Source organism: Bacillus sp. ISL-77 (assembly GCF_018613105.1).
Window position 1 is genome coordinate 60,676 of sequence record NZ_JAGGQY010000037.1, and the last position, 115,343, is coordinate 176,018.

112 protein-coding genes, 1 tRNA gene, 1 other RNA gene and 1 pseudogene (1 of these 115 running past the window's edge) are annotated in these 115,343 nt (G+C 40.2%); 92 read left to right on the plus strand and 23 right to left on the minus strand.

What is annotated here, in order from left to right; translation table 11 throughout:
* Positions 1-562 precede the first annotated feature (562 nt).
* On the minus strand, positions 563-3,076 hold the full coding sequence (gene secA, locus J7E77_RS15230; RefSeq protein ID WP_214715461.1) for a preprotein translocase subunit SecA: 2,514 nt from the start codon (positions 3,074-3,076) through the stop codon (positions 563-565).
* A gap of 537 nt (positions 3,077-3,613) precedes the next feature.
* On the opposite strand from secA, the gene J7E77_RS15235 reads away from it, so the two are divergent.
* The 7 genes from J7E77_RS15235 to J7E77_RS15265 all read left to right on the plus strand — a co-directional run bounded on the left by J7E77_RS15235 (position 3,614) and on the right by J7E77_RS15265 (position 12,414).
* Positions 3,614-4,999, plus strand: coding sequence for a cytochrome c3 family protein (locus tag J7E77_RS15235; protein WP_214715463.1), 1,386 nt, complete (start codon positions 3,614-3,616; stop codon positions 4,997-4,999).
* A gap of 24 nt (positions 5,000-5,023) precedes the next feature.
* Positions 5,024-6,208, plus strand: a complete 1,185-nt coding sequence (locus J7E77_RS15240; protein ID WP_214715465.1) for a cytochrome c3 family protein — start codon at positions 5,024-5,026, stop codon at positions 6,206-6,208.
* 14 nt (positions 6,209-6,222) lie between these two features.
* The gene (locus J7E77_RS15245; RefSeq protein ID WP_214715467.1) at positions 6,223-6,945 is read left to right on the plus strand and encodes a tetratricopeptide repeat protein; all 723 of its coding nucleotides are present in this window, start codon (positions 6,223-6,225) and stop codon (positions 6,943-6,945) included.
* A gap of 14 nt (positions 6,946-6,959) precedes the next feature.
* Positions 6,960-7,934, plus strand: coding sequence for a 6-bladed beta-propeller (locus tag J7E77_RS15250; protein WP_214715470.1), 975 nt, complete (start codon positions 6,960-6,962; stop codon positions 7,932-7,934).
* A 134-nt stretch (positions 7,935-8,068) separates the two neighbouring features.
* Positions 8,069-10,054 carry a cytochrome c3 family protein gene (locus tag J7E77_RS15255; RefSeq protein ID WP_214715472.1) on the plus strand — a complete coding sequence of 662 codons (1,986 nt, stop codon included), beginning with the start codon at positions 8,069-8,071 and terminating at the stop codon, positions 10,052-10,054.
* A gap of 322 nt (positions 10,055-10,376) precedes the next feature.
* Positions 10,377-11,720, plus strand: coding sequence for a cytochrome c3 family protein (locus tag J7E77_RS15260; RefSeq protein WP_214715474.1), 1,344 nt, complete (start codon positions 10,377-10,379; stop codon positions 11,718-11,720).
* Between the two features lie 7 nt (positions 11,721-11,727).
* Positions 11,728-12,414: a multiheme c-type cytochrome gene (locus tag J7E77_RS15265; RefSeq protein WP_374102980.1), complete on the plus strand. Its 687-nt coding sequence runs from the start codon at positions 11,728-11,730 to the stop codon at positions 12,412-12,414.
* 53 nt (positions 12,415-12,467) lie between these two features.
* Here the strand turns inward: J7E77_RS15265 and J7E77_RS15270 are convergent, their stop codons facing one another.
* Both J7E77_RS15270 and J7E77_RS15275 read right to left on the minus strand, forming a co-directional pair.
* A complete protein-coding gene (locus J7E77_RS15270) occupies positions 12,468-12,986 on the minus strand; it encodes a hypothetical protein (RefSeq protein WP_214715477.1) in 519 nt (172 codons plus the stop codon).
* Between the two features lie 620 nt (positions 12,987-13,606).
* A complete protein-coding gene (locus tag J7E77_RS15275) occupies positions 13,607-15,562 on the minus strand; it encodes an SEC-C metal-binding domain-containing protein (protein WP_214715478.1) in 1,956 nt (651 codons plus the stop codon).
* Between the two features lie 389 nt (positions 15,563-15,951).
* Here J7E77_RS15275 and prfB point away from each other — a divergent pair.
* Positions 15,952-17,053 (plus strand): peptide chain release factor 2 gene (prfB, locus tag J7E77_RS15280; RefSeq protein WP_214715479.1). Its coding sequence is split into 2 segments (ribosomal slippage): positions 15,952-16,023 and positions 16,025-17,053, totalling 1,101 coding nucleotides; the frame shifts between segments, so codons are not numbered across the junction.
* 157 nt (positions 17,054-17,210) lie between these two features.
* On the opposite strand, the gene J7E77_RS15285 is transcribed toward prfB, so the two are convergent.
* On the minus strand, positions 17,211-17,672 hold the full coding sequence (locus J7E77_RS15285) for a hypothetical protein (RefSeq protein WP_214715480.1): 462 nt from the start codon (positions 17,670-17,672) through the stop codon (positions 17,211-17,213).
* 243 nt (positions 17,673-17,915) lie between these two features.
* Here J7E77_RS15285 and J7E77_RS15290 point away from each other — a divergent pair, with 243 nt between their 5' ends.
* From J7E77_RS15290 to J7E77_RS15325, 8 genes are all read left to right on the plus strand, one after another.
* On the plus strand, positions 17,916-18,782 hold the full coding sequence (locus tag J7E77_RS15290; RefSeq protein ID WP_214715481.1) for a YitT family protein: 867 nt from the start codon (positions 17,916-17,918) through the stop codon (positions 18,780-18,782).
* A 51-nt stretch (positions 18,783-18,833) separates the two neighbouring features.
* Entirely contained in the window at positions 18,834-19,178 is a 345-nt protein-coding gene (gene cccB, locus J7E77_RS15295) for a cytochrome c551 (protein WP_214715483.1), read from the plus strand.
* A 249-nt stretch (positions 19,179-19,427) separates the two neighbouring features.
* The gene (gene ftsE, locus J7E77_RS15300) at positions 19,428-20,114 is read left to right on the plus strand and encodes a cell division ATP-binding protein FtsE (RefSeq protein ID WP_088089609.1); all 687 of its coding nucleotides are present in this window, start codon (positions 19,428-19,430) and stop codon (positions 20,112-20,114) included.
* Complete coding sequence (ftsX, locus tag J7E77_RS15305) at positions 20,104-20,997, plus strand: permease-like cell division protein FtsX (protein WP_214715485.1); 894 nt, start codon at positions 20,104-20,106, stop codon at positions 20,995-20,997. Before ftsE ends, ftsX begins: the two co-directional genes overlap by 11 nt.
* Positions 20,998-21,203: 206 nt before the next feature.
* On the plus strand, positions 21,204-22,490 hold the full coding sequence (locus tag J7E77_RS15310) for a murein hydrolase activator EnvC family protein (RefSeq protein ID WP_214715487.1): 1,287 nt from the start codon (positions 21,204-21,206) through the stop codon (positions 22,488-22,490).
* Between the two features lie 151 nt (positions 22,491-22,641).
* Positions 22,642-24,096: a S41 family peptidase gene (locus J7E77_RS15315; protein WP_214715489.1), complete on the plus strand. Its 1,455-nt coding sequence runs from the start codon at positions 22,642-22,644 to the stop codon at positions 24,094-24,096.
* A 170-nt stretch (positions 24,097-24,266) separates the two neighbouring features.
* Positions 24,267-25,460, plus strand: coding sequence for a PDZ domain-containing protein (locus J7E77_RS15320; RefSeq protein ID WP_214715491.1), 1,194 nt, complete (start codon positions 24,267-24,269; stop codon positions 25,458-25,460).
* A 293-nt stretch (positions 25,461-25,753) separates the two neighbouring features.
* Positions 25,754-26,353, plus strand: coding sequence for an NADPH-dependent FMN reductase (locus tag J7E77_RS15325; protein WP_214715493.1), 600 nt, complete (start codon positions 25,754-25,756; stop codon positions 26,351-26,353).
* Between the two features lie 92 nt (positions 26,354-26,445).
* Here J7E77_RS15325 and J7E77_RS15330 read toward each other — a convergent pair whose 3' ends face one another.
* From J7E77_RS15330 to J7E77_RS15350, 5 genes are all read right to left on the minus strand, one after another.
* Positions 26,446-26,790 carry a spore coat protein gene (locus tag J7E77_RS15330; protein WP_308160629.1) on the minus strand — a complete coding sequence of 115 codons (345 nt, stop codon included), beginning with the start codon at positions 26,788-26,790 and terminating at the stop codon, positions 26,446-26,448.
* 12 nt (positions 26,791-26,802) lie between these two features.
* Positions 26,803-27,072 carry a ferritin family protein gene (locus J7E77_RS15335; RefSeq protein ID WP_214715494.1) on the minus strand — a complete coding sequence of 90 codons (270 nt, stop codon included), beginning with the start codon at positions 27,070-27,072 and terminating at the stop codon, positions 26,803-26,805.
* A gap of 137 nt (positions 27,073-27,209) precedes the next feature.
* Positions 27,210-28,268, minus strand: coding sequence for an ABC transporter permease (locus J7E77_RS15340; protein ID WP_214715495.1), 1,059 nt, complete (start codon positions 28,266-28,268; stop codon positions 27,210-27,212).
* On the minus strand, positions 28,265-28,990 hold the full coding sequence (locus J7E77_RS15345; protein ID WP_214715496.1) for an ABC transporter ATP-binding protein: 726 nt from the start codon (positions 28,988-28,990) through the stop codon (positions 28,265-28,267). The genes J7E77_RS15340 and J7E77_RS15345 overlap by 4 nt, the downstream gene beginning before the upstream one ends.
* 144 nt (positions 28,991-29,134) lie before the next feature.
* Positions 29,135-29,743 carry a TetR/AcrR family transcriptional regulator gene (locus J7E77_RS15350; RefSeq protein WP_214715497.1) on the minus strand — a complete coding sequence of 203 codons (609 nt, stop codon included), beginning with the start codon at positions 29,741-29,743 and terminating at the stop codon, positions 29,135-29,137.
* A gap of 211 nt (positions 29,744-29,954) precedes the next feature.
* Here J7E77_RS15350 and J7E77_RS15355 point away from each other — a divergent pair, with 211 nt between their 5' ends.
* From J7E77_RS15355 to chrA, 12 genes are all read left to right on the plus strand, one after another.
* A complete protein-coding gene (locus tag J7E77_RS15355; protein WP_214715498.1) occupies positions 29,955-30,548 on the plus strand; it encodes a putative ABC transporter permease in 594 nt (197 codons plus the stop codon).
* A gap of 306 nt (positions 30,549-30,854) precedes the next feature.
* Positions 30,855-31,553, plus strand: coding sequence for a response regulator transcription factor (locus J7E77_RS15360; RefSeq protein WP_214715499.1), 699 nt, complete (start codon positions 30,855-30,857; stop codon positions 31,551-31,553).
* A gap of 3 nt (positions 31,554-31,556) precedes the next feature.
* Positions 31,557-32,945 carry a sensor histidine kinase gene (locus J7E77_RS15365; protein WP_214715501.1) on the plus strand — a complete coding sequence of 463 codons (1,389 nt, stop codon included), beginning with the start codon at positions 31,557-31,559 and terminating at the stop codon, positions 32,943-32,945.
* Complete coding sequence (locus J7E77_RS15370) at positions 32,942-33,646, plus strand: polysaccharide deacetylase family protein (RefSeq protein WP_308160633.1); 705 nt, start codon at positions 32,942-32,944, stop codon at positions 33,644-33,646. The genes J7E77_RS15365 and J7E77_RS15370 overlap by 4 nt, the downstream gene beginning before the upstream one ends.
* Positions 33,647-33,654: 8 nt before the next feature.
* On the plus strand, positions 33,655-34,254 hold the full coding sequence (locus J7E77_RS15375) for a DedA family protein (protein WP_214715502.1): 600 nt from the start codon (positions 33,655-33,657) through the stop codon (positions 34,252-34,254).
* Between the two features lie 194 nt (positions 34,255-34,448).
* The gene (locus tag J7E77_RS15380; RefSeq protein ID WP_214715503.1) at positions 34,449-35,615 is read left to right on the plus strand and encodes an MGDG synthase family glycosyltransferase; all 1,167 of its coding nucleotides are present in this window, start codon (positions 34,449-34,451) and stop codon (positions 35,613-35,615) included.
* A gap of 36 nt (positions 35,616-35,651) precedes the next feature.
* A complete protein-coding gene (locus J7E77_RS15385; RefSeq protein WP_214715504.1) occupies positions 35,652-36,254 on the plus strand; it encodes an undecaprenyl-diphosphatase in 603 nt (200 codons plus the stop codon).
* Between the two features lie 190 nt (positions 36,255-36,444).
* Entirely contained in the window at positions 36,445-37,275 is an 831-nt protein-coding gene (locus tag J7E77_RS15390; RefSeq protein ID WP_214715505.1) for a cytochrome c oxidase assembly protein, read from the plus strand.
* A 248-nt stretch (positions 37,276-37,523) separates the two neighbouring features.
* On the plus strand, positions 37,524-38,870 hold the full coding sequence (locus J7E77_RS15395; protein WP_214715506.1) for a cytochrome ubiquinol oxidase subunit I: 1,347 nt from the start codon (positions 37,524-37,526) through the stop codon (positions 38,868-38,870).
* Entirely contained in the window at positions 38,867-39,895 is a 1,029-nt protein-coding gene (locus J7E77_RS15400; protein WP_214715508.1) for a cytochrome d ubiquinol oxidase subunit II, read from the plus strand. The genes J7E77_RS15395 and J7E77_RS15400 overlap by 4 nt, the downstream gene beginning before the upstream one ends.
* An 11-nt stretch (positions 39,896-39,906) precedes the next feature.
* On the plus strand, positions 39,907-40,011 hold the full coding sequence (cydS, locus tag J7E77_RS31765; RefSeq protein ID WP_374102978.1) for a cytochrome bd oxidase small subunit CydS family protein: 105 nt from the start codon (positions 39,907-39,909) through the stop codon (positions 40,009-40,011).
* A 163-nt stretch (positions 40,012-40,174) separates the two neighbouring features.
* Positions 40,175-41,359, plus strand: coding sequence for a chromate efflux transporter (chrA, locus tag J7E77_RS15405; protein ID WP_214715509.1), 1,185 nt, complete (start codon positions 40,175-40,177; stop codon positions 41,357-41,359).
* Between the two features lie 93 nt (positions 41,360-41,452).
* Here chrA and J7E77_RS15410 read toward each other — a convergent pair whose 3' ends face one another.
* From J7E77_RS15410 to J7E77_RS15420, 3 genes are all read right to left on the minus strand, one after another.
* A complete protein-coding gene (locus tag J7E77_RS15410) occupies positions 41,453-42,199 on the minus strand; it encodes an amino acid ABC transporter ATP-binding protein (RefSeq protein ID WP_214715510.1) in 747 nt (248 codons plus the stop codon).
* Between the two features lie 15 nt (positions 42,200-42,214).
* On the minus strand, positions 42,215-42,874 hold the full coding sequence (locus J7E77_RS15415; RefSeq protein WP_168245686.1) for an amino acid ABC transporter permease: 660 nt from the start codon (positions 42,872-42,874) through the stop codon (positions 42,215-42,217).
* A 63-nt stretch (positions 42,875-42,937) separates the two neighbouring features.
* On the minus strand, positions 42,938-43,714 hold the full coding sequence (locus J7E77_RS15420) for an amino acid ABC transporter substrate-binding protein (RefSeq protein WP_214715511.1): 777 nt from the start codon (positions 43,712-43,714) through the stop codon (positions 42,938-42,940).
* A 267-nt stretch (positions 43,715-43,981) separates the two neighbouring features.
* Here J7E77_RS15420 and J7E77_RS15425 point away from each other — a divergent pair, with 267 nt between their 5' ends.
* From J7E77_RS15425 to J7E77_RS15455, 7 genes are all read left to right on the plus strand, one after another.
* Complete coding sequence (locus tag J7E77_RS15425; protein WP_214715512.1) at positions 43,982-44,350, plus strand: ArsR/SmtB family transcription factor; 369 nt, start codon at positions 43,982-43,984, stop codon at positions 44,348-44,350.
* The gene (locus J7E77_RS15430; RefSeq protein ID WP_214715513.1) at positions 44,343-46,478 is read left to right on the plus strand and encodes a heavy metal translocating P-type ATPase; all 2,136 of its coding nucleotides are present in this window, start codon (positions 44,343-44,345) and stop codon (positions 46,476-46,478) included. The genes J7E77_RS15425 and J7E77_RS15430 overlap by 8 nt, the downstream gene beginning before the upstream one ends.
* Positions 46,479-46,573: 95 nt before the next feature.
* Entirely contained in the window at positions 46,574-47,524 is a 951-nt protein-coding gene (locus J7E77_RS15435) for a cation diffusion facilitator family transporter (RefSeq protein WP_214715515.1), read from the plus strand.
* A 202-nt stretch (positions 47,525-47,726) separates the two neighbouring features.
* Positions 47,727-48,461 carry an urease accessory protein UreH domain-containing protein gene (locus tag J7E77_RS15440; RefSeq protein WP_214715517.1) on the plus strand — a complete coding sequence of 245 codons (735 nt, stop codon included), beginning with the start codon at positions 47,727-47,729 and terminating at the stop codon, positions 48,459-48,461.
* A gap of 267 nt (positions 48,462-48,728) precedes the next feature.
* On the plus strand, positions 48,729-49,133 hold the full coding sequence (locus tag J7E77_RS15445) for a hypothetical protein (RefSeq protein ID WP_214715519.1): 405 nt from the start codon (positions 48,729-48,731) through the stop codon (positions 49,131-49,133).
* Positions 49,120-50,487: a 4Fe-4S binding protein gene (locus J7E77_RS15450; RefSeq protein WP_214715521.1), complete on the plus strand. Its 1,368-nt coding sequence runs from the start codon at positions 49,120-49,122 to the stop codon at positions 50,485-50,487. The genes J7E77_RS15445 and J7E77_RS15450 overlap by 14 nt, the downstream gene beginning before the upstream one ends.
* A 216-nt stretch (positions 50,488-50,703) precedes the next feature.
* On the plus strand, positions 50,704-51,279 hold the full coding sequence (locus tag J7E77_RS15455) for a YdhK family protein (protein WP_214715523.1): 576 nt from the start codon (positions 50,704-50,706) through the stop codon (positions 51,277-51,279).
* A gap of 278 nt (positions 51,280-51,557) precedes the next feature.
* Here J7E77_RS15455 and J7E77_RS15460 read toward each other — a convergent pair whose 3' ends face one another.
* Positions 51,558-51,815: a hypothetical protein gene (locus tag J7E77_RS15460; RefSeq protein WP_214715525.1), complete on the minus strand. Its 258-nt coding sequence runs from the start codon at positions 51,813-51,815 to the stop codon at positions 51,558-51,560.
* A 185-nt stretch (positions 51,816-52,000) separates the two neighbouring features.
* Between J7E77_RS15460 and J7E77_RS15465 the strand changes: the two genes are divergently transcribed.
* The 30 genes from J7E77_RS15465 (at position 52,001) to J7E77_RS15610 (ending at position 83,666) form a co-directional block, all read left to right on the plus strand.
* Positions 52,001-52,285 carry a YhdT family protein gene (locus J7E77_RS15465; RefSeq protein ID WP_214715527.1) on the plus strand — a complete coding sequence of 95 codons (285 nt, stop codon included), beginning with the start codon at positions 52,001-52,003 and terminating at the stop codon, positions 52,283-52,285.
* The gene (gene panF / locus J7E77_RS15470; protein WP_214715529.1) at positions 52,282-53,733 is read left to right on the plus strand and encodes a sodium/pantothenate symporter; all 1,452 of its coding nucleotides are present in this window, start codon (positions 52,282-52,284) and stop codon (positions 53,731-53,733) included. The genes J7E77_RS15465 and panF overlap by 4 nt, the downstream gene beginning before the upstream one ends.
* A 106-nt stretch (positions 53,734-53,839) precedes the next feature.
* Positions 53,840-54,079: a DUF2198 family protein gene (locus J7E77_RS15475; RefSeq protein ID WP_246869601.1), complete on the plus strand. Its 240-nt coding sequence runs from the start codon at positions 53,840-53,842 to the stop codon at positions 54,077-54,079.
* 222 nt (positions 54,080-54,301) lie between these two features.
* A complete protein-coding gene (gene uvrB, locus J7E77_RS15480; RefSeq protein WP_214715531.1) occupies positions 54,302-56,281 on the plus strand; it encodes an excinuclease ABC subunit UvrB in 1,980 nt (659 codons plus the stop codon).
* Between the two features lie 7 nt (positions 56,282-56,288).
* Complete coding sequence (uvrA, locus tag J7E77_RS15485; RefSeq protein WP_214715533.1) at positions 56,289-59,162, plus strand: excinuclease ABC subunit UvrA; 2,874 nt, start codon at positions 56,289-56,291, stop codon at positions 59,160-59,162.
* Between the two features lie 318 nt (positions 59,163-59,480).
* Positions 59,481-59,795, plus strand: a complete 315-nt coding sequence (locus J7E77_RS15490) for a magnetosome magnetite crystal formation protein family (protein WP_088089577.1) — start codon at positions 59,481-59,483, stop codon at positions 59,793-59,795.
* A 43-nt stretch (positions 59,796-59,838) separates the two neighbouring features.
* Positions 59,839-60,948 carry a DUF4097 family beta strand repeat-containing protein gene (locus tag J7E77_RS15495; RefSeq protein ID WP_214715535.1) on the plus strand — a complete coding sequence of 370 codons (1,110 nt, stop codon included), beginning with the start codon at positions 59,839-59,841 and terminating at the stop codon, positions 60,946-60,948.
* Positions 60,949-60,963: 15 nt separating this feature from the next.
* Positions 60,964-61,329, plus strand: a complete 366-nt coding sequence (locus J7E77_RS15500; protein ID WP_214715537.1) for a phage holin family protein — start codon at positions 60,964-60,966, stop codon at positions 61,327-61,329.
* A 291-nt stretch (positions 61,330-61,620) separates the two neighbouring features.
* Complete coding sequence (gene hprK, locus J7E77_RS15505) at positions 61,621-62,556, plus strand: HPr(Ser) kinase/phosphatase (protein WP_214715539.1); 936 nt, start codon at positions 61,621-61,623, stop codon at positions 62,554-62,556.
* 21 nt (positions 62,557-62,577) lie between these two features.
* Positions 62,578-63,396, plus strand: coding sequence for a prolipoprotein diacylglyceryl transferase (gene lgt, locus J7E77_RS15510; protein ID WP_214715541.1), 819 nt, complete (start codon positions 62,578-62,580; stop codon positions 63,394-63,396).
* Positions 63,397-63,426: 30 nt separating this feature from the next.
* Positions 63,427-64,371 (plus strand): nucleoside recognition domain-containing protein, encoded by a 945-nt coding sequence (locus tag J7E77_RS15515; RefSeq protein ID WP_214715543.1) that lies wholly within the window; start codon positions 63,427-63,429, stop codon positions 64,369-64,371.
* Complete coding sequence (gene ppaX / locus J7E77_RS15520) at positions 64,364-65,008, plus strand: pyrophosphatase PpaX (RefSeq protein ID WP_214715545.1); 645 nt, start codon at positions 64,364-64,366, stop codon at positions 65,006-65,008. The genes J7E77_RS15515 and ppaX overlap by 8 nt, the downstream gene beginning before the upstream one ends.
* A 5-nt stretch (positions 65,009-65,013) precedes the next feature.
* The gene (locus J7E77_RS15525; RefSeq protein WP_214715547.1) at positions 65,014-65,541 is read left to right on the plus strand and encodes an acyltransferase; all 528 of its coding nucleotides are present in this window, start codon (positions 65,014-65,016) and stop codon (positions 65,539-65,541) included.
* Between the two features lie 301 nt (positions 65,542-65,842).
* Positions 65,843-69,559 carry a bifunctional 2',3'-cyclic-nucleotide 2'-phosphodiesterase/3'-nucleotidase gene (locus J7E77_RS15530; RefSeq protein WP_214715549.1) on the plus strand — a complete coding sequence of 1,239 codons (3,717 nt, stop codon included), beginning with the start codon at positions 65,843-65,845 and terminating at the stop codon, positions 69,557-69,559.
* Positions 69,560-69,644: 85 nt separating this feature from the next.
* Positions 69,645-69,833: a hypothetical protein gene (locus tag J7E77_RS15535; protein WP_214715551.1), complete on the plus strand. Its 189-nt coding sequence runs from the start codon at positions 69,645-69,647 to the stop codon at positions 69,831-69,833.
* A gap of 105 nt (positions 69,834-69,938) precedes the next feature.
* Complete coding sequence (locus J7E77_RS15540; RefSeq protein ID WP_214715553.1) at positions 69,939-71,111, plus strand: ATP phosphoribosyltransferase regulatory subunit; 1,173 nt, start codon at positions 69,939-69,941, stop codon at positions 71,109-71,111.
* Positions 71,104-71,742: an ATP phosphoribosyltransferase gene (hisG, locus tag J7E77_RS15545; RefSeq protein ID WP_168245662.1), complete on the plus strand. Its 639-nt coding sequence runs from the start codon at positions 71,104-71,106 to the stop codon at positions 71,740-71,742. The genes J7E77_RS15540 and hisG overlap by 8 nt, the downstream gene beginning before the upstream one ends.
* Before the next feature lies 1 nt (position 71,743).
* Entirely contained in the window at positions 71,744-73,024 is a 1,281-nt protein-coding gene (gene hisD, locus J7E77_RS15550; RefSeq protein WP_214715554.1) for a histidinol dehydrogenase, read from the plus strand.
* Between the two features lie 27 nt (positions 73,025-73,051).
* On the plus strand, positions 73,052-73,639 hold the full coding sequence (gene hisB, locus J7E77_RS15555; protein ID WP_214715555.1) for an imidazoleglycerol-phosphate dehydratase HisB: 588 nt from the start codon (positions 73,052-73,054) through the stop codon (positions 73,637-73,639).
* An 88-nt stretch (positions 73,640-73,727) separates the two neighbouring features.
* On the plus strand, positions 73,728-74,354 hold the full coding sequence (gene hisH, locus J7E77_RS15560) for an imidazole glycerol phosphate synthase subunit HisH (RefSeq protein WP_214715556.1): 627 nt from the start codon (positions 73,728-73,730) through the stop codon (positions 74,352-74,354).
* Positions 74,351-75,073 (plus strand): 1-(5-phosphoribosyl)-5-[(5-phosphoribosylamino)methylideneamino]imidazole-4-carboxamide isomerase, encoded by a 723-nt coding sequence (gene hisA / locus J7E77_RS15565; RefSeq protein WP_214715557.1) that lies wholly within the window; start codon positions 74,351-74,353, stop codon positions 75,071-75,073. The genes hisH and hisA overlap by 4 nt, the downstream gene beginning before the upstream one ends.
* Positions 75,074-75,128: 55 nt before the next feature.
* Positions 75,129-75,890 (plus strand): imidazole glycerol phosphate synthase subunit HisF, encoded by a 762-nt coding sequence (gene hisF, locus J7E77_RS15570; protein WP_214715558.1) that lies wholly within the window; start codon positions 75,129-75,131, stop codon positions 75,888-75,890.
* Entirely contained in the window at positions 75,887-76,504 is a 618-nt protein-coding gene (gene hisIE, locus J7E77_RS15575) for a bifunctional phosphoribosyl-AMP cyclohydrolase/phosphoribosyl-ATP diphosphatase HisIE (protein ID WP_088089562.1), read from the plus strand. Before hisF ends, hisIE begins: the two co-directional genes overlap by 4 nt.
* 322 nt (positions 76,505-76,826) lie before the next feature.
* On the plus strand, positions 76,827-78,320 hold the full coding sequence (locus J7E77_RS15580) for a tetratricopeptide repeat protein (protein WP_214715559.1): 1,494 nt from the start codon (positions 76,827-76,829) through the stop codon (positions 78,318-78,320).
* 221 nt (positions 78,321-78,541) lie between these two features.
* Entirely contained in the window at positions 78,542-79,498 is a 957-nt protein-coding gene (gene trxB, locus J7E77_RS15585; protein WP_088089560.1) for a thioredoxin-disulfide reductase, read from the plus strand.
* Positions 79,499-79,915: 417 nt separating this feature from the next.
* Positions 79,916-80,374, plus strand: coding sequence for an NUDIX hydrolase (locus tag J7E77_RS15590; protein WP_088089559.1), 459 nt, complete (start codon positions 79,916-79,918; stop codon positions 80,372-80,374).
* Between the two features lie 19 nt (positions 80,375-80,393).
* Positions 80,394-81,287: an RNase adapter RapZ gene (rapZ, locus tag J7E77_RS15595; protein WP_088089558.1), complete on the plus strand. Its 894-nt coding sequence runs from the start codon at positions 80,394-80,396 to the stop codon at positions 81,285-81,287.
* A complete protein-coding gene (locus J7E77_RS15600; RefSeq protein WP_214715560.1) occupies positions 81,284-82,267 on the plus strand; it encodes a gluconeogenesis factor YvcK family protein in 984 nt (327 codons plus the stop codon). Before rapZ ends, J7E77_RS15600 begins: the two co-directional genes overlap by 4 nt.
* Before the next feature lie 47 nt (positions 82,268-82,314).
* Complete coding sequence (gene whiA, locus J7E77_RS15605; protein ID WP_214715561.1) at positions 82,315-83,265, plus strand: DNA-binding protein WhiA; 951 nt, start codon at positions 82,315-82,317, stop codon at positions 83,263-83,265.
* 143 nt (positions 83,266-83,408) lie between these two features.
* Complete coding sequence (locus J7E77_RS15610; RefSeq protein WP_066258757.1) at positions 83,409-83,666, plus strand: HPr family phosphocarrier protein; 258 nt, start codon at positions 83,409-83,411, stop codon at positions 83,664-83,666.
* A 90-nt stretch (positions 83,667-83,756) separates the two neighbouring features.
* Here J7E77_RS15610 and clpP read toward each other — a convergent pair whose 3' ends face one another.
* Complete coding sequence (gene clpP / locus J7E77_RS15615) at positions 83,757-84,368, minus strand: ATP-dependent Clp endopeptidase proteolytic subunit ClpP (RefSeq protein ID WP_088089556.1); 612 nt, start codon at positions 84,366-84,368, stop codon at positions 83,757-83,759.
* 202 nt (positions 84,369-84,570) lie between these two features.
* Between clpP and J7E77_RS15620 the strand changes: the two genes are divergently transcribed.
* The 14 genes from J7E77_RS15620 (at position 84,571) to ssrA (ending at position 98,509) form a co-directional block, all read left to right on the plus strand.
* A tRNA-Arg gene (locus tag J7E77_RS15620) sits at positions 84,571-84,642 on the plus strand.
* 298 nt (positions 84,643-84,940) lie between these two features.
* Positions 84,941-86,263, plus strand: coding sequence for an RNA polymerase factor sigma-54 (rpoN, locus tag J7E77_RS15625; RefSeq protein ID WP_214715562.1), 1,323 nt, complete (start codon positions 84,941-84,943; stop codon positions 86,261-86,263).
* A 14-nt stretch (positions 86,264-86,277) separates the two neighbouring features.
* Entirely contained in the window at positions 86,278-86,541 is a 264-nt protein-coding gene (locus J7E77_RS15630; protein ID WP_214715563.1) for a glutaredoxin family protein, read from the plus strand.
* 128 nt (positions 86,542-86,669) lie between these two features.
* On the plus strand, positions 86,670-87,692 hold the full coding sequence (locus tag J7E77_RS15635; RefSeq protein WP_214715565.1) for a sugar-binding transcriptional regulator: 1,023 nt from the start codon (positions 86,670-86,672) through the stop codon (positions 87,690-87,692).
* Between the two features lie 52 nt (positions 87,693-87,744).
* Positions 87,745-88,752, plus strand: coding sequence for a type I glyceraldehyde-3-phosphate dehydrogenase (gap, locus tag J7E77_RS15640; protein WP_214715566.1), 1,008 nt, complete (start codon positions 87,745-87,747; stop codon positions 88,750-88,752).
* Between the two features lie 154 nt (positions 88,753-88,906).
* Positions 88,907-90,091, plus strand: a complete 1,185-nt coding sequence (locus tag J7E77_RS15645) for a phosphoglycerate kinase (protein WP_214715567.1) — start codon at positions 88,907-88,909, stop codon at positions 90,089-90,091.
* 27 nt (positions 90,092-90,118) lie between these two features.
* Entirely contained in the window at positions 90,119-90,880 is a 762-nt protein-coding gene (gene tpiA, locus J7E77_RS15650; protein ID WP_214715568.1) for a triose-phosphate isomerase, read from the plus strand.
* Positions 90,873-92,405 (plus strand): 2,3-bisphosphoglycerate-independent phosphoglycerate mutase, encoded by a 1,533-nt coding sequence (gene gpmI, locus J7E77_RS15655; protein ID WP_214715569.1) that lies wholly within the window; start codon positions 90,873-90,875, stop codon positions 92,403-92,405. Before tpiA ends, gpmI begins: the two co-directional genes overlap by 8 nt.
* A 38-nt stretch (positions 92,406-92,443) precedes the next feature.
* Complete coding sequence (eno, locus tag J7E77_RS15660) at positions 92,444-93,742, plus strand: phosphopyruvate hydratase (protein WP_168245645.1); 1,299 nt, start codon at positions 92,444-92,446, stop codon at positions 93,740-93,742.
* A gap of 145 nt (positions 93,743-93,887) precedes the next feature.
* Positions 93,888-94,121 (plus strand): preprotein translocase subunit SecG, encoded by a 234-nt coding sequence (gene secG / locus J7E77_RS15665; RefSeq protein WP_088089548.1) that lies wholly within the window; start codon positions 93,888-93,890, stop codon positions 94,119-94,121.
* Positions 94,122-94,269: 148 nt separating this feature from the next.
* Positions 94,270-95,016 (plus strand): alpha/beta hydrolase, encoded by a 747-nt coding sequence (locus tag J7E77_RS15670; RefSeq protein WP_214715570.1) that lies wholly within the window; start codon positions 94,270-94,272, stop codon positions 95,014-95,016.
* Between the two features lie 71 nt (positions 95,017-95,087).
* Positions 95,088-97,409, plus strand: a complete 2,322-nt coding sequence (rnr, locus tag J7E77_RS15675; RefSeq protein ID WP_374102981.1) for a ribonuclease R — start codon at positions 95,088-95,090, stop codon at positions 97,407-97,409.
* Positions 97,410-97,498: 89 nt separating this feature from the next.
* Positions 97,499-97,966 carry an SsrA-binding protein SmpB gene (smpB, locus tag J7E77_RS15680; RefSeq protein WP_088089545.1) on the plus strand — a complete coding sequence of 156 codons (468 nt, stop codon included), beginning with the start codon at positions 97,499-97,501 and terminating at the stop codon, positions 97,964-97,966.
* A 185-nt stretch (positions 97,967-98,151) separates the two neighbouring features.
* Positions 98,152-98,509, plus strand: a transfer-messenger RNA (tmRNA) gene (gene ssrA, locus J7E77_RS15685).
* 119 nt (positions 98,510-98,628) lie between these two features.
* Here the strand turns inward: ssrA and J7E77_RS15690 are convergent.
* Positions 98,629-99,294, minus strand: coding sequence for a spore coat protein (locus J7E77_RS15690; protein WP_214715645.1), 666 nt, complete (start codon positions 99,292-99,294; stop codon positions 98,629-98,631).
* Positions 99,295-99,491: 197 nt separating this feature from the next.
* Between J7E77_RS15690 and J7E77_RS15695 the strand changes: the two genes are divergently transcribed.
* The 3 genes from J7E77_RS15695 (at position 99,492) to J7E77_RS31190 (ending at position 101,501) form a co-directional block, all read left to right on the plus strand.
* On the plus strand, positions 99,492-100,064 hold the full coding sequence (locus J7E77_RS15695; RefSeq protein WP_214715573.1) for an IMEF encapsulin system ferritin-like cargo protein: 573 nt from the start codon (positions 99,492-99,494) through the stop codon (positions 100,062-100,064).
* Positions 100,065-100,262: 198 nt separating this feature from the next.
* Positions 100,263-101,111, plus strand: a complete 849-nt coding sequence (locus J7E77_RS15700) for a family 1 encapsulin nanocompartment shell protein (protein WP_214715575.1) — start codon at positions 100,263-100,265, stop codon at positions 101,109-101,111.
* Positions 101,112-101,114: 3 nt separating this feature from the next.
* The gene (locus J7E77_RS31190; protein WP_214715576.1) at positions 101,115-101,501 is read left to right on the plus strand and encodes a 2Fe-2S iron-sulfur cluster-binding protein; all 387 of its coding nucleotides are present in this window, start codon (positions 101,115-101,117) and stop codon (positions 101,499-101,501) included.
* Between the two features lie 249 nt (positions 101,502-101,750).
* On the opposite strand, the gene J7E77_RS31195 is transcribed toward J7E77_RS31190, so the two are convergent.
* Together J7E77_RS31195 and J7E77_RS15710 are read right to left on the minus strand one after the other, a co-directional pair.
* Entirely contained in the window at positions 101,751-101,885 is a 135-nt protein-coding gene (locus J7E77_RS31195; RefSeq protein ID WP_285290578.1) for a hypothetical protein, read from the minus strand.
* A gap of 248 nt (positions 101,886-102,133) precedes the next feature.
* On the minus strand, positions 102,134-102,601 hold the full coding sequence (locus tag J7E77_RS15710) for a hypothetical protein (protein ID WP_098930912.1): 468 nt from the start codon (positions 102,599-102,601) through the stop codon (positions 102,134-102,136).
* Between the two features lie 384 nt (positions 102,602-102,985).
* Here J7E77_RS15710 and J7E77_RS15715 point away from each other — a divergent pair, with 384 nt between their 5' ends.
* The 3 genes from J7E77_RS15715 (at position 102,986) to J7E77_RS15725 (ending at position 105,400) form a co-directional block, all read left to right on the plus strand.
* Entirely contained in the window at positions 102,986-104,005 is a 1,020-nt protein-coding gene (locus tag J7E77_RS15715) for a polysaccharide deacetylase family protein (protein WP_214715577.1), read from the plus strand.
* A gap of 96 nt (positions 104,006-104,101) precedes the next feature.
* Positions 104,102-105,103 carry an AI-2E family transporter gene (locus J7E77_RS15720; protein WP_214715578.1) on the plus strand — a complete coding sequence of 334 codons (1,002 nt, stop codon included), beginning with the start codon at positions 104,102-104,104 and terminating at the stop codon, positions 105,101-105,103.
* A gap of 63 nt (positions 105,104-105,166) precedes the next feature.
* Positions 105,167-105,400, plus strand: coding sequence for a group-specific protein (locus tag J7E77_RS15725; protein WP_214715579.1), 234 nt, complete (start codon positions 105,167-105,169; stop codon positions 105,398-105,400).
* Positions 105,401-105,436: 36 nt separating this feature from the next.
* Here the strand turns inward: J7E77_RS15725 and J7E77_RS15730 are convergent.
* A pseudogene (locus tag J7E77_RS15730) lies at positions 105,437-105,673 on the minus strand (DNA alkylation repair protein); the annotation flags it as partial.
* Complete coding sequence (locus tag J7E77_RS31200; RefSeq protein WP_285290580.1) at positions 105,634-105,762, minus strand: hypothetical protein; 129 nt, start codon at positions 105,760-105,762, stop codon at positions 105,634-105,636. The pseudogene J7E77_RS15730 and the gene J7E77_RS31200, both read right to left, overlap by 40 nt.
* A 157-nt stretch (positions 105,763-105,919) precedes the next feature.
* Between J7E77_RS31200 and J7E77_RS15735 the strand changes: the two genes are divergently transcribed.
* Positions 105,920-106,894, plus strand: coding sequence for a cation diffusion facilitator family transporter (locus tag J7E77_RS15735; protein WP_214715580.1), 975 nt, complete (start codon positions 105,920-105,922; stop codon positions 106,892-106,894).
* Positions 106,895-107,010: 116 nt separating this feature from the next.
* On the plus strand, positions 107,011-108,006 hold the full coding sequence (locus J7E77_RS15740; protein ID WP_214715581.1) for a DUF3231 family protein: 996 nt from the start codon (positions 107,011-107,013) through the stop codon (positions 108,004-108,006).
* Positions 108,007-108,076: 70 nt separating this feature from the next.
* Here J7E77_RS15740 and J7E77_RS15745 read toward each other — a convergent pair whose 3' ends face one another.
* Positions 108,077-108,589: an acyl-CoA thioesterase gene (locus J7E77_RS15745; RefSeq protein WP_214715582.1), complete on the minus strand. Its 513-nt coding sequence runs from the start codon at positions 108,587-108,589 to the stop codon at positions 108,077-108,079.
* A gap of 127 nt (positions 108,590-108,716) precedes the next feature.
* Here J7E77_RS15745 and nadE point away from each other — a divergent pair, with 127 nt between their 5' ends.
* From nadE to J7E77_RS31205, 5 genes are all read left to right on the plus strand, one after another.
* The gene (gene nadE, locus J7E77_RS15750) at positions 108,717-109,538 is read left to right on the plus strand and encodes an ammonia-dependent NAD(+) synthetase (RefSeq protein ID WP_214715584.1); all 822 of its coding nucleotides are present in this window, start codon (positions 108,717-108,719) and stop codon (positions 109,536-109,538) included.
* A 160-nt stretch (positions 109,539-109,698) separates the two neighbouring features.
* Entirely contained in the window at positions 109,699-110,529 is an 831-nt protein-coding gene (locus J7E77_RS15755) for an amino acid ABC transporter substrate-binding protein (RefSeq protein WP_308160639.1), read from the plus strand.
* The gene (locus J7E77_RS15760; protein ID WP_168245631.1) at positions 110,516-111,214 is read left to right on the plus strand and encodes an amino acid ABC transporter permease; all 699 of its coding nucleotides are present in this window, start codon (positions 110,516-110,518) and stop codon (positions 111,212-111,214) included. The genes J7E77_RS15755 and J7E77_RS15760 overlap by 14 nt, the downstream gene beginning before the upstream one ends.
* A 15-nt stretch (positions 111,215-111,229) precedes the next feature.
* The gene (locus tag J7E77_RS15765) at positions 111,230-111,964 is read left to right on the plus strand and encodes an amino acid ABC transporter ATP-binding protein (RefSeq protein WP_088089532.1); all 735 of its coding nucleotides are present in this window, start codon (positions 111,230-111,232) and stop codon (positions 111,962-111,964) included.
* A gap of 467 nt (positions 111,965-112,431) precedes the next feature.
* Entirely contained in the window at positions 112,432-112,554 is a 123-nt protein-coding gene (locus tag J7E77_RS31205; protein WP_285290581.1) for a hypothetical protein, read from the plus strand.
* Positions 112,555-112,836: 282 nt separating this feature from the next.
* Here J7E77_RS31205 and J7E77_RS15770 read toward each other — a convergent pair whose 3' ends face one another.
* The 3 genes in view from J7E77_RS15770 to J7E77_RS15780 are tightly spaced (at most 24 nt apart) and all read right to left on the minus strand, a layout consistent with a single transcriptional unit that may run on beyond the window.
* Entirely contained in the window at positions 112,837-113,751 is a 915-nt protein-coding gene (locus J7E77_RS15770) for an ABC transporter substrate-binding protein (RefSeq protein WP_214715586.1), read from the minus strand.
* Positions 113,752-113,775: 24 nt separating this feature from the next.
* Positions 113,776-114,792, minus strand: coding sequence for a FecCD family ABC transporter permease (locus J7E77_RS15775; protein WP_214715588.1), 1,017 nt, complete (start codon positions 114,790-114,792; stop codon positions 113,776-113,778).
* Positions 114,793-115,343: the 3' portion of a FecCD family ABC transporter permease gene (locus J7E77_RS15780; protein ID WP_251028092.1), read on the minus strand. 433 nt of this gene lie beyond the right edge of the window; 551 of the gene's 984 nt are visible here — the last part of the coding sequence; its start codon lies off the right edge, out of view; the stop codon is at positions 114,793-114,795.

The window sequence follows — 115,343 nt, forward strand, 5'->3', positions numbered from 1 at the left end:
TAGAAGGTGTCTACGTTCCCGAGAAGAGTAAAGAACAGAGGATTGGGTAACGTAGAAAGGGTCTACGTGACTGAGAAGAGTAAAGAGCAGAGAAACGGGTCACGTAGAAGGTGTCTACGTGACCGAAAAGAGTAAAGAACAGAGGATTGGGTAACGTAGAAAGGGTCTACGTGACCGAGAAGAGTAAAGAACAGAGGATTGGGTAACGTAGAAAGGGTCTACGTGACTGAGAAGAGTAAAGAACAGAGGATTGGGTAACGTAAAAAGAGTCTACGTGACCGAAAAGAGTAAAGAACAGATAAATGGGTCACATAAAAGAGAAATCACACAAAATCAAGTTACCTTTTCTAAATAAACATATAAAAAAGATATCCCCTTGTGGATATCTACAAAACTATGCATTATTTCTACGAATTTTCAGAAGATATCAACAAATCCCCACCACTTATCAACATATCCACAAAATCCATCCCCAAAACAACAAAAATGAGCCAGCGATTATGATCGCTGGCCCTCACTAATTTATAACTTCGAAATTGGAGCCATCAAAGCTATTATAACGTTATTTCCCTGCCCCGCAGCAGTTCTTATATTTCTTGCCGCTTCCACAAATACATGGATCATTACGGCCCACATCAATTTGCTTCACTTTCGGCTTTTGCTTAACCGGTTCGCCATCTTCTTTTGGATGAACCGCTTGGCCTTTTGCTACTTCTTGGCGCTCAAGGTTGTTGCGGATCTCCGCTTTCATGATATACATCGCTGCTTCGTCTTCGATCGAATGGATCATCGTCTCAAACATCGCAAAGCCTTCATGCTGATATTCACGAAGTGGATCGATTTGTCCGTAAGCACGTAAATGGATTCCTTGACGGAGTTGGTCCATTGCATCAATGTGATCTATCCACTTGGAGTCAACCGCACGCAGTGTAACAACCTTTTCGAATTCGCGCATTTGTTCAGGGGAGAGAAGTTGTTCTTTCTCCTCGTAACGTTCCTTCACTTTTGCAAAAATCGTATCGCGGATTTCCTCTGGATCTTTTCCTTTAAGGTCATCGACAGTGATATCACCCTCATTTAAAAGAGTGGCATTGACATAATCGACAATGGCTTGCAGATTCCATTCTTCTTCATCTTCATGACGAGATGCATGGGCATCCACATTCCGCTCGATAGAGTTCACGATCATCTTCTGAACAATGTCACGAAGGTTTTCAGAATCTAATACTTCATCGCGCTGGGTATAAATAATTTCACGCTGTTGGCGAAGCACATCATCATACTGCAAGAGCTGTTTACGGGCATCAAAGTTGTTCCCCTCGACGCGTTTTTGCGCAGATTCCACCGCTCGAGATACCATTTTACTCTGAATCGGCTGGTTATCATCCATACCAAGGCGTTCCATCATTGATTTCATATTATCTGAACCGAAGCGGCGCATCAGCTCATCTTCCATCGATAAGTAGAACTGAGTAATACCTGGGTCCCCTTGACGTCCAGAACGTCCACGAAGCTGGTTATCAATCCGTCGGCTTTCGTGACGTTCCGTCCCAATGACAGCTAGTCCGCCCAGTTCAATTACCCCTTCGCCAAGCTTAATATCCGTACCACGACCGGCCATGTTGGTCGCAATGGTTACTGCGCCTCGATGACCTGCTTCAGCAATGATTTCAGCTTCACGCTCATGGTTTTTCGCGTTCAAGATATTATGGCGAATACCCTTTTTCAATAAATATTTGGAAATGAGCTCAGACGTTTCAATCGCAACGGTACCCACAAGTACAGGCTGTCCTAGTTGATGACGAGCAGCGATATCCTCGACCACCGCACGGAATTTGCCGTCCATTGAAGAGTAGATTAAATCGGCACGGTCATCACGGACGATTGGGCGATTGGTTGGAATTACGATAACATTCATATTATAAATGTTACGGAATTCTTCCTCTTCCGTCTTCGCGGTACCTGTCATACCGGCCAATTTTTCATACATTCGGAAGTAGTTTTGGAACGTAATCGTTGCCATCGTCATGCTTTCGTTTTGGACTTCGAGACCTTCTTTTGCCTCAATAGCCTGGTGCAAGCCTTCGCTATAACGGCGGCCCTTCATCAAACGACCGGTGAACTGGTCAACGATGACAATTTCGCCATCTTGAACGACATAGTCCACATCAAGGTGCATGCTGGCATTCGCTTTTAAAGCCTGGTTAATATGATGGTTTAAGGTTACGTGCGCCATGTCAAAGAGGTTTTCAATCCCAAAGGCTTTCTCGGCCTTGCTAATCCCTTCTTCCGTCAGCATAACGCCCTTTGTCTTTTCATCATACGTATAATCTGTATCCCTTTTAAGCATACGGACAAAGGCATTGGCTTGAATATAAAGGACAGCGGACTTTGCAGCTGAACCTGAAATAATTAATGGGGTACGGGCTTCGTCAATTAAGATCGAGTCAACTTCGTCAATCACTCCATAAAAAAGTGGGCGTTGTACTTTTTGTTCCTTATATAGGACCATGTTATCACGCAAATAATCGAAACCAAATTCATTATTTGTTCCATACGTAATATCCGCGGCATAGGCTGCCTGCTTTTCATCCTTATCCATACTATTTAAATTTAAGCCGACCGTTAAGCCTAAAAATTGATACAATTCACCCATTTCATCTGCATCACGGCTTGCTAAGTATTCATTGACCGTAACAACATGAACACCTTTACCAGAAAGAGCATTCAAATAAACGGGCATGGTCGCGGTTAACGTTTTACCTTCACCAGTCTTCATCTCGGAAATGTTCCCTTCGTGGAGAGAAATACCCCCCATTAACTGAACATGATACGGATATAAACCAAGTACACGGCGGGCGCCTTCACGGACAACGGCAAACGCCTCAACGAGCAAATCATCGAGTGTTTCCCCGTTTTGATAGCGGGCCTTGAACTCCTCTGTTTTTTCCCGCAGCTGGTCATCGGTCAGTCTTTCTGTTTCCGTCGCCAATGAGTCAATTTTCGTTGCAAGCTTGTCTAACCGCTTCAGCTCACGCTTGTTCAGATCAAATACTTTATTTAAAATCCCCATCATCTGATGAACGCTCCTTTATATCGAGACTAATACACTCTTTTTTAAAAAATCCTAGTCAAAAATATTCGATAATTTCCCTTTTAATCTTACCACTTCCTCAATACAGTGACAACAATGTAAGAGGGAAGCAAGATTCGTACAATCTACTATAAATAATCAACTAAAGTCAAACTTCTAAGCTAGCCTTTTGTTATGTTCGATTTATCGTCAAATATGACAGACTTATGGCAACTGTTGAGAATGTATTGCAACCAGAAAATCAATGCTTCAATCCCTAAGTGTTTTTGTATAAAAAACACTAATAATGTATAAAAACACATCGATATACAGATTAAACAACATGCGTATAGTGTTAATCTAACCCTTTAATAACAGTGTTTTTAAGTTGTTTTCAGTGGGAATATCACCTCTTATTTCTTTGAGAAATTATTCACAAATTGTACATTGGATTATACTCTTACAATGTTAGATACTACCTTTAGAGAGGTTAATATGGAAAATATAGAGATAGAATCCAAAATGGGAAGGGTGAGTTAAGTGGCCATTTGGGGGAAAAAAAATAAAGATAAAGATCCCGAAAGTAGAGAAGATAGAAAAGCTGGCCCAATACGCAAACTCTGGCGAAAGTTCAGAGAAATAGATTGGAAGAATCCAGTTAACAGGTGGAAGTTATTATTTGTTTCACTTGTCGGTTGTATCGTTGTTTTTGGTGGAGGATATGGAGTTCTTTCCTTAACGAACTCGCCAACATTCTGTGCGAGCTGTCACGAAATGGCACCTGAGTATTCATCATATACAGCGAGTGCGCACAACCAGATCACCTGTGTCCAGTGCCATATCAAGCCTGGTTTCACCAACATGATTACCCACAAGATGAAATCGGTGAAAGAAGTTTACTACCATGTAACAGGAGTACCTGAACAAATTGTGCAAACGGAAGCTGTTTCAAATGAAAATTGCTTACAGTGTCACTCCAAAAATCGACTCGTCACAGCATCCGGTGACTTAAAGGTAAATCACAAAGGACATATCGAAAAAGATATTCCTTGTATCACCTGTCACGCCGGGGTTGTCCATGCAAAAATGGCATCTCGTGGTATCAACGTCGAAGAAGTACGCGGTAAGTGGACAGCAGAGAGTGCTGAAAAATTGATGGAAAAGAAATATCTAAGACCTAACATGGGAACATGTATTGATTGCCACGATAAAGTAAACAACGGCGAAAAGCCATGGATAGAAGAAACTTATAGCTTACCGGAAAATCCACAAGAGCTCGAGAAAAAGCTGGAAGAAAATAAAAAAGAAGGCTCCACGGAAGCTACAAAAGTCTCAACTGAGGCAACACACGAAGGTGAACCTACAGAGGCAGAAAAATTAGCAGAGCATGACAAAAAAACTCAAGATATCATTTTGCAAGCTGTAGGTAAACAACAAAAAGACGTGAAGCTATCGATGGAATGTGAAACTTGTCATAAAAAAGTCAAAGTTCCTAAGAGTCATAAGGTTGAAGTCTGGAATGGTCAACACGGCGGCACAGCTGTCCAAGAGTTAGATAAATGTGTGAACTGTCACCAGGATTCTAAATGGATCAGAGAAATTCCAAAAGAAGACATTATCTCTCTACTTAAGATGAAAGAAACAAAAACAAAATATACACCAAATATCACAATCGTTAAAGACCAATCAAGAATCAATAAATTCTGCAGCGCCTGTCACAGCAACCGTCCTAGTGGACACGTGGAAAGCGATCAATGGTTAACAGCTCACGAATCGAAAGCAAAAACGGCAGATCAAAAATCAGAATGCTTCGTTTGTCACGATCGCGAAAAGCCAAAACCAGGATCAACAGAAGTCAAAGCACCAACCGATGTTTATTGCCAATACTGTCACAGAACTGGCTTTAAAACAGATAAGAAAAAATAATATTTGAACAGGAGGGTTGCTTTTATGGACGAGGAGCTCAAACAACAGCGGTCAGCCCCTCCCAAATTTCGCTATAAATTAATCAAAACTGCGACTTTAACATTGTTGTTTCTAGCTCTTTTCTCCTTTGCAGGATTCTTCGGGCTAGAAGCAACTTCAAGCTCAAAGTTTTGCTCATCCTGCCATGAGATGCAACCTGAGTACTATACTTGGAAAGCTTCCACACACAGCGAAGTGGATTGTGTTAACTGTCATATCGAACCAGGGGCAAAGAACTTAGCGAAAAGTAAAGCTGAAGGGGTAATTGAGCTTTATAAAAAACAAACTAAAACGTATACTGCACCCATTCATATGCCAAAAGAAATACCAGATAGCGCTTGCGAAACCTGTCACAATGTATTCACACGTGACGTTACTCCATCAGGGGATTTAATAATTCCTCACGATAAACACAAAAATAAGGAAATCAAATGTGCGCAGTGCCATAGTGGAGTTGCACAAGGTAAAATTGCTGATCGGAAAATGACATTTCAAGCTGATTATGGGAAATGGGATGAATTGGTCGGTCAGGAAACCATGAAAGATATCAAATGGACAAAACCAGATATGGACACCTGTATGGATTGCCATAAAGCAAGGAAGGTCACAATTGAATGTTCTGCTTGTCATAAAACAGGAATGCTTCCAAAAAGCCATAAGAAAGAAGATTTTAAATTAGTTACACATGGGTTGCAGGCGAAAACGACGTTAGAAAAATGTAATAAATGTCATGAATATATGTCTGCTGACAAACTGGAAGGTTTCTTTCAAGAAGAACCTACTGTTACTCAGTATCTAAATAAAGATTCAAATTTAACAAAAAAATCCCATTATGATTATGCAAAAGAAAATTCATTCTGTCGTAATTGCCATATGCAAAGACCATCTAGCCACACTAGTGATTTTATGAAAAGTCATGGTGGAATTGCAAAAGAAAATAAACAAAGATGTAGTGCCTGCCATAACATTCAGCAGAAAAGTGATACAAGACTAACGAATGTAGCCTGCTCTTCCTGCCATCCAAGTAGTCATTACAAAAACACAGGCTATTGGAGACAAGGTCATCCGATTGAAGTGGCACCGAATCAGAAACTAACCAAGTCATGCTACAGATGTCATAATGAAGCAAAATGTTCGACTTGTCATACAGATGTTTGGACAAAGGAATAAAAGGAGTGATCTAGATGGAAACAGATGCAAAGCAGCATATACCTGAGGAAACAAATCAAAAGCCAGAGGGAAAGACTAAGAAGACTAAAAAGGTTAAAAATGAAAAATTTAAATGGTGGCAGACGTTATTAATCTTGTCTCTAACTCTAGTAATTTCAGTGGGTGCTGCCTACTATATCAGCGATAAGTACTTTTGGTCAAAAATGGATATGAATCATGTAAGTGAACAACTTGATTATTATAAAAACAAAGTTGATAGTGAGCCCAACGAACCTAAACATCGTGTTAATCTTGGATATACTTATTTTTTAAAGGGTGATAACGATGAGGCTATAAAACAATTAAAAGTAGCCCTTGACCTTGATAAAAAAAATTATGATGCCTATCTAAATTTATCGATTGTTTATAAAGATCAGGGGGAACTAGACAATGCATTAAAAGCAGCTGAAAAATGCGTTGATTTAAATCCTAGAGATTATAAGGGCTTACTACAAAAAGGTTCAATCTATCGTGAGCTTAAAATGTACAAAGACTCCTTAGAAACTTTAAACCAAGCCAATAGTTTAATGCCAGGAAATACTGATATTATTTATGAAATTGGAAGATTGGCTGAAGCTCAGGGGCAAATGAAAGAAGCTGAAGCGATTTATAAGGATGCCTTAAATTACGATCCGCTCTATAAAAACGCATTAAAAGGTCTAGAGAGAATTGCATCTAAAGATTCTAACAAGAAATAAAGGAGTGGGATACCGTGAAGAAAAAGAATGTTTATAGATGGATGGTGGTCATCGTTGGCCTCACAATCATAGCCTTTGTGGCCATTTACCTTTTAAATCTACAAGATAAAGTTAGCAATCCGACTAAGTTAGTAGACCGAAACGGTCCGCCAAAATACAGTAATATGATTTATGGTGGTTTTGGAAATGATGCTTTAAATAAACCAATGGATGTTACAAAGATTGGTGAATTCGTTTATGTTTCGGATACACAAAACAAACGAGTTCAGGTTTTTGATTCAACAGGAACCCAAATCTTTAAATTTGGGAAAGAAGGTAAAGGGCCTGGTCAGTTTATGTTCCCATACGGAATTGCCGGTGATAAAAAAGGTAATATTTATGTATTTGATCTTTATAATGGAAATATTTCAATTATGGACAAAAAAGGAAACTTTATCAGCTATTTCAAGGAAGAGAATCAAAAGCAAAAAGCCATTAAAGCACCTGGTGGATTACGTATTGTAGATAATAAATTATATGTAACAGATATCGAAAAAAGCCAAGTATTTGTGTTTGACTTAAATGGCAAGCTCATTCTTACATTAGGAAAAGCAGGGGAGAAGGACGGAGAATTCCGTGCTCCAAATGCTGTAACAGCCGATAAGGATGGCAACATTTACGTGGTTGATACCGGAAATCAGCGTGTTCAGATTTTTGATAAAAAAGGAAAATTCAAGAAAACAATAAACGGATCTGAAGACGGTAACGGTTCATCTACGCTAGTCAACCCAAGAGGAATTGGTATCAACTCTGATGGAAACATCTTTGTTGTTAATAACTTAACTCATTATATTTATGGATTTGATGCAAATGGAAAGAAATTATTCCAATTCGGCGGCATGGGAGACGAAAACGAACAATTCTATTTACCTAATGGCTTATTCATTGATGATACAGACCATATCTACATCACTGATACGTTAAATCAGCGAGTAGAAGTTTATTATTAAGACTTTAAAAGATTAGTATCATAGATTAGTACTTTAACTTTAAGGAGGTGGTTCATGGAATAGGGAATAATATTTTTCAAACATACTTAAATAAAAAGAGAAAAAAAGAGAGATTTATTTGGGAGGTTTTAAGAATGTCGAAGGGAAGATTAGGCTTTTCATTTTTGACAGCAATTGCATTTATGCTAATGTTTAGTATATCTGCAATGGCAGCAATTGCTGGTGTTGTAAACCTTAAAGCAACTGTAGACAATGATGGAGCAATGAAAGCTACCTGGTCTGCAGATACTGCAACAGGGGTAACTGGTTATACAGTTACTGTCACTAAGAAAGCAGATGGATCTGTAGTTGATACTAAAACAGCTACAGCAACTACCTACACACTTGCAAATTTAGATACTAAAACAGTTTACAACGTAGAAGTTAAAACAAATGGCGGTGTTAATGATACTGCTACTTCAACTATCACAGATGTGAAATACCGTTACAACAACAAGATTACTTCAACTGATAAAGATAATGGCTTAGAAAATGCCAACAAAACTGGTAAAGATGTTACCATTAATAACGGCACAAAAGTTGGCGAAGTTATCAAATCTAAAGACATGGTTAAAAACGACGGTTCTACTGGTAACCACAGAACTCATGGTGAGTACCAAAACAACACAAACTCTTGTGCAAGCTGTCACCAAACACACACAGGCGCATCTAAGAGTTTACTATTCAAAGACGGTGTTTATAACACTTGTACTGCTTGTCATGATGGTACATTAGGATTCTATAACGTATTTGAACCATCTAACGCTGGTACTTTTGGTGGAACACACACAGGTAACATGTCTGTTCACTTAGCCGACGGTTCTGTACAAATCAAAGCTGCACCAGGTGGTAACGGTGCTGCAAACAATGGTTCATGGGTTAACGAATTCAACTGTGCAAGCTGCCATAGCCCACACGGTTCTTATTCTGATCGTTTATTACACTACAATCCAAACGGAATGGGCTTAGCTACTAAAGCTGAAGGTGGTATTGGTTACAAAGGTCAGGCTGTTGTAAACTATAGCACACTTGCTCCTGCTAAAGGCGCAGAATCTCCACTACTAGTTAGAGGTACTGCAACTGAAATGGGAATCACAGGTATTGATGGTACTGCTAAAGTTATCTCTTTAATGGAACTTGTTCAAGACCCTACTTCAAAAGCTTATAGCTATAAACAAATCACTACTCCTTGGTTATATGGATATGTTTATGGAAGTCCTAAAAACTATTATACTCGTTTCTATAAACAAGTAACTACTGACATAGCTAAGTACGATACAGATGGAAAAACAGTATTGTCTGGTCAAACAGATGGAACAATCAATATGGCTGACCAACTTTATTCAGAAGATGATGGTCACGGCGGATACGACTATACTTACATCGCTGACTTCCATGACAATGAACTTGGGAATTCTGAAATTGTATTCAGCAAAGGTTACATCTACTCTACAAAAGGCTACTTAGATGATGTTAAAACAGCTGATATCGGTGTAGCATACAAAGTTGATCTTGATCTAAAAGAAATTGCTAAATTCGGAAGCCAAACAACTGGTGTACCTATTTTCAAATCTGATTCAAATAGCTTAATGACTGGTACTGGTGCGTTTAAAGGTGCAGGGGTTAAATTAAATCAATACTGTGCTGCTTGTCACACTGACTACCTAGCTCACTCAGGATCTGCTTCAGGTACATTTAGTAAAGCATATCGTCACTCTACAGATAGTGATTCTTACACTTGCGTACGCTGTCACTATGCTCACGGTACTGACGTAACGGTTATGATGGATGCACATGGAGAAAAAATTGCTGACCTTACTAAAGATGGTGGAGAATTCGAAGGGGATACTGCTAAAGCAACAGATTACCTATTAGACAAAAACCCATCTTCTGCATTAAAACGCTATACTAACATGTCAGTATGTTGGGGCTGTCATACAGACTCTAAAGCTGAACAGTTAAAGAATACTAGCTCTTTCAAAGATGACAACGATCCACACGGATTAGAAGCTCAACCAGTAGTTGGTACTGATTTCTCAAGTGCTGGTTCTGAAGTAACTGTAACATCACAACTACCATAATAAAAAGGCTAACAAATAGCCCTACTATTTATTAGCCTTGAATGAAATATTTAAGTTTAGGATGACAGTTCGCCTCGGTGGGCTGTCAGCTTATTTTTATTTTATAACGAGTTCACAAAATCGTCAAATATTATCTTCACGAATTTGTCAAACATAATTCACAGTTCTGTTACCCTATTACATTAACAATAAAAGTATAATAATAATGTAGATTATAAGAAAAACACATTGTTATTTTTATTAACTTAGGAATATATTAATTTGTCACCTAGAATCTAATATAATTGGATCTCATGTCGTAACAAAAAAGGAATGAACATTTATGATTTTATTTAAAAACGGTTATAAATATATTGCCTTGCTCTTACTATTATTAGTAGTATTCCTTTCCTTATTTCTCCCTGCCAATGTATTGGCCACGGTAACCAACACTCCTCCAACAATCGTTATTAAAAGTATTAAAGTATTAAATGGAATAACTACAATTACTGGAACTGTTTCTGATGAAACGCCCCCACAAGAGATAGTAATGAATTTGGTAGGTGAAAGTGAGACATCTGATCCGATTACACCATCATCAGATGGAACATGGTCGATAACTAAGACATTTTCTCAAAAACTTAATAGACTAAAAATAGAAGCAACCGATAAGCCTTTATATTCAGAGGAACCAAATATAAAATCTATTCCTGTTCAGCGTCCCTATATAACTTCTATTCATATGAAGGCATATCAATATAAGTATAAGGTTCAAGTTAATGGTACCAGGGAAGATAGAGATGAGATTATAGATGTTGACCTCATGCAAAATGAAGATTTGACAAGAATTTCCACAAACCCAACTACAATACTTATAGATTTGAGCGATGATGTTTCTCAAAGTCTGTCAAACCCAGTTACGATCTATGATAAAAACTTTACCAAGATCTCAGGTGTGGACTTCGAATTCAAATCTGATAACCAAATCAAGCTAACTTTAAATAACTTATTACCAGGAAAAACTTATTATTTAATTTTCAACCCAAGTCTAATATCAGCAAAATATAGTGATGCTGGTGCAGGACTTTTTATTGATGCTAAAGATAATAATTTTCTTCCAGTAATTAAGAAGTTTACGACAGTAAGTGAAACTGTAAAGAGTCAAAATCCAGACAAAGATACAGCAATTAACGAAAACACGGCAGAAGTACCCGGACAGCCACATGGTTTTTACACAAATAATGTAAACACTTGTGCGAATTGTCATGGTACACATGTTTCGGAAAATGTAAATCTTGATAAGCCAATATCCGCCTATAAAGATAAGGCTAAAGAAAATAGTTATTGTATGGCTTGTCATGACGGAACCGTGGCTGTTCCTATGCCTGAAAATTATGATTCTAAAAATAGTCTAATTAAATCGATGCATACTGCTGTAGAGGATTCAGAGCATCCTTCGAGTGCAGGTTCCTGTACGACATGCCATAATCCACATTTAACTTGGACTACGGGTAATCCTAATCACCTTAAAGATCATTATGTGTATACAGCTAATGGTTCAAGTAGAGATAGCCTTGATGATAACTGTCAATCTTGTCATGACGGTGATACAATAAGCGGTCCAGCAGGTTACCACGAAAATTTCTGTAAGAGAGGTCCTTTCATACAAGAAATCAACAACTGCTAATGGACAAATCGGGAATTTCTCATTATGCTTGCGTTGCCATAATGGTGGAAAGGCAACTAATATTAAACAATATTATGAAGATGAAGATAAAAATGAAATAATTAAATCAGGCCATACGATTATTGCAATTGATGGTAGCTATTTAAACGGAAACCTTCCTTGTGCTGAGTGTCATGAAACACATGGGTCAAAAAACCTTGTGTTATTAAGGAATTTACTCGGACACGAAAATCAACAAGAATTTTCTTTTACATCAGGAGATTGGGCAAATAAGGAACGGGATTTCTGCTTAAAATGTCACAACAGTAAGACTAAACTATTTGGGGTGACTGGACTATTTAATGAAACCCTTACTGAGCATCTTGACACATCAAAAGCTTGTTCAGAGTGCCATGGAGGTACCGGGACTCAAGAAGTGAAAGCATTAAGAGCAGCACATGCTCCAGTTATTTTAAAGAAAGAGCCAACCCTAACTCAAAGTAGTAGTTCATTACAAACGGAATCACCAAAGAGAACATCCAACTTAGAAACAACTACCCTGACAACAGAAACCAATGAACCTATTGCAGAAGCAAGTGCAACAACTGAACCTATTGCAGAAGCAAGTGCAACAACTGAACCGACGGCAGAAACAAGTGCAACAACTGATAAGGCGACAGAAACAAATGTAATAACTGAACCAAGCAATCCTTAAAAAAACGAGAGGGACTACCTCTCGTTTTTGCGTTTAAAGTTTTTTTCTAAAACTCAATTTTCCTTCATCACTTTTCTAACTGCATCAATCTGTTTTAACTTTTCATCTTCATTATCTAGAAGCATGCTGCCATATTTCGGCATCATTTCAAAATACCCATTGTTTGTTGAGGTTAGGAAGAATAGATACATTTGATCCTTTTTTAGCAGAGGAGATTTTTCGTAAGTAAGGAGATATAGTTCCCCTATCTCCTTATAATAGCCTCCCTCTTGATTGACCGTTATGTCCCCGAGCAGCGCACCTTTTATATTTTGGGTAATCCGCACTAAAAATTGGGTATTAGGATTTCTTGTATATGCTTTATTCCCAACTTCCCTTATTACCTCGCCAATAAAAATATGATCAACGGCATTCGTTAATTTTCGTTTATCTTGATAATCATCATTAAATGGAAAGTGTTTATTAACAATAATCGCAGAGTCCTTTGAATCTAATAGTGTCGTAAAATATTTAATCGAGAAAATCCCCACCACAGCAAGAATCAAAACAATAATTATAGCCCGTTTTTTCATAAAACAGCCTTCCCTTCGAATACCATCCCTGTTTCCAATTATATCGCCAGGGCATTTAGTATTTTCTTTGCTCTTGTGAATCTTTAAGGAACAATAGGAAATGGGAGTACTAAGAAAAATATTAAGTATTGTTGTTTTTTAAATTCGCTCATAGAAACCCTAGATTCGCCCATAAAAGTACAGAATTCGCTCATAGAACTCAAAGATTCGCCCATAAAAGTCAAAAATTCGCCCATTGAAGGTATAAGTCATTAAATAAATCATAATTGTCCGAGTATTGTAGTGTAATTTTACACCGGATATCATTTTTATGAGCTTCTCCTTGAGTTATAAAAATATTTTTTACGAAAAATAGGCTTTTTTTAATAGATCGCTTTGTTATTGGTATTTTTAAACATTTTTTTCAGATTTAAAGCCAATCATTTTGCTTCCAAATCCTAAATAATATGGTCTCTTCCTGTTAACGGAAAACATTCGAAAATAAGGGATGGTTTTCTACCAATATAAAAAGCCCTTGGTAACTCCCAAAAGAGATTCCAAAGGCTTTAAATTAGGTATAAAGGATTTTAATACTTGTCTTTGATCATGGAACTTCGCAAAAACGCATCATGTATACTGATTTATTTACCTTTCAACCACTCAACCAGCCCATCAATCTTCTTCCACAAATGCAAATGCATATCCGCATAAACAATCGCTTCATTTTCATCACCAAAACCATAATAGTCAGGGGGATAAGCGGGCAGGCGTTTTTTGCCTGTTAAATAGCTAATCACATACTTATTATCTTTTTTTGCTTCCTTCAGCAGTTTCGCGGCCTTCGCCGTAAAGCCTCTTTCTTGGATCTCAAGCAACAACTTATTGTATGAAGTTTGGGCTGACTCCTCTTCATATTGGTAGAGCAAGTCACTAGCTTTCTTAGTGTCTCCTGCATCTAGGTAGGCTACAAACAACGAGTAACGAACGCCTTGGTTATCCATGGGATTGAGTTCCAGCAATTCTTCATATTGGAGGATGGCCTCGTTTATTTTTCCGATCAGAGACAAGGCCTCTGCGTAATGTAGTTTCGCACGCATGAAGGGTCTTGTTTCAATTAACCCCCAGAAGTGCCCTTTGTTCTCCTTGAAAAACGCTTTACCAAGTTCTCGTTCCCCCGCCTGGATGCCTTTTTCATAGAGCAAGATGGCTTCTTCGAGACTTTTTGTTTTTTCAGCAAGGATGACATAGGCATCCGAACAATTAGGGTTCAGCGTTATTGCTTCTTCTGCCAGCTTATAACGCTGCTGGCCGTCCGATTGATAGGCGTCGTAAATTAAATTTCTAGCCCGCTCTTCATCCCGCTTTGAAACTTTACGAACTGGGCTTTTAGTTTTTTTAGATGAAGTATCGACAAGTGTAAGTGTTTGAACAGATGAATCCCGCATCGCTTCTGCTTTCCTTGATTCTTCAGCTGCGGGCGCGCTTTTTCTTGGGAAATCAATAACAGGTGCCTTTTCAAATGGCGGCAGTAGCGGCGCTTCATCTAACCCATAAACCATTCCAATCAACTCGGCAATTTCCGGATGTAATACCGTTTCCAACTCCGTGAATATGGAGGAAACAGATCCAGTAGAAACACTATACAGCTTGGCGAGCTCCTTTTGCGTATACGTTTTTTCTAACGGTGCAATCGTTGACAGTAAGTAATGGAGGGCGGCAACATACAGATTCGGATTTTGGATTCGCTTTTGCCTTTTCTGGCAAAAACTCAGCCAAAGAATAACCCCCGTGTCGACTATGGATCCTGGTACATCAAGAGATTCCAACTTTTGCTTAAAGATATCGGCGACTTCTTTATAGATTGGTGCCGGCCAATCCATTTCATCTATTTCCAAAAAATTGCCGACCACCGGAAGTTCGCTCAGGACCTCCAGGAAAAAGTCAGTCAAGTATTCCTGGGGTGAGTCGTAATCTGCTTCGATACTGCTAACCTCAATGTATGAAAAAGCATCTTCAGGTTTAAGATCTGGTAAATCAAAGGGAGATGGAAAGAAGACATAATTTTGGTCATAGGGAACCAAGATTCCTACGAAGAAGGAACCTTCTTCAACCGTGATAGGCACATTCGTAATGATTGCTTCAAATTCTTCAGAGGTAAAGCCGTCCTCTACTGTTACTCTATTATTTTCAACAGCAAGGACTTTTCCAGCAATCGTTCGAGCTTCCGTCCATGTTTGTAATATCTTTCTTAATTTAGGCCGTTTAATTTTCCCAATCTCAGCCGCAATAAACTTCTCGATAATGGTTTCCCCATCATCTAATCCTTCAAAAAGAGTAAACCAAATGGCATGAATCAACTCATAAAATTCTCGTTCCTGTTCATTATCGATTTCAATCATTTCTTCAAGAACTTCGAAATCCTCTTGTATTTCTGGCCCGAAGTGATAGTAAGCATAATGAAGGATATGCTTTTGCAGGACGTCGATTTCACTATCAATCATATCGGTAATCGATACGGCTTCATTAGCCCCGCAGCACTTTTTATACTTTTTCCCACTTCCGCATGGACAAGGACCATTCCGATTTATTTTCTCCAACTCATTCCGCTCCTTTGATTACCCTATTTATTTATCCAGCGCACTAATTGCATGATGTAGTATGTTCATTCATGTTAAAAGGTGAATTATGTATAAAACAGCTGAAATAAAGTGGATTTCATCCACTTTCCACTTAATTTAATAGTACCATTTTTGACAGGCAGAAATATAAAAATACTAATGAAATTTGATTGAAATGATATTTTATGTCTTGGATGATCCAAATAAAGATTTGTCGATCATTCCTTAACAACAGGTTTGTGCTTTTTTAAGACCAAACTTTGAATTTTATACGGTTATCACGCTATAATGGTTAAGGAACTGACAATTGATTTTCGGTATAAAATACAATACAGGTCATATTTTTAATTTTTATAGAGGTGAAGAAAATGGAATTAGCAGAAATTCGTAATGAACTTGAAAGAACAGCTAAGAAATTAGCGGACTTTAGGGGGTCTCTTTGACCTTGAAAATAAGGAAGCGAGAATTGCTGAGCTAGATGATGAGATGCTGCATCCTGACTTTTGGAATGATCAGCAAGCAGCTCAGACCGTCATTAGTGAAGCAAACGGTTTGAAGGACCAGGTCCATGAATTTTACAAGCTTAATGAGAGCTTTGAAAATTTGGAATTAACTTATGAGCTTGTTAAAGAAGAAAATGATGAAGAATTGCGGACCGAGTTGGAAGATGAGCTCGGGCAGCTTACAGGGAGCTTGAGTCAATTTGAACTGCAGCTTCTCTTGAGTGAGGAGTATGATAAAAATAATGCGATTTTGGAGCTTCACCCTGGTGCGGGTGGAACAGAATCACAGGACTGGGGCTCGATGCTCTTGCGGATGTATACCCGTTGGGCTGAGAAAAAGGGCTTTAAGGTCGAGACACTCGATTACTTGCCTGGGGATGAAGCAGGGATTAAGAGTGTTACGCTTGCGATCAAAGGTCATAATGCCTATGGCTACCTGAAGGCGGAAAAAGGGGTTCACCGTCTGGTAAGGATTTCCCCATTTGATTCCTCAGGCCGTCGCCATACTTCGTTCGTTTCCTGTGAAGTGATGCCTGAGTTAAATGATGACATTCAAATAGAAGTTCGGACAGAAGATTTAAAAATTGATACGTATCGTGCGACTGGAGCGGGTGGACAGCATATCAACACCACGGATTCCGCCGTCCGGATTACCCACCTGCCAACGAATGTTGTCGTCACTTGCCAATCAGAGCGCTCACAGATTAAAAACCGTGATGCGGCAATGAAAATGCTGAAATCTAAGTTATATCAATTGGAAATTGAGCGACAAGAACAAGAGCTTCTAGAAATTCGTGGCGAACAGAAGGAAATCGGCTGGGGAAGTCAAATCCGTTCTTACGTCTTCCATCCGTATTCGATGGTGAAAGATCACCGGACCAGTGCCGAGAGCGGAAATGTTCAAGCTGTGATGGACGGGGATTTGGATCAGTTTATTGATGCGTATCTAAGGTCGAGGATTTCGTAACACGGGCATTTTTTAAACAAGGATTTGAAATAAATGTATCAAGCCTTTGCTGACCCATTCGGCAAAGGCTTATTTTTTGGGATGTATTTGCCGATCATGGTGAAGGTTGTGTGATCGTTACTTTGTGGTTTAAGTGGATTTACCTAAAATTTTGAATTTACACTTCTGCAGAAAGCATTTCAAACATTTTATCATGATGTTCCAATTTGTTATCGATGTGTCTGAAATAACTCCTAAATTCCGTGGCATTATTTTTAACCGTATCCTCGAGTGAGTGAATACTTGCTTCTACTTTATCTAACCGTTGTTTCACACCAATGAATTCATTATCCATGGAATCAAACCGCTGATCCATAGCATTAAACCGATCATCCATGGAATCAAACCGATCATCCATAGCATCAAACCGATTATCCATGGCATCAAGCCGTTGATCCATGGTGTCTAACCTAAGTTCAATTTTATCGAAACGTTCATCCATAGCATCAAGTCTAAGTTCAATTTTATCAAACCGGTCATCCATGGCATCAAATCGCTTATCAATTGCGGTAAAGCGATGATCAATTTTATCAAACTGTTGATTCATTTGTTCCATCATTTGTCGTAACAACTGCTCCATCTGGTACACCTCCTTTTTCAACATATTATAACATTTATTGATAATGTTTTAGCAAAACAAATGACAGCGTATTCAATCATAAATTCCTTATCAAAACCCCGTTATTGGCAAATGCTAATAAAAATTTTAACCCTTTAACACGTCAACTTAATGCCATTTACACCGAAATTTGCCCGTGCTATACTCACTCTCGGTTGATAGAAATTATTACTGAAGAATCAATTTTTTGAGGAGAATGGATTTATGAATATTTTAAGTAATCTTACACAAACCTATCCAAAAACGAGAATCGCGATAGATTATCTATTTGTTCTGATTGGGGCGGCAATTATTGGTCTGGTATTTAACGTTTTCTTACTCCCAAACCAAGTGGCTTCGGGTGGAGTTAGCGGCATCAGTACGATTCTAAAAACGGTGCTGGGGTGGGAACCAGCTTATGTACAGTGGGCTTTTAATATCCCCTTGTTTATTGCAGGTGTGGTGTTTTTAGGAAAGCAATTTGGCGTTAAAACGCTAGTGGGAACCATTTTTTTACCGTTCATTGTTTTTTTTACCAAAAATTTAGAGCCTTGGACAAATGATGCCCTACTTGGGGCCTTGTTCGGGGGAATTGGAGTAGGGCTCGGTCTGGGCATTGTTTTTAGGGGGAAGGCATCCACTGGCGGGACCGACCTTGCGGCGCAGATTATTAATAAATATACAGGTTTTACACTTGGCCGTTGTGTCGTCATAATCGATGGAATAATTGTCCTCACTGCTGCGATCGTGTTTGATATCGAGAAGGGATTGTATGCATTGATTGCCCTTTATGTGACTAGCAAAACGATTGACCTTGTTCAGGTTGGCTTCGGCAGATCAAAAATGGCGATGATCATTACAAGTAAACAAGACGAAGTTCGTGCAGGTATTTTGAATAAAATTGACCGTGGTGTGACAAAACTATCAGCATATGGTGGTTTTACGGACCATGAACGGCCAGTTCTGATGTGTGTTGTCGACCAAACGGAGTTCACAAAATTGAAACAATTGGTCAAAGCCCTTGACCCATCTGCATTTGTGGTCGTTATGGATGCCGCAGAAGTGTTGGGAGAGGGTTTCAAACGGGTATAGGATTGGTATAATAGTGCATTGATGGTAATATTTTCAGAAGGGGGTACAGGTATGAAGAAAAAGCTACTTACATTGTTAATGGGAACAGCATTAGTTATGGGACTTGCAGCCTGCGGAGGCGGCAATGACGACAAGGGAACGGACAAGGGAACGGACAATGGAACGGACACTGTTACCAGTGATGCCGGAGCAAAGATTTTCGATCAAAAATGTTCTGGCTGTCATGGCGGCGATCTTACGGGTGGTATGGGACCAAACTTAACAAAGGTTGGCTCAAAGTACTCTAAGGACGACATTTTAGGTATTATAAAAAATGGTAAAGGTCAAATGCCGGCAAACGTAGTTAGCGGCGATGACGCAAACCAAGTTGCTGAATGGCTAGCAGCTAAAAAATAAAGGTGTCAAAAACGTTCTATTTGAAAAAATAGAGCGTTTTTTTTGCCCAATACGCAAACTTTGTCGGGTTTTGTAATTCTTTGAAAAGAAACTGTAATATTTTTACCGCTTTTTTTAGCAATTTATGATGTTATAATAGGATTATGCGAAATTATGCACATATTTTTTGTTATCCTAGTCCATTTTGCAAATAAATAAAGATTATTGTCGAATCACAATTCGATAAGTCTTTAAATAAAGGTGATAAAAATGATAGAACTACAAGATGTATATAAAAAGTACCCGAATGGGGTTTCTGCCATAAATGGTATAGACGTCCGGATAAACCAGGGCGAATTTGTCTACGTTGTCGGACCAAGTGGTGCTGGAAAATCGACATTCATTAAAATGATGTATCGTGAGGAAGTTCCTACTTCAGGGACCATCACAATGAATGGTGTCAACCTAGCAAAATTAAAGATGAAAAAGGTACCCATTTTCCGTCGGAATCTTGGCGTTGTCTTTCAGGATTTCAAGCTGTTACCACGGTTAACAGTCTATGAAAATGTAGCTTTTGCCTTAGAGGTTATTGAAGCGCAGCCGAAAGTCATTAAAAAAAGAGTGATGGAAGTTCTCGATCTTGTAAATTTAAAGCATAAGATAAAAATGCTGCCAACAGAGCTTTCTGGTGGTGAGCAACAGCGTGTTTCTATTGCCCGCTCGATTGTCAATTCGCCGAAAGTGGTCATTGCGGATGAGCCTACTGGAAACCTTGACCCGGAAACATCATGGGAAATCATGAAAATTTTTGAAGAAATTAATGCACGAGGAACCACTATTGTTATGGCAACACATAACCGGGAGATTGTTAATACATTGCAGCATCGTGTTATTGCCATTGAAGGTGGAAAAATAGTACGTGATGATGAAAGAGGTGAATACGGTTATGAAAATTAGAACAATTGGCCGTCACGCTCGAGATAGTTTTAAAAATATAAGCAGAAATGGCTGGATGACTTTTGCATCCGTTAGTGCTGTTACCGTTACCTTGATTTTAGTTGGTGTCTTTTTCGTTATTATGATGAATCTTAACAGAGTGGCACAAACCATTGAAGATGATGTGCAAATTCGCGTTCACATCGATGTTGCTGCAACCCCAAAAGATCAGCAAACCTTAAAAAGTGAGATTGAAAGAATGCCTGAAGTGAAAAGTGTAACATTCTCCTCTAAAAAGAATGAACTAGATAATTTAGTAAGCAGTCTTGGTGAGGAAGGCAAGTCCTTTAAACTTTTTGAACAGGACAATCCCTTAAACGATGTATTTATCGTAAAAACGAAAAAACCGACAGATACGATGGAAGTTGCGAATCAAATCAAACAATCCAATTATGTTGCCAAGGTAAAGTATGGCCAGGGCAAGGTTGAAAAGTTATTTAAGTTTATTAAAGCGAGCCGCAACGTCGGGGTTGTTTTAATCATCGGCTTATTCTTTACAGCCATTTTCTTAATCTCTAATACAATTAAAATTACGATTATTGCAAGACGAAGAGAAATTAAGATTATGAGATTAGTAGGAGCAACGAATACGTTTATTCGCTGGCCGTTCTTTTTGGAAGGATTATGGCTCGGTTTTCTTGGGTCCATTCTGCCAATTATCTTGATCGCGATTGCCTACTATCGTGCCTATGATTACATTGGCCCTAAGCTAGAGGGGACTTTTATCAAAATCTTGCCGTTTGATCCATTTGTCTATCAGGTTTCGGGGATTTTGATTTTAATGGGCGCATTAATCGGAGTTTGGGGCAGTTTGATGTCCGTAAGAAAATTCTTAAAAGTTTAATGGAAAAGCAGAAGTACCTGTTTAGTGCAGTTTATTAGATCAGGAAGGGCTGTCTTCAGGTCCTTCCTGATTTTTTATGAACAATTAGATTACTAGAATAGACGCGTGAGTTACTACTAAATGTTTCGTACACAACAACATTCGTTCACACATAGATAAAGAACGATTTAACCTGTACATAGAGAGAATGGGAGGAGAAATCGGAAATGAAGAAATCCGTAATTACTATTGCCGTTGCTACGACGGTTGGGCTGGGAACAATTTTTGGCGGAGTAACAGTTAAAACAGAAGCCGAATCGATTTCCGGATTGAAAGGTGAACAAACTAAAATTCAGGACCAACGTTCCAATTTAAAAGCCGATATAAATTCAGCAAACGATAAGATTAACACATTACAAAGTCAGCAGGCAGATGTTAAGAGTGAAAAGAAACGTCTTGACTTTGCGATTGATGATACAACTGACAAAATAAATGATAAAACTGAGAAGATCAAAAATACGAAAGCCGAAGTGGCTAAGCTCCAAGCTGAAACAAAAGTCATCAAGGAGCGAATTCAAAAGCGTAATGTGCTTTTGAAGGAACGGGCGCGCAGCTACCAAGAGAATGGTGGAATGGTTAGTTATTTGGATGTGTTAATGGGATCCACCAGCTTTAATGATTTCATTGACCGTGCAAACGCAGTAGCAACCATCGTGCAGGCGGACCAGGATATTTTAGAACAGCATGAGGCCGACAAAAAGGAACTTCTCGAGAAACAAACGCGAGTAGAAACGAACCTTGCTAGCCTCCAGAAGATGCTTGTAGACTTAAAAAATATGAACCAGCAATTAAGTGCACAAAAGAAAGAAAAAGAAAAACTATTAGCTAGCCTGAAAGATCAGGAAGAAGAAGCCCATGAGGGTATGCTGGATATGCAGGAGAGAGAGCAAATCCTTGCGGCTCAAGAGGCAGCCATTAAAAGGTCAATCCAAAATGAGCGAGAGCGTCAGGCAAGAGAAGCGGCTCAAGCTAAAAGTAATCAATCTAAAAGTGGAATCAGCGGGTCCTCTTCTACTTCAAGTGGAAGCAGTGCAGCATCATCTGCACCAAAGGTTTCAAGTGGCAGCTTCACAAGACCAGCACCTGGGGTAATTACTTCGGGCTTTGGGGGTCGCGGTGGATCATTCCACTATGGTTTTGACATCGCAAAACCGGGCGATAATGTACCAATAGTCGCTGCTGCAGATGGGGAAGTATATGTTTCGCATTACTCATCAAGTTATGGAAACGTAGTTTATATTTTGCATAACATAAATGGTCAAACGTATACCACCGTTTACGCACATATGAGAAGAAGTTTGGTCGGAGCAGGTGCAACCGTGAAAAAAGGACAACAAATCGGTGTTATGGGTAACACTGGTGATTCCAGAGGTCAGCACTTACACTTTGAACTATACAAAGGGCGTTGGCAATATCATGCGGCAATTAATCCATCGGGCATTGTGCCACTATAATAATGGAATGGGAGAAGTTCTTACTTCTTCCATTTTTTTATGTAATCATAACTCGTCCACTCCTAACATATAAGTTAATAATCGGGCAGGAATTTGGAGCCTTGTTATAAAAATAGATAAGACACGCATTTTTAACTCGAGGAGGATTGGGATGAATCGTAGATGGATTGCCCTGTTGATGACGGGTTCGCTTCTGACAGGAGCAGGGGGCACATATGCAGGAATGCAGTTATTAGATGATAAAATCGGAAACAAGAAGCTTGAGTTAGCGCAATCAACAAAAGATAATCAAATAATTTCCGAAGAAAATACAGCTGATCTTGAAAAAGTAGAGCAGGCTTATGACCTTATTTTAAGCAGGTATGTTGAAAAAGTGGATCAGGATAAATTAGTAGAAGGTGCGATCCAAGGGATGCTTTCTGTCTTAAAGGATCCGTATTCCGTTTATATGGACAAGGAAACAGCCCAACAATTCACACAAACTTTGGAATCCTCATTCGAAGGGATTGGAGCCGAAGTTGGAATGGTCGATGGGAAAATTGTGATTGTCTCACCATTCAAAAATTCCCCCGCAGAAAAAGCAGGCATCAAGCCGAATGATCAAATATTAAAGGTGAATGGAAAAAGTGTGGAAGGACTTGACTTGAATAAAGCGACGCTAAAAATCCGCGGCAAAAAAGGCACAACGGTTCAATTAATGATTGCGAGAAAAGGGTTAAAAGATCCACTCGCCATTGATGTCACACGTGATGAAATTCCACTTGAGACTGTACATGCTTCCATTAAGAAGCAGGATGGCAAAAAGATTGGCTATATTGAATTAACCTCCTTCTCTGAGGATACGGCCGCTGATTTTGAAAAGGAATTATCGGCCCTCGAAAACGATGATATTAAAGGGTTAATTATTGATGTACGTGGAAACCCTGGCGGCCTTCTGGATAGTGTCGGTGAGATTTTAAAAGAATTTGTACCAAAGGATAAGCCGTACGTCCAAATCCAACAGCGGAATGGTAAGAAAAAACGTTACTTCTCGACGCTATCGAAGAAAAAGGATTATCCAGTGCTTGTCCTTGTCAACAAAGGCAGTGCCTCCGCATCGGAAATTCTTGCAGGTTCACTGCAAGAGGCGGTAGGTTACCAGCTCATTGGAGAAACAACGTTTGGAAAAGGCACGGTTCAACAAGCTGTCCCAATGGGGGATGGCAGCAATATCAAGTTAACGTTATTTAAATGGCTGACCCCAGATGGAAATTGGATCCACAAAAAGGGAATCCAACCAGATGTGGCCGTTAAGCAACCGGCCATATTCGCCACCCATCCCATTCAAGTGGAAGAATCACTGGAAGAGGATATGAACAATGAGCAGGTTAAGAATGCTCAAGAAGTGTTGGCTGGTTTAGGATTTGCCCCAGGTCGGACGGATGGATACTTCAGCAAGGAAACGACCATGGCCGTAAAAGGCTTCCAACTTCATGTTAACATGAATCCGACAGGAAAAATCGGACCCAAAACAGCTGCTAAACTTGAAGAAGCTGCGATTGTTGAAATGAAAAAAGAGAAAAACGATCTCCAGCTGCAAACAGCATTGAGATTAATTACAAAATAAGAAAGCAGGGGCTTTAGCCTCTGTTTTTCTTTTTGGGTAGTAACTGTTACAACATTTTTGCCATTTTCTAAAATCTAGCAATATGTTTTATGGTTCTAATTTGGTAAAATAATCTTTAAGAGATTTTTTTATGATAAATTACTAGAATTAATAGAGGCAGGTGGCAGGAAATGGTGGAAACATGGCTTGTGGAACTTCTAAAAGGGACAGGCAAGTTATTTCTTCATCCTGTTTTATACTATCTTGTTTTCCTAACAGGGATTTTAGGCGTTACAAGAGTGAAGCGTGAGCGAAAAAACTTTCATGTTCGGGCACATGATGCCTATTTTGAACTCCGCCAGTTATTTCCGCAGGGAGTTCTGATCGGACTGGTTCTTTCTATTATAGTTGTTGCGGCAGGCATCGCCGTTCCATTTGCAACAATTCTACTGATTGCTGTCTTTACGTTTTTGTGGTCACTGACAACAAATATTCGATGGATATCGCCTGCGTATACGATTGGGGCTGCCTTTTTCGCGATTATATTGATTGCTGAGAATAATTGGTCGATCCCGCTCTTTACGAAGTCGTTTCAAGCACTGGGTGACAAGGTTTATCCTTCTGTTGTCGTTGTGCTAGGACTGATGTTAATTGCAGAAGGAATCCTAATTTTTAAAAATGGCGGAAAAGGGACCTCACCTAAACTTGCCAAAAGCAAACGCGGTCAAAACGTAGGGTTGCATGAAGGAAAGCGCCTCTGGATGCTTCCGTTGTTCTTACTTATACCAGGTAATGCACTGCAACTTCCATTCGATTGGTGGCCAGTCTTTCATCTGGGATCACAAGAGTACTCACTAATTCTGGTGCCATTTGCAATTGGCTTTCACCAGAAAGTCAAAGGGATGCTGCCCAAAGTTGCCATTCAGCTTCATGGACGCCGAGTAATCGCCCTTGGGGTTTTCGTTACATTACTTTCTGTCGCAGGCTATTGGTTGCCACTCAGTTCGATCGTGGTAGCGGCTCTGGCTGTCCTTGGCCGTGAATTGATTACATTAATGACAATGATGAAGGATGATAATCTCCCATTTTATTTTTCAAAAAAAAATCAAGGACTGATGATTATTGGAGTCATCCCTGAGTCCCCTGCAAGTAAAATGGGTCTGCAGGTTGGTGAAATCATCTCAAAAGCAAATGGACTGTTGGTTCGTGATGAAAAGGTGTTCTACGAAGCCCTGCAAAAAAACCGTGCGCACTGCAAGCTAGAGGTCCTCGATACCAATGGAGAGATCCGCCTCCTCCAACGTGCACTTTACGAAGGTGACCACCACGAACTGGGCATCCTCTTTGTTCAGGACGAGCGCAAGTATGATGAGAAAATAGGATAACGATGGTGCCTGACACCAAATTCAAAAAACCACTTAGCCAAAAATTGCTAAGTGGTTTTTTATGTTCTTTATTGGGTAATCTAATTGTTAAAAAACAAATAAGATTATTTCGTTGACAAGATGTATTTTATATTATAAAATTACTTTGAATTAGAGATATATTAATTAATAATATTCTAATTCGAGATTACTCTGTAATATTGAGTAGAATAATATCCTGCCAAAAAGCGTTTTGTTTATTCATGAACACTACGTAACTCTTTAGATAAAAAATTTTTAAGGTGGTGTTGAAGTTGGGTTTTTTAGGTAGACTATTTGGTGATTCAACAACAAAGGAGGAAAAAACAATGACAAAATTAAACATTGGTATTATTTTAGGTAGCACACGTCAAGGACGTGTAAGCCCACAAGTAGGGGAATGGGTGAAAGGGATTGCCGACAAACGCGGCGATGCAAACTATGAAATCGTTGATATCGCGGACTTCAAATTACCATTCTTAGGTACAACTGACGGTTCAGAACCTGGTATCGCTGAATGGAATGGAAAACTTGCTAACTTAGATGGTTTTGTATTCATTGTTCAAGAATATAACCACAGCATCACTGGTGCATTAAAAAATGCCCTTGATTTTGCACGTGAAGCATGGAATGACAAAGCTGCTGGAATCGTAAGCTATGGTTCAACAGGCGGAGCTCGTGCGGCTGAACATTTACGTGGAATTCTAGGCGAATTGAAAGTGGCGGATGTTCGTACACATCCAACCTTGTCATTATTTACAGACTTTGAAAACGGCAGTGTATTCAAGCCAGCTGAATTACACCTTACAAATGTAAATGCTATGCTTGACGAAGTGAATAGTTGGAGCGGAGCATTAAAAACAATTAGATCATAACAAAGAGGGGGGATGATGACTCATTCCCCCTTTGTTGTATTTTGAAAACAGTTGGATAGAGATGAACCTGGCATCAAGGATGACAGGTTGCGTTAATAAGGAAATTGGGTTGAATAATTGCTAAATTGTTGATAAGCCTGGTCAAGCTTTTGCTGGTCTTCGGCTTCAAGTTTGTACCAGCCATTTTGGAACATCAGGTTATACAACTCGCGGCAGCTTTGGTGCGTCTCGTTTAAAATTTGTAAGATATCAGCATGAAGTTGTTCATGACTTGCTTCACGAACGGCAATGTTCAAGCTATCCGTTAAATATTTACAAGTACTGAGCCCATCATTCAAGTAGTCACGGTCATTCATATTAGGTCCTTTAACTTTTGGCAATTGTCCGGTTTGCGGATTAGCGATTTGATTATTGTTTTGCGCTTGTTGGTTTTGCACGGTTGTACCTCCTCAGTTGACTTGTGAAGGACTTGGTATGTTCGCCATTGCTTGATTATTATTCACTTGCAGGTGAGGAAGCAATTGATTAAAATGATCCTGGTGCATCCTCCCAGCCTTATCAAGTGCCTGCTTGAAGGTTGGATTTTCGGCGTTTTGTGCTAGGGAATGGAACTTTTTAAACGCCAGAAGCTCCCACGATAACGCATCTTTTAAATACATTAAGTCTTTCGTTGTAATCGCGCGCGGCGGATTCGGAATAGGTATTTGTGTTTGATCCATGATAGTCTCCTTTAATTAGATTTATACTTCATTGTTTAGAATGAACAAACGGCTCATCCGTTATTCTGAAACCTTCTAGGGAGACATTTTTTTACATAAAAAAACCAAAGGATGTGCGTCCTTTGGCTGTCAATTGATTATAAGGATCGATATTTTTTCAATGAAAAGATATTCAAAACAATGAAAATAGCGGCGAAGATCACTAAGGCAAGAAGGTCCCCGCTTATATCACTCGAACTAAACCCTTTATACATCACACCTTTTAATGCGTCACCTGCGTAGTACATTGGCATTACCTTCGCAACTGCCTGTAACCAATCGGCCATCCCTTCAAGCGGAAAAATTCCTGCAAAAAATATTTGTGGTATAACTGCAATCGGGATAAACTGAATCATTTGGAACTCTGAGGCTGCGAAGGTCGATAACAGGATTCCAAGCGAGAGTGCCACCAAAGCTAAGACTAAATTAATGAGGAGCACATTCCATATCGACCCGACAAGGACGATGTCTAATACATTAATAGCATAGAAAACAACGATCATTGTTTGAATCACCGCGAATATTCCATAGCCAACCAAATAGGCGGTAACGATCTCCCATCTCCGAATTGGAGTGGACATCAGCCGTTCCAAGGTCCCTGTTGTTCGCTCGCGTAATAAACCAATACCAGAAATAATAAAGACGAAAAAGAATACAAAGAAACCCACTAATATCGGACTTAATACATCAAAAAAGACGGTGTCTGAATCGCCATAAACGTAGTTTATATCGATACTTTTCGGTGTCATTGCTGGCGCTTTTCCTGAACTTTGCATCATAATCTTGGCCTGGAACTGTGCCGCGATTACTTGGTTTACCTTCATTTGCAAGGCTTTCGCTTTTGAAGGGTCGTCATTCCGAAGTATCAGCTTTATTTTCCCATTCTCCTGCTGCAGCAGTCCGTCAAGGTCGTCATCTAGAATGCTATGGTTTGTTACTGACTTGTATTCTTTAACGTTAATGTCTGCCTTTTTAAAGGCGGTTATTAACCCACTATCAACGCCCGTGACACCTAATTTAGGATCGACGGTGTTGCCATTGAATAAAAAGTACATCAGGGTCAGAATCAGTAGTGGTGCCACAAATAACAAGGCTAAGGTGCGTTTGTCCCGAAACATCTGCTGACAAATTCTTTTAATTAGCGCAAGTACTCTCATGATTGTTTCACCCCTGCCTTCAAGAATACCTCATCAAAATCGTCTGTCCCGTAGAGTGCCTTTAATTCGATTGGCGTTCCACTCGTTAAAATGCGGCCGTCGCGGACCATAGCAACATAATCGCATTTCACCGCTTCATCCATGACATGGGTTGTGACAATGATGGTTTTTTGCTCGTCATTTTTCAATCGTAAAAATTCTTTCCAGATCGACAATTTTAATTCGGGATCAATGCCGACGGTTGGTTCATCTAAGATTAATATTTTAGGATCTTGAATTAACGCTATCGCCAAGGATAAACGCCGTTTCATCCCCCCAGAATAAGCAGCTACCCGTTTCTTTAAGTCGTCTGTCAGGTTTACTAAGCTGGAAACATAAGTGATTCGCTTTTTCTGTGCTTCTTTATTTAACCCGAATAGCGAAGCGAAAAACTTCAGATTTTCTTCACCTGTTAATTCTCCATACAAGGCGTCTGCTTGGGCCATATAACCAATTTCCTGAAGTAAAGCAAGATTTGGCATTTTCTTATCTAATACATGAATCGATCCGGTATCCGCCTTATCCATGCCAACAATCATTTTGACAAGGGTGGTTTTCCCGGCCCCTGAAGGTCCAATCAACCCAAATAATTGCCCCTTCTCGATCTTTAAGTTGACGTCATTTAAAACGGTTTTTTTTCCAAAGCTTTTGCTGACTTCTTCTACTTTTATGGTTGAATCCATCAATCATTCCCCCTAGGATTGTTGACGCGGTTATGATTTTATTTTACAACTCAATGAGAGATAAGCAATAAACAAAAAACAACAATGTGTTGATTATAGTCCACTAGTTAACAAAGTGTTCATTTACTTTTGAAAAAAGGCAGCCTAATTTTTTATCAACCCGGTAACATGCCTAGGGCCTAATAATGTAATCCGCGATAAGATCATCGCCATTTCCCGCGGCGGTTTTTCCATCCCGCTTTCTAGCCAGTGCTGAATCACACCGAGGTGGGCAGAGCTGACATAGGAAAATAGATATTCCACTGGGACAAGCATTTCTTCCCCTTTTATCTTTGACGTAACATGTTGGAAAAAGGTCTTTTTAATGATATCTCGTAATTTTCCTTGGAAGGATGCGTCACCTTTGGGACCCAAAATCACTTTCATAAAACTTGAATTCTCATGGAAAAACTCAAATAGGTTAATGATGAAGGGAAATGGATCATTTTCACTATTAAAATTCAAGAAATCATTTGGATTTATCTCTAGGGTCATTTTTTCAATTTCATTTAATATCTCAGCCTCACTCTGCTCCAACAAATCATATTTATCACGATAGTGGAGATAGAAGGTACCCCGATTAATATCCGCTTTTTTCGTTAAATCACGAACCGTAATTCCTTCAAAGCCTTTTTCCTCCATTAGCTCTGTTAGAGCATCACGAATTAACCGCTTCGTTCGTACGATCCGCCTATCTGTTGATTTTTCCGACATGTCAAATCCCTCCCTGAAAAATTGTTAATTGCCATACCTGCCAAACAAATTATAATATACATCGTGGATGTTAATAAACATCGTGTACATTAATTTTCTTGAATAAACAAAAGGGGATTTCTATTTTGAAGTAGGAATTTTTTTGTATATTTGGATGCATGGCTGTTAAACCTAAAGTGGGAAATCCTTATCCATGAAAGGTGGTTTAGCCATGATCATTAATTTGTTGAATGGTATTGAGTTTCAAAATCCAGATATTTTTAATCTTGAAGGAGCAGCAACAATCGTTTTTTATTTTACAGTCTACTCATGGTTAGGCTGGCTGCTCGAAAACAGTTATAACTTCTTCACGAAACAGGAGTTTTTTAAGCCGAACTTTTTATTTGGACCATTTAAACCGATGTACGGCTTTACCCCTGTCCTCCTGGTATATTTGACTTCACCAGAAACAAATTGGCTAGTGGTAATTCTCCTCTGCTTCTTGATCCCAACCATAGTGGAATATTTGACGGGAGCATTATTACAGAAGCTTTTTAACCGACAATGGTGGGACTATTCAGATTCACCTCTGCAGTTTCATGGACATATTTGTTTGCCTTTCTCTGTCTGCTGGAGTATCCTGTCGATTCTTTGCATAAAATGGATCCATCCTGCGGTTGCCTCTATGTACGGAGCGATTGAACCATATTGGGCCTGGGTCTGGTCTGCAGTAGGATTATACTTCCTTGCCGATCTTGTATTAGCCATCCGGAAACATTCATTGCAGGACCTTATTACCGATGAACCAACCAATCCAATCCAATAGGTGCCTGACACCCCAATACCATAAAAAAACTCCTTCAACTAAAAAGAAGGGGTTTTTGGCTTGTATAGGTCAATCATAATACATGGCCATGTATGATGAATTTGGGCAAAGATTTAATGTTTTAATAGAATCGACGAATGATTGTGGCAGGTGTGATCTGAATAAAAGATTAAAATTCAATGAAAAAAAGAAAACTAAGCAGAAATCATGCTAAATTGAAGTAGATCATTTCTAAAAAAATAAGATGGTTTTATAAAATATGTAAATTTGTAACCTAGGTTCATGCCATATAAAGGAGGGGTGACGATGATACAGCGGATTTTGGTTGTAGAGGATGAAAAACAGATCGCCAAGATATTAAAGATCGAACTGGAGTATGAGGGATACGAAGTAAATGTTGCTTATGATGGGAAATCGGGATTGCAGGCAGCCTTACATGAAAAATTGGATTTAATTTTATTGGATGTTATGCTGCCTGAAATGAATGGCATTGAGGTTTTAAGAAAAATACGAAAAGAGAATAACCTCATACCTGTTATTTTATTAACAGCCCGTAATATGACCATGGACAAGGTAGCAGGACTCGATCAAGGGGCGAATGATTATATCACCAAGCCATTTGAAATCGAGGAATTATTAGCAAGAATTCGCTCTTGTCTTCGGCAAAGTACCATTGCAGTCATGGCATCACAATCGAATGACTCCTTATTAGAAATAAGAGATTTAACTGTTAATCTGGATACAAGAGAGGTCATCAGGGGGGAGACTTCCATCATGTTAACTCCCAAGGAATTCGACTTACTCGTTTATTTGCTATCCAATAAAAATCGAATTGTCACGAGGGAGAGCATCCTCCTTCATGTTTGGGGCTATGAATATGAAGGGGAAACCAATGTCATTGATGTGTTTATCAGACATTTACGAAAGAAAATTGAAGAAGGTTTTTCTGACCCAACGATTATTCAGACGGTAAGGGGCATTGGTTATACCGTAAGGGAGAATTAACAAATGAAGATTACCACAAAAATAAATCTTATTACTACGGCTTGGATTTTATGTATGTTACTTGCTGTGAATGCGGTTGTCTTTTTTTCATTTATGAAGATTACTGTCAATATGGAAGATGGTGAACTACTTCAAAAGGCTGATTATTTGATAAACGAAATCAACAAGGGAGATTCTCTAGCGGTTATTAAAGAAAAATTAACTCCATACCTAACGAACCAGTCTTTTATAAGGATCGTTCAGCCAGATTCGAAAATAGTTAATCAAGTAACGAATGATCCGAAATTAGCGGCTAAAATAAAACCACAATTCACTACTGAAAAAGGTACGGAAAGGAGGACCATTAGACTTAAACATCAAGAAGAACAAATTGCCATTGTCAGGGTGCCAATCCAATCAAATGGCCATGTAGTAGGAACACTAGAGTTTGGGGAGAAATTAGTAGGATTGGAAACAGGAAAAGACTTATTACTCTCCATTCTTGCCTTTTGTACCATTTTAGGTGCGGTACTATCACTGCTCGGTGGTAGATGGTTGTCCAATCTGATTATGAAACCTATCTCCAATATGATTAATACAATGGAGGATATCGAAAAAAGTGGGATCCCGAAAAAGATCATCATCCAACATGAGACAAAGGATGAATTGCAAAAATTGGCCGTTACGTTTAATCGGATGATTGGCAGATTAGAGGCAAATCTCGAAAAACAGCGGCAATTTATTTCGGATGCTTCACATGAATTAAAAACCCCGCTTACTGTGATCAAAAGTTATGCAGACCTACTGCTAAGACGGGGGTTAAAAAATGAAGAGGTGGCCCATGATGCGATTGAATCGATTCATTCAGAAGCAACAAGAATTCAAAAAATGACAGAAAGGTTTCTGGATTTAGCCGATACAGAATCAGGTAATCTTTTAGAACCAAAAGTAATCAATTTAGTTTCCTTGTGCGAAGATATCTTCAAGCAGCTTAAAAGTGCCTATAAAAGGGAAATTAACCTCCATTACCAAGAACCAGCCATTACGGTTATCGCGGATGAAGTCAAGCTAAAGCAGGCAATGATAATCTTAATCGATAACGCAATTAAATATAGTACAGATAAAATAGATGTGTACTTACTGGATAAGGAACAATTGACGATTATTACCGTAAAAGATTACGGAATCGGCATACCTGAGTGTGAAATAGAGAATGTCTTTGAACGGTTTTACCGCGTGGACAAGGCACGAAGCAGGGAGACAGGCGGGACAGGTTTAGGCTTGTCGATTGCCAAAAATATTATGAAGCAGCATCAAGGAGAAATCATCGTAAAAAGTACGGAGGGAGTGGGAACAGAGGTAGAGTTGTTCTTACCCAAACGGAAAGTTGGAAAGGAAATGTTTTTCGAGTGATTAAAATATTGATAGTATGTGTTATTCTTTTATTCATTTTGTTTCTTATCTATTCCATATTGCCAACTATCCTGATCCGGATTAGCGGAAGGGGAATCATCAAGACGATCCATGCTCCGGCTATTGCATTAACGTTTGATGATGGCCCCAATCCTGAATACACACCACAGTTGCTTGATCTTTTGAAAAAGTACAGTGTAAAGGCATCCTTTTTTGTGGTCGGCAGTAAAGTGAAAGCCTATCCTGCCATTATTAAACGGATGAGTCAGGAGGGACATACGATTGGAATTCATCATTATGACCATATTTCAAGTTGGATTCTCTCCCCCTTTCGCTTAAAAAAACAACTGCAAATGACAGAACAGACAATCAAAGAATGCACCAATGAAAAGGTATCCTTTTACCGGCCGCCATGGGGGAGTTTTAATAGTGCCAGCCTATTTTTGAGCAAGCGATATAAAGTGATTATGTGGTCGCATATCTTCGGTGATTGGAAGGTAGCGAAGGGTAAAAACGGCCTGCTTGAAGAATTACTCCAAACGACAGAAGCAGGCTCTGTATTGTTGCTTCATGATTGTGGGGAAACATTGGGTGCTGATAGGCTAGCTCCCCGTTATATGCTAAAGTGCTTAGAAATCTATTTACAAGAAAACATAAAAAAGGGCACAAAATTTATCACATTAAAAGAAGTGAACTTTTAGAGGCTGCTATGAATGTAGAGACAATTATTAATTATATTAATATATATGGTTACCTAGTCATTTTTCTCTTTTTATTCTTTGGTATTGTGGGCATTCCTGCTCCTGAAGAATCGCTGCTCTTTTTAATCGGCGTGCTGAGTTTTCATCATAAGCTCTCAATAGGGCTAGCCATACTAAGTTCCATTCTGGGAGCGTTTATTGGAATGCAAACAGCCTATTCGATTGGAAAATATGCAGGTTCCCCTTTTATAAAAAAATTCGGTAAGTATGTCGGGATTAGCGATGACCGTTGGGAAAAAGTAAGTCGTATATATACGAAAAATGTACGCAAAACAATCGTTATCGGTTTTTATCTGCCAGGTATTAGGCAGATAAGTCCGTATTTTGCTGGGATTACAAACATTCCATTTCGGCGGTTTTTCCTTTTTTCCCTGCTAGGCACTCTTCTCTGGACCATCCCTTTTATTGTGGGAGGCTATTATGCAGGAAAGGTATTTCATATAAATCCAGACTATATTCCATATTTAGGAATGGTATTTTTCATTCTTTTTCTGCTATTTGTTATACTTAAGTATATAAAAAGGAAAAAAACGGCATCAGCTGAATAGGAGAAAATAATACAAAACCTGAAAAGGCATCTTTTCAGGTTTTTGTTTTTAGACCAAGCTAAAAAAAAGCTGAAGGTAAGATTAAAAATCCATTAAAAAACGAGTTTTTCAAGAAATGAGTGATACATTGAAAGGGTAATTTAGAAATCATCATTTTCAAAGTTCGATGTCTAGTAGAACAGGAGATGGAATAAGTGAAGAAGATTTTGTTTTTACCACTCTTACAAATGCAATCGGGACATCATCAAGTCGCTGAGGCATTAATGGATCTGTTAAAAAATCATACAGATGATCTTACATTTAAAAAAATCGACTTGTTAAGTTATACAAATAAATCGTTAGAAAAAGTGATTACAAATGGCTATCTCAATTGGATTCGCTACGCGCCAGAAACTTATAATCTTGCCTATAAAAGCTTTTTTTACGTATCACCAACTAAAAAACATTCCTTTAAATGGTATCAACCCCTCTTTTTGAAGAAAATGGAGCAATTGTTAGCGGAGGAAAAACCAGATTTACTTGTTTGTACACATGGGTTCCCTTCTTATCTTCTTAGTAAGTTAAAAATGAAGGGAAAATGCGACATACCGATTATTAACGTTTACACAGATTTTTTTATTAATAGTGTTTGGGGAAGAGAGGGGATTGATTTCCATTTTCTCCCTAGCCAAGAGATCAAACGAAAACTCGGCAGAAAATATCAAGCCACGAACCAACAGATGATGGTCACTGGTATTCCTGTCCATGAAGAAATTACAAAAACCCTTCATCGGAAACAAGATAATGAGCGTCTCAAAATCTTATTATCTGGAGGAAATAGCGGTTTGGGCGGGATTTTGAAACTAGCTGAAGAGTTAAAGCTCTCCTCAAACTTAGACTTCTTCGTATTGTGTGGTAATAACAAGAAGCTTTATGATGAAATTCTTTCGTGGGATCTAGATTATATCAAACCATTAACCTATCTTTCTTCAAGATCAGAAATGAATTTACTTTATGAAGAAGTGGATGCGATTATCTCAAAACCGGGTGGAGTCACAATAAGTGAAGCAATCCAAAAAAGACTGCCAATCTTTGTTCATTCTGCACTTCCAGGGCAGGAGGAAATAAATCTCCAATATTTAAAGCGGAAAGAGCTAGTATTTGAGCTTGACCAGAGCACTCCATTGGAAAAACAGTTGCTTAGTGTTTTAACGAACCAGAAAAAAATGAAAGGCTGGGAGGATGCTATTGATGCTTACCAGCAGGGAATTGAGCTAGAGAAGCCGGAAAATATCGTGGAGTTAATAGAAACAATCCTTGAACAAAAGACGAGCAGCAGGCAGTCGGGATTGGTTAGATTTTCTTCTCCTTTGAGAATATAAGATTGTTGAACCACATGAATCTGGAGGTTGGTTAAGATGTCTCACATAGACTATAGTATTTTTCAAATAATCAATCACTTTGCAATAAGTGAGCGATTTTTAAACCCATTGATGATATTTTTAGCAGAAAAAGCAGAGTATCTATTTTTTGCAGGAATCATTTTTTATTGGTTTTATCATAAATCACAAAACCGAAAAATGGTTGTTGAGGTTATTCTGGCCGCTAGTGTTGCGTTAAGTATAAATGGAGAAATAGGTCACTTTTTTTACCGGAATCGTCCTTTTGTCACCCATCATGTAAACTGGTTAATCCCTCATGTGAAAAACGCCTCGTTTCCAAGTGACCACGCGACTGCCGCATTCGTAATCGCGACGTCCATTTGGATTTGGAAAAAACGTGACGGCTGGATGTGGTTGGTCTTAGCTGCAGGCATTGCTCTGTCCCGTGTTTGGACAGGAGTCCATTATCCTTTAGATGTGGCTGCAGGGATGCTCATTGGGGCAAGTGTTGCTTGTGCCATCCATTTCTTACTAGTCCGATTCGAGGAAATAAACAAAGTAATTCTTTGGTTAATTGAGTACTATGAGAAAATTGAGAGTAATCTTTTAAAAAAGAACCGTCTAGTCAGAAAAAGATAGGAAGTCGAACGAGGCAGCGGCTATATATGTGTTAAAAGAGGGACTTTGCTTTGAAAGTAAAACTGAATATGGAAAAGGAAGAGCCACTAAGGTTCTTTTTTTTTGTCATAAATCAGCTAAACTGTCATAAAATCTAAAGTTATTTGCTCGCTTAAAAAGTAAATATCCCCAGAGTAGGAAGGAGGATTTCATGTTTTATGCGATGTGGTTGGAAGGTCAATCGTTGTGGAATACCCCAATACTAGCTTGCCTCATTTGTATAGCGGTTTTATATGTAGTCTTAGTACTTTCTTTTACAAAAATAAAGCTTCATCAAAAACAACCCCTGCTTTTTTTCCTCAGTTTAAGCATTATGTACGGAACCTTTGGCAGTCCATTTGAAACCATAAGTCACTTGTCGTATAGTTTGCACATGCTGCAAATGAGCATTTTATACTTTATTATCCCACCTCTATTTTTATTAGGAATTCCAGATTCATTTCTCCAGCAAATTCGTCATCTCTCCATCTTTGTAAGAGTAAGCAAGTTTTTCTTACCGCCAATTGCTGCACTTTATGCTTTTGGAGCAATGTTCTTGATGTACCATTTCCCAGTAGTTTTAACGACTCTCTCTCAAAATTCGTTTGTCCATAATGGGTACCTATTTGTGCTGTTTGTCCTATCTTTTAGGATGTGGGGGCCAATAGCCTCTCCTGACTCGAAGAAGTATGGTTCAAAAGGGCAAAATAAACGATATCTATTTTTGAGCGGGCTTGTATTAATGCCTGCCTGTTTGCTTTTCATATTAACTGCCTTTATTGGTGGAATGAATAATCCTCTACTTACACAACTAACCGCGAACCTTTGTATCTCACCTTCCCAATTAAGTTCTCTCAATATACTGCCATCACCATTTAATACAAGACTTGATCAATTGTTTGCGGGAATCCTAATGTTGGGAATGCATAAATTTGGATTAACCTTGACCGTTCGTCTTGGTAAAAAAATGAATAGTGGGAATGTGGTGGGGATTGTTGACTGACCGCCACTTCCCACTATTTTTTCTGTGTGCGGATACTTTCCGGTGCCGTTAAATATATTCCGCCATAATTTTGGGAATAGTATGTAAGAAGTGTGCTTAATTAATTAAATTAGCCAAAAGATTAGGTGGGATTTTTATTTACAAAAAACAAGAGCGGAAGCTCATTTGGCTGGCTTTTATTGTTGCATCCATTATGGGACTGTCGATCATTGGACGGCTTTTTTCAGGATAAGAAAGGAGGGAGTTTAATGGGTAATGAGGAAGCAGTATTTTTTAGTCGTGTCCTCACAGAATTGACCTTGTCTTTTCACATCATTTACGCAACCATTGGTGTCGGGATTCCGCTGATGATTATGATTGCTCAATGGGTAGGGATAAAGAAACAAGATGAACACTATATTTTATTAGCTCGAAGGTGGACAAGGGGATTTGTGATTACCGTGGCTGTGGGCGTTGTGACCGGGACCGCGATAGGGTTACAACTCTCACTCCTATGGCCCAATTTTATGCAATTAGCGGGAAATGTGATTGCCCTGCCGTTATTTATGGAGACATTTGCGTTTTTCTTTGAAGCGATTTTTTTAGGTATTTACATATATACTTGGGATCGGTTTAAGGACCAGAAAAAACATCTGCTCCTGCTGATTCCGGTTGCGTTGGGAGCCTCTTTTTCTGCCGTTTTTATTACGATTGTCAATGCATTTATGAATGCGCCACAAGGCTTTGATGTCGTTAATGGCCAATTAGTGAATGTCAGTCCATTTGTGGCCATGTTTAATCCGGCGATGCCGACAAAGGTAGCCCATGTGGTTGTCACCGCCTATATGACTTCAGCGTTTGTCCTGGCTGCGATTGGTGCCTTTCGTTTACTTAAGGGGTCAAACCATGCGTATCATAAAAAGGCTTTGTTTTTAACAATGAAACTTGGATTCGTCTTTTCCGTAGCAACCGCTCTTTTAGGAGATTTCTCCGGAAAGTATTTGGCCGAATATCAGCCAGAAAAATTAGCTGCTGCCGAGTGGCACTTTGAAACCGGGAAAGGTGTACCGCTTGTCTTATACGGTGTCCTTGATAATGGCGAAGTAAAATATGCACTGAAAATTCCCTTTGCACTCAGCATTCTGGCTCATGAAGTTCCTAATGCAAAAGTGATAGGACTTGATCAATTTCCGAAGGATGAAGTGCCGCCCCTGTATATCCACTATTTATTCGATACGATGGTGACGATTGGGATGTGGATGACCGTTTTGTCTTTGGTGTATGTAATTGGTACTTGGCGCCACTGGGGTTTCGTTTTGTCCAAATGGTTTCGTTGGCTGCTTGTGCTCGGCGGCCCTCTCTCCATTCTTGCGATTGAGGCGGGGTGGTGGTTGGACGAGGTCGGCCGTCAGCCATGGGTTCTGCGCGGGATTTTACGAACTAAAGATGCAGCGACGACAAGCGGTCAAGTGGATATCATGTTGGTTTTATTTGCTGGGCTTTATCTTGTCCTCGGGGTTGGCAGTGCAGTTGTACTCTGGCGGATGTTCCGAAAGAACACGGTGGAACAGGAATTGGCCGATAGAGCCTCCGAGAAAGCGGGTGATGTGCTATGACACTGGAAATCGTCGGAATAAGCGCATTGGGGTTGTTTCTCTTTGGATATATTATCATTGCGTCCATTGATTTTGGGGCAGGATTTTTTAACGCGTTTAGTACATTAACCGGGAAACAGCATATTTTGACGAAGATTATTCAACGCTATTTATCGCCAGTTTGGGAAGTCACCAATGTCTTTTTAGTGTTTTTCTTCGTCGGGATGGTTGGTTTTTTTCCAAAAACTGCTTATTACTTCGGCACAACCTTACTTGTGCCGGCAAGCATTGCGATTATTTTACTAGCGATTCGGGGAGCTTATTATGCCTTTACAACCTACGGGGGACTCAAGCATAAGCGGTACACCATTTTGTATGGGTTGACGGGATTATTTATTCCAGCGTCGCTGTCGAGTGTCTTGACCATTTCAGAAGGCGGCTTTGTGTCAATGGAAAGTTCTGCGCCTGTGCTTGATTATTGGGCTTTGTTTACTAGTCCTTTATCGTGGAGTATTGTGGTCCTTAGTCTGACAGCCGTATTATATATCTCCGCTGTTTTCTTGACATGGTATGCCCATCATGCAAAGGATGAAGCGGCAACGAACCTTCTACGTAAATATGCGCTTAGTTGGGCAGGACCGGCAATTATCACGGCTGCGGGTATTATCATAGAAATGAGGACGCACAATCCGGAACATTATCAGCGCTTACTCGACCTTTGGTGGTTGTTCGGATTGTCTGTCGTTTTCTTTGCTGGAACCGTTTATTTGATTTGGAAGCGGCGTGCGTACGGTCTGGCATTCTGGTTATTAGTCGGACAATTTGCGCTTGCCTTTTTGGCCTATGGCGCTTCCCATTATCCTTATTTACTGTATCCCTATCTCACCCTTTATGATAGTTTTACGAATCAATCGATGGCGATTGCCCTGATTGTTGCCTTCATTGCAGGGTTAGGATTACTCCTGCCATCGCTGTATTTACTGCTAAAATTGTTTCTGTTTAACAAGGAATATGTACAAGGGAATCGAAATGATGAACATGCTTAGGGGGAATGAACATGGATGATTTCTTGCTCTTTTATGCCCCGTTTCTTGTGATGATTGTGTCTATTGTCACGGCGTTCTGGATATCTCTGAAAGATGATGCGATAAAAAAATCGTGACTATGGCGAGCCAATATGTAGCAATGTGATTTTTATATTCAGTAAAAAGAGAAGAGCCAGTTCGGTTCTTCTTTTTATGTAATACCTATGAACATGCTACATATCGATATATAATAACAATATAAAAATTGCACCCTTCGTAAATAAATGGAGGAATAACGTTGTGGCACAAAACTTAGGAAAATCACTTATAGAAATACTGTTAGTCTCGACTAGACTTGGTTTAACATCTTTCGGCGGACCAGTCGCTCACTTAGGTTACTTTTATGAAGAATATGTTCAAAAAAGAAAATGGATTGATGAAAAAGGTTATGCTGATTTAGTGGCTTTGTGTCAATTTTTGCCTGGTCCCGCAAGCAGCCAGGTTGGAATTGGAATCGGCGTGCTACGAGGCGGCCTCCTGGGCGGGATTTTAGCGTTTATTGGTTTTACCGCTCCCTCTGTGATTGCCTTGATTCTTTTTGCAATGATTCTTAAGGGTTTGGAAATAAATGATAGCGGGTGGATCCATGGGTTGAAAATTGTTGCAGTAGCAGTCGTGGCCCATGCAGTTTTAGGAATGGCGCAAAAATTAACCCCTGATATCCAAAGAAAAGCGATTGCTTTATTTACGTTAGCAGGTACGCTGTTGTGGCAGACAGCCTATACCCAAGTCGGTCTGATTTTATTAGCGGGAGCGACCGGTCTGCTTATTTATAAAAAACACGAGGTAGAAAAGGAAGCTACCACGATTGATTTTCCTATCTCTAAACGATTTGCCGTTATTTGTTTAGTATTGTTTTTTGGGCTTCTAGTTCTTTTGCCTCTATTAAGAGAAGTAACTTCGATCGATTGGATTGGATGGTTTGACAGTTTTTATCGGTCAGGCTCTCTTGTTTTTGGAGGAGGCCACGTGGTGCTCCCATTACTTGAACACGAATTTGTACCGACTGGGTGGTTAAGTAAAGAAGAGTTCCTAAGTGGATATGGCGCAACTCAAGCGGTACCAGGACCGTTATTTACCTTTGCTGCATATATTGGGACCGTAATCAATGGGTGGAAGGGTGGAATCCTAGCCACTGTCGCTATTTTCTTACCAGCATTCCTGCTTGTTTTAGGAACACTGCCTTTTTGGAACATGCTGCGGCAGAATCCTAAGATAAAAGGAGCATTGATGGGAGTAAATGCTGCTGTTGTTGGTATATTGATTGCAGCCTTTTACGAGCCAATCTGGACAAGTTCTATTTTGGCTCCCATTGATTTTGCTTTTGCTGCGATCTTATTTAGTATGTTGGCGTATTGGAAACTTCCGCCGTGGGTTATTGTGATCACCGGAGCGGTGGGCGGTTCACTTATCACCTTATTATAAAAAATCCCTCTTTTTCAGAGGGATTTGTTTATGAATAACAATTTTTCTGTAGGTTTTGTCCGGAAGATCTCTGATGTAAGACTGGGTTCTAAATCATTTTAAACTTCGTTTTAAGAAAGCCTTCGTTCGTTCATTCTTAGGGTTTGTAAACAACTCGGCGGGCGAACCAGATTCCACAATCTCCCCATTGTCCATAAAAATAACCCGGTTTGCTACTTCCTTGGCGAATCCCATCTCATGTGTCACAACAATCATCGTCATGTGTTCTTCGGCCAAATCCTTCATCACTTGTAATACCTCACCAGTTAATTCGGGGTCCAATGCAGAAGTAGGCTCATCAAAAAGCAGAATTTCTGGGTTTAACATGAGCGCTCTGGCAATGGCGACTCGTTGTTTTTGCCCGCCTGAGAGATTGGCTGGATAGGCTGCTGCCCGGTCAGTAAGCCCGATTTTCTCGAGTAGTTCACTACTTCGTTGCTGAATTTTAGCGGGCGCTTCCTTCTTCAGCATTTTTGGAGCTAGTTCCAAATTTTCTTTCACCGTGAGATGCGGAAAGAGGTTAAAATGCTGAAAAACCATCCCCATTTTTGCATTGATCTCTTTAATCTCCAGGGGTTTTGCATAAACGCCGTCCTTTACTAAATGCTTACCGGAGACACAAATCGTGCCACCGTCTATTTTTTCAAGATGGACCAAACTGCGGAGCATCGTACTTTTCCCGGAACCGGAGGGACCAATGACGGCTAACACATCATTTTTATTTACATCAAAGCTAATCTGTTTTAGGACATCCAAATTCCCATACGATTTTTTGAGGTTAGCTATTTCCATGACAGGCATAGTTACCACTCCTTCTTATTCAAATTTGAACCGTTTTTCGAGCCATTTAAAGACCATCGTTAAGAGGAGCGTCATGATCAAGTAAATAATACCGGCGACGAAGAAAGGAACGATGGTAAAGTCGCGGTTTACAGCTGTCTGCGCAAAATGCAACAATTCCGGTACGGCAACCGCATAGAGCAGTGCGGTATCTTTGACCAATGTAACAGATTCGTTCGCAACAGCGGGAAGGGCGATCCGGAACATTTGCGGCAGGATGACCTTTGTCAACGTCTGCCATTTATTCAGGCCGAGCACTTGCGATGCCTCATATTGACCTTTATCAATCGCAAGAAGCCCGCCGCGAAAAATTTCGGCGAAATAGGCAGCATAGTTCAAGATAAAACCTAAACAGGCAGCGACAAAGCGGTCCAAAACTAAATATTCTCCAACTACTGGTATCATCGGCAGCCCGAAACAGATAAATAACAGCTGAAGCAAGAGCGGTGTACCGCGCATCACGTAAATATATCCTTGTGCAAGCAGGGACACAGGCTTAAAACGGCTGCCGACTGCCAGCGTTAATATAAACCCAAGTGGAATCGAAACCACGATCGCAATGACAAACAGGAGGACTGTCATCTGGGCGCCTTCGAGCATTGGTTTAAGTATGGAAATCAGATAATCAAAAGACATATATGTTCCTCCAAAAGCAAAACAGGGTTCCCAATGGAAATCCTGTTCGCCTTATATTCGGTATTAGTTTAATACTTTATTTTCGCCAAACCACTTTTCAGAGATACCTGCTGCAGTGCCATCCTCATTCATCTCATCGAGTGCTTTTTGCAGCTTTTCCAGTAAAGCTTCATTCCCTTTTTTAACACCAATTCCGTATTCTTCGGGAGCAAGTGATTCTTGAAGTACTTTAAAAGCCTCTTTTTCCTTTTTCATATAATAATCGATAACAACTTCATCAATAACTACCGCATCCAAACGACCGCTTTTTAAGTCAGTTAAGGCCTGGACATTATCTGCAAATTCGGTAACCGTCTTAATTTTAGTTTTAATAGGTGCGGCATCCAAAGCATCAGCTGCAGAAGATAGTGTTTGCAGTCCAACAACCTTCCCGTTTAAATCATCTAATTTAGTAAGCTTTGAATCAGCCAATGTAACAACCACTTGTGCATTTTTTAAATATGGCCTCGTGAAAAGAACTTTCTTTTTACGTTCATCCGTAATAGTGTATCCGTTCCAAATAAGGTCAATCCGTCCACTGCTTAATTCCGCTTCTTTTGTGCTCCAATCAATTGGTTGAAACTTGACCTTTTTCCCCATCTTTTCAGCAGCTGCGTTCGCGTAGTCAATGTCAAAACCAACAATTTTATTGTTCTCATCGCGGAAACCCATCGGGGCAAATTTATCATCAATCCCAATCACGAGCGTGTTGTCCTTTGCTCCTGATGATTTAGACGAACATCCTGTAAGGATCGAGAATAGTGCTGCTATTACTAGAATCATAGGTATTAACCGTTTCATAATAGAACTACCACCTTAGCTATTTATTTTAATTTCCTTTAGTACGTTAATGAATTATTACACTACCATATTATAACGCTATAATATTATAACGCTATAATATTATTTAATACAATAGCATTATAAATAAAATGAAAATTGAAATTCCTTTTAGTTGTGGAAAGTCCTTGAATAGACTAAAAAACATTCAAATAATCATTTGACCATTTTTTTGAACTAACATATACTAATAATCAAATAGACGTTTGAATAATGGGCGGTGAAAAAATGAAGCACGATGATGTATGTGAAGTAACCTGCGTTGATGAAGACAAAGTAAAACGTTTAAAAGGTTCTATTTCACAGCAAGATACTCTGTCTGTATCACAAATATTCAAAGCCTTATCTGATGATACTAGAATTAAAATTGCCTTTGCCTTATGTGAAGAAGATGAATTATGTGTATGTGACGTAGCAAACATTGTAGGAAGTTCAACAGCTACTGCTTCTCACCATTTACGACTTCTTCGAAATTTAGGATTAGCGAAATATCGAAAAGAGGGAAAATTAGTTTTCTATTCATTAGATGATGATCATGTAAAACAATTGATTAAGACTGCATTTGAACATCAACAGGAGGTGAAATCTCATGAGTAACGCTTTAGAACAAACCAGTGAAAAAACCGTTTACCGTGTACAGGGATTCACCTGAGCGGGCTGTGCGACAAAGTTCGAAAAGAACGTACAACACCTGGATGGTGTTGCTAATGCAAGTGTAAATTTCGGAGCTTCTAAACTTACCGTTTATGGTGAAACAACTATAGAGGAAATAGAGAAAGCAGGGGCCTTTGAAAATATAAAAGTCATACCTGAAAAACAAAAATTTGAAGAGAAAAAAGAGCCGTTTTTGAAAAAACATTCATCTGTTATCGCCTCATTGGTTTTCTTGATCATTGGCTGGGTGTCAGGACAAATGTATGGTGAAGAGAGTACCTCATCGATTTTAGCGTATGGGGCTTCTATTTTAGTAGGCGGTCATCGCCTGTTTACGACAGGATTGAAGAACTTATTCCAATTAGAGTTTGATATGAGAACCTTGATGACGATCGCCGTTATTGGAGCAGCAATTATCGGTGAGTGGGGAGAAGGAGCAACGGTTGTCATCCTGTTTGCCATTAGTGAGGTTCTAGAATCCTATTCAATGGATAAAGCCAGACAATCGATTCGTTCCTTAATGGATATTGCTCCAAAAGAGGCCTTAATACGAAGAGGTAATCAAGAATTTACAGTAGAAGTGGACGATATTCGGATTGGGGATATTTTAATTGTAAAACCAGGACAGAAAATTGCCATGGATGGAAAAGTAGTTAAAGGATTATCCGCTGTGAATCAAGCTGCGATTACAGGTGAATCTGTTCCAGTTTCGAAAACCATAGATGATGAAGTGTTCGCAGGAACACTAAATGAAGAAGGACTGCTTGAAGTAAAAGTTACTAAACATGTGGACGATACGACTATTGCAAAAATTATTCACCTTGTAGAGGAAGCTCAAGCAGAAAGGGCTCCATCACAAGCATTTGTCGATCGCTTTGCTAAGTATTATACACCTGTTATCATGTTTATTTCGCTATTAGTGGCCGTACTTCCACCACTTTTATTTGATGGGGACTGGAGCAAATGGGTTTATCAGGGTCTTGCTGTATTAGTGGTTGGTTGTCCTTGTGCTCTTGTCATTTCCACTCCTGTATCTATTGTTACTGCAATCGGAAATGCTGCACGAAACGGGGTTCTGATCAAAGGTGGGATTCATTTAGAGGAAATGGGAGCCATTAAAGCCATTGCCTTTGATAAAACAGGTACCTTAACAGAAGGAATACCTGTTGTAACGGATTATCTACCTCAACCAAATTCAAATTCGAATGAACTTCTTTCCATTATCGCTGCTTTAGAAAAGGGTTCTCAGCATCCTTTGGCTTCAGCAATCATGAAGAAAGCAGAGCAGGAAAACCTACCTTATCAAGATCTTGTGATTGAAGACTTTTCTTCCAGTACAGGTAAAGGCATCAAAGGTAGGGTCAGCGGTAAAATGTATTATGTGGGAAGCCCTAATTTATTCGATGAGATCCTATCAAATGGAATTCCATCGAATCTAAAAGCAAACATTTCTGACTTGCAAAATAAAGGTAAAACAGTGATGGTTGCTGGTACTGCAACAGAAATATTGGGACTACTCGCAGTTGCAGACGAAGTGAGAGGGAACAGTAAATCAGTGATACAGAAACTTCACTCATTAGGTATTCAAAAAACCATTATGTTAACGGGTGATAACAAAAGGACCGCCAATTCGATTGGAAAGCAGGTAGGGGTTTCTGATATACAAGCAGATCTTTTACCCCAAGATAAATTAACACTTATTAAAGAACTAAGAACCAAATTTGACCGTGTGGCAATGGTCGGAGACGGTGTAAATGATGCACCAGCTTTAGCTGCATCCACAGTCGGAATAGCGATGGGTGGGGCTGGAACGGATACAGCTATAGAAACAGCTGATATAGCTTTAATGGCAGATGATTTAGGGAAACTACCATTTACGTTAAAACTAAGCAGGAAAGCATTATTTATCATCAAGCAAAATATCACTTTCTCATTAGGAATTAAACTTTTAGCATTATTATTAGTGATTCCAGGTTGGTTAACCCTGTGGATTGCGATATTTGCAGACATGGGAGCTACTCTTATTGTGACTCTTAATGGTTTACGACTTCTCCGAGTAAAAGACAAATAAAATTGGGCTTCCCAAAGTGGGGAGCCTTTAAATGAAGGGTACAACAAGCAATTGAGCATGCTTGTCATAATAAAATTTAAGTAGGAGAGATCGGAATGGGACATAATCATAGCCATGGTCATAACCATGGTCACAGCCACAGTCACGGTCATGGACATAGCCATAGTCATGCACCAGCCAATTATGGCTTTGCATTTGGATTTGGGATTATATTAAACACCATATTTATTATTGTTGAAATTATATACGGTATCCTAGGGGATTCTTTAGCACTGCTTGCGGATGCAGGACATAACATAAGTGACGTTCTAGGTTTAATTATTGCTTGGATTGCCGTTTGGTTAGGAAAAAAAGCACCTACTAAAAAGCGGACTTATGGATATAAAAGAAGTTCCATCTTAGCTGCGCTATTCAATGCTGTTTTTTTATTAGTAGCAATTGGTGCTATTGCCTGGGAGGCTATCCAACGATTTTCTTCTCCAGAACCAGTTGCAGGAAAAACTGTTATCATCGTAGCAATCATTGGTATTGTGATTAACACTCTTACAGCTTTACTTTTTATGTCAGGAAGAAAAAACGATTTAAATATCCGTGGGGCTTTCATGCACATGGCTGCGGATGCATTAGTTTCACTTGGGGTAGTGATTGCAGGGTTTATTATTCTTTGGTCAGGATGGCAATGGCTTGACCCTCTAGTAAGTCTTTTAATTTCAATTGTCATTCTATTTGGAACTTGGGGATTATTAAAGGAATCCATTAACTTATCACTTGATGCTGTACCAGAAGGCATTGATATTAATAAAATTAAGGATTACTTAAGTGGTTTACCAACGATTTTGGAAATTCATGACCTGCATGTTTGGGGAATGAGTACGACAGAGGCTGCCCTAACCGTTCATATAATTCGATCTGAAATAGATGATAATGATGAGCTGCTTCAAAAATTAACAAAGGAATTGCATGACCAATTCGGTATTGAACATGCCACTATTCAAATTGAAAAAGGAACATATAGTTGTTCCTTGCAGCCTGAAGGTACAATATAACGACTAAGACAAAACAGCTGTTTCTTTTTAGGAGTTGCTGTTTTAGACATAAAAATGATGGTTTGGATGGGTATGTATAAATGTTCTATAACGGTTAAGTAAGAGGAATTTAATAAAGTTATAGAGGTTGGTTATTCTCCATAATTTCTGCATCACTTTATGTTAAGCTTTTGTGTATCAACTATTGATTTAAGGTGATTAAATGTACAGTATATTAAGTCAATTTAGCTCATTTGTGAGTAAACCGTTTTCCAATATAGCCTATAGCTTAGAATCCTGGCCAATCGTCTTTGCGTTTATCCTAGGACTTATAGGTGCTCTTGCACCTTGTCAGCTGACAGGTAATATTAGTGCAGTAACACTTTATGGTAACCATTCTATTCAAAAGAAAATCGCTTGGAAGGATGTTATCTTTTTCACTTTAGGAAAGGTAGTGGCGTTTTCATTATTAGGTGTTTTAGTGTGGCTGCTCGGAAGGGGATTTGAACAAAATCTTACGTTATATTTTCCGTGGCTTCGGAAGATTATGGGCCCATTATTAATTATAGTTGGGTTGTTTATGTTGGGTTTTATAAAATTAAAAGGAACATTAAATTTATTAAAGGGATCAAAAGAATACAAGAGTGAAAATCCATTCGGTTCTTTTATGTTAGGTTTTAGTTTTTCACTAGCATTCTGTCCGACTATGTTTCTACTATTCTTTGTGACATTAATGCCGGTTGTAATGTCTAGTGCCTATGGGTTTATTTTACCTCCTATATTTGCAATTGGAACGGCTATTCCACTGTTGATTTTTATTTTTATCATTTGGTACCTCGGTGGTAGTGGAGTGATAATGAAAAAAGGGAGGAAGTTTGGGATGGTGACACAAAGGATCGCTGGGATTCTGATGTTACTTTTAGGGATTTTTGATACATTAACTTATTGGTCTCTATAACCCTGATACAAAACAAAAAAACAACGAATGAGAATCGTTGTTTTTTTTGTTTTGTAAGTATTATTAAATAGGGAACCAACAGAGTCAAAGTGTAATTTAATTCTAAATTTAAATATAGAGGTCAGATTTTACAAATATATGAACAAATGAATAGGAAATCTATATGCCATATTATATCCAACAAAAATGCATACAAACTGCAAATTTACCCAGTACATTATACATATGAACATTAGTTGCATAATTAACTTTCCGGAGGTGGAAAAATTGAAAAAACTATATTTACTTATCTTTACATTAGCATTTATTTTCTCATTCGATGTAAGAGCTTTAGCAGATGAGGGGCATTCTCATAGCCCAAACATAAAACAAGCAACAGAGACCCTCAAAAATAGTGGTACAAAGGATCAAGATGCATCCAGTGAGGGTGATGACATGGAAGGAATGGACCATGACAGTGGAACGGACATGGAAGGAATGAATCATGACAGCGGAACAGACATGGAAGGTAGCGGTGGTGAAGCTCACGATCATCATGCAGCAATGGTTGAACTACCGCCAAATTATAAAGTGTTAGGTACCTTTGGAGCAGTAAATCTATCATTTATCTTAATAGGTGTTTGGAATAAATGGTTTAGAAGAAAGGGGGATTTAAACAATGGCAATGCCTGAGAAAAACTTACCTGAAAAGGAATCGTTTGATCTTCTATCCCTACCAGTTGTGAAGAAATTTGTTAAAAGCAAATGGTATCCTGGAATCTTTCAATGGATCGTTATCTTTGTATTTTCCATTATTGTTTATGAATTAGTTATGGGAACTGTTGATCCAAGTAAAAACTTTGGTACCACGATGACATGGGTGTTATGGTGGCCGATTATACCTGTTCTATTTTTAGTAACTGGCCGCTTCTGGTGTGCCATCTGTCCGTTCGGTAAATTAAGTGATATTGTCCGGAAATTTGTTGGCAGCAAGAGACCGATGCCAAAGTTTTTAAAAAAATATGGTATTTGGTTGATTGATTTATTCTTTATAATGATTACTTATAGTGACCATGTGTGGGGAATTGTCGAGTCGCCAAGAGGTTCAGGATATTTATTGCTTTTACTCGTCACAATGGTTGTAGCCACTTCCGTTTTTTATGAAAGAAGAACCTTCTGTAAGACGCTTTGTTTCCTTGGTGGTCTTGCTGGGAACTATTCACGCTCTGGAGCTTTAAAAGTTCAGGCAACACCTGATATTTGTAAAACATGTAAAGTGCAATCCTGCTATAAAGGAACTGAAGGTGTGGAAGGATGTCCAATGTTCCAATTCCCTAGAACAATGGAGTCGAGTGCAGAATGTAATATTTGCGGAAACTGTGTGAAAAACTGTCCAAATAATTCAGTCAAAATTACAACAAGAGTTCCTACGAAAGAGTTATGGGGCTTAAAAAATCCAAAGCTTGAGCATGCTTCTCTAGCAGCTGTTATTATGGGGATTGTGTTTGTACAAAATATTACGATGCTTGAACCTTGGCAGGCTATCTTAAAAGCAATAGGGTCTGTTACTGGTACTTCAAGCTATGTTGTTAACTTTACGATCGCCTTTATCATTGCTATGGCATTACCGATTCTACTATTGTTAGGAACTGCAAAACTAGCATCTTCTCTTGGCATGGATGGTACAATCAAAAAGAACTTTACACGTTTTGGTTATGCAATTATTCCTTTAGACTTAGCAGGACACCTAGCTCATAACCTTTTCCATATCTTCACTGAAGGAAAGGCCGTTTGGTTTAATTCGATCAGATTATTTGGGGTCGATTCCAATCCAGCGAGTTTAAGTCTCGCTTCCACACCAACCGTACAAATGATTCAATATATTGTAATCTTAATTGGATTGGTAGGCACTTGTTATGTTGTGTACAGAATGGGAAAAGGCAAAAAGACAGCATTTAAGGCCATGCTTTCTTACTACGTACTCATGACTGTTCTTGCAATCACTAATATTTATTTATTCTCTCTACCTATGATGCACAGAGTTTAATTAAAGACTGGCTTATTTAGATGAAGAAAGGAAGGACCGAAAGGTTCTTCTTTTTATAGTTTTTATCCATTTAGATTAGTAATCTAAGAGTAATATGTAAAATACAGCGCGTAGAAACAGATTTATATTTATACGAGCATTGCAAGATAATTCTTCATAATTTCTGCAAACTTTTGATGTAGAATACTTTAGAAATAAGATTTCTAGGAGGTAATCATGAAAAGTAAAAGATTGGTAGTAGGATTTGTTTCTTTTGTATTAATATTTTTGTTATCTGCTTGTGCGAGCAACAGTGATCAGAAAAGTGATGATGAAAATAATAAAAATATGGACCATAAAAGTATGAATATGGATCATATGGAGCATTCTAGTTCAGGTCAAATTCCGAAAGGTTTAATGGAGAAAGAGAATCCAACCTATAAAGCTGGAAGTCAAGCTATTATCCAAGCTGCCCATATGAAAGGTATGAACGGTGCAAAAGCAACAATTGTGGGTGCATATGATACAACAGCCTACGCGGTTTCCTATACTCCAACAACAGGTGGAGAAAAAGTGAAGAACCATAAATGGGTTATTCAAGAAGAAATAAAGAATGCTGGTAGTGAAACATTAAAACCTGGAACAGAAGTTACCATAGAAGCTGACCACATGGAAGGTATGAAGGGTGCAACTGGGACAATTGATTCAGCCGAACAAACAACTGTATATATGATTGATTACACTCCGGCTGCTGGGGGAGAAAAAGTGAAAAATCATAAATGGGTAACAGAAAGTGAACTTTCAACCAAATAAAGGTTAGAATTAGACAAGAAAGGCAACAGAATGAGCTCATTCTGTTGCCTTTTGTGTACAAACTGTGAATAAGTTTAATGTACCGTCTAAAATCGAATTACATGAAAAAAGGCTCTGACCATGGGGGAAGTTGTCAGAGCTTTTTTTCATTTTTTGATTTGGATGCCCTTTTTGGAAAGTACTTAATAGATAAAATTATTAGTTATTATATTCAATTGGTTATCATTGCTAGGCATTCATCAACTCCTTTAATGCTAATACTCCTATGTTATTAAATATTAAAAGCTATTCATCATATTTTCATTACTCATTTCCTTTTTGTTTGTCCCGTCCATCATCCCTCTATCTTCATGACATGCTTTGTACATGTCTTTTAATTCGTCCTTTGATGAATATGGATGCATTTTTTGCATAAACGGCAACATTTTTTCAAAACCTTTTCCATTACTAGAACTGCTATTTCCTGCTGCGAATACTGCTGTGCCAGCCCCAAGAATTAATGCTGTACTTAGAATACCTACAACATACTTTTTCATTATTCAACAACTCCTTTCTTTTCTTACCTTAATCATAAATCAAAAATTTGCAGAAATAAGGGAGATTTGGTGTTGATATTATGAAAAAGTTAATTGAAGAAAATAGTTTTAAATTGGATATTTTTTCATTATTGGTTAAAATAACTTGATGATGTTAGAGAGAATTTTCACCCAGGAGGAATCAAATGAAAAAAAGCAGCAATCCACTGGACAAGCGTTTCAAGATCGCTCACAGAGAAGCCCTAATTGGAATTATTCTTGTTTTGATTAATTTTATCTGGTGGTACGGTTTTGCCTATGGGCTTGGTTCGGCCAAAGTAGAACAATATTCGTACATATATGGTTTGCCAGCATGGTTTTTTTACAGCTGTATTCTTGGCTTTATTGTTATGGTTATACTCGTTATATTTTCCGTAAGAGTTTTATTCAAGGATGTTCCTTTTGAAGTGGAAGAGGGGGAAAACCAGTGAACTGGGCCGTCATTACACCTTTACTTATTTTCTTATTGATTATCTTCGCTGTTGGGATGTGGTCAAACAAATTTGTTATTAAATCTAGTTCTTTCTTGGAGGAGTACTTTTTAGGGGAACGTCAAATGGGCGGATTCATCCTGGCGATGACGATGGTTGCGACGTATGGAAGTGCCAGCAGCTTTATCGGAGGGCCCGGGGTCGCTTATACGCAAGGATTAGGCTGGGTCCTGCTTGCCATGGCCCAATTAGCAACCGGTTATTTTACGTTAATGGTATTGGGGAAGAAATTTGCGATTATATCCCGTCAGTACAAGGCAATCACCTTAATTGACTTTCTAAAAGAGCGCTATAAAAGTAAAGCGGTCGTGTTATTCTCAGCCGCAAGTATTATCATCTTTCTGTTTTCATCGATGACCGCCCAATGGATTGGCGGAGCACGTTTGGTAGAAAGTTTAACAGGCCTGCCATATACGACTGCTTTATTAATTTTTGCCTTTTCCGTCCTTGTCTTTGTTATTGTCGGCGGCTTTCGTGCGGTTGCGATCACAGACACAATCCAAGGTGTAGTCATGTTCGGGGGAACGTTAATCCTTCTCATTGCAACGATTAAAGCAGGTGGAGGAATTCCCAAGATCATCTCAGATTTAGCAGCGGAAAATCCAAATTTAATCAGTCCCTATGGTGCGGAACGTAGTTTAACTCCATCTTTTGTTTCCTCTTTTTGGATTTTAGTAGGGATTGGTGTCGTCGGCTTGCCGCAAATTGCTGTCCGAGCGATGTCTTATAAAAATTCAAAGGCCATGCATAGTGCGATTATTATTGGAACCATTGTCGTCGGTTTTATCATGCTGGGTATGCATCTCATTGGCGTGTTCGCAAGACCTGTTCTGCCAGGTGTGAAAATCGGCGATACTGTTATGCCTTTGTTATCGATGAAAGTACTGCCGCCCTATGCTGCGGGCATCGTTCTCGCTGCACCGATGGCAGCCATCATGTCGACGGTGGACGCTCTATTAATTTTGGTTAGCTCTGCTCTTGTAAAAGATGTCTATTTAAATTACATTAAGCCGGATGCAGGGAACGACCTTGTGAAAAAGGTTAGTTTCAGCGTGACGGCGATTATTGGAATAGTGGTCATTCTGTTCTCGTTAAGTCCACCCGATTTAATCGTTTGGCTGAATCTATTTTCTTTTGGAGGACTCGAGTCGGTCTTTATTTGGCCGGTCATTTTAGGATTGTATTGGAGTAAGGGCAATAAATACGGGGCTATCACTTCGATGGTTTTAGGGATGGGTTCCTATATCCTATTAGATCAATTTTATCCAAATGCATTTGGGTTTCACACGGTGGTCCTCCCTATTCTTCTTTCTCTCCTGGGATTCGTGGTAACTAGTTTATTTACACAGCAAAACGAAGGTATGATCAACGTTAGAATGGAAAAATAAGCTAAGGCGCTTCGAAAGGCAGTTCATGTATCATTTTTGTTGCAATTATGTGCAATAATTTCTAGAATGAATTAACAGAAATTAATGTATGAATGAGGTGTACTCATTGGAAACCGTTATTCGATATTTGTCAGCACTTATTCTTCCAGGGCTGCTGGTCTTGCTTTTTACAAGGGTTACTTACAACCGGGTCATCGGGCTAATTTTAACCGTTGCCCTGATTGCTACTTCAGTATATAAAGGGTATACCAACACATTTGTGCTCATCGTAGTGGATGCCTTCTCGTTAACAGCAGGGTTTTGGATGGCTGAAAAAATGAAGCAGAGGGCCATTAATAAGAGTTAATACATTCGAAGTTTTAGTGGGTCTGTCAGGAAAATGGCAGGCTTTTTGTGTTGAAATTTAAAAAAAACGAATATTCGTTCGCATATTATTGGTTTGTTTTTAGGTGAATGTGGTAAAATGTTAATATGAATTTTAGTGGATACACTTGAAAGCAACCATCCCGGTCCATTAACAAGGTACATATGCTGAAAAGTGATTGATATTTCGGGAGGGGAAATATTTGTGAAGGACCAATTTGAATTAGTTTCAAAGTACTCGCCACAAGGGGATCAGCCCGAGGCAATCAGACAATTAGTCGAGGGTATTCGAAACAATAAACGCCAGCAGACGCTGCTTGGCGCTACAGGTACGGGTAAAACATTTACGATTTCCAACGTGATTAAAGAAGTAAATAAACCTACCCTTGTCATCGCCCACAACAAAACACTAGCTGGACAGCTCTACAGTGAGTTTAAAGAATTTTTCCCAAACAACGCAGTCGAGTATTTTGTCAGCTATTATGATTACTTTCAGCCAGAGGCTTACGTCCCACAGACCGATACCTTCATTGAAAAAGATGCTAGTATCAACGATGAAATTGATAAATTGCGGCACTCAGCGACATCTTCCCTATTCGAACGGAAAGATGTAATTGTGATTGCCTCTGTTTCCTGTATTTATGGATTAGGTTCTCCTGAAGAATATAGTGAAATGGTGTTATCGCTCAGAACGGGTATGGAAGTGGAGCGCAATCAACTATTGCGCCGATTAGTCGATATTCAATACGACCGAAACGATATCGATTTCAAGCGCGGAACTTTCCGTGTCCGTGGCGATGTTGTTGAGATTTTCCCTGTTTCTCGTGATGAGCACTGCATGCGTGTCGAGTTTTTTGGTGATGAAATTGATCGAATTCGTGAGGTCGATGCATTAACAGGAGAAATCATTGGGGAACGAGAACATGTAGCAATTTTTCCAGCATCCCACTTCGTTACAAGGGAAGAAAAGCTGAAAATAGCGATTGAAAATATTGAAAAAGAACTGGAAGTTCGTCTGGAAGAACTGCGAGATGATAATAAATTGCTCGAAGCTCAGCGACTTGAACAGCGGACGCGCTATGACCTGGAAATGATGCGTGAAATGGGTTTTTGCTCAGGGATTGAAAATTACTCGCGCCATTTAACCTTAAGGGATGCGGGCTCGACACCGTATACACTGCTTGATTATTTTCCAAAGGACTTTTTGATGGTGATTGATGAGTCGCATGTTACCTTACCGCAAGTGAGAGGGATGTTTAATGGGGATAAAGCGCGGAAACAGGTACTTGTTGATCATGGCTTCCGTCTGCCCTCAGCGCTTGATAACCGGCCGTTAATGTTTGATGAGTTCGAAAAGCATATCCAGAATATTATTTTTGTTTCAGCCACACCTGGACCATACGAGCTTGAGCATACGCCGGAAATGGTTTCGCAGATTATCCGCCCGACAGGACTTTTGGACCCAACACTTGAGGTCCGTCCAATTGAGGGGCAAATCGATGACTTGATTGGTGAAATTCACGAACGGGTTAGGAAAAATGAACGTGTCCTGGTTACCACTTTGACGAAAAAAATGTCCGAGGACCTAACCGATTATCTAAAGGAAATCGGTATTAAAGTTCAATATTTGCATTCCGAGGTTAAGACACTCGAACGGATTGAAATTATCCGAGAACTGCGTCTAGGCAAATATGACGTTCTCATCGGAATTAACTTGCTCCGAGAAGGACTGGATATACCAGAGGTTTCGCTCATTACGATTCTAGATGCCGACAAGGAAGGCTTCCTTCGTTCCGAACGGTCGTTAATCCAAACGATTGGCCGTGCCGCCCGGAATGCCCATGGACATGTCATCATGTATGCAGACAAAATCACGAACTCGATGGAATTAGCGATAAGTGAAACGAAACGCCGTCGTGCCATTCAGGAAGAATATAATCGCAAGCATGGAATCACGCCAATGACGATTCAGAAGGATATTCGCGATGTCATCCGTGCCACCCATGCAGCAGAAGATCAGGAAGATTACAAACCAGCGGCATCGTTCAGTAAAATGTCGAAGAAAGAAAAAGAAAAACTAATTGCCACGATGGAAAAAGAAATGAAGGTCGAAGCCAAGGCGCTAAATTTTGAACGCGCAGCTGAGCTTCGTGATTTAATATTGGAACTTAAGGCGGAAGGATGACGTTACTATGGCAATGGAAAAACTGATTGTGAAAGGCGCCAGAGCCCACAATTTGAAAAATATAGATGTCACCATTCCGAGAGATAAGCTTGTTGTACTGACGGGACTTTCCGGCTCAGGAAAGTCCTCGCTTGCCTTTGATACGATTTATGCAGAAGGGCAGAGGCGCTATGTCGAATCCCTGTCTGCCTATGCGCGGCAATTCCTTGGCCAGTTGGATAAACCGGATGTGGATGCGATTGAGGGCCTCTCCCCGGCCATTTCCATCGATCAAAAAACAACAAGCCGGAACCCTCGTTCAACGGTCGGTACGGTGACAGAAATCTATGATTATTTACGGTTATTATTTGCGAGGGTCGGACACCCAACCTGTCCGATTCATGGAATTGAAATTTCCTCGCAAACGATTGAGCAGATGGTCGACCGTATTTTAGAATACCCGGAACGGACCAAAATGCAAATCCTAGCACCTGTTATTTCAGGCCGTAAAGGATCACATGTGAAGGTGTTCGAGGATATCAAGAAACAAGGATTTGTCCGTGTCCGTGTGGATGGGGAAATGATTGACCTTGGTGATGACATCGAGCTTGAAAAAAACAAAAAGCATTCGATTGAGGTTATTATCGACCGGATCGTTGTCAAGGAAGGGGTGTCGGCAAGGATTGCCGATTCACTCGAGACCGCACTGAAACTGGGCGAAGGTAAGGTTATTGTTGACGTAATCGGACAAGAAGAACTGTTATTTAGTGAAAATCATGCCTGTCCGTACTGTGGTTTTTCAATTGGAGAACTAGAACCGCGGATGTTTTCCTTCAACAGTCCGTTTGGCGCCTGCCCAGAATGTGATGGGCTTGGCTCTAAGCTTGAAGTCGATCTCGATCTGGTCATTCCTAATCGTGATTTGACACTAAAAGAGCATGCGATTGCCCCGTGGGAGCCAACAAGTTCTCAATATTATCCGCAATTGCTTGAGGCCGTATGCAATCATTTCGGAGTGGATATGAATACCCCTGTTAAGGAAATCCCTGAACATTTGTTGGAAAAAGTCCTCTATGGGGGAGGGCGTGAAAAGATTTATTTCCGCTATGAAAATGATTTTGGCCAGATTCGTGAGGGTAATATTGAATTTGAAGGTGTCATTAGAAATGTTGAGCGCCGGTACAAAGAGACAAGCTCTGATTACATCCGGGAGCAAATGGAAAAATACATGGGTGAGCAGGCATGTCCAACCTGTAAAGGCTACCGTTTAAAAAAGGAAACCTTGGCTGTCCTAATTAATGGCCGGCATATTGCCCATGTTACCGACCTTTCGATTGAAGAAGCGAATCAATTTTTTACACAATTAGACCTTTCAGAAAAAGAAATGCAAATTGCCAAATTGATTTTCCGTGAAATTAGTGAACGGCTAGGTTTCTTAATTAATGTCGGTCTCGATTATTTAACACTGAGCCGGACAGCTGGTACGCTCTCAGGCGGGGAAGCCCAGCGTATTCGCTTGGCCACACAAATCGGTTCGCGTTTAACGGGTGTCCTATATATCTTGGATGAACCGTCAATCGGACTGCATCAGCGGGATAATGACCGCTTAATCGGGGCATTGCAAAACATGCGCGATATCGGCAACACCTTGATTGTCGTCGAGCATGATGAGGACACCATGCTTGCTGCGGATTATTTGATTGATATCGGCCCAGGTGCCGGGGTGCATGGCGGTGAAATCGTCTCGGCTGGTACACCTGCTGAGGTGATGGCTGACCCGAATTCACTGACAGGTCAATATCTATCAGGGAAGAAGTTTATTCCGCTGCCACTCGAGCGCCGCAAACCGGATGGACGTTTTATTGAAATCAAGGGTGCTTCTGAAAATAACTTAAAAAATGTCAATGTGAAGCTGCCTCTTGGTATGTTTATTGCAGTAACAGGTGTATCGGGGTCAGGGAAAAGTACGCTTATCAACGAGATCCTTCATAAATCACTTTCACAAAAGCTGCACCGTGCAAAAACAAAACCTGGTGAACATAAAAGCATTAAAGGAATTGAGTATTTAGAAAAAGTCATCGATATCGATCAGTCGCCAATCGGCCGAACACCGCGCTCGAATCCTGCCACTTATACCGGGGTTTTCGATGACGTCCGTGATGTGTTTTCGAACACAAACGAAGCGAAGGTCCGTGGTTATAAAAAAGGCCGCTTCAGCTTTAATGTGAAGGGTGGACGCTGCGAGGCGTGCCGCGGTGATGGGATTATCAAAATTGAAATGCACTTTTTACCCGATGTGTATGTACCTTGCGAAGTCTGCCATGGCAAGCGTTATAATCGCGAAACCTTAGAAGTAAAGTACAAAGGAAAAAACATTTCAGATATCCTCGATATGACCGTGGAAGCTGGTGTTGAATTTTTTGAAAACATTCCAAAAATCAGCCGCAAGCTGCAAACCATTTATGATGTTGGCCTCGGATATATTAAATTAGGGCAGCCGGCGACAACTTTATCTGGAGGAGAAGCGCAGCGCGTCAAGCTCGCTTCTGAACTGCACCGTCGCTCGCAAGGGAAATCCTTTTACATTTTAGATGAGCCGACAACAGGTCTTCATGTCGATGACATTTCACGTTTACTCGTTGTGCTGCAGCGCTTGGTTGATAATGGCGATACAGTGTTAGTGATTGAGCACAATCTCGATGTCATTAAGGCAGCCGATTACCTTGTCGATCTTGGACCTGAGGGCGGCGACAAGGGCGGAACGATTGTGGCAACCGGAACACCTGAAAAGATAGCCGAAGTTCCTGAATCATATACGGGCAAGTACTTAAAACCAATTCTTGAACGAGACCGGTTACGAATGAAACAGGAAATTGAAGATAAGAGTACCATAAAAGCATAGGTAGTAAAGAAGAGCCGAAATTCGGAGGGGATGCCTTCTGAATTCGGTTCTTTTTTATGAGCTGAACTCCGGGGAAATGTGGGTTTGGCGGAATTACGGCTGGAATCAGCGGAATAAGTTTGAGAGTTCGCGGAATAAATAGTGAGGTGGGCGGAATAAATTAAAGTTTGGCGGTATTCCGGGTCAATTCGGCGGAATCTAAACCAAAGAGCTGCCTAATTCAAACGCAACCAAGAAGGCACCCACTTTTTCTAAAAATATACGAAACTTTCTCCTCTCCCATTTCGTAAATAAAAGATAAAGGAGTTGGGCGCAAAAATGGAAACGAGAAAGGTTCTTTCAAGCTTGTGCTATTTTAGTATTTTTTTCGCTGGGTTCATTTTTCCGCTGATCGTGTTTATCGCGACGGGAGATGAAGTCACAAAAAGACATGCCAAAAAATCACTACTATCGCATTTAATTCCACTGATTCCAACACCATTTATTGTATTCGGTATCTACTATGATTTCGCCACTATTCAAGACAGGGTGCCTGCTTTTACCATTATAAGTATGGTTGTCCTTTTGATTATCTGGCTTGTTGTCGTCATCTGGAACATTATCAAAGGCGTAAAGGTCTTAGTTTCTGAATAAGCATAAAGTGAGACAAATTTATGATTCTGGGGTGGAAAAGAAGATGAAAGAAGAAAAAAAGCGGATTTTAAAAATGGTTGAAGAAGGCAAGTTGACCGTGGATGAAGCAGTAACATTGCTTGATGAACTCGAAAAAGCCCAGCAGACGATGGAGCAAAAGCAAGAGCAGATTGTGAATGAACTCTCGACAGCTGTGAATTTTGAAGAAACGAAAAAGGAAGACCCTTTACAGGCGAAATACCAATCGACAAAGGAGAAGATTTTTGATTTTGTCGATACGGCATTGAAAAAAATCAAAGATTTTGATTTTGATTTGAACTTTGGCCAATCCATCGAAATCTCACATATTTTCCACCAAGGTGATGTCGACCTGACAAATATGGACATTGATGTAGCTAACGGGTCCATAAAGATTGCTGCATGGGACCAGCCAGATGTACGAATTGAGTGCCAGGCGAAGGTATTTAGGGTGGAAAACTCAGACCAAGCGCGGCAGAACTTTTTAAGAGATGTCGTTTTTTCTGTTGAGAATCAAAAATTACGTTTTATGACTCAGCAAAAGTGGATGAAAGTTGAATCCGTTATTTATGTGCCAAAATCTGAGTATGAGCGCGTGCGTATTAGGATGTTTAATGGCACTGTATTAGGGGAAGAAATGAATGTAGCTGACCTAAGGGTGAAAACCGCAAATGGGAAAATAAACCTTGAACGGATAAAAGGTAAAAAAGCAGAGGTTGAAACAGCGAACGGAAAAATCAAGATTATCAACAGTCAAATTGATGATCTTGAGGCAGAGACCATTAACGGGGGAATCAAACTTGATGGTGATTTCAAAAATGTAGAAACGCAATCCTTTAATGGAAACATCAGCTATAATATCAGCGGAAATCGCGCAGAAGTAATACAAGTAAAAGCGACTACTGGCGGGATCGACCTATTCGTCCCTGAAGCGTTGCCAGTAAATGGGGAGCTTAAGACCAATCTTGGCGGTTTTAATCTGCAGCTAGTCGGTGTGCAGATACTGGAGGAGAAAAGCGAAATGATTCAGAAATCGCTCCGCTTCCAATCTATTAATCATCCTGATAAAATGGTGAAAATCTATGCTGACACAAAAACTGGTTCCATCGCAATTCATAGATCACAAGATGTATAACTAGGAGAGCCGAAAATGAGATGGCTGATTGGATGTTTAATTAATGCGGTTTTATTTATGGCACTTGCGGGTTATTTTCACGAAAGCTTTCAATTAACTGGATTTAGCGCTGCACTTCAGGCAAGCATTTTATTGTCTATATTAAATGTTTTGGTGCGCCCGCTCCTGGTTTTATTTACTTTGCCAGTAACAGTTTTAACCTTAGGGTTGTTTCTATTTGTCATCAATGCCATTACGCTTGAACTGACGGACTATTTGATGGGTGACGCCTTTGAGATTTCTAGTTTTGGCATGGCATTCTTTTTCGCTGTACTTATGTCAATTGTAAACTTGATTATTCAAAAAACGCTTCTGCAACCATCAAGGAAATCGAAGGATTAATGGTAAGGGTGTTCACCTAATAGGTGTGCACTCTTTTTTTTTTTGAAAAAAATATCCAAATCAATTTTTTAGACAGGAAAGTATGGTTATTCATTAAAAAATGCTAAAATGAATGGAAATGGAATTTTTATGTTTTCAAAATTTATTGCTGTCTAGCTCCAGGCGCCATCGGCTCGAGGTCATAAGCCAATCCGTCAAGAAGGTTAAAGAGCAACCTTCATGCCGGCTCGTCTTATGCTTGTCGCCGATAGGCAGGCGCCTTACGCTTTTCTAGTTAAGGAGGATGTTTCCATGCCGAAAGTTCGTACCAAAGATATAGTAGAGAAATTTAAACTTGAATTGGTCAGCGGTGAAGAAGGAATTAACCGCCCGATTACTATGAGTGACATCTCCCGTCCAGGAATTGAAATTGCTGGATATTTTGAATTTTATCCCGCGGAACGTATTCAACTCTTAGGAAAAACAGAACTATCATTTTTTGAAATGCTTTCCGAAAACGAACGGATTTCAAGAATGGAACGTTTATGTACCGATATCACTCCAGCGATTATTGTCACCAGAGATATTGAGGTACCCATAGAGCTGATTGAAGCATCAGAGCGTGAATCAGTTCCTGTTCTACGTGTGGGCATGAAAACGACCCGTTTCTCCAGCCGCCTAACCAATTACTTAGAGAGCAGGCTGGCGCCAACGACGGCGGTCCATGGTGTCTTAGTGGATGTTTATGGGATTGGTGTGTTAATTACCGGAAAAAGCGGTGTTGGTAAAAGTGAAACCGCATTAGAATTAGTCAAACGCGGTCATCGTCTCATCGCGGACGATTGCGTTGAAATTCGTCAGGAAGACCAGGATACCTTAGTTGGGACGTCTCCGGATTTAATCGAGCATTTACTAGAAATCCGCGGTTTAGGGATTATCAATGTGATGACACTGTTCGGTGCAGGTGCGGTCCGTAGTAATAAACGCATCACACTCGTTATGAATTTAGAAATTTGGGACTCCAAAAAACAGTATGACCGTCTTGGTTTGGATGAAGAGACAATGAAAATTATCGACACGGATGTACCTAAGTTAACCATCCCCGTTCGTCCGGGACGAAATCTCGCGGTTATTATTGAAGTAGCGGCCATGAATTTCCGTCTGAAACGAATGGGCGTGAATGCTGCGCAACAATTTACTGAGCGCTTGTCTGATGTCATTGAAGACGGTGACCATGAAGAGATTTAAAGGGGAAGAGGAGATAGACAGATGAACGAAACAATTCAACCGCTAAATCCGATTGCCTTTACACTTGGGCCTATTTCGGTGCATTGGTATGGGGTTATTATTGGATCAGGTCTGGCACTTGCCTTGTACCTTGCCATTAGGGAAGGAAATAGAAGGGGACTTGATAAAGACACGTTTGCAGATTTAATGCTATGGGCCATTCCGATTGCGATTATTTCGGCCCGAATTTATTATGTGATTTTTGAATGGGAATATTATGTCAAACATCCGGCGGATATCCCGCAAATTTGGAATGGAGGCATCGCCATTCACGGTGCATTAATTGGCTCCGTCCTGACCGCCTATGTGTTTTCCAAAAAACGCGGCCTATCTTTCTGGAAGATTGCTGACATTGCCGCACCAAGTATTATTCTCGGACAGGCGATTGGCCGTTGGGGAAATTTTATGAACCAGGAAGCCCATGGCGGAGAAGTAACAAGAACTTTCCTAGAAAACTTACACTTGCCTACATTTATTATTGATCAAATGTATATTAACGGAACCTATTATCATCCAACGTTCCTTTACGAATCTCTCTGGGACTTTGCAGGCTTTTTCCTATTAATTTTCTTACGTCGAGTCAATTTCCGGCGCGGGGAACTGTTCCTAACCTATGTGATTTGGTATTCGATCGGCCGCTTTTTTATCGAAGGATTAAGGACCGATAGTTTAATGCTTGGAAGTCTTCGGATGGCGCAAACGATATCGATTGCATTGGTGATTGGTGCACTAGCCATTCTCATTTATCGTCGAACAAAGCAGATTACGGAGAGACGTTATTTAGACCAAGAGAATCTCTAATCGGAATCTTTAAAGGAGAGTATGGGGGAAATGCTATTTAATTCATTAAAAAAGGGGTTGCTGGTTGGCTTTAAAACAACATGGGCATTGGGAAAAATTATCTTTCCTGTGACCCTGATTGTGGCAGTACTGCAGTATACACCCGTACTGCCATGGATCATTAAAGTGATTTCCCCGCTTATGAAGCTAATTGGCTTGTCAGGGGATGCGGCCATTCCGCTTGTACTTGGGAATTTTCTCAACCTTTATGCGGCGATTGGAGCAATTTTAACGCTTGATTTTTCGGTAAAAGAAGTGTTTATTTTAGCAGTAATGCTGTCATTTTCACATAATTTATTTATTGAATCAGGCGTTGCCATGAAAGCCGGTGTAAAGCTGTGGATTGTTCTCGTCACAAGACCAGGTCTTGCCTTGCTTTCCGCAGCAGTGATTAATCTTGTCTGGCATGGCGGCGGAGAGACCGCTCAATATGGATTTATTGAGCAGAGTGCCGAACCTGCTGTGGGAGTCGGCGGAATTCTCCTCGAAGCCATTCAAAAAGCAGGGCTGGGCATTTTTCAGCTAGCAATGATTGTCATACCGTTAATGGTCGTGATTCAAATTTTAAAAGACATACAATGGTTAAATAAATTTTCAAAGACGATGGCTCCGGTTACCAAAACCTTGGGCATGCAGGAGAACACTTCGACCACGATGGCAGCCGGCCTGTTGTTCGGCTTAGCCTATGGTGCCGGTGTGATGATTCAGGCAGTTAAAGAAGATGGAGTCAGCAAAAAGGATATAACCCTGGCGTTTATTTTTCTAATGGCCTGCCATGCGGTTGTCGAGGATACGTTAATCTTTATTCCGCTTGGTATTCCAGTCTTGCCGTTGTTTCTCATCCGGATCGGGGTTGCAATTGTGTTGACCCTAATTGTCGGTACGATTTGGAAACGCTCGGGGCTTGTGAAAAGAAAGGAAGCAACCTATGACTAACAAAATTACTACGATTCTATTTGATTTAGACGGAACATTAATTGATACGAATGAATTAATTATTACGACGTACCTGCACACACTGGAAAAATACTACCCAAGCAAGTACCAGCGTGAGGATGTGTTGCCATTTCTCGGACCTACGCTGCACGAGGCGTTTGGCAGTATCGACCCTGATCAGGTTGAGGAAATGATTTTAGAATACCGCACCTTTAACATTGCCAATCATGATAGGCTAGTGAAGGAATTTATCGGTGTCACGGAAACGGTTCGGTCCTTAAAAGAAAAAGGGTATAAGCTCGGAGTTGTAACGACGAAACGTCATGATGTGACAATGAAGGGTCTGCGTCTGATGAACCTTGAACCATTCTTTGAGGTGATTGTTGCTTACGAACATGTCAGCAAGACCAAGCCTGATCCAGAACCGATATTTAAAGCATTAGAACAGCTGGATTCTTCGCCTGAAGAGACGATGATGGTCGGCGATAATTACCACGATATTTTAGCAGGCAAAAATGCTGGGACTGTAACGGCTGGCTGTGCGTGGTCGATTAAAGGTAGAGAGTATATTGCAAAGTACGAACCAGAATATATTCTAGAGAACATGGCTGACTTATTAACCATTCTCGGGGAGTGAAATGAGTGAGAAATACGACCCGCTACCCTGTTGAAGGGGCAAATTCCTTATGGCACGTCTACAAGACTGTGCCTTTTTGGAAGGTTGTCAGAAATTTTATTGTGATCCAACTGGCACGCTATACGCCATTCTTGGGGATGAAGAATTGGCTCTATCGTGTTTTTCTGGGCCTTAAAGTGGGCGAGCAGACCTCCTTTGCCTTAATGGTCATGCTGGATGTCATGTTCCCAGAAAAAATCAGCGTCGGCCGCAATACCGTCATCGGCTATAACACGACCATTCTTGCGCATGAGTATTTAATTAAAGAATACCGGCTGGGTCCGGTTGTTATTGGCAGTGAAGTGATGATCGGTGCAAATTCGACAATACTTCCAGGCGTCACGATTGGTGATGGGGCGATTGTCTCGGCGGGAACTTTAGTTCATAAGGACGTTCCTCCTGGATGTTTTGTTGGCGGGAATCCGATGCGACTTATTTCCACGCAAGAAGAACTAGAAAAGCGTTGGGCAGAAGACCCGATTTATAGAAAGTAGATGAACCTGGTCAATTCCGACTAGGTTTTTTTTGCTATTTTTAAAATACTTCAAAAAAACAGTATTTAAGGCACATTTTTGTTCTTGATGCAGAACCTTATAATAGTAGTGCATCTATACGAAAAGATTCAATCCCTGTGCATAGAATAGGTATCGGCAATTTTTTAATAGTTTACATTTCTATTAAAAATTTGCCGTTTTTTGTCGGGATCTTTAGAAAAGGAGAGGATAACCTTTACATAATCTCGTGGCCTGTATTCTTAGTAGAAAGAATAATCCAAAGGGATAGGTGATAAAGCGTATGAAGAAAAAGAAAGATATTAGTAGATTAAGCAAATTGGCTGCCACAGCTTTGATACTTAGTACTATCGTCTCGCCCGCAATACCTTATAATGTAAAGGCTGCTACCGGAAACACAGCTACTCTACGAATCTTAGAAACTACTGACCTACATTCTAATGTTTTACCATATGATTATTTCAAAGATGCACCAGTAACGAATTATGGTTTAGCTAAAACAGCGACATTAATCCAACAAGCTAGATCTGAAGTTAACAACTCCATGCTAATCGACGCGGGTGATACGATTCAAGGAAATCCTCTTGCAAGTTATGTAGCAAAAGTAAATAAACTTGGACCAAATGATACCCATCCTATTTACAAGGCAATGAACTATTTAAAATATGATGCAGGGATTGTGGGAAACCATGAATTTAACTATGGGTTAGACTACTTAAAAGATGTTCAGGAAGAAGTACAATTTCCGATTGTAAACGCTAATATCTATGAAGATGATCATGATTCCAACCCTGATAATGATTTGAACTATTTCACTCCTTACGAAATTATCAATAAAAATATAAAAGATTCTTCTGGCAATGAGTCAACAATCAAGGTTGGGGTCATCGGGTTCGCTCCACCGCAAATCATGCAGTGGGATAAAGATAACCTAACAGGTCATGTCATTACAAAAGATATTGTTGCCCAAGCTAATAAATTTATTCCGCAAATGAAGGCGGAAGGAGCAGATGTAATTGTAGCCATAGCACACTCTGGCTGTGATATCACTGCGGAAGGCCAAGAAGCAGCAGAGAATGCCGTGTACGATTTAACAAAAGTACCTGGCATTGATGCCATGCTTTTCGGACATGCTCACGTAAACTTCCCTGGCGATGCAGCATTTAACGGTAAGACTGGAATCGATAACACTAATGGTAAAATCAATGATGTTCAAGCTGTTGAAGCTGGCTTCTGGGGAAATAACCTTGGTGTGCTTGACTTAGCACTTGTTCAGGAAGCAAATGGCAAGTGGACTGTTGATAAGGCCAATTCTAAATCGGTTAACCGTGCCGTTACGGCTGATACAGCTTCAGACGCGACAATTGTTAGTGATACACAAGCTATCCATGACCAAACACTTGCGTATGTACGTGGAAAAATCGGTACGACGGAGATTCCAATGCACAGCTTCTTCACACGTGTTATGGATGACGCTTCCACACAAATTGTTAACAATGCACAAATGGATTACGTGAAAAAAGCGATTGCGAACACAGAATATAAGAATTATCCAGTCCTATCTGCGGCAGCACCGTTTAAGGGCGGCCGCGGCGGTGTAACTGACTACACGAATATTGCTAAAGGTGACGTAACAATCAAGAGTGCAGCTGATTTGTATTTATTTGATAACACCTTAAAAGCGGTTGAAGTAACAGGAGATCAAGTGAAGAGATGGATCGAAGAATCAGCAAAACAATTCAATACGATTGACCCGAATAAAGCAGGAAATCAGGACTTACTTGATTATGATTTCCGTCCTTACAATTATGATGTCATTGACGGTGTTAAATACGAAATTGATGTAACCAAGCCAAAAGGCGAGCGCGTTGTTAACTTAAGGATGTTGGATGGAACACCTGTTCAGATGGACCAAAAATTCATCGTTGCAACGAATAACTACCGTGCGGGGGGAAGCGGCGGTCTAGCTGAATTGAAGAATGCTAAAGTGGTAGTTGATTCTCCATTCGAAAACCGTCAAATCCTTATGGATTATATTAGTGCAAAGGTTACAATCAACCCTGTAGCGGACAACAACTGGAAGATCGCTCCTGTTGGCGGGGGTGCAAAATTAGTATTCCACTCTGCACCGGATGCTATGGCATACCTTGGACAACAACCAGAGGTAAAAGACCTCGGAGCATCAACAACTAAAGCAGGATACGAGTTATTTGAATTAGACCAAAACGTTCACGTTCAATTATTAGGAATCAATGACTTCCATGGACAATTAGACTATACAACTAAAGTTTCTAACCGTGAAGTCGGCGGTATTGAATACTTAGCTGGTTACCTAAAACAAAGAGAAGCAACTAACCCCGCTAATACCTTAATGGTACAAGCTGGAGATTTAGTAGGGGCAAGCCGTCCAGTTTCTGCGCTATTACAAGATGAGCCAACCATCCGTTTTATGAACGAAATCGGTATGGACATTGGTACCATCGGTAACCATGAATTTGATGAAGGCGTAACAGAAATGAAGCGTTTAATCAATGGTGGTGCCCATCCAAAAACGGTTGAAAAGTATGGTGAATTTGAAGGAGCCGACTTCCAATATGTTGTTGCCAACGTGGAGGATGAAAAAACAGGCGAATTAATTTTACCTCCGTATGCAATCAAAGAAGTGGATGGCGTAAAGATTGGCTTCATCGGTGTCGTTACAACGGAAACACCAAGTATCGTTACGGCAAGCGGTGTCGCAGGCGTTAAATTCACAGATGAAGTTGAAGCAGTCAATAAATATGCGGCTGAGTTAAAAGGCAAAGGTGTAGAATCTATCGTGGTTCTTGCCCATGATCCTGGAACTTCAGCAACAAATGGAGACAATCCAACAGGTAAAGTTGTCGATATGGCCAAATCGATTGATGACGAGGTTGACGTTATCTATGGTGCACATGATCACAAGTATTTGAACTCAACGGTTGATGGTAAATTGTTAGTACAATCTTATTCATATGGTACAGCATTTTCTGATGTTGATTTGACCATTGACCCAGTCACACAAGATATTGTGGAGAAACAAGCTGAAATTGCATCCACCTTCAGAGATGCGATTACTCCAGATACACAAATCAAAGCAGAGCTTGATAAATATCAGGCAGATATTGCCCCAATCACAGGCCAAGTAGTTGGGGAAGCAACTGCTCCGATTTCTCGTACTCAAAATTCAGATGGAGAAACGGCACTTGGTAACCTGATTGCTGATGGTATGAAAGCAGCTACAAACACCGATTTTGCCTTTATGAACGTTGGCGGTATCCGTGATGAAATTAAGAAAGCAGGACCAATCACTTGGGGCGACCTATTCGCCATCCAGCCATTCGGAAATGATATCGTGACAATGAACCTTACTGGTGGGCAAGTAAGAACATTATTAAATCAACAGTTTGCAGCAGACAGAAACCGTATCATGCAAATTTCAGGCTTAAAGTATACCTGGACCAATAATTTACCGCTTGGGCAAAAGGTGCTCGATATTTACCTTCCAAATGGTTCGAAAATTGATCCTAATAAAGTTTATTCTGTTACGGTCAATAACTTCATGGCTGACGGCGGCGATGGTTTCGTTGTTCTAAAACAAGGAACGGATCGCGTCACAAAGATGACTGATTTAGACGCGTTTATTGATTATGTAAAATCCTTTACCGGACCAATTTCAGCACAAATTGAAGGTAGAATTTTGATTGATAATGTCGCTCCTAACGCGCCGCAGGTTGGACAAATCATTGCCCCTGCTAAGAACGTTACTGGAAAAGCAGAGGCTGGTTCAACGGTTAAAGTTTTTGAAGGAAATACATTGTTAGGTAGTGCGGTTGCTGATAAAAACGGAGTATTCACTATTTCATTTAAATCAGCACAAACACATGGGAAAGTCTTAACCTTCACTGCAACGGATGCAGCTGGGAATACAAGCAACGCTACTTCCGTTACTCTTGTTAAAAGCAATTCAAAGTTCTGGTGAAAAACTAGCGTAGTAATCTGAAGCGCCTCTGAAACTTTTCAGGGGCGCTTTTTTATTATGGTCGAAAAATAAATAGGATGAAATATTGAAGTCTGGTTTTCGCAACCAGGCATTTTTTGTAGTAAACTTACTATTAAATTACTCTTTGGGCGGAATAAATCAGGAAATTGGCGGAATTCATGGTCTTTTGGCTGAAAATCCACTAAAGTTTGGCGGAAATCTATCTAGATTTGGTCAATTCCTTCAAAATTTCATTGACGGAAAGGTTCCCTAGAGGTAAACTAAAAATACTTTAATTCATTATCACATTAGCAGACTAAAGCGTTTAGAAAATATGCAATATAAAAACAAAGTAATCTAACGATAAAGGATGAGCAGGATGAGTCGCTTGTTTATGTTTGAAAAGCCTTTAGGCATGAGAGACACGCTGCCGGAGTTATATGAAAAGAAACATCGTGTTCGGACCTTAATGGAGGATACGATCAAACTTTGGGGCTGCCAATTTATTGAAACACCTACACTGGAATACTATGAAACCGTTGGAGCCGCATCAGCCATTCAGGATGCCCAGCTGTTTAGATTGCTTGACAAAGAGGGCCATACGCTCGTTTTGAGGCCTGACATGACAGCACCAATTGCCAGAGTAGCAGCATCGAAACTATTGCAGGATGACATGCCGCTTCGGTTAGCATACTCTGCGAACGTTTTCCGGGCGCAGCAACGTGAAGGCGGCCGGCCTGCTGAGTTTGAGCAAATCGGTGTAGAATGCTTGAATGACGAAACGGTTTCTTGTGATGGAGAGGTCATATCATTACTTATTTCTTCATTGAAAAAAGCAGGATTATCGGAGTTCCAAGTATCTATCGGCCATATTGGCTTTGCCCAGGAATTATTTTTACAAATCCTCGGCACAGATGAGCGAGCCGATTCGTTAAGAAGATTTCTCTATGAAAAAAATTATGTCGGCTACCGCGAGCATGTGAACTCCCTTTCGCTATCATCGATTGATAAGCAGAGACTTCTGCAGTTCCTTGACCTTAGAGGTGGAGTGGAAATAATTGGAACAGCACTCGACCTAATAGAAAATGAAAAAGGTAAGCAAGCTATTTTACAACTAAAGGAATTATGGGATTGTATAAATGATTACGGTGTACAGGATCAAGTCAAATTTGATTTAACCATCGTCAGCCATATGAGCTACTATTCTGGTATTTTATTTGAAGTTTACGCAGGGAAGGTTGGCTTTCCAATTGGGAATGGCGGTCGATATAGCTTAATAGAGAAATTTGGAAAAAAAGCAAGTGCGACCGGGTTTGGGGTTCACCTTGATCGACTTTTAGAGGCACTCGGAAGCTATGATATCGAAAACACAGTGACCTGCATCTTTTTCAGCCAGGAGCGACGAAGAGAAGCCTTTCAATTAGCCGAAAAAATGCATCAACAAGGTAAGAGGACAGTGCTTCAGGATATCAATGGTGTCAAAAATCTTGATGCCTATACAAAGAAATTTGCGGATACTACCTACTTATTAGGAGGGCGTGCCGATGAATAATGTACTAACGATTGCGATGCCGAAGGGGCGGATTTTTGAAGAAGCGGCCGACCTGCTTAGGAAAGCTGGTTATCAGCTTCCGCCGGAATTCGATGATTCCCGAAAATTAATTATTGAGGTTGAAAATGAGGGACTAAGGTTTATCTTAGCGAAACCGACAGACGTTCCAACCTATGTCGAGCATGGCGTTGCGGATATTGGTATTGCCGGCAAGGATGTATTGCTTGAGGAAGAGCGCGATGTTTACGAACTCCTCGATTTACGTATCAGCGCCTGCTATTTGGCAGTAGCGGGTCTTCCCGATACGAAAATGAATGATGTTGCACCGAGAGTGGCCACTAAATATCCGAATGTGGCCGAGGCTTATTTTCGTGAGCAGGGGGAACAAGTCGAGATTATTAAATTAAATGGTTCGATCGAACTGGCCCCAATCATTGGTTTATCAGATCGAATCGTTGATATTGTGTCGACTGGACGGACGATGAGGGAAAACGGTCTCGTCGAGTACGAGAGAATTGTCGATGTAACATCGCGGCTGATCGTCAATCCTGTCAGCTATCGGATCAAAGACAATCAGATCGACGATTTAGTGACACGACTTAGTGAAGTAGTTTCAGTGGGGGATTATTAACATGAAAATACTAAAAGTGAGTGAACTGATTTCGATTAAACGTTCGATTGAAGCGGGTACCTCAGAACAGCAGGATGTTGTCAAAAAAATTATTGCGGAGATTCGCACTCGCGGTGACGAAGCGTTAAGAGAGTATACCGAAAAGTTCGACCGTGTGAACTTATCTTCTTTTTCCGTAACAGATAAAGAAATCGAGGCAGCCTATCAGCAGATCGATCAGCGTTTTATCTCGATCGTCCAGGAAGCGGCGGAAAATATTCGAGCATTTCATGAAAAGCAGCTCCGGCCATCATGGATGACCACCGAAGAAAATGGAACCGTTCTTGGTCAAAAAATAACGCCGCTTGATTCGGTTGGCGTGTATGTGCCAGGTGGAACAGCTGCCTATCCATCATCCGTCCTAATGAATGTGATTCCGGCGAAAGTCGCTGGTGTGAAACGGATTGTGATGGTATCACCTCCTGACGACCAAGGTCAATTGCCAGCAGCGGTACTTGTGGCTGCAAAGGAAGCCGGCGTCGAAGAAATCTATAAGGTTGGCGGGGCTCAGGCGATTGCGGCACTCGCCTATGGAACAGAATCGATTCGCTCCGTTGATAAAATTACCGGTCCGGGAAATATCTTTGTGGCGCTGGCAAAACGAGAGGTTTTCGGGGATGTGGACATCGACATGATCGCCGGTCCAAGTGAGATTGCCATTTTGGCAGATGACACGGCAAAGGCGGACGAATTGGCGGCTGACCTGCTATCACAAGCGGAGCACGACCCGCGGGCCTGCAGTGTTCTCGTTACTCCATCGATAACTCTAGCCGAAGCAGTTGCTTTGGAAGTCGAAAAGCAGCTGGAACTTCTGCCGCGAAAAGACATCGCCGCCAGCTCGATTGCCGATTATGGTGTGATTTACGTAACAGCAGATATGGACGAAGCAGTGGAAACCGTAAACCAATTAGCACCTGAACACTTAGAAGTCATCACAGAAAATGCCATTGAGTTACTTGGAAAAATTCGTCACGCAGGAGCGATCTTTATTGGTCGTTACAGCTCCGAACCCGTGGGAGACTATTTTGCAGGTCCCAATCATGTCCTGCCGACAAACGGAACCGCTCGCTTTTCCAGTCCACTAAATGTGGACGATTTTCAAAAGAAATCGAGCGTGATTATCTACAGTGAAAAGGCTTTAATCGAGAATGGTGCAAAAATTGCTGAGTTCGCCCGGATGGAAGGGCTCGAGGCCCATGCGAGGGCAGTGGAAATTCGTTTGAAAAATGACGGAAAGTTATAGCTTTCATAAAATAAGGAGGTCCCGTTCGTGGAAAGAATCGCAAGTGTTGAACGAAATACAAATGAAACGCAAATACAATTGAAATTAGAAGTAGATGGTGACGGACATTCCAATCTTGAAACGGGTGTCCCATTCATGACGCATATGCTTGATTTATTCACAAAGCACGGGCAATTCAACCTTACAGTTAATGCGAATGGTGATACAGAAGTAGACGATCACCATACAACAGAAGATATTGGCATTTGTTTAGGGCAGGCGCTTCGTGAAGCACTGGGGGACAAGCGCGGAATTAAGCGCTACGGGAATGCCTTTGTACCGATGGATGAAGCTTTAGCACAGGTAGTCGTCGATCTTAGTAATCGTCCGCATCTCGAAATGCGAGCCGAGTTTCCAGGACAAAAAGTGGGCACCTTTGACACCGAGCTTGTTCATGAATTTTTATGGAAGCTTGCATTAGAGGCTCGGATGAATCTTCATGTTATCGTACATTACGGACAAAATACACACCATATGATCGAAGCCGTCTTTAAAGCACTCGGCCGTGCCCTAGACGAAGCAACGACCATCGACCCACGCATCAAAGGCGTGCCATCGACAAAAGGGATGTTATAAAAACCTTGGTGTCAGGCACCATCAAACAGAAGGTAAGAAATTTGGGTGTCAGGCACCATGAAAAGGCACCAGGAAAGGGATGTTTTCGATGATTGGCATTGTTGATTATGGGATGGGGAATTTGTTTAGCGTGAGTAAAGCACTTGAGCGACTGGGCGCTGATTATTTTATTTCCGCCAATAAGAAGGAATTGCTTCAAGCTGATGGATTGATTCTTCCTGGGGTTGGTTCCTTTCGTGATGCGATGGAACTCTTGCCAGTGGAGACAATCAAGGAATTTGTGGCAACGGGTAAACCGCTCCTCGGTATCTGCCTTGGGATGCAGCTGTTGTTTGAGCAAAGTGAGGAAAATGGTCCAACGAAAGGGTTAGGATTGTTACCAGGAAGTGTTCGCCGCTTTCCAGGCCGAACACCTGAGGGAGCGACTTACAAGGTTCCTCACATGGGCTGGAATCGGCTTGAATTTGTTAACAACTCACCTCTGTTGAAAAATGTAGAAGAGGATTATGTGTATTTCGTCCATTCCTATTATGTGGATGCAAATAACAGCGATGTTTTACTGGCAAAGGCGGATTATCACGAACAAGTTTCAGCAGTTGTTGGCAGAGACAATGTGATGGGGATGCAATTTCATCCAGAAAAAAGCAGCAAGCTTGGGATGGCTCTTCTAGGAAATTTTTTACAAATGGTGGAGGAAAGGAAGACAGTCCGATGAGTTTAACAATATATCCGGCAATTGATATGCGGGGCGGCAATTGTGTCCGTCTCCTCCAAGGGGACTATGATCAAGAAACGATTTACGGGAACTCACCGTTTGATATGGCCAAGAGTTTTGCCGCTGACGGCGCAGATTGGATCCACATGGTGGACCTTGACGGGGCAAAGGATGGCAAGCGGGTTAATGACCGGTTCGTGATTGAAGCGGCCAACAAACTTGATGTAAAAATTCAAATTGGCGGCGGGATTCGTTCGGAAGAGGACATCATTCACTACCTTGAAAATGGTGTGGATCGGGTCATCATCGGAAGCATTGCTGTATCGAATCCGGAGTTTGCAATTGAGATGATAAAGAAATACGGTGGAAAAATTGCGGTTGGCATTGATGCGAAAAATGGCTATGTCGCCACACATGGATGGCTGGATACATCAGAACTAAAAGCTGTCGATCTTGGCAAGCGCTTTGCAGAAGCAGGTGCTGAGACGTTTATTTTTACCGATATTGCCACAGATGGGACACTTGCAGGTCCTAATATTGCCGCGGTTTGTGAAATGGCAAAAGTTACTGGAAAAAATGTTATTGCCTCTGGCGGGGTAAGCAGTCTTGCAGATTTAAAGGCGATAGCGAAAAACGGCATAAGCGGTGCAATTGTAGGTAAGGCGCTATACGAAAATCGTTTTACCCTGAAGGAAGCATTGGAACTGGCAGGAGTATAACACAGGAGTTTACATAGTATTCCCTGCAAAAAGAGGCATTGGAAGGTGAGAGTATATGACATTAACAAAACGAATCATTCCCTGCCTTGATGTAAAGGACGGTCGAGTGGTAAAAGGCATTCAATTTGTCCAGCTGCGGGATGCGGGGGACCCGGTTGAATTGGCACGATTTTACGACGAGCAAGGTGCAGACGAGCTTGTTTTCCTAGATATCTCAGCATCGGTTGAAGGTAGAAAAACGATGGTGGAAGTAGTGAAGGCTGTCGCTTCCGAGCTGGCGATTCCGTTTACGGTTGGCGGGGGAATCAATGCCTTGGAAGATATGAAGAGAATTCTTCGGGCCGGGGCAGATAAAGTGTCACTGAACACAGCTGCCGTCTTGAATCCAGAGGTCATTAAAGAAGGTGCCAGTTACTTCGGTTCGCAATGTATCGTCGTAGCGATTGATGCGAAATTTGATGAAGAAATTGGGACATGGCGTGTGTTTACGCACGGCGGGCGGACTCCTACAGACAAACTAGTGGTTGAGTGGGCAAAGGAAGCAGCCGAGCTTGGAGCAGGTGAAATTCTATTAACCAGTATGGACAGTGACGGCGAGAAAAATGGATTTGATCTAGAACTGACAAAGGCGGTTAGTGAAGCCGTTCCGATTCCAGTCATCGCTTCGGGCGGAGCAGGGAATTCGGAACATTTTGAGGAGGCATTTAGTGCTGGGAAGGCAGACGCTGCCCTTGCTGCATCTATCTTTCACTATAAAGAGACATCAGTTCATGAAGTAAAAACCTATTTACGGGAAAAAGGAGTGACGGTTCGATGAATGTACGGTTTGATGAAAAAGGATTAGTGCCAGCCATTATCCAGGATGCTGGAACGAAAGAAGTATTAACGCTCGCATATATGAACGAGGAATCACTCGCGAAAACAATTGAAACGGGAGAAACCTGGTTTTTCAGCCGTTCTCGTCAGGAATTATGGCATAAAGGAGCGACAAGCGGCAATACGCAAACGGTTGTTAGCATCAACTATGACTGTGATCAAGATGCATTATTAGTGCTTGTCTATCCAAAAGGTCCTGCCTGCCATACGGGTGCGGTGAGTTGTTTTTCTGAACGTGGATTTAAGGGGACTTCGAGCTTGGCCGATTATCAGATCCTGCAATCGCTTGAAAAAGTGATCGTCGAACGTGAACGTGAGCGGCCAGAAGGGGCATACACAACCTATCTTTTTGAAAAAGGCGTCGATAAGATTTTGAAAAAGGTCGGTGAAGAAGCGGCCGAAGTAATTATCGCTGCTAAAAACCGTGACCCTGAGGAGCTAAGATGGGAAGCGGCAGATTTGCTTTATCACTTACAGGTATTGCTGGTGGAACAAGGCCTCCCATTCAAAGATATTTTGAGAACATTAGAGGAAAGACACAAGGACCGGTCGTAAATAGACCGGTTTCTTTTTATATTTGAAGGTATGGAGGCGCTTATTACAAATTTCCCGGCATTTATGACATATTTCCCGCCACTTACCACATTATTTTAGAAACTTACTACATTTTTTTCGCCACTTACTACCCATATTTGAAAACTTACGACATTTACTAGAAACTTATGTAAAATCCGAAAGATTAAGGACACATTTCCTAACTTTTGCGATAGTAAGGGGGATTGCACTAAGTTCCTACTTTTAAAAGCCTCAATCCCTTCTCGAACAACTCCATGATGTGGTATACTACCTTAGTTATGTTAAAAATGTGGAGGGCTTCATGGGTAAAGACGCGAAAGCAAGAATGCATATGGGAAAATTACTTTCATTTGTTCCTACGGGGGAATATTATTTCACGAAGGGTTTAAAGGCATTCCATCGACGTGATTTTATAAAAGCAAAAAAATATCTTGGGCGAGCGATGCAGCTTGAGCCGGGTGAACCGATGATTATATGCCAGTTGGCGATCGTGTCAACAGAACTTGGCGAGTTTGAAAATTCCAACCGGCTCTTGCACCTCATCCTTGAAGAACTAGATCAAGAAATGGTGGAATGCCATTACTTTTTGGCGAATAATTATGCCCATTTGGGATTTTTTAAAGATGCTTATCACCACGCCAAGCTGTATTTACAGCTTGATCCAGATGGTGATTTTAGCGAAGATACAGAGGATTTGCTTGATGTATTAACATTTGAGTCAGAGGATCTTGAGGATGAACTTTATCCGCAGGATGACCTGATTGTCAAACAAGAACAAGCTCGTGACCTGCTGGAGTCAGGTTACTTTCCAAAAGCAATTGAGCTGTTAAATGATGTGGTCAAAGATTATCCGGAGTACTGGTCGGCATACAATAACTTGGCGCTCGCTTATTTCTATCTAGGCAAAACAGAAAAGGCGGAATCTATCTTAGACGATGTGTTGGAGCGAAATCCGGGAAATCTCCATGCTCTTTGTAACAGACTTGTATTTGCTCATTATCAGGGCCAATCAAAGAATGTGGCTGGGTTGATTGCAACATTGAAGAAAATTCAACCGCTTCTTAGTGAACAGCAATTTAAGCTGGGTGCCTCGTTTGCTTTGGTTGGTGAATATGAACTTGCCTATTTATGGCTGAAAAAATTATATAAACATGGCTTTGATGGCGATGGTCCGTATTATTATTGGCTTTCTTATTCGGCCTATTTCACAGGCCATGAAAATTTTGCAAAAAGCATCTGGAAAAAGGTGCTGGACCTTAATCCTGACAAAGAAGGCTCTGAACCATGGAATAAAGAAAACGCATCAGCTAATGGTTTTGAGGACCTTACCGGATCTATTTTTCAAAAGCTTGAAAGCGACTATGTAGAAGAGCGCTTATTTGCCCTTTTCCTAACGACCGTTTCAAGTAAAAAAGAGGAAATTATCACCTCTAAACGGCTTTTTAAAAACCAAAAATTTACGGCCTTGGAAAAGGATTATATCTCGTTAATCAGATCGGGAAAACCATCCAAAACTTCGGATGCACAAGAAATTGCCGAGCTTTTTTATGAAACCCATCAACCAATTGGCACCATTGAGGCTGGGTTATACCTCATGTGGTTTTCCGTGTATGTCGAGGTTTCCAAAGCTAAGGTTCGTTTGAAAAATAAACGGGCCTGGGCTGGCGCAGTTGAGTATATGTGGCACAAGCTGCGGAGTGAAAAGGTATCCCAGCAGGAAGTTGCTGAACGCTATGGGATTTCCTCAGCAACGATTGGCAAATATGTAAAAATAGTGAATAGCTATTTGAATTAAGCATATTGGTGGACGATAAAACGATTGTTATATACGATTAAGTAAGGGAACAATATACTTAATCGTATTTTTTTATATTACTGTCTAGCTGCAGCGCCTAGGGGCTCTATGGTCTAAGCCAATCCGACGAGAAGGTAAAGAACAACCTTCCCGCCGGCTCGTCTTATGCTTTTCGCCCCTGACCAAGGCGCTTCCGCTTTTCTATTAAGGAGTGACAAAATATGTCTGAAGAAAAAATTTATGACGTCATTATTGCCGGTGCTGGCCCTGCGGGGATGACAGCGGCTGTTTATACATCTCGTGCAAACCTTTCGACACTGATGATTGAGCGCGGGATGCCGGGCGGGCAAATGGCCAATACCGAGGACGTTGAAAATTATCCAGGCTTTGAAAGTATTTTAGGTCCGGATTTATCAACAAAGATGTTCGAACATGCAAAAAAGTTTGGCGCAGAATACGCTTATGGTGATATCAAGGAAATCATTGATCATGGTGACTATAAAATTGTCGTTGCTGGATCAAAACAATATAAAGCGTACGCGGTTATCATTACAACGGGTGCAGAGTATAAGAAAATTGGTGTTCCAGGTGAAAAAGAACTGGGCGGCCGCGGTGTATCCTATTGTGCTGTTTGTGATGGGGCCTTCTTTAAAGGAAAAGAGCTTTATGTGATTGGCGGCGGGGACTCTGCCGTTGAAGAAGGGGTTTATTTAACCCGTTTCGCTTCCAAAGTAACTATCGTTCATCGCCGTGCTGAGCTTCGTGCTCAAAAAATTCTTCAAGACCGAGCTTTTGCTAATGAGAAAGTGGATTTTATTTGGAATCACACGATTAAGTCGATTAATGACAAAGATGGTAAAGTTGGAAGTGTGACATTGGTTTCCACAGAAAATGGCGAAGAGCAAGTATTACCGGCTGACGGAGTCTTTATTTATATCGGCATGGTGCCATTATCGAAACCATTTACAAGCCTAGGAATTACCAATGAAAATGGCTATATCGAAACAAATGACCGCATGGAAACGAAGGTACCGGGAATTTATGCAGCTGGTGATATTCGGGAAAAAACGTTACGCCAGATTGTGACTGCAACGGGAGATGGCAGTATTGCCGCTCAAAGTGCCCAGCATTTTGTTGAGGAGCTTAAAGAAGAATTAAAACAAAAAAGCAGAAGCTAAAAAATCTTCCATTGTTTTTTACAAAAACGTAACTCTGTTTTAATTCTCTTGTAACAGTAGTGAAATATTGTTAGGGTATGATAAAAGTAGTAATTGACCCCCTTTAAAAAATATATTCCTTTCATGCACAGGCCCGTAGCCTGTGCTATTTTTTTAGGCAGATCTGCTCATAAGTATATTTATAAAAAGTATGTTAGCAATAGTGACTAACTATAATAATAATTACAGAAATATCAAATTTGTATTCATTGTGACTGTATCCTAAAAATAGTATAATAAAAAGAATGAATTTAAAGTTATAGAGGGTTCTTTTGTATTTCGAGTAAACTTTGAAAGGGTCCTTTTTCAAAAAGGACAAGCGAATGCTTTTTCGAAGACTGCTAAAAACATATATGCTTTATTAAGAGGGTGAATGTTGTGCAGCGTGTCACCAATTGTGTATTGATAAGAGACGAAAAAATATTGTTGCTGCAAAAACCACGCCGCGGCTGGTGGGTTGCTCCTGGTGGGAAAATGGAGCCGGGCGAATCGGTTCGAGACTCCTGCATCAGGGAATATCGTGAAGAAACGGGAATCTATTTGAAAAATCCACAACTAAAAGGGATTTTTACAATGATTATGAAGGAAAACGACCAGCTTCTTTCCGAGTGGATGATGTTTACGTTTGTAGCAACTGATGCGGACGGCATCGATTTAGACGAATCCGAAGAAGGTAAGCTTGAATGGCAAATGATTGATCAATTGAAAAATTTGCCAATGGCTGCTGGCGATTATCATATTCTTGATTATATGATTCATGGAAAAGGAATTATTTACGGTACTTTTACTTATACAAAAGACTTTCAACTAATCAGTTATCGATTAGATCCAAGCTAACTAATAGGGGGAATTAATAATGAGTACCGGTGCTGCAAGTGACATTCAAATGGTGATTATTACAGGAATGTCTGGTGCAGGAAAAACTGTAGCCATTCAAAGTTTTGAAGATTTAGGTTTCTTCTGTGTCGATAATCTGCCTCCAACATTGCTTCCAAAATTCCTCGAACTTATGAAGGAATCCGGGAATAAGATGAATAAAGTTGCCCTTGTTATGGACCTGCGAGGAAGAGAATTCTTTGATCATCTATTTAAAGCATTGGATGAACTGGCAGAAACTTCATGGGTGGCCCCGCAGATCTTATTTTTAGATGCGGATGATTCAACATTAGTGCGCAGATATAAAGAGACAAGGCGGTCGCATCCGTTAGCACCGACAGGCCTGCCACTTGAAGGAATTACGCTTGAGCGTGAACTTCTTGAAGAACTTAAAGGCAGGGCTCAATTGATTTACAATACTTCCCAGATGAAACCGCGGGAACTTCGTGAGAAAATATTAACGGAATTTACGGCGAATAAACAATCACTCTTTACTGTCAATGTCATGTCATTTGGCTTTAAGTATGGAATTCCTATTGATGCGGACCTTGTGTTTGATGTGCGTTTCTTACCAAATCCACATTATATCGAGCATATGAGACCTAAAACGGGGCTTGATGAGGATGTTTCCAGTTATGTATTAAAGTGGAATGAAACGCATAAGTTTTTGGAAAAAGTAACCGACCTGCTTTCTTTTATGCTGCCTCATTATAAAAGAGAAGGAAAAGCGCAATTAGTGATTGCGATTGGCTGTACAGGCGGACAGCACCGTTCAGTGACGCTTGCTGAACATCTGGGTAAATTTTTCCAACAAGACTATAAGACATGTATATCCCATCGTGACATTGAGAGGAGAAAGGAAAAAACAACATGAGCATTTACGGACAGCCTCGAATTGTCGTCATTGGCGGGGGAACAGGATTGCCAGTTTTATTGCGTGGATTAAAACAGTTTCCTGTGGATATTACCGCCATTGTGACAGTCGCGGATGACGGCGGCAGTTCAGGACGCTTGCGTGAAGACTTGCATATTCCACCTCCTGGAGATATTCGCAATGTGTTAGCATCCTTATCAGATGTCGAACCGCTCGTTGAAGAAATGTTTCAACATCGGTTTAAAACATCGAATGAGCTTTCCGGACACTCGCTTGGAAATTTAATCTTGGCGGCAATGACCTCAATCACGGGTAATTTTGTCCACGCGATTCAGGAAATGAGTAAGATCTTAAATGTTCATGGTAAAGTCCTGCCTGCAGCAAATCAGAGTGTCGTCCTTCATGCTGAAATGGAAGATGGAACGATTGTCTCAGGGGAATCAAAAATTCCATACTCGGGTAAGAGAATTAAAAAAGTGTTTATGACGCCGGAAAATATTCGTCCCTTACCAGAGACGATTCAAGCCATCCGTCAGGCTGATTTAATCATCATTGGGCCAGGGAGCCTATATACAAGTATTCTGCCAAACCTGCTCGTTCCAAGAATCGGGGATGAGTTGTGCCGGTCACACGCTAAAAAGGTGTATATTTGTAATTTGATGACCCAGGCTGGGGAAACCCATGGCTTTACTGCGAGTGATCATGTAAAGGCCTTATATGATCATATGAGCTGTGCTTTTATTAATACGATTCTTGTAAATAATGAAGAGATACCACAGGATATTCAGCTCCGATATAATGAAGAACTGGCTGACCCTGTTCTATATGATCTGCCGCGCCTATTTGAATTAGGACTAGAAGTTGTTCATGCGGACATCGCTTATCAGGAAAATGGTGCGCTAAGACATGATCCGAAAAAGGTTGCAGAAATTTTATATAATTTGCTTTTAATTGAAACCAAAAAGCGTTATGAAACGTAAATATAGTACTTACTAAAAACGCTTTGTTTTTTAAGGGGGGTGAAGGGATGTCTTTCGCTTCGGAAACGAAAAAAGAATTAACTAACTTGGAAGTGAAAACGTGCTGCATTCAAGCGGAACTATCCGCTTTAATCCGGATGAATGGTTCCCTTTCATTCTCAAATCGTAAGTTAGTTGTTGATATTCAAACCGAAAATGCTGCGATTGCCAGAAGAATCTACACATTATTAAAAAAGAGTTACGATGTCCAGGTAGAATTACTTGTTCGGAAAAAGATGCGTCTGAAAAAGAACAACGTCTATATTGTCCGATTATCCCATCAGGCTAAAGAAATTCTCGAGGATACAAAAATTATTGGTGAGGGTTTTACCATCATCCATGATATCTCACCAGAGCTTGTAAAAAAGAAATGTTGTAAGCGTTCTTATCTACGCGGTGCATTTCTAGCTGGCGGTTCCGTCAATAACCCGGAAACATCTTCGTATCATTTGGAAATTTTTTCGCTCTATAAAGAACATAATGACTCTTTATGCGAATTGATGAATACATTTGGACTAAATAGCAAAACTCTCGAGCGCAAAAAAGGGTATATCACCTATTTAAAAGAAGCGGAAAAGATTACCGAGTTTTTAAATGTTGCAGGTGCCCATAACGCCCTTCTTCGCTTCGAAGACGTAAGAATTGTTCGAGATATGCGGAATTCAGTCAATCGTCTCGTAAACTGTGAGACCGCCAACCTTAATAAAACGATCGGTGCCTCTATTCGGCAGGTCGAGAATATCCGCTATATCAATGCAACGGTCGGGCTGCAAATTTTACCAGAAAAGTTGAGAGAAATTGCAGAACTCCGTTTGAATTATACAGACGTGACCCTTAAGGAATTGGGGGAAATGGTTTCCGGTGGTGCGATCAGTAAATCAGGGATTAATCATCGCTTGAGAAAAATTGATGCGATTGCTGAGAAATTGCGCGCAGGGGATATGGTGACTCGAGAGTAGATTATCCTATTGTACAATAACATAGGTATAAGATAACATGTGAAAGACATAACATGTATCGAGTGAAGACTAACCTGAAGATAATAATTATGTACAAAGCTCCAAGAAAAATAGAGTAAAAAACAATGAGGAGGAATTGTGTAATGTTAGTGAAACAAGTGGAAGTAAAATTAAAAACGGGTCTTCAAGCACGACCTGCGGCTCTTTTTGTTCAGGAAGCCAACCGATTTTCTGCGGATATTTTCCTAGAGAAGGATGGCAAGAAAGTAAATGCAAAGAGCATAATGGGCTTAATGAGCTTGGCTGTTGGCTCAGGTGTCATGATTGATATAGTAGCAGATGGCGATGATGAAGCATCTGCTATTGAAGCATTAGCTGATTTTATCCAAAAAGAACATTGATCTGAAAGAGGACCGGAGCCAATTGGAACCGGCCTTTTTTGGTTTTTAGCAAAAAAAACAACCGGCTAGATGCCGATTGCTTCCTTGTACTTATTTATTTTTATTTTTCTCATCTTCGATTAAATTACGAGTGATGATATGGTCGATTAAACCGTATTCTTTTGCACGTTCTGCTGTCATGAAGTTGTCGCGGTCTGTATCTTTGCTGATTACTTCAAGCGACTGTCCAGTCCGTTCGGCTAAAATTCCATTTAATTTTTCGCGAAGGAAAAGGATACGCTTTGCTGCAATTTCGATTTCAGTTGCTTGTCCTTGTGCACCGCCTAGTGGCTGGTGAATCATGACTTCAGCATTTGGAAGTGCATAACGCTTGCCTTTTTCACCTGCTGCTAGCAAGAAGGCACCCATGGATGCGGCCATACCGATACAAATAGTTTGTACCTTTGGTTTGATGAATTGCATGGTATCAAAAATAGCCATACCTGCGGTGATGCTGCCGCCTGGGCTGTTGATATATAAAGAAATATCTTTTTCAGGGTTATCCGCTTCAAGGAATAATAATTGTGCTACAATGCTGTTCGCCACATGGTCATCAATCGCACTACCAAGCATAATAATCCGGTCTTTTAACAGACGGGAATAAATGTCATAAGCACGCTCGCCCCGGTTTGTTTGTTCAATAACTGTAGGGATCAAATTCATTTTTCTTCCTCCTTTGATTGTAAAGATAAAAGTAATATGTATAGTTATCATACACTGATGGTCAATAAAGGTCAAACAATACCTCTTTAAAAATGTTCGACAACTTTCCCTAATTCAGCATAACCATTCCTGACTATTTTAAACAATTCTTTGCTTGCAATGTGAAGGAACCTGGCATATAATATGTAAGTCGCTAATATTTGCGCTCGTGGTGCAACGGATAGCACGTAAGCCTCCGAAGCTTAAAATGTGAGTTCGATTCTCGCCGAGCGCATCATGAAAACCCCCTGTTTTTTTAAAACAGGGGGTTTTTTATTTTGAAAAAAGGTTTCGATTTTCCAATAAAAGGTTAATTGCACAAAACATGCTCGAAATGGCACAAAACCTTTCAAAAATGGCACATAAAACGGAAAATCGGCACAAAACCACCGGAAATCGGCACAAAACCAAAACTTCATCCAAAAACCACTTAGCTTTTATTCCTCAAAAAGGCTTTCTTCCATCCTCGAATATCATTTTCTAATACCCGAAATTCCCTCTATCGTGTAAAATAGTAAACAGGGGGGATACGAATGAACTTGAAGGCCGGTTTATGGCAGCAGCAAACATTAAAATTGGCGATGACACAGGAGCTATCGCAGGCCATTGCATTGTTGCAGTACTCTGCCCATGAGTTAACTGCTTTTTTAGAAGATAAGGCACTTGAAAATCCCCTTTTGCAGGTTGAAAATGGCAATATCAAGCCAATGAATCCGCTCATTGACCGTAATCGTCGCAAACACCAAAAAGCGGAAAAGGACTGGATTGATCAAATTGCTGACAAACCATTTTCGCTTGAAGATTATTTACTGTCTCAAATAAAAATAACGAACCTAACGGTGGAACAATTAAGTGTGATACGCCATCTTATCCAAAATTTAGATGAAAACGGTTACTTTATTGGGAACCTTAGCGAAATCGCCAAAAACCTAAGTGTAATGGAAGATTCAGTTGAAGAATGCTTGGCCATTATCCAAACACTGGAGCCAGCAGGCATCGGGGCAAGAAACCTTCAAGAGTGCCTATTGATGCAAATATATTATCTAAATCCAGATAACGAACTCGCGCAAAAAATAATTGGCGATCATTTCATTCCATTCGCCGAAAAGAAGTGGAAGAAAATTGCTAAAGAACTGAAGGTAACCCTTAAGGATATACAAGATGTATACGATCAAATTCAAACATTGAATCCTAAGCCTGGGGCCATTTTAGGAAAAGAAGCAACCACGTATATTATCCCAGATGCAATCGTTGAGCAATCAAGCGAGGGACTAACCGTACGGATGTCTGATGAATCGCTGCCAAGGATTAGCCTCAATGAGCAGTATTATCATAAATTCAAAGACCAAGACCAACAGGTAAGCCGCTTTCTACAAGATAAACTCCAGGATTACCAGTGGATCCAAAAAAGCATTGAACAGCGTAAAGAGACGTTGACAAGGGTTGTAGCAAAAATCATTGAAAAACAGGCTTCATTTTTCCAAAAAGGGTCACAATACTTAGTGCCGTTGACGATGAAGGAAGTTGCTGGAGAACTTGATATCCATGAATCCACCGTCAGCCGAGCAGTCCGGGAAAAGTATGTGCAAACACCGATTGGGACGTTCGCGTTGAAAACATTTTTTACAAGTACCATACAAACCGTTTCGGATGATGAAAATACATCTTCCACACAGGTAAAGAAGAAAATTGCGACATTAATAGAAAAAGAGAATAAACAAAAACCGCTATCTGATCAAGAAATTGTCGAACATTTAAAAATAGAGGAAGGTATGGTGGTTTCAAGAAGGACGATCGCTAAGTACCGGGATCAATTGGGAATTCCCTCCTCTTCGAAAAGAAAAAGGTTTGAATGAAAGGAACAAAAACGATGGAGCAAACAACAATCACATTATATACAAGGAAAAGCTGCCCCCTATGTGACAAGGCAAAGTCTACACTTCTAGAGATAAACAAAGACTCGGAGTTTGCCTTAGAAGAAATTGATATTGAATCCAGTGATGAATTAACCGAACAATATGGTTTAATGATTCCAGTTGTTTATATTGACGGAGTAGAAGCAGGATTCGGTGTAATTAACAAATTTGACATAAGTAACCGTTTGCATGAAAAAAAAGCCAATTTTAATAGTTGAAATAGATTTTCACTCCTGTTACAATAAAAAACGTAGCAGGGGTGATTTTTTTTGAATGTAGTGGGACATAATTTGTCTATGGTGGACATTTTGAGACCAACTACATATAATAAAGGAGCATGAGATTCATGCAGTCATTAATCGATATCCAAAAAAGATTATTACCCGACCTCCTGCAGGTCCTACAGAAGAGATATTCTATCCTAAGGTACATTGGTTTTATGCAGCCGGTAGGAAGACGGAGTTTAGCAGTCAGTCTCGGGTATACCGAAAGAGTCCTTCGCGGTGAAGTTGATTTCCTAAGGGAGCAAAATTTAATCTACACGAATAATGTGGGAATGAGTTTAACACCTGAAGGGAAAAATTTGCTTGAAGACTTGGAAGGCTTTATGCGTGAGTTAAAGGGTATTGATGTGATGGAGTTGGAATTGAAGCACAAGCTCGGCATTAAAAAGGTCGTCATTGTACCTGGCGATAGTGATGAATCGCCCATGGTAAAAGGTGAGCTTGGCAAGGCAAGTGCTATTTGCATGAAAAAGCTTCTCAGCGGAAAAAATATCATTGCTGTAACTGGCGGTTCAACGATGGCTGCTATCGCAGAAAGACTATCACCAGAGCTTACCCAAAAGGAATTACTGTTTGTACCAGCAAGAGGCGGAGTAGGCGAGGATGTTCAGAATCAGGCAAATACGATTTGTTCGATTATGTCCAGAAACACCCAATCCAAACATCGAGTGTTCTATGTTCCTGATCAGGTCAGTACAGATATCTACGAATCGCTTATCAGAGAACCTGACATTCATGAAGTATTAAAACTAATTAAATCAGCTAGCATGGTTCTTCATGGAATTGGAGATGCTATCACAATGGCTGAACGGCGAAAAACCAACCCTGAGATTCTAAGTATGCTTGAAAGCAGCAAGGCTGTGGGTGAAGCTTTTGGCTATTATTTTAATGAACAAGGCGAAATTGTTCACAAGGTATTAACGATTGGCCTGCAGTTAGAAGATCTGGTTGGCATTCCAAATGTCATCGCGGTTGCAGGCGGGAGTTCCAAGGCTAAGGCCATCAAGGCATACTTAAAACAAGCACCAGCATCGACGATTTTAATCACAGATGAAGGTGCAGCGAGAAAGTTATTAAAAGGGTAAATCCTTTTTAAAATAAAAAACATCCTTACCCAATTAAAGGAGGAAATTTATCATGTCAGTAAAAGTTGGTATTAATGGATTTGGACGTATCGGTCGTAACGTATTTCGTGCGGCTTTAGGAAATAGCAATGTGGAAATCGTTGCAATTAATGACTTAACTGATGCAAATATGCTTGCACATCTTCTAAAATATGACACTGTTCACGGGACTCTACAAGAAGATGTTACTGTTGATGGCGAATACCTAGTAGTTGGCGGACACAAAGTGAAAGTTATTGCAGAACGCGATCCAGCACAATTAGGCTGGGGCGATCTTGGCGTGGACGTAGTAGTTGAATCAACTGGCCGTTTCACAAAGCGTGAGGATGCTGCGAAACATCTTGAAGCAGGTGCGAAAAAAGTAATCATTTCTGCTCCAGCAGATAACGAAGATATCACAATCGTAATGGGTGTTAACGAAGATCAATATGATGCAAATAACCACCACGTATTATCTAATGCTTCTTGTACTACAAACTGTCTTGCACCGTTTGCGAAAGTATTGAATGATACATTCGGAATCAAACGCGGTATGATGACAACGATTCACTCTTATACAAATGACCAACAAATCCTTGACTTACCACACAAGGATTACCGTCGTGCACGTGCAGCAGCTGAGAACATGATCCCAACTTCAACTGGTGCTGCCAAAGCAGTTGCTCTTGTTCTACCAGAACTTAAGGGTAAATTGAATGGTATGGCAATGCGTGTTCCAACTCCAAACGTTTCAATCGTTGATTTAGTTATGGAGTTAGAAAAAGACGTAACAGCTGAAGACGTTAACGCAGCATTAAAAACAGCTGCTGAAGGTCCATTAAAAGGAATTTTAGCTTACAGCGAACTTCCATTGGTTTCTACTGACTATAACGGAAGCACTGCTTCTTCTACAATTGATGCATTATCAACAATGGTTCTTGAAGGCAATATGGTAAAAGTATTATCATGGTACGATAACGAAGTTGGCTACTCTAGCCGCGTTGTAGACCTTGTTGACTACCTTGCACAAAAAGGACTTTAATATATCGGAACGGACGATGATTGGTTGTCAATCATAAGAAGTTGAACATTACAAAGGTTTTCCAAAGGGGAGCGGGGAGTATATGCCCCCCTCCCCTTTTTTTACTGATTTTAGATAATTCATTTTCTTCATACCAAACTTTCGGAGGTCCTTTATGAATAAGAAAACTCTCAAAGATGTCGATGTAAAAGGTAAACGCGTATTTTGCCGAGTGGATTTTAACGTTCCTATGCAGGATGGTGCAATTACGGACGACACGCGGATCCGTGCGGCATTGCCAACGATTCAATACTTAGTAGAACAAGGTGCGAAGGTGATTTTAGCCAGCCACTTCGGCCGTCCAAAAGGAAAAGTAGTCGAAGAAATGCGCTTAACTCCAGCCGGTGTCAGATTATCTGAACTGCTTGGTAAAGACGTGAAGAAGGCAGATGAAGCTTATGGTGATTCTGTAAAAGCGTTGATAGAGACAATGACGGAAGGCGATGTCCTACTGCTTGAAAATGTCCGTTTCTACCCTGGCGAGGAAAAGAATGATCCTGAGTTGGCGAAATCTTTTGCAGAATTAGCTGATGTTTATGTAAACGATGCCTTTGGTGCTGCACACCGTGCCCATGCTTCAACTGAAGGTATTGCTCATATTCTGCCAGCTGTTTCAGGTCTTTTGATGGAAAAAGAACTCGATGTACTTGGTAAAGCACTTTCTAATCCGGAACGCCCATTTACAGCGATTATCGGTGGAGCCAAAGTAAAGGACAAGATTGGTGTTATTGAAAATCTTTTAGAATTAGTCGATAACTTAATTATTGGCGGCGGTCTTGCTTATACATTTATCAAAGCACAGGGCCATGAAGTGGGTAAATCACTTCTTGAAGCAGACAAAATTGATCTTGCAAAATCGTTTATTGAAAAAGCTAAGGCAAAGGGTGTTAATTTCTATATGCCTGTAGATGCTGTCGTTGCAGATGATTTCTCTGCAGACGCTAATTCCAAAGTAGTTGCGATTGAGGAAATTCCTGCTGATTGGGAAGCACTTGATATTGGACCGAAAACAGCTGAGATCTATCGTGACGTCATTCAAAAATCAAAACTAGTAATTTGGAATGGACCAATGGGTGTATTTGAAATTGATAAATTTGCTGGCGGCACAAAAGCCGTTGCCGAAGCACTTGCTGAAGCAGAAGGTACATATTCAGTTATTGGCGGCGGAGACTCAGCAGCAGCTGTTGAAAAATTCAATTTAGCAGACAAAATGAGCCACATCTCCACAGGGGGCGGCGCTTCCCTTGAATTTATTGAAGGTAAAGCACTCCCAGGTGTAGTTGCGCTGAACGATAAATAAGTTTAAAACATGAAAGGATGTGCCAGTATGCGTAAACCAATTATTGCAGGTAACTGGAAAATGAACAAAACACTTTCTGAAGCAAAAAGCTTTGCAGAGGAAGTAAAAGGACTTGTACCTGCTCCAGAAAAAATGGAATCCGTTATTTGTGCGCCTGCTTTATTTTTACAAAGTCTTGTCGAAGCCACACAAGGCAGCAATGTGAAAATTGGAGCTCAAAACATGCACTTTGAAGAAAGCGGAGCATTTACAGGTGAAATCAGCCCGAAAGCACTTGCTGACCTTGAAGTTCAATATGTCATTATCGGACACTCAGAACGCCGGGAAATGTTCAATGAAACAGATGAATCTGTAAACAAGAAAGCTCTTGCAGCCTTTAAATATAATTTAACTCCGATCGTATGCTGTGGTGAAACACTAGAACAGCGTGAAAATGGTGAAACTAACCAATTAGTTGGAGACCAAGTTGCGAAAGCATTAACTGGTTTAACTGATGATCAAGTTAAGCAAACGGTTATTGCCTACGAACCGATTTGGGCGATTGGAACTGGTAAATCTTCCACTTCAGCTGATGCAAATGAAGTTTGTGCCCATATCCGTCAAGTAGTTGCACAACAATTCTCGCAAGACGTTGCCGATGCGGTAAGAATTCAATATGGCGGCAGTGTCAAACCAGAAAATATTAAAGAATACATGGCACAACCAGATATCGATGGTGCATTAGTAGGTGGAGCCAGCCTTGAAGCACAATCCTTTTTACAATTACTGGAGGAAGGCAGCTATGAGTAAATCTCCAGTTGCTCTCATCATCCTTGATGGTTTTGGATGCAGGGGCGAAACAAAAGGGAATGCAGTCGCACAATCGAAAAAGCCTAATTTTGATCGGTTTTGGAGCGAGTATCCACATTCTCATTTAACAGCTTCTGGTGAGGCAGTCGGTCTGCCACAAGGTCAAATGGGTAACTCAGAGGTTGGTCACTTGAACATTGGTGCCGGTCGAATTGTTTACCAAAGCTTAACACGAGTGAACATTGCCATTCGTGAAGGTGAATTTGAAAAAAATGAAACCTTTACAGGTGCGATGGAGCACGTGAAGAAAAACGGCACAGCCCTTCATTTATTCGGATTATTGTCAGACGGCGGTGTTCACAGCCATATTCAACATATGTTTGCTCTGCTGAAACTGGCAAAAGAAGAAGGCGTCGAAAAGGTATACGTGCATGCATTCCTTGACGGCCGCGATGTCGGTCAGAAAACAGCAGCTAAATTTATTCAACAGACACTGGATAAAATGAAGGAATACGGTGTGGGTGAATTTGCTACGATTTCAGGGAGATACTACTCTATGGACCGTGATAAGCGCTGGGAACGTGTCGAGAAATCTTACCGTTCCATGGTTTATGGTGATGGCCCTACCTATACGAATCCATTAGAAGTGGTTGAGGATTCTTATTCTCATGGAATTTTTGACGAATTCGTCATTCCATCTGTCATCACTAAAGAAGATGGCCAGCCGGTTGCAACGATTCAGGACAATGATGCTGTTATTTTCTATAACTTCCGTCCGGACCGGGCAATTCAGATTTCTAATACATTTACAAATGAAGACTTCCGCTCCTTTGACCGCGGGCCGAAGCATCCGAAAGATTTATTCTTCGTGTGCTTAACCCATTTCAGTGAATCAGTGGATGGATATGTTGCCTTTAAACCGACGAACTTAGACAACACCCTTGGTGAAGTCTTATCGCAAAATAATATGAAGCAATTAAGAATTGCCGAAACCGAGAAATACCCGCATGTCACGTTCTTTATGAGCGGTGGACGTGAAGAGAAGTTCCCTGGCGAAGAGCGGATTTTAATCAACTCTCCGAAGGTGGCAACCTATGATCTTCAACCTGAAATGAGTGCTTACGAAGTGACTGACGCACTCCTTAAAGAAATTCAGGCGGACAAGTTTGATGCCATTTTACTGAACTTCGCGAATCCAGACATGGTAGGGCATTCAGGTATGCTTGAGCCAACAATTAAAGCAATTGAAACTGTCGATGAGTGTCTTGGAAAAATCGTTGATTTGATTCTTGAAAAAGGCGGATCTGTGATTATCACCGCTGACCATGGGAATGCTGATGAAGTAATCACACCTGAAGGCGATCCAATGACAGCACATACGACAAATCCAGTGCCGGTAATTGTGACAAAACAAGGAATTCAATTGCGTGACGGTGGAATCCTTGGGGATTTAGCGCCAACTATGTTAGACTTATTAGGTCTTGAAAAGCCAGCCGAAATGACTGGGACATCATTAATAAAGTAAACGAAAAAACAATTTAATTTTTAAGGAGAGATTTTTAAATGCCATTTATTGCAGACGTATACGCTCGTGAAGTATTAGATTCCCGTGGTAACCCTACTGTTGAAGTTGAAGTATTTACTGAATCAGGTGCCTTTGGCCGCGCAATGGTTCCAAGTGGTGCTTCCACTGGTGAATATGAAGCCGTTGAACTACGTGACGGAGACAAAGAACGTTACCTTGGTAAAGGTGTTCTAAAAGCAGTGGACAACGTAAACGAAATTATCGCTCCACATCTTGTTGGCGAAGAATTCAGCGTTCTTGACCAAGTTTCTGTTGACCAAGCTTTAATCGAACTTGATGGAACTGATAACAAAGGTAAACTAGGTGCAAACGCAATCCTAGGTGTATCTATGGCGGTTGCGCATGCAGCAGCAAATTACTTAGATATTCCTTTATATCAATACCTTGGCGGTTTCAATTCAAAGCAGCTTCCAGTGCCAATGATGAACATCGTTAACGGCGGAGAGCATGCTGATAACAACGTAGATATTCAAGAATTCATGATTATGCCTGTTGGTGCTCCAAACTTTAAAGAAGCGCTTCGTATGGGTGCAGAAATTTTCCATACGTTAAAATCTGTTCTTAAAGGCAAAGGTCTTAACACAGCAGTTGGTGACGAAGGTGGTTTCGCTCCAAACCTAGGATCAAATGAAGAAGCTCTTCAAACCATTGTTGAAGCAATCGAAAAAGCTGGCTACAAGCCAGGTGAAGAAGTTATGCTTGCTATGGATGCTGCATCTTCTGAGTTTTACAACAAGGAAGATGGAAAATACCATCTTGCTGGCGAAGGTGTTGTGAAGACTTCTGCAGAAATGGTTGATTGGTACGAAGAACTTTCATCTAAATACCCAATTGTTTCAATCGAAGACGGTTTAGATGAAAATGACTGGGAAGGTCACAAGCTATTAACTGAACGCCTTGGTAAAAAAGTTCAATTAGTTGGTGATGATTTATTTGTTACCAATACACGTAAACTTGCAGAGGGTATTGAAAAAGGAATCGGTAACTCCATCCTGATCAAAGTTAACCAAATTGGTACCCTTACTGAAACATTTGATGCGATTGAAATGGCAAAACGTGCTGGGTACACTGCTGTTATCTCCCACCGTTCTGGTGAAACAGAAGACAACACCATTGCTGACATCGCTGTTGCTACAAATGCTGGTCAAATCAAGACTGGTGCGCCATCTCGTACTGACCGTGTCGCAAAATACAACCAATTGCTTCGCATTGAAGACCAATTAGGTGAAACAGCTCAATACTTAGGGAAGAAAACATTCTATAACCTAAGCAAATAATTTTTCACGATATCAAAGGCGCACATTTTCGGATGTGTGCCTTTTTAATCATTCCATAAGACACAATAACGACTATTGTTTTAAGCGATGAAATATGATAGATTTAATATACTGTGAATTGTACGTCTAACAGGAGGTGGCCTTTATGCATACATTAGTTGTAATCTTATTAGTAATTGTAAGTATCGGACTTATTGGTGTTGTTATACTTCAATCAGGTAAAAGCGCTGGATTATCAGGTGCCATTTCAGGTGGTGCTGAATCACTTTTCGGCAAGCAAAAAGCAAGAGGACTTGACTTGATTCTACATCGTATTACGATTGTATTAGCAGTATTATTTATCCTGCTTTCTATCGCAGTAACTTACTTTAAAATCTAATTATTTACACTCAAACCTGGCCTCAAGCGCCAGGTTTTTTGTTTGGTTAATTAAAATAAATACCGACTAGATAAGCGTTTTTCTGGAATGTTCATCATTGCTTTGTTAAAACTAAACTATATGAATTGAAATTAAGGGAGTTTTTATCATGAAAGTTGCTACACCTAAGCCATTTACTTTTGCAGGAGGAAAAAGAGCAGTTCTTCTGTTACACGGCTTTACCGGAAATTCAGCGGATGTTCGTATGCTAGGACGTTTTTTAGAAAAAAAAGGCTATACTTGTCATGCTCCACACTATAAGGGTCATGGAGTTCCACCCGAAGAGCTTGTTCACACAGGACCAACTGATTGGTGGCAGGACGTACTAAAAGGCTATGAATTTTTAAAAAATAAAGGCCACTTAGAAATTGCCGTAGCGGGATTGTCTCTTGGTGGCGTATTTTCCTTGAAATTGGGATACACTGTACCTATAAAAGCCATTATACCGATGTGCGCACCGATGCATATAAAAAGCGAAGAGGTCATGTACGAAGGAATTCTTGATTATGCTCGTGAATTTAAAAAACGTGAAGGAAAAACAGACGAGCAAATCGAAATGGAAATGAATGAGTTTAAGAAAACACCAATGAAAACGTTAAAGGCATTACAGGCATTAATCGCAGATGTACGCGAAAATGTGGATATGATTTATGCGCCCACGTTTGTCGTTCAGGCACGTCATGACAAAATGATAAACACAGAAAGTGCCAACATTATTTACAATGAAATCGAATCAGTTGTGAAGGAACTGAAATGGTATGAAGAATCCGGTCATGTGATCACGCTCGACAAAGAACGGGAACAATTGCATGAGGATGTCTATACCTTTTTAGAAAAGCTCGACTGGCGCGATTAACAAAGCACCCACAAAGGAGGATTAGTTTGGAAGATAATATACAAAAGCATATTGATAAGGTTTTACAATATATGAAGGATGAAGCATACAAACCATTAACCGTTCAGGAACTTGAAACAGCCTTTGGCATCCAGGATTCTAGTGATTTTAAGGAGTTTGTGAAAGCACTCGTGCAAATGGAGGAAAAGGGCTTAGTTGTCAGGACGCGAAGCAACCGTTACGGACTTCCGGAGAAAATGAACTTAATCCGCGGAAAGCTCATCGGTCATGCCAAAGGATTTGCCTTTGTGGCACCAGATGAGCCAGGGATGGATGATATTTTTATCCCGCCAAATGAAACCAACACAGCCATGCATGGTGATATCGTTTTAGCGCGTGTTTCCTCTGAAAGCGCTGGGCAGCGCCGGGAAGGAAGTATTATCCGCATCATTGAACGCGGTGTGCAGCAAATTGTCGGAACGTATGTAGAAAGCAAAAGCTTTGGCTTTGTCATTCCGGATGATAAAAAATTTGCGAGTGATATTTTTATTCCAAAGGCAGCGTCCAAAGGGGCAGTCGAGGGACATAAAGTTGTTGTTAAGCTGGTTACGTATCCAGAGGGGCGAAAAAGTGCAGAGGGCGAAGTCATTACCATTCTCGGACACAAAAACGACCCGGGTGTGGACATCCTGTCAGTCATACATAAGCACGGCTTACCAATGGCCTTCCCAGACGAGGTGTTAAAACAAGCCAACGAGGTGCCTGACACCATTGATGAAAGTGAATTGGCCAATCGCCGCGATCTTCGAAATGAAACGATTGTCACAATTGATGGGGCCGATGCTAAAGACCTTGATGATGCGGTAACTGTGACAAGGCTTGAGAACGGCAACTATAAGCTTGGCGTCCATATCGCAGACGTTAGCTATTATGTAAAAGAAGGCACGCCAATTGACCTGGAAGCGGAAGAACGGGCTACGAGTGTGTATTTAGTCGACCGAGTCATCCCGATGATTCCCCATCGTTTATCGAATGGAATCTGTTCCTTAAATCCGAAGGTAGACCGCTTGGTCCTATCCTGCGAAATGGAAATTACCTCAGAGGGAGCCGTTGTTTCGCATGAAATTTTTCAAAGTGTGATTAAGACAACCGAACGGATGACCTATCATGCTGTAAATATGATTCTTGCTGAACATGATGAAGAAACGCGAGCTAGATACGAACCGCTTGTGCCCATGTTCGAAATGATGGAAGAGCTGGCCGCTATCTTACGAAACAAACGGATGAAGCGGGGAGCGATCGACTTTGATTTTAAGGAATCAAAGGTCCTAGTTGATGAAGATGGAAAGCCGACCGATGTCGTGCTTCGTGAGCGCTCGGTGGCTGAAAAATTAATTGAAGAGTTTATGCTTGCTGCCAATGAAACAGTGGCAGAGCATTTTCACTGGATGGAAGTTCCGTTTATTTACCGAATACACGAGGATCCGAAGGAAGATAAACTACGTAGATTTTTCGAGTTTATCACCAATTTCGGGTACATTGTAAAAGGGACTGCTAATGATGTCCATCCAAAGGCCCTTCAGGAAATCATTGAAGAGGTTCAAGGAAAGCCAGAGGAAATGGTTGTTTCGAAGGTTATGCTTCGCTCGATGCAGCAGGCCAAATATGATCCAGAAAGTCTTGGACATTTTGGTTTATCAACAGAGTTCTATACCCATTTCACCTCGCCGATTCGTCGTTATCCGGATACAATTGTTCATCGTTTAATCCGGACCTACTTAATCGAAGGAAAGCTTGATTCAACCACGCAGGAAAAATGGAATGCACGCTTACCTGAAATTGCCGATCATTCTTCAAAAATGGAGCGACGCTCGGTGGATGCCGAGAGAGAAACGGACGATTTGAAGAAAGCAGAGTACATGGCTGACAAAATTGGTGAGGAGTATGATGGAATTATCAGCTCCGTGACCAATTTTGGAATGTTTGTTGAACTTCCAAATACGATTGAAGGCCTTGTCCATGTTAGTTACATGACCGATGATTATTATCGATATGACGAGCGTCATCTTGCCATGATTGGTGAGCGAACCGGAAATGTGTTCCGAATTGGTGATGAAATTACAATTCGGGTTGTAAAAGTAAATAAAGATGAGCGTGCGATTGATTTTGAAATTGTGGGCATGAAAGGTACACCTCGTCGCGAACGGTCGGAAACGCCAAAGGTTTTCAGTACGGGCAGCGATACCAAGAAGCCGCGGAGGAATAAACAGCAAGGCGGCGGCGGTCGTAGTCAAGGCGGCAATTCCAATGCCAAATCTGAAGGCGGCAGCGGTCAAAGTAATAAAGCGAAGAAGAAACGTAAATTTTATGATAATGTGCCAAAAAACAAAAGTACGAAGCGAAAAAATAAATGAACATTGTAAGGGGGCCTTTATAAGGCTCCTTTTCATTGTCCTATCAAGTGCGTTCTGTTAAAATAAATCCAAAGAATGAGGTGAAAAAGATGCCAAAAGGTGAAGGAAAAGTGGTTGCCCAAAACAAAAAGGCTTACCATGACTATTTTATTGAAGAAACCTACGAAGCTGGAATTGTCTTGCAGGGAACAGAAATCAAATCGATTCGGGCCGGAAAAGTAAATCTAAAGGATTCCTATGCACGGATCCAAAATGGAGAAGCCATTCTATTCGGGATGCACGTCAGCCCCTATGAGCAAGGAAATCGTTTTAACCACGACCCATTAAGAACACGGACACTGCTTTTACATAAACGCGAAATTAGTAAATTAATCGGAGAAACCAAAGAAGCGGGATATTCGCTTGTTCCATTAAAGCTCTATTTGAAGAATGGTTTTTGCAAAGTGTTAATTGGGCTTGCGAAAGGTAAGAAGAATTATGATAAGCGCGAATCCTTAAAGCAAAAAGAAGCCAAGCGTGAAATTGAACGTGCCTTCCGTGATCGCCAAAAGATGTAATATGGTTGGTCGTCTGCTAGACTGGAAATTATTTTACAGATACTTACAATTGAAAAATCCCTACAGTGTGTTATAATAAGTTTGTCGCTAAGTTAGCGATGAGATACTTTGCTCAAAGAACATTGTTGAGCATCCTAACGTCTACAGCTTTAATCTTTCATTAGATTGCAGCTCCTTTTATATATGGGGACGCTACGGATTCGACAGGGGTAGTTTGAGCTTAGGTCGCGAGTCGAGGGGATCGGCCTCGTTAAAACGTCAAAGCCATAACTGGCAAAACTAACAACAACCTCGCTTTCGCAGCTTAATACTGCATAGCGGTTCCTCCCTCCATTGCCCATGTGGTAGGGTAAGGGACTCACTCTAAGTGGGCTACGCCGGATTCCACCGCCTGAGGATGAAGGAAGAGAACAACCAGGCTAGCTGACCGGACGCCGGTCGATAGGCAGAAGAATCAGCGAAACACCAATATATCGACTACACTCGTAGAAGCTTAAGTGGCGATATCTTTGGACGTGGGTTCGACTCCCACCGTCTCCACTACATAGTGGAAAAAAAGGCCAGCATATTTGCTGGTCTTTTTTTATATCTGAAAAAAGCTATCCTTTCTTTCATTCAAAATGAAAAGGAAGGGTAGCTTTTTGTCTTATGCTGACATCATTTTAATGATTGATGTTGTTCATATTCATATTTGCATTCATGCTCATATTGTTAGTTTGTGGCATTCCTTGTGCCGGGGCGAAGGAATTTAGCAGTTGAGTCATATCCTGCTGAGCTAGTTGCGGTACTTGATAGTAATGATTTTTATTTTGATAAATCGAGATTTCATAGGCCATTTCAATGCAATTCGGAACAGAGTCAGCTAGTACACGGCGGACAACAGGATTTGTAACTTCTAGAGCTGCCATTGTCTTCATCGATGCACCTGATTTTACACACCCAAGCATCATGCTGGAAAGGCACTCATCGGTAAGCTCAGAAACGGATTGTAGCGGCTTTTTCGGCTGAGCTGGTTTTAACCCATAAACAAAATCATTCCCTTGGTTCATTTTATAACTTTGTGTCCGTTTGGAAGGATCCTGCCCCGTTGTGAAGCATTCTAAAGTGATGTTATATTCATCCTGCATAAATTGATATTGACGATCCAGAATATCAAGTAATTCTGGGTCTTTTACGTGTTGGCGTAACATCATGTACTGATCTAATGTCCCAATTGCTCCTGATAGCACCTCGTGGACATCGAACACTTCATGGCCGCCGTGATTTAACTGTGGCGGTACATTTCCTGTGTGCATATTTTGGTGCATTTGTCCCTGTAGATTTTGCATCATTTTTTATCTCCTCCTAAAGGTATTGGTATAACCTTTGTTATTATGTTTCAAGGAAGAAGAGTTATTCCCAAAAAAGCGTCAAAATAGAGGCCATGTGATTTTTTCAAAAGGGAATTTAATTACAGCCAAATAGGTATTAAATGCATCCACTAATGTCAATAATGAGAAGTAGTTGAAATCCGGGGGTGCACACTGTGAAAGAGGAATTAAAGATTTTTTATCAAATTTTTACGACAACCAAAGATGCGATTGAAAAATTTATGAATATGTTGGATCCGGTCATTCAGAACGCCACCGATGACCATGAACGGCTTTATTATCATCATATTTATGAAGAAGAGGAACAGCGCCTTTCTCGTTTAGTTGAGCTCATTCCGCTTATCAGTAAATTTGAAAAGGAAAAGGATGAGAAAGATTTTGCGCCGACGAATAATGAATTTAATCGGCTCTTGCAAGAGTTGAACCTCGAAAAATTCGGGTTACATAATTTTGTGGAACATCTTGATTTAGCCTTATTTCGCTTTACCGATGAAGAACGCAGCACAATGCTGAACCAATTACGGGTGGTCTCCTATCAAGATTATCAGCAGGTAAAAGCGATGCTATTGGAGATTAATAAACGTTTTGATAATGACTACATAGACCCGCATGCCCATCATGATCACGACCATGACCACTTAGACCGGTCAGTTACAACATCGGCTGCTGTCCCAGTCGTGTCTTCAGCTAAATATAAAAAGGGGTTTACTGTTGGGAGCTTAATTTAGTCGGTACTTACATAAGTAAATAGACTCAAACTCATACGATTTATGATGCTTGGCGGAATAAGTTGAGAACTTGGCGGAATCCCGAACAAGTTTGGCGGAATTCTTCCAAAGTTTGGCGGAATCCTCGCTCAAATCGGCGGAATCCATACCTATAAAACCAACCACAAAATAAATACAAAAAGAAGAGAGGATCGAAACATGAACAAAACGCAATTATTTCCGGATTCACCGATAACAGACCAAGAATTCGCCCAATTAGACAAAACTGTCATCGAAACAGCACGTAGACAGTTGATAGGCCGGCGTTTTATCGAACTATATGGCCCCCTCGGACGAGGTATGCAAAGCATCTCAAATGACATCTTTATCGAAAACCAAGAAGCGAAAATGGACTTTCAGGGATCCTTTGATACCACATTCGAAACAAGTAAACGGGTAAACCATACAATTCCGTTACTCTACAAGGATTTCATCCTATATTGGCGAGATATAGAACAAACCAAGGTACTCGATATTCCAATTGATTTCTCACCAGCTGCTAATGCTGCTCGAGACGTCGCTAATCTGGAAGACCAGATGATTTTTCACGGGGCAAAAGAATTTGATATCCCAGGAATAATGAATGTCCAAGGACGGCTGACGCACTTGATTGGAGAATGGTATGAATCAGGAACCGCTTTTCAGGATATTGTCGATGCAAGGAATAAACTGCTCGAAATGAACCACCATGGACCGTTTGCACTTGTCCTAGCACCAGAGCTTTATTCGCTAATACATCGTGTTCATAAAGATACCAATGTCTTAGAGATTGAACATATTCGTGAGCTTGTGACAGATGGCGTGTTCCAATCACCAGTTTTAAAAGGGAAAACGGGAGTGATCCTTAATACAGGCCGAAATAACTTGGATCTTGCCGTATCAGAGGATTTTGATACAGCCTACATGGGCCAGGAAGGGATGAATCACCCTTTCCGTGTATATGAAACCGTAGTATTAAGAATCAAACGTCCTGGGGCAATTTGCACACTAGAGGCAATAGGGGATTAACGAGTGAACAAACGAGTTTTTACGGTTGGCTCACTCATTCCGGGTTCATTGGGGCCTGTTCTGAACCCACCTTCAAGTACCCTTTTTGAAAAAGAAGAACCTAAACAGCAATCCGATACGATTAGGGAAGAACCTCACTCTGAAAAAATAATCGTGCTCCAAGGCGAGAATAGGTTCGAAATTGCCCCTGTTAAAGGGAAATTGCTTGATGCCGCTCTAAAACAAGGAAAGCCCATCAAATATAAATGCCAAAAAGGAACCTGTGGTCAATGTACGGTTCAGGTCCTGCAATCCCCAGGACTATCGAAGCCCAACCAACTAGAGCATAAAAAGCTTGGGAATGAAGTAAACAACGGCTATCGATTGGCCTGCCAAGCAGTTATTCAATAAAAAACGAGGTCCACATTAAAGTCAAAGGGTTCGGTTTTGAGGTGCATTCTTACTAAACGACATAAGAAATGGCGTGTGAATTGGCATACGTCATTTTCTTTATTTATTAAGGTTATTAACATCTTTTATGGGTTTTGACAAAACAATTGACATCTTTTTTATGAAGTACAAAAGTGATTATACAATTAGGAAAATCGTCAAATTTACTGTCAATATTATTGTCGATTTAGTGTCAATTTTAATATTTTTCTAAATTGCTAAGCAGATAAGGTTGGTTGAAAAAATGGCATTTGCAATGAAGACCATATTCTCAATTTGGTCTTCATCGCCTTTATGAAGACCACCTTCTCTGGTTTTCCGAAGGGATTTGGTCATCATCGTCATTATGATGACCACTTTCTCTGGTTTTCCGGAAGGATTTGGTCTTCATCTCCTTTATGAAGACCTATTTCTTTGGTTTTTCAATAGGAACTGTCTTCATCCGTATTAAACACGAAAACTCACCAATATGCGGTGAGTTTTTGTGTTTAATATACAAATCACTATGTCTAAACGTTTATCATTTCGGCTTTAAATTTCAGAAAAGCACCTCTAAACGGAACCCCTAAGATTAAAGTGAGACCTCGTTTTTATTAAGCAAACAATTGAACTAATTTATCTTCAACAGGGAATGGAAGCGAAACATTATGGTTTTTCAATTCTTTTACACTGATATCACGCACAAGTTTCAGCGCTTCTTTTTTAAAGGAGCTTGTTACAAAACCGGCATTCACTTCACATAACTTTTGTAAATATTTCAATGTATCGTGCAGCAGATATTGCTTAATATAAGTATTATTGAGCTGACAAATTAATTTGTGCTGTAAGCCTTTAATAACAGCAATCTGATCGACATGTACGATGACATTTGCACCATCTTGGTCGATGAAACCAACAGAAACATAATGACCTTTTGAGATATCAACATTAGTAAACACAGGGTTTAGATAGGTTTCACCTGATGATAACCGAATCGAATCAGCCTCAGCCGCACCGCCGATTTTACGTTGATTTGAAATAACCGTGTGAATATCCTTCAACCCATATAGCATGTTAAACATGTTGTATCCCCCTCCAATTAATCTCTATAAGGTTATATTATAGATAATGAGAATCATTGTCAATGGTTGTCAGGCACCAAATTGTGGAGGTTGTTTGAACAAAAACTGCAGATTGTCGTGGTCATAGAATCCAACTTAATAAAGATAGGAACGAAAGAAGAGTCTTTTCCAATTTTGAAGAGTAGATTATAAGATCACCGATCTGCATACTTGAGTTGGTAAAATTAAAATAGTAACAGTTAAAATGCATGTATTTAGCATGTTTTATGCCGATATTCACCTTTTATTAATATTCTAATATTTTCATAGTTTGGTAACACTTTGGTCAAAATTTCGTCTATAATGGAGAAAGAAAAATAATAAACATCAAAGAGGGATTGATCGATGGGGAATCTTAAAAGCGGTTGGTCGAAGGGGACGTTAATTGCTGTCATTGCCGTTGTTTTTTTGTTTACAGGGATATTTGTTAGTAATTATTTTCAAGCAAAAGCTGCAGGTGATGAATCTAAAAATCATCAAAAAAATAAAGTTACTAATCTACCTGTGAAGAAAAATGTGTCAGCGGAGATGATTGTACGGAACACAAACGATTTAAAATTGGAAAAAGAATTAATAAGAAAGCAACAAGACAAAGCCGTGATATGGAGTAATCAGCAAGAACGAGAGACTAGTAAGGTGCCAAACAGTCATACTACAAATAAAGCTGTGGCACACCCCACCACAAAAGATAAAACTACTTCTCAACCACCGACAAAGGAATCCATTGCAGCTCCGTATAAACCAAAAAATACACAACCAAGAAATAGTGGTAAGAAAATTGTCTATTTAACCTTTGATGATGGTCCAGCAGCTTTTTCCGATAAGATTATTGCGCTTCTTGAAAAGTATCAATTTAAAGCAACATTCTTTATGATTGATGGGAACATAAAGAGATATCCTGAAGCGGTTAAATTAATGACCAAGACAGGTGAAACGGTTGGACTACATAGTGTATCTCACAGTCAAAAGAAATTTTATAAATCTAAAGAATCAGTGCTTAGTGAATTAAACCAAAACCGTAACACCTTAAAGAAAGTGTCAGGTGTCAATTCTTTTATTATGCGAACGCCCTATGGCAGCGCACCAAACATGACAGACGAGTATAAAAAGGCCGTCAAGGAAAATGGGTATTTGATGTGGGACTGGAATATTGATAGTAAGGATTGGTACTATAAGGATAAACGCTATATCAACAGCGTTATCAACCAAATAAACCAGAAGAAAGACCATAATGGACCGCTAGTTATCCTTTTACATGAGCGAAAGGAAACTCTTGCTTATTTACCATTACTTCTAGACTATTTAAAGAAACAAGGCTTTGAAGGTAAACCAATTGAAAATACTACTACTCCAATCCAATTTTGAGATAAGACAAATATCTGCAGATTTGGTAAACTAACCATATATTAAAAATTCTTTCATGTGATTTATAGTGAATATAATGGGGATCGATAATGGCCTATGATGAATAAACTATTGCAGAGCACCGGTTTCAAGAGAATATCAATTTTTGTCTTAATTGCCATTGCTATTTATGCAATGAAGTCAATGATTAATCTAATCTTACTTACGTTCATACTTACTTTTTTAATGGATCGGTTAGTCCAATTCATTGAAAGGAAAATACCGCTTAACCGAAAGTTAATTGTTGTGATATCGTATGCAAGTATTGTCGGTTTGCTTTCTTATGGATTGGTCATGTATCTTCCGATGATTGCAGGCGAAATTACCGCATTAATCAAGCAATTAACCGCCTTTTATACAACTAAGCATGATAATATTGTACTGAATTATATAATGAGTCGAATGGAAGAAATAAAAATCTCAAGCTATTTAGAGCAAGGCTTTACCTTTGTATTAAAATATTTTACTGATATTAGTAAAATTGGTTTGCAAATTTTATTGGCTCTGTTAATGAGTTTGTTCTTCCTGTTGGAAAAACCGCGTTTGATTGCCTTTACAAAGAAATTTAGAACCAGTAAAGTTTCACCCATTTACAGTGAAATTGAATTTTTTGGACGAAAGTTTGTTGGAACGTTTGGTAAAGTGATTGAAGCACAACTAATCATTGCTGTTGTAAACTGTATTTTGACAACCATCTCCTTATGGATCCTGGATTTCCCACAGCTTGGCGGGTTATCCATCTTGATTTTTATTTTGGGTCTTATTCCTGTTGCAGGTGTGATTATTTCATTAATTCCGCTTGCAATTATTGCCTATAGTATTGGCGGTTTGATCAAAGTCCTTTATGTCGGCATTGCCATTATGATTATTCATGGTATTGAGGCGTATATTCTCAATCCAAATTTAATGAGTTCAAAAACAAACCTTCCTGTTTTCTATACATTCATTGTCTTGATATTTTCCGAGCACTTTTTTGGTATTTGGGGATTGATTGTCGGAATTCCCGTCTTTGTTTTCCTTTTGGATGTACTAGAAGTGACAGAGAATAAGAAGGCATAAAAAAGCCCATCGGTTGGGCTTTTTTGTTTATACTAAGTGTATTAACTGTTAGGAGGAGACTTTATGAGCGAATGCAAGCTAGACCATACCCATGAAGATGTAAAAAGTAAATACGAATCTCTTGCAGCTTTTTTGCCTGAAGATATGAAGCCATTATTTAATCAATTCTTTGAAAAAGAGCATACACAGGACCTTTTAAACGAGGTGTTCCATTTGCTGAAAAAATACGATTTAGCTCCAGAAGATGAACAAGCTCACAGGAACAACCGCTTATATATGGTCCTTAAGAACGTATAATTAATAAGGGAGCCCCAATATTTGGGGTCCCTTATATTAACAAATACATGTTTTTCTTTTGACGCCAATTTTATCGCGGAGTTCGATTTTTTTTATATAATCAGTTGCTAATGGCACTTTACAAGCTGTTTGGCCAACATTCACATGAACCTTGCCAATTTTTTCAGCTACCTTGATTGCCTCTTCATGTAGAGCAATTAAATAGGCACCGGTACTTATGACAAATCCATTCATTACATAGCGGACCCGGTTTTTTTCTTCATGAATGGTTGTTTCCCCTGTACGCCGTGATTGATAAAGGTATTCTTTGTTTGTTCGGACCCCAGTTCAGCAAGCTTCCACATGATTTCATCTAATGTCATTCTCTATCCTCCCAATATACTGATCATTTCTCTTATTTTATCATCTTTTTGGAAGAGTTTCCTTTTGTTGTAATTGTTAATCAAAGTTATTTATAATGAAATGAGTTGTTTTTGAAAATATTAAGAAAAGCAAAGTTTAACAAGAAAAGAGGATACGATGGGCGAACTACTGCAATTATTAAAACGTGGCAATAAATCCGCCATGCTGGCGGCAATAATTAATACAATTATTTCAATTATAAAAGGTGTCGCTTTTATGTTTACAGGCAATGTGGCGATGTTCGCTGAAACGATGCACAGCCTCGGTGATGCTGCGAACCAGTTTTTTGTGTTTATCGGCTCCGCCTTAAGTAAGAAGGCACCGACTGAAAAATATCCAAATGGGTTCGGGCGCTTAGTAAATCTTGTTCTTTTGGGTGCTGTGTTAATTGTCGGAATTATGGCATTTGAAACCATAAAAGAAGGCTACCACCATGTAATTCATCCAACCGAGTCAGGTGGATTTGCTATTAATATTATTGTTTTAGCCGTTGCAACACTGCTAGAAATGTTTGTGTTATTTAAAGCAATGAAAGAAATTTTACATGAGATTGAGCTTGAAGCAAGTGGGCTTCAAATTTTCACTAAAAGTTTTGCCAATTTGGGAAGAGCTAAACCTGCGACAAAGCTCGTTTTCATGGAAGACCTCGTTGCAACCTTGGGTGGTTTGTTGGCGATTATTGCTGTTGTCATTTCTCACTTCACTGCATTCCATCAAATAGAGGGATTGGCCTCGATGCTTATTGGTGGGATGATGTTCTTTGTGGTTGGAAGGGTCTTTTTAGATAATGCTGCAGGAGTCCTTGGTCAAGCCGATGAAGAGATGGAAAATAAAATCGGTATCCTTGTTATGGAGGATCCTGATGTCAAGGATATTCAAGGAATAACTGTCATTAAAGAGGGCGAAGACCTGCATGTGGAGTTAGAAATCGAAGTCGATCCAAAATTAACGGTAGCCGCGGCCGATGATATTAAGGACCGTCTTCATGAAAAAATTATGGCAGAAAAAGGGGTTGTTGATGTCACGATTGAGTTTGATGAGGAAGACGGAGTAATGAGTTGGAAGGCACGCAGTGAATCAGCTACAGAATAGATAATGCCCTTTGTGTAGGAATCAAATTGGAAACCTTTTTCTGTCTTGACAGAACGAATAAAGCAGCTATCAAGTGGGATTCTATACTTAGAGCGCTATTTAGGAGGTAGCATAGGGTGAAACACAATATACGGTTGACCAGTGCGGAAATCGGGGGATTATGGGCTACGTATATTCAGGAGAATATGTCTGTTTGTTTACTGACATATTTTCTTCATCACAATCAAGATGAAGAGATTAAAAAAATTCTAGAACAAGCATATGAAATATCTGAGGGCCATGTTCAGAAAATCACGACCATCTTTAATGATGAAGGAATCCCAATTCCTGATGGATTTTCAGAAAAGGATATTAATTTATCTGCCCCGCCATTATTTTATGATATGTTTGGCCTCAGTTTCGTTTATTCGATGAGCCGGATGAGTATGATTAACATGGGATTTATAACAGTAAATACGGCAAGAGAAGATGTGATGGATTTTTTTGTTACAATGGTTCAGCAAACTTCGATGTTATATCAGCAATCCACTAACCTAATGCTTTCAAAGGGAATCTATGACCGTCCGCCGATGATCCCTTATCCAAATAAAGTGGAATACATTGAAAAACTGTCTTATTTAAGTGGATTCGGGAAAAAAAGGCCGTTAAACGTGGCTGAAATTACAGAAATTTTTTTTAATACGGAGCGGAATTATTTTTCAATCCTTTTATGTATGGGATTACTTCAAGTGGTATCAGACAAGGAGATACATAATTATATTGAGGAAGGTAAGAAAATATCTGAAAAGCAAATCACTACCTTCAATGATATCCTTATGAGAGAAGAACTACTCGGGAACGTGTCAACAAGTGTAGAAGTGACGGATTCAACGGTTTCTCCTTTTTCCGATAGGCTTGTGGTTACGCTTTTCCATTCATTGAACGCTATTGATATCACGCTTATCGGCCATGCGTTATCATTATCAATGAGAACAGACTTGTCTGCCTATTATCAAAAGTACATTTTAGATATTTTGGTGTATTCCGCTAAAGGGTTTGATCTAATGGTCGATCGTGGCTGGGCCCAGCTGCCTCCTCATGCACCAAGTCGAAGGGATCTACAGAAATTGTAAGGTTCGCGAATTTCGCGAACCTTTTCTGTGCTTTTCTTTCTATTGTCTAGCTCCAGCGCTTCCGCTGTTCTTATTCCCAAGGTTTATGTGTAGTCAGTACACTTGCCAGCTCTTTACTGTTTTTTCTGTGTTCTTTCCTCTTTTCGGCTCTTTCTTTTCCTGTTTCAAATAGTTTTTTCTCTTCTTCGGTTTCAGGGATGATTCCTGGAACCTTTGTCGGTTTTCCATTGTTATCCAATGCAACAAACGTTAAAAAAGCAGTCACGGCAATTTTTCTATTCCCGGACATCAGGTTCTCCGCAATAACTTTGACGAAAATCTCCATGGAAGAAGATCCTGTTGACGAGACAAACGTTTCGATACAAACTGAATCCTTCGGTGTAATTGGACTAAGGAAGTCGACCGAATCAATTGAAGCAGTGACACATTCCGCTCTGGAATGCCTTACTGCCGAAATAGAGGCAATCATATCAATATCACTGATTAACTTTCCGCCGAACAAGGTATTATGGTTATTTACATCATTAGGAAAAATCCGACTCGTTCTGACGACTCGAGATTCATTACACGTTTTTGCTTCCATCCAATCCCTCCAAGAACTGTTTATAATAATTTACCCAAATCACTAACTTTCTTGTAGATTTTAGTGAAATAGAGATATTTGTGGTACATTATTTAATATATCAATTGTGAGTCAGGAGGAACACTAAATGAGTTTGCAAGCACAGATCATGAAGGAGTTAAACATAAGTCCGACCATTCAACCGCAAGAAGAAATTCGGAAACGGATTGATTTTTTGAAAAATTACATAATCAAAACAAAGGCAAAGGGCTATGTTTTAGGGATTAGCGGCGGTCAAGACTCTACTCTTGCAGGCCGCCTCGCACAAATGGCAGTTGAGGAGCTGCGCAACGAAGGACTGGATGCCTTGTTTATTGCTGTTCGTCTTCCTTACGGTGTCCAGCAAGATGAGGAAGATGCTAAGCGTTCATTAGCCTTTATCCGTGCAGATCGTGAGACAGTCTTTAATATCAAAACAGCCGTTGATGATGTACAAAAGGAATATGATACAAGTTATCAAGGGGCACCTTTAAGTGATTATCAAAAAGGAAATGTAAAAGCTAGGATGAGGATGATTGCTCAATATGCAATCGGCGGCATGGAGGGACTGCTTGTGATTGGAACGGACCATGCAGCAGAAGCAGTCACGGGTTTCTATACGAAGTATGGCGATGGCGGGGCTGACATCCTTCCGCTCAGCGGCTTAACCAAGCGGCAGGGGAAAGCCTTGTTAAAAGAGCTAGGTGCAGATGAACGTTTATATTTAAAAATACCTACGGCAGACTTACTGGACCAAAAACCTGGTCAGGCCGACGAAACAGAGTTAGGGATTACATATGATGAACTCGATGATTATCTGGAAGGAAAACCAGTTTCAAAAGAGGCCGCAGAGAAAATTGAACAGCGTTATCTTATGACAGAACATAAACGCCAACTACCAACCACCATGTTTGACGAGTGGTGGAAATAAGAATAGCTACCTATTATAAGAAACATATCTGATAGGTTTTTATTTTATAAAAAAGGGTAAATTAATTATAATTTCGTTCACATCTTTTCCTTTGACAGAAGCAAATCTGTGTAATATTATTAAATCCGATAAAAACAATCAGAATTAGGGGGTTTCACCAGTGAAAAAACTTACCATTATTTTTGCACTCTTATTAAGCTTTATGTTTGTGCTAGCAGCATGCGGCAAGGATAATGCCGATAAAGATAATAAAAAAACTGATAACAAAACTGCTGAAAAAGCAGATAATGATTTATTGAAAAAGGTAAAAGATGAGGGAACACTTTTAATTGGAACAGAAGGTACATATCCTCCATTCACTTTCCATGATACTAGTGGCAATCTAACTGGATTTGATGTAGATCTTGCGACTGAGGTGGCTAAACGTATCGGGGTTAAACCTGAATTTAAAGAAACTCAGTGGGATGCGATGTTTGCAGGATTAGATGCGAAGCGTTTTGATATAATTGCTAACGAAGTTGGGATTCGTCCAGACCGTCAGGAAAAGTATGATTTCTCAGACCCATATATTACTTCAGCAGGTGTCCTGATTGCCCATGAAGATAATGATAAGGTTAAAGCATTTGAAGATATTAAAGGATTAAATGCAGCTCAATCGATGACAAGTAACTACGCAGATATGGCAAAGAAATATGGAGCTAAGATTGTTGGAGTGGATGGTTTCCAGCAAGCAGTTGAGCTCCTTGCTCAAAAGCGTGTGGATGTGACCATTAACGATAAGCTTTCATTTTTAGACTATAAAAAGCAAAAGCCAGATGCGCCAATCAAGGTTGTTGCAACCGCAAATGATGCTTCTTCAAGCGGCTTTATGTTTAGAAAGAAAAGTGACACACTTGTTGACGAAGTGAATAAAGCGCTAAAAGATATCGTCGACGATGGCACTTACAAAAAAATCTCTGAGAAATGGTTTGGTGAAGATGTACTTAAATAGTATTTTTGCTGACCCAGAAAGAACGGCAAGGTTAATCGATATTGCAAAAACTTCCCTCCAGCCACTGCTGGAGGGTGCTGTTATGAATACCATTCCATTAACAATCATTTCGTTTATCATTGGGATTATCCTGGCGGTGTTAACGGCTCTTGCTCGAATTTCTCAGGTTAAATTCTTTCAAGGGATTGCCAGATTTTATGTTTCGGCGATTCGCGGAACACCATTACTTGTTCAGTTATTCATTATTTTTTATGGACTACCTAATATCGGAGTTACCTTAGATCCATTTATATCCGCGGTGATTGGTTTTTCTCTAAGTGTTGGAGCCTATGCTTCAGAAATCATTCGAGCAGCGATTATCTCCATTCCTAAGGGCCAGTGGGAAGCCGGTTATTCGATTGGAATGACCTATACCCAGGCGTTAAAAAGAATCATTCTTCCGCAAGCAGCAAGAGTATCCATACCGCCATTATCGAATTCATTTATTAGTCTTGTAAAAGACACTTCTCTTGCGTCAGTTGTCCTTGTAACAGAGATGTTTCGCCGGGCCCAAGAAATTGCTTCAACCACCTATGAATTTCTATTGGTATACGTAGAGGCAGCGCTTCTTTATTGGGTCATTTGCTTTTTCCTTTCGATCTTGCAAGGATACTTGGAAAAGAGAATGGACCGGTACACGTCTTAATGAGGGAGTTTTACAATGATTTCAATTAAAGGTTTATATAAGCAATTTGGTCAATTAGAGGTGTTAAAAGGGATTGACCTCGTCGTTGAAAAAGGAAAAGTGGTCGTTGTCATCGGTCCATCGGGATCCGGTAAGACAACGATGCTCCGCTGTTTGAATGTGTTGGAAACTCCGACAAAAGGTGTCATTTCTATCGAAGGTCAAAGTTTGGATTTTTCTAAAGCTGTACCTAAAAAACAAATTGCCTCGTTTCGGCGCTTAACCGGAATGGTTTTTCAAAGTTATAATCTCTTTCCTCACAAAACAGCTCTTCAGAATGTCATGGAAGGGCCAATCATTGTCAAAGGCGAGGGGAAAGAGGCTGCAAGGAAAAAAGCACAAGCATTACTTGAAAAAGTGGGCCTTGGTGATAAAATTGATTACTTTCCCGCCCAGCTCTCCGGTGGTCAGCAGCAGCGTGTCGGCATTGCCCGGGCACTAGCAATGGAGCCAGAGGTTATGCTCTTTGATGAACCGACGTCCGCACTTGATCCTGAACTGGTTGGTGAAGTATTGAAGGTCATGAAGGACCTTGCTAGGGAGGGAATGACGATGATCGTTGTTACCCATGAAATGCGCTTTGCCCGCGAAGCGGCCGATGAAGTCATTTTCATGGACCAAGGTGTGATTGTCGAGAGGAACAAGCCAGAAGAAATTTTCACCAATCCAAAAGAAGAACGAACGAGGAAGTTCTTGAATATGATTCAATAAGGTGTTGTAGCCATGTGCTATGGCACTTTTTTATTTTTTGAAGCCTGTTTTCGTAAATAATGTTGTTATAACCCAAAGATAAGCTCATAATCAGCATATTTTGTGTAAAATTACACTTTGATAGCTGGACATTAATGATTTATTTAACCACCTGTCCGTCCAATGTGCGAATTTTTGAGTTCAATGGGCGAATCTAGGGCTTTTATGGGCGAATTTTGTACTTCAATGGGCGAATCTAAGGTTTCTATGAGCGAATTCAAAAAGCCACAATCTTTTGGAAATGTGTTTTTATATACGAGTAATAAAATAATGGGGCCTATAGACAAGCTAGTTCTTATGTTCCAAGACGATTTGTGTATTACCTAACTCTTATAAAAATGTCTATTGATGCAGAAACCGTTCTTTTTCTCAAGTTGGTTGCAAATTGATACGCTAGAACACCTGGGATTGATGAGGAAAATTTAATTATGAGTATGTCGCTTATTGATGACTTATTTGTAAGGGGAGAGTTAGAACAAGTAAATGATGATGTACAAACGGACATTAAAGAGAAAGACGAAGGGCATAAGTTCAGACTTAATTATTATTGAATTATATGGCTTTCAATACCTTTTTGAAAAAATAGGGCGAATATGCAACATCAATAAAGGTTTTTAACAGAATAAATAGATAAGGTGGTTTGAGGGTACTTGAGTTCATGAATAGGGATTACGACGGCGATCTCATTTTCTTATACTAAAAAACACAGTTGATATAGAATCTCTTAATTAAAGAAGCCTGTGGTATTTTTGTTCCACAGGCTTTACCGTTGCAATATTTATGATTTTATCTGAGATGTCCATTAGATATTATAAAAATAAAATTGCTATTATTTATTTCGAAAAGATTTCTTTTGCATGATCCATTGCCATTTTATTTCCTAAAGCTGAATAGTCAAGCCAAGGTTGATCTGGTACCACATAAATATGGTTGCCTTTTACTGCTTTTAACCCTTTCCAAATAGGGGACTCCTGTAACTGTTTAAAAGCTGTTTGAGCTTCGTCATCACTATTAACAACAACAAATATAGCATCCGCATCAAAGTCTGGAAGAACTTCTTGGGAAATCACTTCGTAAGGCTGATTTGAATCAAGTTCCTCAATACCGTTAGCTGGTTTTAAACCTAAATCTTCGAATAAAATCGGACCCATTGGACGTTTTGTGCTGAATACTCGTAACTCTTTTGCAGTAACACGAATAGCCATTACTTTACTACCATCACCAAGTTCATTTTCAATTAAAGTGCGTACTTCTTCTGTTTGTTTTTCGTAATCTGCAATAAATTGCTCAGCTTGCTGCTCTCGGTCAACAAGTTTACCAATCGACCTTAAATGATCTCTCCAGGTCCCTTCATTAAGATCAAATACTTCAGTGGATGCAACTTTTTCATATTTAGATAGATCTTGTCCTGCAAATTCTTTATCAAGATAGATCACTGAAGGGGTCAATTCGAGCAATGCTTCCATGTCTGGATCTTTAGCAGGTCCAAGCTTTGTCGTATCTTTCAACTGATCCTTTACGTGAGGAAGAAAATCTTTTAATTCCCCGCCAACGACTGAACCGACAGGCTTGATCCCTAATGCAAGTAAATCGTTTGTTAAGTGAATAGAGAGGGAAGCAATTCTAGTTTCTTTCTTATCAGCTTTCTCTTCGTTAGTGGATTTCACTTCATTTGAAACGGTTTGTCCACATGCTGACAATAAAAGTAACAACATGGTACTGAATAAAAGCGTAAATTTCTTTTTCATGATTTTCTCTCCTTGCTGATTGATTTAATTGGTTTTTATTAATAAATAAAGAAAATAAGGGGCTCCTATGGCTGCAACAATTACACCTGCTGGAATCGCATTGGGTTGAAAAATTGAGCGTCCCAACGTATCGGCAAGTACTAATATGACCATCCCTATGAGTCCTGCGATAGGAAGAAAATGCTGGTACATGGGACCAACAAGACGTCGTGCAAGATGGGGGGCAACTAGACCAATAAACCCAATGCCGCCCACCATTGCTACACTCGTACAAGATAAACCAACAGCCGTTGCCAGCATAAGCAAGCGTTGCCCTTGAACAGAGGTACCAAGACCAGCTGCCACGTCATCCCCTAAAGATAAGACATTTAATGTTCTAGATTGAGACCAAGCAAAAGGTGCTAACATAAGAATCCAAGGAAAAAGGGTCATAACATGGATCCAGTCTCTTCCCCAAACATTTCCTACCAACCATCTTGAAGCAAATGTGTAAGTTTCTTCATCAAGACGAAGGGATAGAAAAAGTGTAGCTGCACTAAAACCTGCTGAAACGGCAATTCCTGTTAGAATAAGTCGGATAGGCAGTAAACCTTTGGTACGGTCATAAGCAAGTAAAATAATAATGAAAGCCGTTAAAAATCCACCTAAAAAAGTAAATAACGGTATAAGAATGGCAGCCTGATTATCTAATGAATGAAAATATGTAACAAAAAGAATAAGACCAAAAGAGGCACCTGAATGTAATCCTAAAATTCCTGGGTCTGCCAAAGGGTTTCGCGATAATCCTTGTAAAATTGCACCAGAAATCCCAAGTCCGATTCCACCCAACATGGTTATCAGGATTCGGGGCATACGGTATTCAAATAACACTAAAGAACTTTTATAATCACCGTATCCAAAAAGAGTTTGGATCACCTTTAATGGAGCAATGTGCAAAGACCCTGTATTCAAACTAAATAAAATAATACTAATACTAATCAAAATTAATACCAGAGCAACTGTATAGGCTCTCTTGTTTTCTGCATTGGCTTGGGATTTCATTTATAAATCCCTCCCCGTTTTACGAGCAATATAAAGAAAAAAAGGAACGCCTACAAGGGCTACTAATATACCAATTGCCAATTCACGAGGCGGGTTTATCGTTCTTGCTCCTAAATCAGCCATAATCAATAAGATGGAACCCAATAAAGCTGACATCGGAATTATATGTCTATAATCTACTCCAACCAACTTTCGAGAAATATGTGGAATAACTAATCCAATAAATCCAATTGATCCAACAGCTGAAACAGAAACGCCTGCCAATATAACAGCAATAATAATAGAAAGTACTTTTATTAGTGTTACGTTCATCCCAAGATTCTTTGCTATATCGTCCCCCAAGGAAATAAGAGAAACAGAACGACCCATGGTTATTGCCAAAATAATGGTGATGAGAATAACAGGAACCAACACATTTAAATGGTCCCACTTAATTCCTGCAACACCTCCTGCGTACCAAAAAGCTAAATCTTGGTTCAAATCAAAGAAAATGGCTACACCTGCACTAAGTGAATGTAAAAGAGCTGCTATTACTGCACCCGAAATAGTCA

Coding starts and splice junctions, on each gene's coding strand:
- J7E77_RS15270 (WP_214715477.1), bottom strand. CDS start 12,986: ATGAAAAAACGGGCTATAATTATTGTTTTGATTCTTGCTGTGGTGGGG.
- secG (WP_088089548.1), top strand. CDS start 93,888: ATGCATACATTAGTTGTAATCTTATTAGTAATTGTAAGTATCGGACTT.
- J7E77_RS15285 (WP_214715480.1), bottom strand. CDS start 17,672: ATGGAGCAGTTGTTACGACAAATGATGGAACAAATGAATCAACAGTTT.
- cccB (WP_214715483.1), top strand. CDS start 18,834: ATGAAGAAAAAGCTACTTACATTGTTAATGGGAACAGCATTAGTTATG.
- J7E77_RS15375 (WP_214715502.1), top strand. CDS start 33,655: ATGAATGTAGAGACAATTATTAATTATATTAATATATATGGTTACCTA.
- J7E77_RS15735 (WP_214715580.1), top strand. CDS start 105,920: ATGGGCGAACTACTGCAATTATTAAAACGTGGCAATAAATCCGCCATG.
- J7E77_RS15365 (WP_214715501.1), top strand. CDS start 31,557: ATGAAGATTACCACAAAAATAAATCTTATTACTACGGCTTGGATTTTA.
- J7E77_RS15690 (WP_214715645.1), bottom strand. CDS start 99,294: ATGCAAAATCTACAGGGACAAATGCACCAAAATATGCACACAGGAAAT.
- J7E77_RS15765 (WP_088089532.1), top strand. CDS start 111,230: ATGATTTCAATTAAAGGTTTATATAAGCAATTTGGTCAATTAGAGGTG.
- hisIE (WP_088089562.1), top strand. CDS start 75,887: ATGAATGTACGGTTTGATGAAAAAGGATTAGTGCCAGCCATTATCCAG.
- rnr (WP_374102981.1), top strand. CDS start 95,088: ATGAAGGATGAAGCATACAAACCATTAACCGTTCAGGAACTTGAAACA.
- J7E77_RS15335 (WP_214715494.1), bottom strand. CDS start 27,072: ATGGATCAAACACAAATACCTATTCCGAATCCGCCGCGCGCGATTACA.
- J7E77_RS31195 (WP_285290578.1), bottom strand. CDS start 101,885: ATGACGATGATGACCAAATCCCTTCGGAAAACCAGAGAAGGTGGTCTT.
- J7E77_RS15670 (WP_214715570.1), top strand. CDS start 94,270: ATGAAAGTTGCTACACCTAAGCCATTTACTTTTGCAGGAGGAAAAAGA.
- J7E77_RS15310 (WP_214715487.1), top strand. CDS start 21,204: ATGAAGAAATCCGTAATTACTATTGCCGTTGCTACGACGGTTGGGCTG.
- cydS (WP_374102978.1), top strand. CDS start 39,907: ATGGATGATTTCTTGCTCTTTTATGCCCCGTTTCTTGTGATGATTGTG.
- J7E77_RS15420 (WP_214715511.1), bottom strand. CDS start 43,714: ATGAAACGGTTAATACCTATGATTCTAGTAATAGCAGCACTATTCTCG.
- J7E77_RS15725 (WP_214715579.1), top strand. CDS start 105,167: ATGAGCGAATGCAAGCTAGACCATACCCATGAAGATGTAAAAAGTAAA.
- J7E77_RS15320 (WP_214715491.1), top strand. CDS start 24,267: ATGGTGGAAACATGGCTTGTGGAACTTCTAAAAGGGACAGGCAAGTTA.
- hisA (WP_214715557.1), top strand. CDS start 74,351: ATGAGTTTAACAATATATCCGGCAATTGATATGCGGGGCGGCAATTGT.
- J7E77_RS15260 (WP_214715474.1), top strand. CDS start 10,377: ATGATTTTATTTAAAAACGGTTATAAATATATTGCCTTGCTCTTACTA.
- ppaX (WP_214715545.1), top strand. CDS start 64,364: ATGACTAACAAAATTACTACGATTCTATTTGATTTAGACGGAACATTA.
- J7E77_RS15760 (WP_168245631.1), top strand. CDS start 110,516: ATGTACTTAAATAGTATTTTTGCTGACCCAGAAAGAACGGCAAGGTTA.
- J7E77_RS15710 (WP_098930912.1), bottom strand. CDS start 102,601: ATGTTTAACATGCTATATGGGTTGAAGGATATTCACACGGTTATTTCA.
- J7E77_RS15255 (WP_214715472.1), top strand. CDS start 8,069: ATGTCGAAGGGAAGATTAGGCTTTTCATTTTTGACAGCAATTGCATTT.
- smpB (WP_088089545.1), top strand. CDS start 97,499: ATGCCAAAAGGTGAAGGAAAAGTGGTTGCCCAAAACAAAAAGGCTTAC.
- hisD (WP_214715554.1), top strand. CDS start 71,744: ATGAAAATACTAAAAGTGAGTGAACTGATTTCGATTAAACGTTCGATT.
- J7E77_RS15770 (WP_214715586.1), bottom strand. CDS start 113,751: ATGAAAAAGAAATTTACGCTTTTATTCAGTACCATGTTGTTACTTTTA.
- J7E77_RS31205 (WP_285290581.1), top strand. CDS start 112,432: ATGAGTATGTCGCTTATTGATGACTTATTTGTAAGGGGAGAGTTAGAA.
- J7E77_RS15530 (WP_214715549.1), top strand. CDS start 65,843: ATGAAGAAAAAGAAAGATATTAGTAGATTAAGCAAATTGGCTGCCACA.
- J7E77_RS15350 (WP_214715497.1), bottom strand. CDS start 29,743: ATGTCGGAAAAATCAACAGATAGGCGGATCGTACGAACGAAGCGGTTA.
- trxB (WP_088089560.1), top strand. CDS start 78,542: ATGTCTGAAGAAAAAATTTATGACGTCATTATTGCCGGTGCTGGCCCT.
- J7E77_RS15515 (WP_214715543.1), top strand. CDS start 63,427: ATGCTATTTAATTCATTAAAAAAGGGGTTGCTGGTTGGCTTTAAAACA.
- J7E77_RS15700 (WP_214715575.1), top strand. CDS start 100,263: ATGAACAAAACGCAATTATTTCCGGATTCACCGATAACAGACCAAGAA.
- hisG (WP_168245662.1), top strand. CDS start 71,104: ATGAATAATGTACTAACGATTGCGATGCCGAAGGGGCGGATTTTTGAA.
- hprK (WP_214715539.1), top strand. CDS start 61,621: ATGCCGAAAGTTCGTACCAAAGATATAGTAGAGAAATTTAAACTTGAA.
- rpoN (WP_214715562.1), top strand. CDS start 84,941: ATGAACTTGAAGGCCGGTTTATGGCAGCAGCAAACATTAAAATTGGCG.
- hisH (WP_214715556.1), top strand. CDS start 73,728: ATGATTGGCATTGTTGATTATGGGATGGGGAATTTGTTTAGCGTGAGT.
- J7E77_RS15455 (WP_214715523.1), top strand. CDS start 50,704: ATGAAAAGTAAAAGATTGGTAGTAGGATTTGTTTCTTTTGTATTAATA.
- J7E77_RS15450 (WP_214715521.1), top strand. CDS start 49,120: ATGGCAATGCCTGAGAAAAACTTACCTGAAAAGGAATCGTTTGATCTT.
- J7E77_RS15345 (WP_214715496.1), bottom strand. CDS start 28,990: ATGGATTCAACCATAAAAGTAGAAGAAGTCAGCAAAAGCTTTGGAAAA.
- J7E77_RS15425 (WP_214715512.1), top strand. CDS start 43,982: ATGAAGCACGATGATGTATGTGAAGTAACCTGCGTTGATGAAGACAAA.
- J7E77_RS15460 (WP_214715525.1), bottom strand. CDS start 51,815: ATGAAAAAGTATGTTGTAGGTATTCTAAGTACAGCATTAATTCTTGGG.
- J7E77_RS15290 (WP_214715481.1), top strand. CDS start 17,916: ATGAATATTTTAAGTAATCTTACACAAACCTATCCAAAAACGAGAATC.
- J7E77_RS15355 (WP_214715498.1), top strand. CDS start 29,955: ATGATCATTAATTTGTTGAATGGTATTGAGTTTCAAAATCCAGATATT.
- J7E77_RS15340 (WP_214715495.1), bottom strand. CDS start 28,268: ATGAGAGTACTTGCGCTAATTAAAAGAATTTGTCAGCAGATGTTTCGG.
- eno (WP_168245645.1), top strand. CDS start 92,444: ATGCCATTTATTGCAGACGTATACGCTCGTGAAGTATTAGATTCCCGT.
- rapZ (WP_088089558.1), top strand. CDS start 80,394: ATGAGTACCGGTGCTGCAAGTGACATTCAAATGGTGATTATTACAGGA.
- J7E77_RS15580 (WP_214715559.1), top strand. CDS start 76,827: ATGGGTAAAGACGCGAAAGCAAGAATGCATATGGGAAAATTACTTTCA.
- J7E77_RS15775 (WP_214715588.1), bottom strand. CDS start 114,792: ATGAAATCCCAAGCCAATGCAGAAAACAAGAGAGCCTATACAGTTGCT.
- J7E77_RS15715 (WP_214715577.1), top strand. CDS start 102,986: ATGGGGAATCTTAAAAGCGGTTGGTCGAAGGGGACGTTAATTGCTGTC.
- J7E77_RS15415 (WP_168245686.1), bottom strand. CDS start 42,874: ATGTCTTTTGATTATCTGATTTCCATACTTAAACCAATGCTCGAAGGC.
- hisF (WP_214715558.1), top strand. CDS start 75,129: ATGACATTAACAAAACGAATCATTCCCTGCCTTGATGTAAAGGACGGT.
- uvrA (WP_214715533.1), top strand. CDS start 56,289: ATGGCAATGGAAAAACTGATTGTGAAAGGCGCCAGAGCCCACAATTTG.
- ftsE (WP_088089609.1), top strand. CDS start 19,428: ATGATAGAACTACAAGATGTATATAAAAAGTACCCGAATGGGGTTTCT.
- J7E77_RS31200 (WP_285290580.1), bottom strand. CDS start 105,762: ATGACATTAGATGAAATCATGTGGAAGCTTGCTGAACTGGGGTCCGAA.
- J7E77_RS15500 (WP_214715537.1), top strand. CDS start 60,964: ATGAGATGGCTGATTGGATGTTTAATTAATGCGGTTTTATTTATGGCA.
- J7E77_RS15360 (WP_214715499.1), top strand. CDS start 30,855: ATGATACAGCGGATTTTGGTTGTAGAGGATGAAAAACAGATCGCCAAG.
- J7E77_RS15635 (WP_214715565.1), top strand. CDS start 86,670: ATGCAGTCATTAATCGATATCCAAAAAAGATTATTACCCGACCTCCTG.
- J7E77_RS15435 (WP_214715515.1), top strand. CDS start 46,574: ATGGGACATAATCATAGCCATGGTCATAACCATGGTCACAGCCACAGT.
- J7E77_RS15490 (WP_088089577.1), top strand. CDS start 59,481: ATGGAAACGAGAAAGGTTCTTTCAAGCTTGTGCTATTTTAGTATTTTT.
- tpiA (WP_214715568.1), top strand. CDS start 90,119: ATGCGTAAACCAATTATTGCAGGTAACTGGAAAATGAACAAAACACTT.
- ftsX (WP_214715485.1), top strand. CDS start 20,104: ATGAAAATTAGAACAATTGGCCGTCACGCTCGAGATAGTTTTAAAAAT.
- J7E77_RS15745 (WP_214715582.1), bottom strand. CDS start 108,589: ATGGAAGCAAAAACGTGTAATGAATCTCGAGTCGTCAGAACGAGTCGG.
- J7E77_RS15400 (WP_214715508.1), top strand. CDS start 38,867: ATGACACTGGAAATCGTCGGAATAAGCGCATTGGGGTTGTTTCTCTTT.
- J7E77_RS15630 (WP_214715563.1), top strand. CDS start 86,278: ATGGAGCAAACAACAATCACATTATATACAAGGAAAAGCTGCCCCCTA.
- J7E77_RS15720 (WP_214715578.1), top strand. CDS start 104,102: ATGATGAATAAACTATTGCAGAGCACCGGTTTCAAGAGAATATCAATT.
- gpmI (WP_214715569.1), top strand. CDS start 90,873: ATGAGTAAATCTCCAGTTGCTCTCATCATCCTTGATGGTTTTGGATGC.
- clpP (WP_088089556.1), bottom strand. CDS start 84,368: ATGAATTTGATCCCTACAGTTATTGAACAAACAAACCGGGGCGAGCGT.
- J7E77_RS15410 (WP_214715510.1), bottom strand. CDS start 42,199: ATGCCTGTCATGGAAATAGCTAACCTCAAAAAATCGTATGGGAATTTG.
- J7E77_RS15440 (WP_214715517.1), top strand. CDS start 47,727: ATGTACAGTATATTAAGTCAATTTAGCTCATTTGTGAGTAAACCGTTT.
- secA (WP_214715461.1), bottom strand. CDS start 3,076: ATGATGGGGATTTTAAATAAAGTATTTGATCTGAACAAGCGTGAGCTG.
- J7E77_RS15495 (WP_214715535.1), top strand. CDS start 59,839: ATGAAAGAAGAAAAAAAGCGGATTTTAAAAATGGTTGAAGAAGGCAAG.
- nadE (WP_214715584.1), top strand. CDS start 108,717: ATGAGTTTGCAAGCACAGATCATGAAGGAGTTAAACATAAGTCCGACC.
- lgt (WP_214715541.1), top strand. CDS start 62,578: ATGAACGAAACAATTCAACCGCTAAATCCGATTGCCTTTACACTTGGG.
- J7E77_RS15315 (WP_214715489.1), top strand. CDS start 22,642: ATGAATCGTAGATGGATTGCCCTGTTGATGACGGGTTCGCTTCTGACA.
- J7E77_RS15540 (WP_214715553.1), top strand. CDS start 69,939: ATGAGTCGCTTGTTTATGTTTGAAAAGCCTTTAGGCATGAGAGACACG.
- J7E77_RS15385 (WP_214715504.1), top strand. CDS start 35,652: ATGTCTCACATAGACTATAGTATTTTTCAAATAATCAATCACTTTGCA.
- J7E77_RS15600 (WP_214715560.1), top strand. CDS start 81,284: ATGAGCATTTACGGACAGCCTCGAATTGTCGTCATTGGCGGGGGAACA.
- J7E77_RS15245 (WP_214715467.1), top strand. CDS start 6,223: ATGGAAACAGATGCAAAGCAGCATATACCTGAGGAAACAAATCAAAAG.
- J7E77_RS15240 (WP_214715465.1), top strand. CDS start 5,024: ATGGACGAGGAGCTCAAACAACAGCGGTCAGCCCCTCCCAAATTTCGC.
- J7E77_RS15390 (WP_214715505.1), top strand. CDS start 36,445: ATGTTTTATGCGATGTGGTTGGAAGGTCAATCGTTGTGGAATACCCCA.
- J7E77_RS15465 (WP_214715527.1), top strand. CDS start 52,001: ATGAAAAAAAGCAGCAATCCACTGGACAAGCGTTTCAAGATCGCTCAC.
- whiA (WP_214715561.1), top strand. CDS start 82,315: ATGTCTTTCGCTTCGGAAACGAAAAAAGAATTAACTAACTTGGAAGTG.
- J7E77_RS15610 (WP_066258757.1), top strand. CDS start 83,409: ATGTTAGTGAAACAAGTGGAAGTAAAATTAAAAACGGGTCTTCAAGCA.
- gap (WP_214715566.1), top strand. CDS start 87,745: ATGTCAGTAAAAGTTGGTATTAATGGATTTGGACGTATCGGTCGTAAC.
- J7E77_RS15645 (WP_214715567.1), top strand. CDS start 88,907: ATGAATAAGAAAACTCTCAAAGATGTCGATGTAAAAGGTAAACGCGTA.
- J7E77_RS15395 (WP_214715506.1), top strand. CDS start 37,524: ATGGGTAATGAGGAAGCAGTATTTTTTAGTCGTGTCCTCACAGAATTG.